The sequence below is a fragment of the Sphaerimonospora cavernae genome (assembly GCF_042435035.1).
Taxonomy (GTDB): Bacteria; Actinomycetota; Actinomycetes; order Streptosporangiales; family Streptosporangiaceae; genus Sphaerimonospora; species Sphaerimonospora cavernae.
Genome location: NZ_JBHMQT010000057.1, coordinates 113834 through 196266 on the forward strand (window position 1 = coordinate 113834; position 82433 = coordinate 196266).

At 68.8% G+C, this 82433-nt stretch carries 77 protein-coding genes (1 of these 77 cut by a window edge); 40 read left to right on the plus strand and 37 right to left on the minus strand.

Annotated features, from left to right (window positions below):
- Positions 1 to 1188: the 3' portion of an iron uptake transporter deferrochelatase/peroxidase subunit gene (efeB, locus tag ACFHYQ_RS25410; RefSeq protein ID WP_394303649.1), read on the plus strand. Its footprint begins 78 nt before the window's first position; 1188 of the gene's 1266 nt are visible here — the last part of the coding sequence; its start codon lies off the left edge, out of view; its stop codon occupies positions 1186 to 1188.
- A gap of 1 nt (position 1189) precedes the next feature.
- On the opposite strand, the gene ACFHYQ_RS25415 is transcribed toward efeB, so the two are convergent.
- The 8 genes from ACFHYQ_RS25415 to ACFHYQ_RS25450 form a co-directional block, all read right to left on the minus strand.
- Complete coding sequence (locus ACFHYQ_RS25415) at positions 1190 to 1873, minus strand: RloB family protein (protein ID WP_394303650.1); 684 nt, start codon at positions 1871 to 1873, stop codon at positions 1190 to 1192.
- A 113-nt stretch (positions 1874 to 1986) separates the two neighbouring features.
- Positions 1987 to 3261 (minus strand): AAA family ATPase, encoded by a 1275-nt coding sequence (locus tag ACFHYQ_RS25420; protein WP_394303726.1) that lies wholly within the window; start codon positions 3259 to 3261, stop codon positions 1987 to 1989.
- Between the two features lie 304 nt (positions 3262 to 3565).
- On the minus strand, positions 3566 to 5539 hold the full coding sequence (locus ACFHYQ_RS25425; protein WP_394303651.1) for a CehA/McbA family metallohydrolase: 1974 nt from the start codon (positions 5537 to 5539) through the stop codon (positions 3566 to 3568).
- Between the two features lie 220 nt (positions 5540 to 5759).
- The gene (locus ACFHYQ_RS25430) at positions 5760 to 8276 is read right to left on the minus strand and encodes an NPP1 family protein (protein ID WP_394303652.1); all 2517 of its coding nucleotides are present in this window, start codon (positions 8274 to 8276) and stop codon (positions 5760 to 5762) included.
- Between the two features lie 167 nt (positions 8277 to 8443).
- A complete protein-coding gene (meaB, locus tag ACFHYQ_RS25435) occupies positions 8444 to 9427 on the minus strand; it encodes a methylmalonyl Co-A mutase-associated GTPase MeaB (RefSeq protein ID WP_394303653.1) in 984 nt (327 codons plus the stop codon).
- Positions 9424 to 11580 carry a methylmalonyl-CoA mutase gene (scpA, locus tag ACFHYQ_RS25440; protein WP_394303654.1) on the minus strand — a complete coding sequence of 719 codons (2157 nt, stop codon included), beginning with the start codon at positions 11578 to 11580 and terminating at the stop codon, positions 9424 to 9426. Before scpA ends, meaB begins: the two co-directional genes overlap by 4 nt.
- The gene (locus tag ACFHYQ_RS25445; RefSeq protein ID WP_394303655.1) at positions 11577 to 13352 is read right to left on the minus strand and encodes a methylmalonyl-CoA mutase family protein; all 1776 of its coding nucleotides are present in this window, start codon (positions 13350 to 13352) and stop codon (positions 11577 to 11579) included. The genes scpA and ACFHYQ_RS25445 overlap by 4 nt, the downstream gene beginning before the upstream one ends.
- 100 nt (positions 13353 to 13452) lie before the next feature.
- Positions 13453 to 13950, minus strand: coding sequence for a peptidoglycan-binding domain-containing protein (locus tag ACFHYQ_RS25450; RefSeq protein ID WP_394303656.1), 498 nt, complete (start codon positions 13948 to 13950; stop codon positions 13453 to 13455).
- 780 nt (positions 13951 to 14730) lie between these two features.
- Here ACFHYQ_RS25450 and ACFHYQ_RS25455 point away from each other — a divergent pair.
- The 5 genes from ACFHYQ_RS25455 to ACFHYQ_RS25475 all read left to right on the plus strand — a co-directional run bounded on the left by ACFHYQ_RS25455 (position 14731) and on the right by ACFHYQ_RS25475 (position 20632).
- The gene (locus tag ACFHYQ_RS25455) at positions 14731 to 15954 is read left to right on the plus strand and encodes a DUF5925 domain-containing protein (protein ID WP_394303657.1); all 1224 of its coding nucleotides are present in this window, start codon (positions 14731 to 14733) and stop codon (positions 15952 to 15954) included.
- Positions 15955 to 16076: 122 nt separating this feature from the next.
- Positions 16077 to 16436 (plus strand): cysteine peptidase family C39 domain-containing protein, encoded by a 360-nt coding sequence (locus tag ACFHYQ_RS25460; protein ID WP_394303658.1) that lies wholly within the window; start codon positions 16077 to 16079, stop codon positions 16434 to 16436.
- Positions 16433 to 18313 carry a dipeptidyl-peptidase 5 gene (locus ACFHYQ_RS25465; RefSeq protein WP_394303659.1) on the plus strand — a complete coding sequence of 627 codons (1881 nt, stop codon included), beginning with the start codon at positions 16433 to 16435 and terminating at the stop codon, positions 18311 to 18313. The genes ACFHYQ_RS25460 and ACFHYQ_RS25465 overlap by 4 nt, the downstream gene beginning before the upstream one ends.
- Positions 18310 to 19635: a M20/M25/M40 family metallo-hydrolase gene (locus ACFHYQ_RS25470; RefSeq protein ID WP_394303660.1), complete on the plus strand. Its 1326-nt coding sequence runs from the start codon at positions 18310 to 18312 to the stop codon at positions 19633 to 19635. The genes ACFHYQ_RS25465 and ACFHYQ_RS25470 overlap by 4 nt, the downstream gene beginning before the upstream one ends.
- Before the next feature lie 181 nt (positions 19636 to 19816).
- Complete coding sequence (locus ACFHYQ_RS25475; protein ID WP_394303661.1) at positions 19817 to 20632, plus strand: DUF4253 domain-containing protein; 816 nt, start codon at positions 19817 to 19819, stop codon at positions 20630 to 20632.
- A gap of 4 nt (positions 20633 to 20636) precedes the next feature.
- Here ACFHYQ_RS25475 and ACFHYQ_RS25480 read toward each other — a convergent pair whose 3' ends face one another.
- The 5 genes from ACFHYQ_RS25480 to ACFHYQ_RS25500 form a co-directional block, all read right to left on the minus strand.
- Positions 20637 to 21647, minus strand: a complete 1011-nt coding sequence (locus ACFHYQ_RS25480; RefSeq protein ID WP_394303662.1) for a lactonase family protein — start codon at positions 21645 to 21647, stop codon at positions 20637 to 20639.
- A gap of 57 nt (positions 21648 to 21704) precedes the next feature.
- Positions 21705 to 21926 (minus strand): hypothetical protein, encoded by a 222-nt coding sequence (locus ACFHYQ_RS25485; RefSeq protein WP_204018315.1) that lies wholly within the window; start codon positions 21924 to 21926, stop codon positions 21705 to 21707.
- A gap of 106 nt (positions 21927 to 22032) precedes the next feature.
- Positions 22033 to 22437: a thiol-disulfide oxidoreductase DCC family protein gene (locus ACFHYQ_RS25490; RefSeq protein ID WP_394303663.1), complete on the minus strand. Its 405-nt coding sequence runs from the start codon at positions 22435 to 22437 to the stop codon at positions 22033 to 22035.
- A gap of 215 nt (positions 22438 to 22652) precedes the next feature.
- Positions 22653 to 23300 carry a response regulator gene (locus tag ACFHYQ_RS25495; RefSeq protein ID WP_394303664.1) on the minus strand — a complete coding sequence of 216 codons (648 nt, stop codon included), beginning with the start codon at positions 23298 to 23300 and terminating at the stop codon, positions 22653 to 22655.
- Positions 23300 to 25150 (minus strand): sensor histidine kinase, encoded by a 1851-nt coding sequence (locus ACFHYQ_RS25500; RefSeq protein WP_394303665.1) that lies wholly within the window; start codon positions 25148 to 25150, stop codon positions 23300 to 23302. Before ACFHYQ_RS25500 ends, ACFHYQ_RS25495 begins: the two co-directional genes overlap by 1 nt.
- Positions 25151 to 25300: 150 nt before the next feature.
- Between ACFHYQ_RS25500 and ACFHYQ_RS25505 the strand changes: the two genes are divergently transcribed.
- Positions 25301 to 25615, plus strand: coding sequence for a hypothetical protein (locus ACFHYQ_RS25505; RefSeq protein ID WP_394303666.1), 315 nt, complete (start codon positions 25301 to 25303; stop codon positions 25613 to 25615).
- Between the two features lie 460 nt (positions 25616 to 26075).
- Positions 26076 to 27380: a WD40 repeat domain-containing protein gene (locus ACFHYQ_RS25510; protein WP_394303667.1), complete on the plus strand. Its 1305-nt coding sequence runs from the start codon at positions 26076 to 26078 to the stop codon at positions 27378 to 27380.
- 40 nt (positions 27381 to 27420) lie between these two features.
- On the opposite strand, the gene ACFHYQ_RS25515 is transcribed toward ACFHYQ_RS25510, so the two are convergent.
- Positions 27421 to 28461: an FUSC family protein gene (locus ACFHYQ_RS25515; protein WP_394303668.1), complete on the minus strand. Its 1041-nt coding sequence runs from the start codon at positions 28459 to 28461 to the stop codon at positions 27421 to 27423.
- A 263-nt stretch (positions 28462 to 28724) separates the two neighbouring features.
- Between ACFHYQ_RS25515 and ACFHYQ_RS25520 the strand changes: the two genes are divergently transcribed.
- Together ACFHYQ_RS25520 and ACFHYQ_RS25525 are read left to right on the plus strand one after the other, a co-directional pair.
- Positions 28725 to 29285 (plus strand): TOPRIM nucleotidyl transferase/hydrolase domain-containing protein, encoded by a 561-nt coding sequence (locus ACFHYQ_RS25520; RefSeq protein ID WP_394303669.1) that lies wholly within the window; start codon positions 28725 to 28727, stop codon positions 29283 to 29285.
- Between the two features lie 42 nt (positions 29286 to 29327).
- Positions 29328 to 29804, plus strand: a complete 477-nt coding sequence (locus ACFHYQ_RS25525; protein ID WP_394303670.1) for a hypothetical protein — start codon at positions 29328 to 29330, stop codon at positions 29802 to 29804.
- Positions 29805 to 30012: 208 nt separating this feature from the next.
- Here ACFHYQ_RS25525 and ACFHYQ_RS25530 read toward each other — a convergent pair whose 3' ends face one another.
- Positions 30013 to 31617, minus strand: a complete 1605-nt coding sequence (locus ACFHYQ_RS25530; RefSeq protein ID WP_394303671.1) for an amidase — start codon at positions 31615 to 31617, stop codon at positions 30013 to 30015.
- A gap of 581 nt (positions 31618 to 32198) precedes the next feature.
- On the opposite strand from ACFHYQ_RS25530, the gene ACFHYQ_RS25535 reads away from it, so the two are divergent.
- The 7 genes from ACFHYQ_RS25535 to ACFHYQ_RS25565 all read left to right on the plus strand — a co-directional run bounded on the left by ACFHYQ_RS25535 (position 32199) and on the right by ACFHYQ_RS25565 (position 37343).
- Complete coding sequence (locus tag ACFHYQ_RS25535; RefSeq protein WP_204018327.1) at positions 32199 to 32552, plus strand: hypothetical protein; 354 nt, start codon at positions 32199 to 32201, stop codon at positions 32550 to 32552.
- 295 nt (positions 32553 to 32847) lie between these two features.
- Positions 32848 to 33195 (plus strand): type II toxin-antitoxin system PemK/MazF family toxin, encoded by a 348-nt coding sequence (locus ACFHYQ_RS25540; protein ID WP_204018328.1) that lies wholly within the window; start codon positions 32848 to 32850, stop codon positions 33193 to 33195.
- A gap of 372 nt (positions 33196 to 33567) precedes the next feature.
- Positions 33568 to 33816 (plus strand): hypothetical protein, encoded by a 249-nt coding sequence (locus tag ACFHYQ_RS25545; protein WP_394303672.1) that lies wholly within the window; start codon positions 33568 to 33570, stop codon positions 33814 to 33816.
- 74 nt (positions 33817 to 33890) lie between these two features.
- Positions 33891 to 34778, plus strand: a complete 888-nt coding sequence (locus tag ACFHYQ_RS25550; RefSeq protein ID WP_394303673.1) for a permease-like cell division protein FtsX — start codon at positions 33891 to 33893, stop codon at positions 34776 to 34778.
- Between the two features lie 536 nt (positions 34779 to 35314).
- Complete coding sequence (locus tag ACFHYQ_RS25555; RefSeq protein ID WP_394303674.1) at positions 35315 to 36565, plus strand: NsdA family TPR-like regulatory protein; 1251 nt, start codon at positions 35315 to 35317, stop codon at positions 36563 to 36565.
- 110 nt (positions 36566 to 36675) lie between these two features.
- Complete coding sequence (locus ACFHYQ_RS25560) at positions 36676 to 37044, plus strand: type II toxin-antitoxin system RelE/ParE family toxin (RefSeq protein WP_394303675.1); 369 nt, start codon at positions 36676 to 36678, stop codon at positions 37042 to 37044.
- A complete protein-coding gene (locus ACFHYQ_RS25565; protein WP_394303676.1) occupies positions 37044 to 37343 on the plus strand; it encodes a helix-turn-helix domain-containing protein in 300 nt (99 codons plus the stop codon). Before ACFHYQ_RS25560 ends, ACFHYQ_RS25565 begins: the two co-directional genes overlap by 1 nt.
- A 79-nt stretch (positions 37344 to 37422) precedes the next feature.
- On the opposite strand, the gene ACFHYQ_RS25570 is transcribed toward ACFHYQ_RS25565, so the two are convergent.
- The 4 genes from ACFHYQ_RS25570 to ACFHYQ_RS25585 all read right to left on the minus strand — a co-directional run bounded on the left by ACFHYQ_RS25570 (position 37423) and on the right by ACFHYQ_RS25585 (position 38863).
- Positions 37423 to 37842 (minus strand): hypothetical protein, encoded by a 420-nt coding sequence (locus ACFHYQ_RS25570; protein WP_394303677.1) that lies wholly within the window; start codon positions 37840 to 37842, stop codon positions 37423 to 37425.
- Between the two features lie 117 nt (positions 37843 to 37959).
- Positions 37960 to 38196, minus strand: a complete 237-nt coding sequence (locus ACFHYQ_RS25575; RefSeq protein ID WP_394303678.1) for a DUF397 domain-containing protein — start codon at positions 38194 to 38196, stop codon at positions 37960 to 37962.
- 167 nt (positions 38197 to 38363) lie between these two features.
- Positions 38364 to 38684, minus strand: a complete 321-nt coding sequence (locus ACFHYQ_RS25580; protein WP_394303679.1) for a hypothetical protein — start codon at positions 38682 to 38684, stop codon at positions 38364 to 38366.
- Entirely contained in the window at positions 38681 to 38863 is a 183-nt protein-coding gene (locus ACFHYQ_RS25585; protein ID WP_394303680.1) for a hypothetical protein, read from the minus strand. The genes ACFHYQ_RS25580 and ACFHYQ_RS25585 overlap by 4 nt, the downstream gene beginning before the upstream one ends.
- Positions 38864 to 39070: 207 nt before the next feature.
- Here ACFHYQ_RS25585 and ACFHYQ_RS25590 point away from each other — a divergent pair, with 207 nt between their 5' ends.
- Positions 39071 to 39850 carry a GntR family transcriptional regulator gene (locus ACFHYQ_RS25590; protein WP_394303681.1) on the plus strand — a complete coding sequence of 260 codons (780 nt, stop codon included), beginning with the start codon at positions 39071 to 39073 and terminating at the stop codon, positions 39848 to 39850.
- A gap of 479 nt (positions 39851 to 40329) precedes the next feature.
- On the opposite strand, the gene ACFHYQ_RS25595 is transcribed toward ACFHYQ_RS25590, so the two are convergent.
- The 5 genes from ACFHYQ_RS25595 to ACFHYQ_RS25615 form a co-directional block, all read right to left on the minus strand.
- Positions 40330 to 40809 carry a hypothetical protein gene (locus ACFHYQ_RS25595; RefSeq protein WP_394303682.1) on the minus strand — a complete coding sequence of 160 codons (480 nt, stop codon included), beginning with the start codon at positions 40807 to 40809 and terminating at the stop codon, positions 40330 to 40332.
- Between the two features lie 248 nt (positions 40810 to 41057).
- The gene (locus ACFHYQ_RS25600) at positions 41058 to 41288 is read right to left on the minus strand and encodes a hypothetical protein (RefSeq protein ID WP_394303683.1); all 231 of its coding nucleotides are present in this window, start codon (positions 41286 to 41288) and stop codon (positions 41058 to 41060) included.
- Between the two features lie 86 nt (positions 41289 to 41374).
- Positions 41375 to 41662, minus strand: coding sequence for a hypothetical protein (locus ACFHYQ_RS25605; RefSeq protein ID WP_394303684.1), 288 nt, complete (start codon positions 41660 to 41662; stop codon positions 41375 to 41377).
- Between the two features lie 176 nt (positions 41663 to 41838).
- Positions 41839 to 43017, minus strand: a complete 1179-nt coding sequence (locus ACFHYQ_RS25610; RefSeq protein WP_394303685.1) for a helix-turn-helix domain-containing protein — start codon at positions 43015 to 43017, stop codon at positions 41839 to 41841.
- Positions 43014 to 43694, minus strand: coding sequence for an HAD family hydrolase (locus tag ACFHYQ_RS25615; protein WP_394303686.1), 681 nt, complete (start codon positions 43692 to 43694; stop codon positions 43014 to 43016). Before ACFHYQ_RS25615 ends, ACFHYQ_RS25610 begins: the two co-directional genes overlap by 4 nt.
- A gap of 321 nt (positions 43695 to 44015) precedes the next feature.
- Here ACFHYQ_RS25615 and ACFHYQ_RS25620 point away from each other — a divergent pair, with 321 nt between their 5' ends.
- Together ACFHYQ_RS25620 and ACFHYQ_RS25625 are read left to right on the plus strand one after the other, a co-directional pair.
- Positions 44016 to 44393 carry a restriction system modified-DNA reader domain-containing protein gene (locus ACFHYQ_RS25620; protein WP_394303687.1) on the plus strand — a complete coding sequence of 126 codons (378 nt, stop codon included), beginning with the start codon at positions 44016 to 44018 and terminating at the stop codon, positions 44391 to 44393.
- 78 nt (positions 44394 to 44471) lie between these two features.
- The gene (locus ACFHYQ_RS25625; RefSeq protein ID WP_394303688.1) at positions 44472 to 44669 is read left to right on the plus strand and encodes a hypothetical protein; all 198 of its coding nucleotides are present in this window, start codon (positions 44472 to 44474) and stop codon (positions 44667 to 44669) included.
- Between the two features lie 122 nt (positions 44670 to 44791).
- Here the strand turns inward: ACFHYQ_RS25625 and ACFHYQ_RS25630 are convergent, their stop codons facing one another.
- Together ACFHYQ_RS25630 and drmD are read right to left on the minus strand one after the other, a co-directional pair.
- The gene (locus ACFHYQ_RS25630) at positions 44792 to 48961 is read right to left on the minus strand and encodes an Eco57I restriction-modification methylase domain-containing protein (protein ID WP_394303689.1); all 4170 of its coding nucleotides are present in this window, start codon (positions 48959 to 48961) and stop codon (positions 44792 to 44794) included.
- Positions 48958 to 52188, minus strand: a complete 3231-nt coding sequence (gene drmD / locus ACFHYQ_RS25635) for a DISARM system SNF2-like helicase DrmD (protein ID WP_394303690.1) — start codon at positions 52186 to 52188, stop codon at positions 48958 to 48960. Before drmD ends, ACFHYQ_RS25630 begins: the two co-directional genes overlap by 4 nt.
- Positions 52189 to 52503: 315 nt before the next feature.
- Between drmD and ACFHYQ_RS25640 the strand changes: the two genes are divergently transcribed.
- From ACFHYQ_RS25640 to ACFHYQ_RS25685, 10 genes are all read left to right on the plus strand, one after another.
- On the plus strand, positions 52504 to 53265 hold the full coding sequence (locus ACFHYQ_RS25640; RefSeq protein WP_394303691.1) for a hypothetical protein: 762 nt from the start codon (positions 52504 to 52506) through the stop codon (positions 53263 to 53265).
- A gap of 31 nt (positions 53266 to 53296) precedes the next feature.
- Positions 53297 to 54550, plus strand: a complete 1254-nt coding sequence (locus tag ACFHYQ_RS25645) for a PP2C family protein-serine/threonine phosphatase (protein WP_394303692.1) — start codon at positions 53297 to 53299, stop codon at positions 54548 to 54550.
- A gap of 328 nt (positions 54551 to 54878) precedes the next feature.
- Positions 54879 to 56321, plus strand: coding sequence for a hypothetical protein (locus ACFHYQ_RS25650; RefSeq protein WP_394303693.1), 1443 nt, complete (start codon positions 54879 to 54881; stop codon positions 56319 to 56321).
- Positions 56251 to 56637: a hypothetical protein gene (locus tag ACFHYQ_RS25655; protein WP_394303694.1), complete on the plus strand. Its 387-nt coding sequence runs from the start codon at positions 56251 to 56253 to the stop codon at positions 56635 to 56637. The genes ACFHYQ_RS25650 and ACFHYQ_RS25655 overlap by 71 nt, the downstream gene beginning before the upstream one ends.
- The gene (locus tag ACFHYQ_RS25660; protein WP_394303695.1) at positions 56634 to 57164 is read left to right on the plus strand and encodes a hypothetical protein; all 531 of its coding nucleotides are present in this window, start codon (positions 56634 to 56636) and stop codon (positions 57162 to 57164) included. Before ACFHYQ_RS25655 ends, ACFHYQ_RS25660 begins: the two co-directional genes overlap by 4 nt.
- 10 nt (positions 57165 to 57174) lie before the next feature.
- The gene (locus tag ACFHYQ_RS25665) at positions 57175 to 57846 is read left to right on the plus strand and encodes a vWA domain-containing protein (protein WP_394303696.1); all 672 of its coding nucleotides are present in this window, start codon (positions 57175 to 57177) and stop codon (positions 57844 to 57846) included.
- A gap of 48 nt (positions 57847 to 57894) precedes the next feature.
- Complete coding sequence (locus ACFHYQ_RS25670) at positions 57895 to 58800, plus strand: protein phosphatase 2C domain-containing protein (protein ID WP_394303697.1); 906 nt, start codon at positions 57895 to 57897, stop codon at positions 58798 to 58800.
- Entirely contained in the window at positions 58801 to 60252 is a 1452-nt protein-coding gene (locus tag ACFHYQ_RS25675) for a hypothetical protein (RefSeq protein WP_394303698.1), read from the plus strand.
- A complete protein-coding gene (gene brxD, locus ACFHYQ_RS25680) occupies positions 60249 to 61586 on the plus strand; it encodes a BREX system ATP-binding protein BrxD (protein ID WP_394303699.1) in 1338 nt (445 codons plus the stop codon). The genes ACFHYQ_RS25675 and brxD overlap by 4 nt, the downstream gene beginning before the upstream one ends.
- The gene (locus ACFHYQ_RS25685) at positions 61583 to 63691 is read left to right on the plus strand and encodes a DEAD/DEAH box helicase (protein WP_394303700.1); all 2109 of its coding nucleotides are present in this window, start codon (positions 61583 to 61585) and stop codon (positions 63689 to 63691) included. Before brxD ends, ACFHYQ_RS25685 begins: the two co-directional genes overlap by 4 nt.
- Positions 63692 to 63904: 213 nt before the next feature.
- Here the strand turns inward: ACFHYQ_RS25685 and ACFHYQ_RS25690 are convergent, their stop codons facing one another.
- The gene (locus ACFHYQ_RS25690; protein ID WP_394303701.1) at positions 63905 to 64564 is read right to left on the minus strand and encodes a hypothetical protein; all 660 of its coding nucleotides are present in this window, start codon (positions 64562 to 64564) and stop codon (positions 63905 to 63907) included.
- Between the two features lie 859 nt (positions 64565 to 65423).
- Between ACFHYQ_RS25690 and ACFHYQ_RS25695 the strand changes: the two genes are divergently transcribed.
- From ACFHYQ_RS25695 to ACFHYQ_RS25715, 5 genes are read left to right on the plus strand one after another with little or no spacing between them, the layout of a single operon-like run.
- Complete coding sequence (locus tag ACFHYQ_RS25695; RefSeq protein WP_394303702.1) at positions 65424 to 66308, plus strand: ABC transporter substrate-binding protein; 885 nt, start codon at positions 65424 to 65426, stop codon at positions 66306 to 66308.
- On the plus strand, positions 66299 to 67246 hold the full coding sequence (locus tag ACFHYQ_RS25700) for an amino acid ABC transporter permease (RefSeq protein ID WP_394303703.1): 948 nt from the start codon (positions 66299 to 66301) through the stop codon (positions 67244 to 67246). Before ACFHYQ_RS25695 ends, ACFHYQ_RS25700 begins: the two co-directional genes overlap by 10 nt.
- Positions 67243 to 68025, plus strand: a complete 783-nt coding sequence (locus tag ACFHYQ_RS25705) for an amino acid ABC transporter ATP-binding protein (protein ID WP_394303704.1) — start codon at positions 67243 to 67245, stop codon at positions 68023 to 68025. Before ACFHYQ_RS25700 ends, ACFHYQ_RS25705 begins: the two co-directional genes overlap by 4 nt.
- Entirely contained in the window at positions 68022 to 69674 is a 1653-nt protein-coding gene (locus ACFHYQ_RS25710) for an N-acyl-D-amino-acid deacylase family protein (RefSeq protein ID WP_394303705.1), read from the plus strand. The genes ACFHYQ_RS25705 and ACFHYQ_RS25710 overlap by 4 nt, the downstream gene beginning before the upstream one ends.
- The gene (locus ACFHYQ_RS25715) at positions 69671 to 70579 is read left to right on the plus strand and encodes a serine hydrolase (RefSeq protein ID WP_394303706.1); all 909 of its coding nucleotides are present in this window, start codon (positions 69671 to 69673) and stop codon (positions 70577 to 70579) included. The genes ACFHYQ_RS25710 and ACFHYQ_RS25715 overlap by 4 nt, the downstream gene beginning before the upstream one ends.
- A gap of 220 nt (positions 70580 to 70799) precedes the next feature.
- On the opposite strand, the gene ACFHYQ_RS25720 is transcribed toward ACFHYQ_RS25715, so the two are convergent.
- Both ACFHYQ_RS25720 and ACFHYQ_RS25725 read right to left on the minus strand, forming a co-directional pair.
- A complete protein-coding gene (locus tag ACFHYQ_RS25720; RefSeq protein ID WP_394303707.1) occupies positions 70800 to 71711 on the minus strand; it encodes a LysR family transcriptional regulator in 912 nt (303 codons plus the stop codon).
- 103 nt (positions 71712 to 71814) lie between these two features.
- A complete protein-coding gene (locus tag ACFHYQ_RS25725; protein ID WP_394303708.1) occupies positions 71815 to 72351 on the minus strand; it encodes an SPW repeat protein in 537 nt (178 codons plus the stop codon).
- A 341-nt stretch (positions 72352 to 72692) separates the two neighbouring features.
- On the opposite strand from ACFHYQ_RS25725, the gene ACFHYQ_RS25730 reads away from it, so the two are divergent.
- The 4 genes from ACFHYQ_RS25730 to ACFHYQ_RS25745 all read left to right on the plus strand — a co-directional run bounded on the left by ACFHYQ_RS25730 (position 72693) and on the right by ACFHYQ_RS25745 (position 74824).
- Positions 72693 to 72935 (plus strand): hypothetical protein, encoded by a 243-nt coding sequence (locus tag ACFHYQ_RS25730; protein WP_394303709.1) that lies wholly within the window; start codon positions 72693 to 72695, stop codon positions 72933 to 72935.
- A 26-nt stretch (positions 72936 to 72961) separates the two neighbouring features.
- Positions 72962 to 73246, plus strand: coding sequence for a hypothetical protein (locus ACFHYQ_RS25735; RefSeq protein ID WP_394303710.1), 285 nt, complete (start codon positions 72962 to 72964; stop codon positions 73244 to 73246).
- Positions 73243 to 74001, plus strand: a complete 759-nt coding sequence (locus tag ACFHYQ_RS25740) for a 4'-phosphopantetheinyl transferase family protein (protein ID WP_394303711.1) — start codon at positions 73243 to 73245, stop codon at positions 73999 to 74001. Before ACFHYQ_RS25735 ends, ACFHYQ_RS25740 begins: the two co-directional genes overlap by 4 nt.
- Positions 74002 to 74101: 100 nt before the next feature.
- On the plus strand, positions 74102 to 74824 hold the full coding sequence (locus tag ACFHYQ_RS25745) for an alpha/beta fold hydrolase (protein WP_394303712.1): 723 nt from the start codon (positions 74102 to 74104) through the stop codon (positions 74822 to 74824).
- On the opposite strand, the gene ACFHYQ_RS25750 is transcribed toward ACFHYQ_RS25745, so the two are convergent.
- The 6 genes from ACFHYQ_RS25750 to ACFHYQ_RS25775 all read right to left on the minus strand — a co-directional run bounded on the left by ACFHYQ_RS25750 (position 74755) and on the right by ACFHYQ_RS25775 (position 79382).
- Positions 74755 to 75282, minus strand: a complete 528-nt coding sequence (locus tag ACFHYQ_RS25750) for a hypothetical protein (protein ID WP_394303713.1) — start codon at positions 75280 to 75282, stop codon at positions 74755 to 74757. The genes ACFHYQ_RS25745 and ACFHYQ_RS25750 overlap by 70 nt on opposite strands.
- Positions 75275 to 75844: a hypothetical protein gene (locus ACFHYQ_RS25755; protein WP_394303714.1), complete on the minus strand. Its 570-nt coding sequence runs from the start codon at positions 75842 to 75844 to the stop codon at positions 75275 to 75277. The genes ACFHYQ_RS25750 and ACFHYQ_RS25755 overlap by 8 nt, the downstream gene beginning before the upstream one ends.
- A gap of 105 nt (positions 75845 to 75949) precedes the next feature.
- Entirely contained in the window at positions 75950 to 77590 is a 1641-nt protein-coding gene (locus ACFHYQ_RS25760; protein WP_394303715.1) for an acyl-CoA carboxylase subunit beta, read from the minus strand.
- A gap of 126 nt (positions 77591 to 77716) precedes the next feature.
- A complete protein-coding gene (locus ACFHYQ_RS25765; protein WP_394303716.1) occupies positions 77717 to 78703 on the minus strand; it encodes a hypothetical protein in 987 nt (328 codons plus the stop codon).
- A 91-nt stretch (positions 78704 to 78794) separates the two neighbouring features.
- The gene (locus tag ACFHYQ_RS25770) at positions 78795 to 79256 is read right to left on the minus strand and encodes a MarR family winged helix-turn-helix transcriptional regulator (protein ID WP_394303717.1); all 462 of its coding nucleotides are present in this window, start codon (positions 79254 to 79256) and stop codon (positions 78795 to 78797) included.
- Positions 79257 to 79382, minus strand: a complete 126-nt coding sequence (locus tag ACFHYQ_RS25775; RefSeq protein ID WP_394303718.1) for a hypothetical protein — start codon at positions 79380 to 79382, stop codon at positions 79257 to 79259.
- A 337-nt stretch (positions 79383 to 79719) separates the two neighbouring features.
- Here ACFHYQ_RS25775 and ACFHYQ_RS25780 point away from each other — a divergent pair, with 337 nt between their 5' ends.
- Positions 79720 to 80118, plus strand: a complete 399-nt coding sequence (locus ACFHYQ_RS25780) for a MarR family winged helix-turn-helix transcriptional regulator (RefSeq protein ID WP_394303719.1) — start codon at positions 79720 to 79722, stop codon at positions 80116 to 80118.
- Positions 80119 to 80122: 4 nt separating this feature from the next.
- On the opposite strand, the gene ACFHYQ_RS25785 is transcribed toward ACFHYQ_RS25780, so the two are convergent.
- Entirely contained in the window at positions 80123 to 80929 is an 807-nt protein-coding gene (locus ACFHYQ_RS25785; RefSeq protein WP_394303720.1) for an alpha/beta hydrolase, read from the minus strand.
- A 15-nt stretch (positions 80930 to 80944) separates the two neighbouring features.
- Positions 80945 to 81976 carry a hypothetical protein gene (locus ACFHYQ_RS25790; RefSeq protein WP_394303721.1) on the minus strand — a complete coding sequence of 344 codons (1032 nt, stop codon included), beginning with the start codon at positions 81974 to 81976 and terminating at the stop codon, positions 80945 to 80947.
- Positions 81977 to 82433: the final 457 nt, after the last annotated feature.

An 82433-nucleotide genomic window follows, 5' to 3' on the forward strand; every position in this document is an offset into this window, starting at 1 on the left:
GCCCTGGCCGGGCGCTCCCTGGGCGGCGACTCGGCCACCGTGACGAGCGACGAGCCGTCGGTCTCCGGTCCCGTGCCGTTCTACGGCGCCCACCAGGCGGGCATCACCACCCCCGCCCAGGACCGGCTGCACTTCGTCGCGCTCGACGTGACCACGGAGAAGAAGGCCGAGCTGGTCGAGCTGCTCCAGGAGTGGACCGCGGCCGCTGCCCGGATGACCCAGGGCAAGGAGGCCGGCACCTTCGGCGCGGTCGGCGGCGACCCGGAGGCCCCGCCGGACGACACCGGCGAGGCCCTCGGCCTGCCCCCCTCCGGCCTCACGCTCACCATCGGCTTCGGCCCCTCCCTGTTCGACAAGCGTTTCGGGCTGGTCGACCGCAGGCCGCCCTCGCTGGCCGACCTGCCCGCCTTCCCCGGCGACGCGCTGATTCCGGAGATCTCGGGCGGTGACATCTGCCTCCAGGCCTGCGCCCACGACCCCCAGGTGGCCGTCCACGCGATCCGGAACCTGGTCCGGATCGGGTTCGGCAAGGTCTCGGTCCGCTACTCCCAGCTCGGCTTCGGCCGTACGTCCTCCACCTCCCGCGCCCAGGCGACGCCGCGCAACCTGATGGGCTTCAAGGACGGCACCGCCAACCTCAAGCTCGAGGACACCGAAATGCTCCGCGAGCACCTGTGGGCCGCCCCCGGCGACGGCCCGGCCTGGATGGACGGCGGCACCTACCTGGTCACCCGCAAGATCCGCATGCACATCGAGACCTGGGACCGCGCCCCGCTGTCGGAGCAGGAGGCCATCTTCGGCCGCGACAAGGGCGTCGGCGCGCCGCTCACCGGCCGGGATGAGTTCGACGAGCCGGATCTCGCCAAAACCGGCCCCGACGGAAAACCCGTCATCGCCGACGACTCGCACGTGCGGCTCGCCCACCCGTCCCTCCACGGCGGCGCCCGCATCCTGCGCCGCGGCTACAACTATGTCGACGGTTCTGACGGTCTCGGGAGGCTCGACGCCGGATTGTTCTTCATGGCCTACCAGCGCGATCCGCGCAAGCAGTTCGTCCCGATCCAGCAGGCGCTGGCCGCCAAGGACTCTCTGAACGAATACATCAAGCACGTCTCCAGCGGCATCTTCGCCTGCCCGCCCGGCCTCGCCGACGCCGGCGACTACTGGGGCCACAGCCTCTTCGCCTAGATCAGCTCTCGTCCTCGTGGATGCCGAGGGCGACCAGCAGGCGCCAGACGTCGGTGGACGGATCACGCCGGAGGATTGGGCATTCCTGGGCATGCCCGGACCGGGCCGCCCACTCCTGAGACGACCGCGGTTCGGCATCGCGTTCGACCGGCTCCGTTCTGGCATGGTCTGGCCTGCAGCGACCGGCGGCGCAGGAGGCGACCAGACTCCGGGCATTCGCCACCGCCCTGCCCTCCCGTCCTTTCAGAGCGTCGCGTCGCGCCCCCTTAACGCTCTTGTCGCCCCTCTTGTCGTAGTCCTTGAATGCGTCCGTGGCCTGCCGCAGCTTCTCCACGACGATCTTGCTGCTGCCACTCTGGGCCCCGGTGAGCGTCTGAAAATGCAGCAGCAGCCACAGGTCGAACGACGGGTGCGAGAAGGCGAACTCAATCCCGTATTCGGCTGCGGCCTTCACCGCCTGCGGAATTTCGTGATGACTGTCACGGTCGAAGAGCGCCCACGCCTCATCTTCGGCAGCGGCTTCCCGTACGGCTTCGACAACCTTAGCGGGGGTCATCCCGTTCTTGCGGTACACCGGCTGAATCCGGAAAGGCCGTCTCCCGTCATCACCATCGCCGAACTGCTCGTTCAGGTATCGGAGATAGTCCGGTTCCGTAGATTCGCCCTCACAGGCCACGTAGAGCACGCGCACCTTTCGGAAGGCCGGACCGGACCTCCGTACCAGTGGTCGCTCTTCGTCCAGGGCTCCGCGTCTTCTCCGTCTACCCGGCCGATCATGCTCTTTCCCGGTCCGCCTGCTCACGCCGTCGTCTTCGCCTCCTGCCAGGACAGCTCTCGGGCGATCTCCCCCGCGGTGACTCGCGGGACCCCACCATAGCGACCGCGCAGGTAGCCGCGCTCGAGGTTCTCCTCCTTTCGCGGCTTCGCCTCCGTCAGCGGGTACAACTCCGTCTCCCCGGAACGTTTCTTCGCCGTGATCCAGACCTGGTCACGGCTGAGTGGACGGTCGAGCACCGCACTGCCCAGCAGGGTCGCGTCGTGCGTGGTGAAGATGAGCTGCGCTCCATGCGGATTGGACGTGGGATTTTGGAAGACCCGGACGACCTCGGCAGCGAGTGTGGGATGCAGGCTCGAATCCAACTCGTCCACCAACAGAACCGCTCCCTGCTCCAGCACAGTGAGCATGGGCCCTAGGAAAGCGAACCAGGCATGCGTGCCCAGAGACTCTTCCGTACGAAAGTCGAGCGGCGACTCCCCACCATCCGGTGTACGGTGCCACAACCTGATCTTTCCGGTCTCCGGATCCGTATCGAGGCGGGTAACACCCAGATCAGCCGATTGCAACAGCCGTACGATCCGCCGGTGATAGTCCTCCGCCAGAACCGGATGGATTAGGAGGCGCTCGGTCAACCCCGGCCGGGCACGGGAGTTCCTCTCCGAGGGCATCGGCCACAGGTCGTTGACGAACCATCGGTGGATCAGCGACAACTGAGGATCGTTGAGAGTGGCGCCGACGGACAGGAACAAGGCATTGGGACGAGTCAGCTTGACCAGAGCGTCGCGCTCCCCCTTGTAGCCCTCCCCTTTGAAGACGAACTCGCCTCCCTCAGCTGCCGACCGATCCGCCTCCCGGTCGAACCAGACGTTGCGGCGACCATGCGGGTACGCGTGGAGCCACTCAGCCTCAATCCGCTCGTCGGACAACTCGAAGCCATAGGTGTAGCGGACGGGAGTTCGCCCCAGTACGAGGTCCACTTCGAACAGACTTGTCTCTTCCCGGCATGCCGGATCGAGCTTGAACGGTTCCCGGGGGACCGTCTCCGGTGTTTTGCCCCAGTCAGCGAACGAGTCCCGTACCGCGTCACGCATGAGCCGGAAGCCATCGAGCAGATTAGTCTTTCCCGACGCATTGGCTCCGAACACCCCCAACACGGGCTGGATCGCGACATCCCGCCCGCGGTGTTTGAGTCCGGTCCCGCGCGCCGTTCCCTCATCGAACTCGGTAGCGATCAGAGACAGTTCGTGTTCGTCCCGAAAGGACCGGTGGTTGGCCATCCGAAATCGGATCAGCACCGTCAACCTCCCATCGAGACCAGGATTTCAGCCCTGGCATCTGCCCGTTGGCGCATGATTTCTGCATGTTGCAGCGTATGACACCCGTAGCTTCGATGCCAGTCCCGGGCACGCTCCGAAACGCCAACCGACCGTGCATCACCGCCTTCACCCGTGTGCATCTGGTCATCGCCGCCTACGAAGCAGGTCTCGCGAGACAGGACAGGAGGCACAATTCGACCAATGGATGATCTGGTGGCTGCTGCTCACATCCGGCGGATGTCTGGCCACGTGGCAGCAGCCACCCGGCATCGGCCGCGTTCCTTCAGGCCAGGCGGGACTCGTAGACGGACCGTGCTTTCTCCAGCAAGTCCAGATGGTCGCGGAGCTGGGATCGGGTCCGCAGGCGGGCGTGGTCCCGGACGAGGGCCTCCAGCAGGTCCAGCCAGTGGAGGCACCAGCGGACGTCTTCGGGTCGGGCGACGTGCCGGCCGGCCACGTCGAGATAGACCGGGCTCGTGTGGGCGAAGGCGTCCCGGTACGGCGAGCGGGGATGACGCCCTCCCGTGGCGACCGCGACGACATACGTGGGCTCGCCGACGACCAGGGATGTCGTCAGCTCGCCGCCTGGCCCCTCGGCGATCGGGCCGTCCGCCGTACGAATCTCCAAGCGCTCGACCTCTGGCCCGATCGTCCGGGCCGTCACCGTCACCCGGTCGCCCGGCAGGGGCTCCAGCGTGTCGCCCGACCCACGGCCCTCTACGGTCAGCTCCAGCCACGGCCCGGTGGTGGCGAACGTACGGCCCAGCCGTACGGCACGGGCGAACGCCTCCGCGGACAGGGGCTCATCGAGGCGGGCGTAGACCCGCTCCCAGCCGGGCGGGCTGGAGACGGTGTCCTGCCGGGTGAAGGACAGCATGGTGTCGGTCCCGGCCAGCGCGGCGAGGCGGACGCCCGCGCCGAGCAGCCGCCGGTAGACCTCGATCGTGCCCGAGGGGTCGTCCTGGTCGGAGAAGTGCAGGATCTCCACGCCGTCCACCAGGCCGAGCGCGGCGTCGACCACCAGTGAGCGGCCCGAGCAATTGCGCCTGCCGTCCCCGATGATGTCCTCCGGGGAGGACACCGGGCCGTGGAAGGGATGGGCGTAGCCGAGCGCGGCGTGCGGTTCCCGGAGCTCCCCGCAGGACGCGCCGTTCGGCGGCCAGTCGGCGTCGCCCTCGAAACCGATGTGATAGACGCTCGGGGGGCTCGCCACGGCGAAGGCATGGACGTGCCCGAGCAGGTCGCTTCGGTATTCGACGCCCATGCGGGCGATATGGCCGGCGTCGGACCAGGGCAGGTCCCGGCCCGCCCAGTGCTCCAGCGCTTCCCTGTCGTAGACCCTCGCCCCCGAGACATTGCCTGCGACCAGGTTGAGCACGTGCAGGTCCTCGCCGTGCTGGGCCGCCGCCGCCTCGGCCGGCGCCGCCACCAGGTCACCGGCCCAGTTCAGGTGAACGTGCAGGTCCGCGCCGTACCAGCCGCGGGCGGCCGCGTCGTAGACCCGCTCGGGGGTGAGCTCGACGAGCGTCTCACCCCAGGGCTCGGGCACGACGACCGTCTCGGCCGTGCCGTACTCCATCCCCCGCGTGACGCGGACGGTGACGGGCTCGGCGGGCACGTCCAGCACGATGTCGTCACCGTGGAAGAACGGCATGTCCACGTTGTCGCGGCGCGGCGGCGCGCAGGCCGGATACCAGCCCTGGCCGCCCTCCGTCAGCACCGTCCAGCGGCAGGGGACGCCTGCGCGCAGCCGGAGCCGGGCGGGTACGGCGGGCCGGCTCAGCGGTGACAGGTCGACCACCTCCCCGTCCACGCTCAGAGCGCTGTCGGTCGCGATGTCCAGCAGCCGCGCTCCCCCCGGCCTGATCTCGTACGGCACGCCGTCGGCGACGACGGTTACCGCGCTGTCCAGGCCGGAGTCGACCAGCAGGATGACCGGCAGCGGCGTGGGCGACAGCAGTACCAGCGGTGTGCCCGTCTCCAGCCGGTGCCCGTCCGGGGTCAGCCGGAGCCGGGTGAGGCCCCGGGGAACGGTGCCGCCGATCACGTCGCGAAAAGCCGCGTCGAGATCCGCCAGGTCGAAGTCTCCCGGCGGCAGCGTCATCCGGTCCGCCTCGTCCGGAAAGCGGAGATGGCTCATCGCCTTGACGTACGTGAGCGGGGGCTCTCCCCAGGTGAGCCCGTGTTCGGCCAGCAGCGCCCGGTACTCCCCCAGTGCCCGCGCCACCGGCGGCGGCAGCATCGGATCGTGACGCATTCGCACCTCCCCTAAGTCAGGGGCCCGGCGGCGATCGCCTCCCACGGCCCCTCCCCTCGTTAGCGCGCACATCGTCACACGGATCGCCGCCGACAAAAGTGCAATCATGCATTCCGCGCCCCACGGGTAGCGAAAACCCCCACCGGGGTAGAAAAACGATCTCCCGGTGGGGGCAAGTTCACTGCCCGTACGACCCGTTCCCGATATTCGGGAACGTGCCTTACGGGTGGAAGGTGTCGAAGTAGTTCGCCGGCAGCTTGTTGAGCCAGGCGTGGGTGACGCCGGTCCAGCCGATGCGCAGGAGGTCGGCCTTGCCGTCCCCGTCGATGTCGGCGAACTGGATGTCCTTGGGAGGGAGGCCGCTGTCACCGGCGATCCTGCCGATGTCGCGGTAGGTGCCGCCCGAGCCCGTGGCCCCTTCGTTGATCCAGGCCCTCGCGCCGCCGTTGGCGGTGATCAGGATGCGGTCGGCGCGCTTGTCGCCGTTGATGTCGGCGTACCTGATCTCCCTGGGTTTGGCCAGCGCACCGCTGATCTTCTTGGGGAGATCCCACTTCAGGTACGGGAAGGTGCGCCTGACCTGCAGACCCTGGTTGTACCAGGCGGTCGTCGTGCCGTCCGGCTCGATCAGCAGGTAGTCGTCGCGCCCGCCTCCGGTGACGTCAGCGAAGCGGATCTTCGTGTCCGGGTCGATGGTCAGCCGGTCTCCCTCGGAACCCTCGGAGTAGACACCGGCGCCCATGAACTTCTCGTTGTCCATGCACATGCGTGAACCGGACGGATTGTCGGCCTTCCAGGTGCTGACGTCCACCCTGCCGTTCAGCCAGACGACCATGCAGTCGGGGAAGCCGTCACCGTCGACGTCGCCGAAGCGCAGCATGTTGCCGACCGCCCCGGCGGCAGGGGTGTAGGAGTTCTGCCCTTCCACGAAGGGGGTCCAGGTTTTGCCCGAGGGACCGCCGTTCCACCAGAACCGGAAGTTCTGGTTCTTGTCGACCACCACGAACTCGGCCTTGCGGTCCTTGTTGACGTCCACCATCCAGAAGCGGGACGAGGAGGGGAACTCCTTGGCCTGGATGACGCCGCGGTCCTCCCAGTTCGGGCCCAGGTTCTTCTGCGACGGCACGGGTATGCCCGCGCCGTCGTCCTTGAGCCCGCAGGGGTGGGACCCCGCGTTCGGCGCCTGAGGACCCGGCTTACGGATCCATCCGTTGTCACGCGCCTCGCCGGCCGCCTTCACGAAGGCTTCGCCGATCTTCTCGTAGCCTCGATCGGTGGGGTGGATGCCGTCGGAGCCGATGTCGGACTGCCGCAGTCCGGTCGTGTCGACGTACACCACGTGTAGCCCCTTCTTCACGAGCCGCTTCACCAGGGGAGGGATCTGGACGGTGAACACCTGTCCCCGCGCGTTCCTGGCGGGGTCGTGGAAGGGCTGGACTCCCGAGACCAGGACGGCGACTCCCGGGGCATCGGCGTTGACCTGTTCGATCAGGGCTTCGAGCCGTCCGATGGCGCCGTCCATCTGGTAGTCCTGGATGACGTCGTTGCCGCCGGCGATGAGGGTGATGAGGTTCGGCTGGTAGGTCTTGACCGCGCATTTCGCCTTGCCCGCGATCCCGTCGATCGTGAAACCCCGCCAGCCTTCGACGTCGCGATCCGCCATCTGCCCGACCCTGACGGAACCGACCCAGTCCACCGACGGGCTGCTCGACCCGCTGCTCTGTCTGATGAGATCGCGGAAGCCCCGGTCGGCGGTGCCCCGGTAACCGTTCCCGTCCGAGCTGCCCTCGCCGTAGGTGGTGGACGAACCGAGCGCCATGGGACGCAGGGCCTCCACGGTCGGTGTGTTCGGATCCGGCATCCCCGCCGGCAGGCTGTGCTCGTTGATGTCGAAGCCGAAGGTGAGTTTCTGGTAGGCCCTCTCAAGGTGCCCCACGAAGGTATTTTTGGGGTTTTCCACATAGTCGTTGAAAGGGAACGTGGCGTGGCCCCAGTTATGTCCGGCCATGATGTCCCGCACCCTGATCGAGGGATAGCCGTTCCAGCTCACCAGGTCGGGGAAGTGCCATTTCCCCCAGTGGTTCTCCGGTGCCTCGGACGCACGGGCGAAGCGGAACGCGTGGGTGCTCGCCCCGTCCTTGTGGTAAACGATCTTCGGGTGGGTGTCCTGGAACACGACCTGAGAGGCCGGCTTGGTGCTGAACTTACCGTGAGCGGAGGTCGAGACGTACTCGGCCCTGTCGTCCTTGGTCCAGACCACGATCTGTTCCCAGTCGTGCCGGTGACCGCACCCGTCCTCGTCCAGGCAGCCGCCCGGCAAGGTCTGGTCCTTCTGGAAGTACAGCGTGTACATGTGGGCGCACCATCCGTTGGCATTGCAGTGGGAACGCGCGTACATGTTGCTGTTTTCCAGATCGGACTCGTCACGACACGAACCGTTCAGAGCTCCAGAGGTCTTCAGTCCCTCGTTCAGGTCGCCGTAGGCGCCGACGGCCACGGACGGGTAGCACCCGTCGGTGTCGTAGTCCATGGCGGGCTGGAATTTGAGCTGTGCCTTGCTGGCGTTCTGCGGGAGCTTGGTGGGCGGCTGATCGGCCCACGCGGGCGACGCCGCGACGGCGACCCCGGTGCCCGCGACCATGCTCACCAGCAGAGCCGCCGTGGCGCGTCGCAGCCCGCGGCGGCGGGGTCGACCGACCGCCGGAGGACAGGCTTCTCTATCGATCTTGTTGATCACGCGGGCAAGCATGGCAGTACGGCATACCGTGATCAAATCCCGCCTGCCGCAGGCGCGAGGTACGGCCTGCGCTACCGCGTGGTCGCCCTGGCCGTGATAATGCGGTGTGACGGGGACCTGGAGCCGTTACCTCGGCGCGGACGGCACCCGGCCGCTCACCCGGCTTCTCATTCGGATCCCCGTCCGGCCTCGTTTCCCTCCGGGGAGGCGTTTCCTGCGAAGGCGGCCAGGAGGCGGTCGGCGGCGAGGGAGGGGGTGAGGGTGCCGTCGAGGACCTGGCGCTCGACCTCCTCAGTTATCGGAGCCGCCCGCTCCTCCAGCCGGGCGAGCAGGCGGTCCCTGGCCAGCGACCAGGTCCACTCGACCTGCTGGCGGCGCCGTCTGGCGGCCAGGTCGGTCTCCTCCTGGTGGCGTACGATCTGCGCCCACAGCTCGCCGAGGCCGGTGCCGGTGAGGCCGCTGCAGGTCAGCACGGGGGTGTGCGACCGCAGCAGCCGCAGCGCGCCGGACAGTTCGCGGGCGGCGCGGCGGGCGGCCATCTCGTGCTCGCCGTCGGCCTTGTTGACCGCGATCACGTCGGCCAGCTCCAGCACGCCCTTCTTGATGCCCTGGAGCTGGTCGCCGGTACGCGCGAGCGTGAGCAGCAGGAACGTGTCGACCATGTCGGCGACGGCGGTCTCCGACTGGCCGACGCCGACGGTCTCAACAAGCACCACGTCGTAGCCCGCGGCCTCCACGATGACCATCGCCTCGCGGGTGGCCCGGGCGACGCCGCCGAGCGTCCCGGCCGTCGGGGACGGCCGGATGAACGCCCGGGGGTCGGCCGAGAGCCTGGCCATCCGGGTCTTGTCGCCCAGGATGCTGCCGCCGCTGCGCCGCGAGGACGGGTCGACGGCGAGCACGGCGACCCGGTGGTCACGCTCGGTCAGGTAGGTGCCGAGCGACTCGATGATCGTCGACTTGCCGGCTCCGGGCACCCCGGAGATGCCGACCCTGCGCGCCTTTCCGGCGTGCGGGGTGAGCTCGACGAGCAGCCGCTGGGCGAGCTCCCGATGATCGGGCCTGGTGGACTCGACGAGCGTGATCGCCCGCGCGGTCCACCGTCGGTCACCGGCCAGTACGCCCGCGAGGTAGTCCTCTGTCGAGGTCATGCCGTGGGATGGGCCAGGCGTGCGGACAGGTCCTTGAGCAGCCCGAGCGCGGCGTCGGCGATGACCGTCCCCGGCGGGAAGACGGCCGCGGCTCCGGCGGCGCGCAGCTCGTCGACGTCGCCGGGCGGGATCACTCCGCCCACCACGATCATGATGTCGTCCGCGCCCAGGTCGGTCAGCGCCTTGCGCAGCGCGGGCACGAGGGTCAGGTGGCCGGCCGCCAGCGAGGAGACGCCCACGATGTGCACGTCGGCCTCGACGGCCTGCCGGGCGACCTCCTCGGGCGTCTGGAACAGCGGGCCGACGTCGACGTCGAAGCCGAGGTCGGCGAAGGCGCTGGCGATCACCTTCTGGCCCCGGTCGTGGCCGTCCTGGCCCATCTTGGCGACGAGGATGCGCGGCCTGCGGCCCTCGGCCTTCTCGAAGTCCGCGCATGCGGCCCTGACCTCGTCCACGGCGCCGCCTCCGGCCTCTTCCCGGTACACCCCGGAGATCGTACGGATCTGCGCGGCGTGGCGTCCGAAGACCTTCTCCATCGCCTCGGAGATCTCCCCGACCGTCGCCTTGGCGCGGGCGGCGGTGACGGCGAGCTCCAGCAGGTTGCCGTTCCCGGCGGCGCCCTCGGTCAGCGCCTCCAGTGCCCGCGCCACCGCCGCCGGGTCGCGCTCCTCGCGGAGGCGGCGCAGCTTGTCGAGCTGCTGCCGGCGCACCTCGGTGTTGTCGACCTTGAGGACGTCGATCTCCTCGTCGGCCTCGGGGCGATACTTGTTGACCCCGATGACCGGCTGGCGGCCGGAGTCGATGCGCGCCTGGGTGCGGGCGGCCGCCTCCTCGATGCGCATCTTCGGCAGCCCGGCGTCGATCGCCTTGGCCATGCCGCCGGCGGCCTCGACCTCCTGGATGTGCCCCCATGCGCGCTGGGCCAGGTCGTGGGTGAGGCGCTCGACATAGTACGAGCCGCCCCAGGGGTCGATCGCGCGGCAGGTGCCGGACTCCTGCTGGAGGACGAGCTGGGTGTTGCGGGCGATCCTGGCCGAGAAGTCGGTCGGCAGCGCCAGCGCCTCGTCGAGGGCGTTGGTGTGCAGCGACTGGGTGTGCCCCTGGGTGGCGGCCATCGCCTCGACGCAGGTGCGCACCACGTTGTTGAACACGTCGTGGGCGGTCAGCGACCACCCGGAGGTCTGGCTGTGCGTGCGCAGCGACAGCGACCTGGGGTTGGTCGCGCCGAAGTCCTGCACGATGTTCGCCCACAGCAGGCGGGCGGCCCGCAGCTTGGCGACCTCCATGAAGAAGTTCATGCCGATGCACCAGAAGAACGACAGCCGCGGCGCGAACGCGTCGATGTCCAGACCGGCTCCGACGCCGGCCCGCAGGTATTCGATGCCGTCGGCGAGCGTGTAGGCCAGCTCGAGGTCGCAGGTCGCCCCGGCCTCCTGGATGTGGTAGCCGGAGATCGAGATGGAGTTGAACTTCGGCATGTTCGCCGAGGTGTACGCGAAGATGTCGGAGATGATCCGCATCGACGGGCCCGGCGGGTAGATGTAGGTGTTGCGGACCATGAACTCCTTGAGGATGTCGTTCTGGATGGTCCCGGCCAGCTTGTCCGGGCTCACCCCCTGCTCCTCGGCCGCCACGATGTACAGGGCCAGGATCGGCAGCACCGCGCCGTTCATGGTCATCGACACGCTCATCCTGTCGAGGGGGATGCCCTCGAACAGCTGCCGCATGTCGTAGATCGAGTCGATCGCCACGCCCGCCATGCCGACGTCGCCGGCCACCCGCGGGTGATCGGAGTCGTACCCCCGGTGCGTCGCCAGGTCGAACGCGACCGACAGGCCCTTCTGCCCGGCCGCGAGATTGCGCCGGTAGAACGCGTTGGACTCCTCAGCGGTGGAGAACCCGGCGTACTGGCGGATGGTCCACGGCTGGGTGACGTACATGGTCGGGTACGGCCCGCGCAGGTACGGCGCGATGCCGGGGTAGGTCTGGAGGAAGTCCAGCCCGTCGAGGTCGGCGGCCGTGTACAGCGGCTTGACCCCGATGCCCTCCGGCGTCTCCCACGCCGCCGCGTCGGACGACGCCGGTACGGCTTCCGCCCCCGCCCCTAGCTCAATTCCGGAAAAATCCGGAATCCCCGGATTTTGTCGAGTCATCGGGCTACTCCCAGGTCGTCAAACGTCGTACGCAGCACATCCAGCGCATCGCATCCGGCATAGAGGTTGGCGTCCACATCTCCATGCTCACCCTTGCCGGCCAGCCAGATCCGCCGGGCTCCGGCCTCCCGCAGCGCGGCCGCCACGGCCGCGGCGTGCTCGCCGTACAGTCGGTCGCTCGAGCACAGGCAGGCGACCGGGGTGCCGGCCGCGCGGAACGCCTCCGCGATCGCGGCCGAGTCGGTGCCCGGCCCGCTGGTCACGGCGGCGATGCCGCCCGCGGCGAACAGGTTGGCGGCGAACGTCGTGCGCGCGGTGTGCGCGGCGACGGGCCCGATCGTGGCGAGGAAGACCTTGGGCCGCTCGGCCTGCCCCTCGGCGAGGTCACGCAGCGCCTCGAACTCCTCGGCGTAGCGGATCCGCGGCAGCCCGCCGGGTTCAACTGGACGGGCGAGGCCCGGCCCGGACTGGCGGACCGGGAGCTTCTCGGCCAGGTTGGGGAACTCGCTGACGCCGGTGATGGGGTCGCGGCGGTGCGCGACGTCCCGCGCCCGCCTGGCCCGGGTGGCCGTGATCCGCTCGGGGACGAGCCTTCCGCGGGCGGCGGCGATCCCTCCGGCGCGCTCGATCTCCTGGAACCACGCCCAGGCGCGCTCGGCGAGGTCGGCGGTGAGCCGCTCCACGTACCAGGAGCCGCCGGCCGGGTCGGCCACCCGGGCCACCCCGGACTCCTCCACCAGCAGCGAGTGGGTGTTGCGCGCGATCCGCCGGGCGAACGCGTCGGGCAGCCCGAGGCAGGCGTCGAACGGCTGCACGGTCACCGCGTCGGCCCCGCCGACGCCCGCGCCGAAGCAGGCCAGGGTGGTGCGGAGCATGTTCACCCAGGGGTCGCGGACCGTCATCATCGCCGAGGACGTCACCGCGTGCTGAAGCTGCTCGATCGGCCCGCCCACGACCTCGGCCACCCGCGCCCACAGCCGGCGCGCGGCCCGCAGTTTGGCGATGGTGAGGAACTGGTCCGCCGTGGCCGCGTAGCGGAACTCCAGCAAACCTATCGCTTGTTCAACTGTAAGGCCGGCGTCGGTCATGGCCCGCAGCGCGGCCACGCCCGCGGCGATCGAACAGCCCAGCTCCTCGGCGTCGCTGCCGCCCGCGTCGTGGTACGGCAGGGCGTCGACGACGACTCCGCGCAGGGATGGCTGCTCGGCCAGGCAACGCCGCAGAAGGGAGACCGTCTCCGGCCCGTCGGAAGGATCGAGTCCGAGGTTGCCGCCCGGAGCCGTAACACCGCGCTCGGCCAGCAGGTCGAGGTACGCGCCCGCGACCCGAATCGGCTGGACACCGCTCGCCCCGGCGCCGGCGTCGAGGACCACCGGGGCGAGGTCGAGGTGGACGCCGTCGAGCACACGCGGCAGCGCGTCCGGCCCATTGGCCGACAGATCGAGCCAGATCGAGGTGACGCCGTTCTCCAGATCGGCCAGAACGGCCTCGTTGGTCACGGCGGGGTCGGGGTGGGCGTGACGCTGCCGGACGTCCCACCGGTCGCCCCGCCGTACGATCCGGGGGGCGGCCGGCAGGGCGGCGGCGTCGTGGAGAGGCGCGATGGTCACGCCGTCGTGGGTGGTGGAGGACAGCGCCTCCTCAACGGCGGCGGGTGTGGCGTCCTCGCCGAGGACTCCCGACTTGCGCAGGACTCCGAGCGCGAGCGTGCGCCACTGCTCCCGCGAGCCGGGCGGGAACCCCGAGGCGATTTCAAGAGGTGGCACCGTCATGCCAGGGATGCTAGGCCGAGCGTCTCCAGAAGAATGCTCCGGGGTCCGCGTTTTACCTAAACACCACGGTACGTCTCACACTTCGGACAGGGGCGCCGCCTCAGGGAGCGGCGAAGGCCGCGTGCCAGGTCAGGGGGCCCACGATGCCGTCGGGGTCGAGGTGGACGTGCTTCTGGAAGCGTACGCACACCTTCCTGGACGCCGGGCCGTAGGCGCCGTCGACGTCGATGTCGTACCCGAGTCGTTTCATCTGGGCCTGCCAGATCCGTACATCGTTGCCGCGCATGATCGGCGGATACCTCAGCAGCCGTCCCGGCCAGTCGGGCGGGCCCCCATCAGGGCGGGGAGCGCCCTTCCTGATCCAGGCGTAGAGGGGGTCGCCGGGGCAGTCGGTGGGGTAGCCGTCGCGGTGGCCCTTGATCTCCCAGCCCGCGTCGCCGTGCTCGCGCAGGTAGTCGATCGCGTCGAGGATGCCGTTCAGGATGCCGTCGGTCGGCTGGATCAGCCCGGCATTGCCGACCAGGCCGAGCACGGCGTAGTGGCCGGAATTGAGCCCCGGACCGTTGGCCGCCGGCAGGTGGTGCGGGCCGCGTCCCACAAATACCTTTCTGTGAGGACAAGCGACCATTGAATATCCGATATCCAACCAGCCGTTGCCGTCCATGTGATAGTCCTGGATCGATTTGACCAGGGCCACACACTTGGCGTGATCGTCGACGATCGACGGATCCACCCGTCCGCCCGTGTAGTGAACCTTCACCCCCTTTGTCGAGTTCAGTGGGGAGTAAGGGCCTTTCGGGGGACGTGCACCCCAGGCAGCGCGGGACACGAGATCGATGGACACGAAGTCCTCCGGGGGAAACCGAACGGTGCGACAACCGAGCCTAGTGGGATCACGTGGCCGGTTATGCTCTTTTACGGTTATTTGCCCACGCAATCAATTACGGATACCTCCTCACCAGCCATAAAGCCCTCAACCCCCCGCCACTCCAACCATGACTCCAACCCGTGATCACCTCCCCCCCCTCCCCCCAATTCTCCATGGCGTGATCTTGCGAATACTCGCACTCAGCGCCGGGAGCTGGCATTTCATATTCGTGATCTTGCAGTTCCTCGCAAACCAACCCCCTGAGCAGCGAGAATGCAGTTCGTGATCTTGCACCACCCGACCAAGTGCAAGATCAGCTAACACATAAGCGCACGTCAGAGGGTCCCTCTGCGAGTTTCTGCAAGATCACGAAGGTGATTTGCGCAGGTCAGAAGGCATCCGTGCGAAAATTCGCAAGATCACGGGCGGGGGCGGGGGGTGGATGATGGGGTGGGGGGTCTGTCCGTAAACGCATCGACATCGGGCCGTACAACCGAGATCATGGGTGGCATGTCCGTCCTTAAGGAGGTTCCCTTCTCCCCCGACCCCCGGCCCCGGCAGTCCTCCACCCCGAAGCAGCCCGCTCCGAAACGGTCCGGGCTGGAGGACCAGATCCCCATGCGGGTGTGGATCGACGACACCGACAGTCCGGCCGATGTGATCGACGCGTTGGCGCTGTCGCCGTTCGCGGCCGGCACGCAGCCCTGGTCGCGCACCACCCACCTCGATCGGGTCCGTCCCGACGCGCCGATGACGGCGGCGGGCGGCCTGCTCCTGCGCGTGGCCCAGCACACCGACGGCCACGAGGCGCGCCTCGTCGCGGGCGACGGATGGACGTTGCGGGTGGTCCGCCACGCCAACCGGTCCGCCACCCTCACCGCGACGGCGGTCAGCGAGGAACTGGCCGCTTCGGTCCTCGCCGAGGCGGTACGGGACGCCACGGAGGCGGCTCCCGACGCCGACCACGTCAGCATGGGCTTCTGGTGGGCGTCCGCACACGGTGCGCGCCGGTCGGTGAAGCCGATCACCACGTCGGCCTGGCAGGACATCAGGCGCAACTACGCGCGGGCCGCCGCGCCCCGGCTGGACACGCTGATGAAGACCACACCCGGCGACATCACCGGCAGGTTGCTGCTGCTGCACGGCCCGCCGGGCACCGGCAAGACGACGCTGCTGCGGACGCTCGCCAGGGAGTGGGCCGGCTGGTGCCAGGTCGACTGCGTGCTCGACCCCGAGCGTCTGTTCGGCGAGCCCGGCTATCTGATGGACGTGGCGGTCGGCTGGGACGGCCCCGACGACGAGGACGAGGAGGCGCGCTGGCGGCTGCTGGTGCTGGAGGACTGCGACGAGCTCATCCGCGCCGAGGCCAAGCAGTCGACCGGGCAGGGCCTGTCCAGGCTGCTCAACCTCACCGACGGCCTGCTCGGCCAGGGCCGGGACGTGCTCGTCGCCATCACCACCAACGAGGACCTCAGCCGGCTGCATCCGGCGGTCGTACGGCCCGGCCGGTGCCTGGCCCAGATCGAGATCGGCCGGTTGGACGCCGCGCAGGCCGCCGCGTGGCTGCGCGAATCCTCGCCGGACTCCACGACCGGCGCACCGGCCGGCGTTCCCGGGGGCGTTCTCGGGGGCGTTCTCGGGGGCGGGGCGACGCTGGCCGAGCTGTTCGCCCTGCGCGACGGCCGCCCGGTCACCGAGCCGGACCCGCCCACGTCGATGGGGCAGTACCTCTGATCCGCCAGGCGCCGCCGGATACGTGAACCATCCGATGCGCGGCGTCAGGCCGGAAACGACAACCGGCCAGATGGTCACCTCCATGCCGGGCACTATCCGCAGTGAGACGGCGGCGGGGAGTCATGGCGCGGCCCGGCCTCGTTTACGATGGTTCTGGACTATGGGGCCGCGGACCCACGCCGGGCGACCTGGAACGGGTCGCTCCGGAGGATCCGTGCCCCGCCGTCGACCACGCGGCGCGTGATATGTACGACCACAGCTATCAGGGCACCGGCGACCGGCCGTTCGGCGTCGCCTGTGCGGGACGTTACGGACTGGCGGGTTTCGTCACGCGGCCGCGCTCGCTGGACGAGGGCGTGCGGCGGGTGTACCCGCGTGCCTCATTCGAGGAGGTCTGGCTTCGCGGCACGGGCAGCGGGGGGCTCGTGCACATCGTCCGTCCCCCGGTTTTCCCGCTCCCGGACTCCGAAGGAAACTGGTGACGATCAAGGCCGTGGACGTCGCCCGCATGGACGACCATCCACTATGGGTGGAAATTTCCGGAAATGAGGTCTGGTGGGATGAGCCGCGACCTCACGAGGGCGGACGCCGCTGCGTCGTGCGGCGCACGGTGGAGGGCACGATCGAAGACGTGCTCCCCGGCGGATGGAACGCCCGCAACCGGGTCATGGAGTACGGCGGGCGGTCGTGGCGGGCCCACCGGGGACGCCTGATCTTCACCGAGTGGTCCGACGGGCGGCTGTACGTCTGCTCCCCCGGCGGCGACCCTGTCCCGCTGACCCCACCCGATGCCGCGCGCTACGCCGACCTGGTCGTACATGAGGACGTCGTACGCGGGGACGAGGTGTGGTGTGTACGCGAGACCGGCGAGCACCACGCCATCGAGCGGACCATCAAAAGGGACATCGTGACCGTACCGCTGGACGGTTCCCCGCTCCGCTCGATCATCAAGTCACACCATTTCCTGATGAACCCGCGCATTTCGCCGGACGGGCGGCAGATCGCGTACATCGGGTGGAACCACCCGGACATGCCGTGGGACGCCACCGAGTTGTGCGTCGCCCCGATCGACGGCGGCCCGCACCGGGTGATCGCCGCCGGCGCCGCGACCGTCCAGGCCGAGTGGCGCGACCCGGGCAGCCTGTACGCGGTCACCGATCCCACCGGCTGGTGGAACATCCACCTGATCGGCCTCGACGGCACGACGCGGAACCTGACGCCGCTGGCGCTGGAGTTCGGCGACGCCCCATGGAAGATCGGCGGTTCCTTCTTCGCCGTCGCCGACGGACGGATCGTCGCCACGTACGGCACAGCCGACGAGCGCCGCCTGGGCGTGCTGGACCGAACCGGCACGTCGATCAGGGACATCGCGGGTGATCACACGTTCTGGGCGCCCACGCTGGCCGCCGACGGCACGAGCGTCGTGGGTGTGGCCGCCTCGCCGCGCCGGCCGTACGAGGTGGTGCGGGTCGGCATCGAGGACGGCGTGCGGGGGGTGCTGTCGGCCCCCAGAACGCTGCCCCCGGCGGGGCTGCTTCCGGTCCCCGAGCCGGTTACGGTCGACGGTGTGCACGCCCACCTCTATCCCCCGCTCACCGAGGCGGCCGAGGAGCCCGGGAAGCCTGGCAAACCTGGGCGGCCCGCGCCGTACGTGCTGTTCGTGCACGGCGGGCCGACCGGCTCGGTCGCGCCGGTCCTCGACCTGGAGGTCGCCTACTTCACCAGCCGGGGCATCGGCGTCGCCAAGGTCAACTACGGCGGTTCCACCGGGTACGGCAGGGCCTACCGGGAGCGGCTGCGGCACAACTGGGGCGTCGTCGACGTACGCGACTGCGAGGCCGTGGCCCGCCGGCTGCTGAGCACCGGGCGGGCGGAGAAGGTGGCGATCAGAGGGGGCAGCGCCGGCGGCTGGACCTCGCTGGCCGCGCTGACCCACAGCGACGTGTTCTGCGGCGCGGTGTCCAACTACGGCATCTCCGATCCCGAGAGCTGGTCGGCGGAGACCCACGACTTCGAGTCGCGCTATCTGGACGGGCTGATCGGGCCGCTGCCCGAGACCCGGCAGCGCTATCTCGACAGGTCGCCGATCCGGCACGCCGCCGCGGCGTCGGGGCCCGCGCTGCTCATGCACGGCCTGGAGGACGCGGTGGTCGACCCCTCGCAGTCGGAGCGATTCGCCGCCGCGCTGGCCGAGCACGGCGGCCGGTGGGCCTGTCTGACGTTCCCCGGCGAGCAGCACGGATGGCGGCGTGAGGAGACAATCGTCGCCACGCTCGAGACCGAGCTCGCGTTCTACGGCCTGATCTTCGGCTTCCCGACGCCGGAGGTGCCGCCACTGATTCTGGAGGGAAGCCGATGAGCGAGGTGGCCGAGATCTGCTCGCAGCTGCTGCGGATCGACACGACCAACGACGGCGGCGGGGACGGCCCGGGGGAACGGCGGGCCGCGGAGTACGTGGCCGGGCTGCTCGACGCGGCCGGTCTCGAGCCGGTCGTGTTCGAGTCGGCGCCGCGCCGGACCAGCGTGGTCGCCCGCGTGGCCGGGGACGGCTCCTCCTCGGCCAGGGGCGCGCTGCTCGTCCACGGTCACCTCGACGTGGTGCCGGCCGAGCCCTCCGAATGGCGTACCCACCCGTTCTCCGGCGAGGTCGAGGACGGCCTCGTGCACGGGCGGGGCGCGGTGGACATGAAGGGCACGCTGGCGATGACGTTGGCGCTCGCCCTCGACTGGGCGCGGCGCGGCGTCCGCCCGAAGCGCGACCTGGTGCTGGCGTTCCTCGCCGACGAGGAGGCGACCGGGGAGTACGGCGCGGGCCACGCAGTGGAACGCCATCGGGACCTGTTCGACGGCTGCACCGAGGCCATCAGCGAGTCGGGCGGCTTCACCTGGCACGACGGCGACGTCCGGCTCTATCCGCTGGCCGTCGGGGAGCGCGGCACGGCCTGGATGCGCCTGACCGCCCGCGGGGTCGCCGGGCACGGGTCCAAGCCCGCCGTGGACAACCCCGTCGCCGAGCTGGCCCGGGCGCTGGCCCGGCTCGCCGACCACCGCTGGCCGGTACGGCTGACGCCGGAGGTGGCGCAGCTGATCGACGGGCTGTCGCGAGCGCTCGGCACCATGATCGACCTCGACCGGCTGGACGAGGAGATCGAGCGGCTGCCCCGCGCGGCCGCCCTGTTCCGCGGCGTGCTGCGCAACTCGGCCAACCCGACGATGCTGGACGCCGGATACAAGGTCAACGTGATCCCCGGTACGGCCCGGGCCCACGTGGACGGCAGGTTCCTGCCCGGCCAGCGGGAGGAGTTCCTGGAGACGATCGACCGGCTGCTCGGACCGAAGGTCACCCGGGAGTTCGTGAGCTTCGACGACGCGGTCTCCTCCCCCGCCGATGGCCTCTACGACGAGCTGGCCGCCGCCCTGCTCGCCGAGGACCCCGGCGCGCGGCCGGTGCCGTACGTCATGACGGGCGGCACCGACGCGAAGTGGTTCGCCCGGCTCGGCATCCGGGGGTACGGCTTCGCCCCGCTGATGCTGCCCCCGGATCTGGACTACTTCGGGATGTTCCACGGAGTCGACGAGCGCGTCCCGATCAAGGGCCTCGAGTTCGGCGTCCGCGTCCTCGACCACCTCCTGGCCGCACCCGCGGCCGACACCGATGCCCACCCAACCCCCTCTCCGTGATCTTGCATTTTCTCGCACACGCACCTGGAGCACATCTTCGCCAAACTCGGCTGCGGCAGTCGTACCCGCCTTACCATGAAGGTCATCGCCGAGGGACTGTGCCGTCTGGTCCTCCCCCTAAATCGGACCCGAACGAGATCCCTACAAGCGGAGACGGCCCGAGGTCCGACATTATTGGCGCATGTCGGTTCACGAGCGACGGCGGCTTCCAGCGGACCTGGAGCTGCTCTTAGGCGACGGCGGGGACAGGCGGGGGCTGTCCGTCGAACTCCCGCCCGGGACCCTCGTGTGGCCTGACCCCGACTACGACCGGTGGCGCACCCATCACCGTCCCTCGTTCTGGCTCAGCGACGACCCCGTGCCGGCCGGTCTGTGGAGCCGGTTGCGGCGCGAGCATCACACGTCGGGACTGTGGCCGGTGCTGCTGGAGGACGGGATCCAGTCGTGGTCGTCCGGGCAGATCGCACCGGACGCGCCGGCCGAGATCGACCACTTCACCGCCCAGGGGTTCATGGCCGAGACGTGGGCGGATCTGGCCAGGGGCTATGAGGTGGAGCTGACCCCGTTCGAGACCGAGTGCCCCGGCCTGGCCGAGCCGGGGACACCGGTGGCCGATCCGGACGCGGTGGCCGACTGGTACGCCGACGTCATCGCCGAGCGGATGACTCCGCTCGGGCTCGCGGCCGCGGCGCGCAGCGCCGACGCGCTGGTCGCGATCGGCTGGCAGGGCGCGCTGCACCACAACGAATGGACCGTGCCGCTGGCGGCCGTCGTGCGCAGTTGGGAGGACAGGTTCGGGGTACGGCTGGTCGCGCTGGGCTTCAACACGATGGAGCTGAGCGTGGCCGCGCCGCCCGCCACGGCGGCGCACGCGCTGCGCGTGGCCGCCGAGCACTGGACGTTCTGCCCCGACAGCGTCTTCCAGGGGCCCGGGACGCTGGAAGACTACGCCGAGCAGATCCTCGGGCAGAACTTCTGGTCGTTCTGGTGGGACTGAAGATCTAAAGGGGGAGCACGCAGGAGGGGGTGCCGACGTGGAGGGTCTCGCCGGTCGGCTGCGGGATGCCGTCCTTGAGCGTGAGCACGGCCACATTGTCCGACCGCTGGTTCGCCACATAGAGGCGGTCGCCGTCGACGGCGAAATGTCTGGGCCAGCTCCCCCCCGCGTCCGTCTCGGCCACCAGGGTGAGACGCGGCCCGTCGACCTCGAAGGCCGTCACCGTGTCGGGTCCCCGGTTGCCGACGTAGATGTGGCGGCCATCAGGGGAGACCGCGATGTGCGACGGGTAGTTGTGCTTCCCGCCGCCGCTCGCCGGCACCCGGCCGGCCTCGCGCCAGCCCGCGTCGTAGACGGTGACGCAGCCGTCCAGTTCCCCGGTCACGTACCAGTGGTCCTGGTGATGGACGAGGTGGCGGGGGCCGCTGCCGGCGGTGAGCCGTACCGGGCCGTCCGGGTGCGGCCGCATGCCGGGCAGGAATCGGCGCACCAGGTCGGCGCCGAGATCGGTGACGTGAAGCACGCCGTCGGGGCCGAAGACGGCCTGGTGCGCGTGGGACCCCTCCTGCCGCTCGGGGTCGGGGCCGCTGCCCTCGTGGCGGAACAGCAGCGGCTCGGGCTCGGGCAGGCCGTCCGGCGCCAGCCGGAACGCGCCGACCGTGCCGTCGCCGTAGTTGGCGACGACCAGCCACGCCGCCTCCGGGTCGATCGCGAGATGGCAGGGGTATGACCCTCCGCTCGGCAGTTCGATCACCGGGCGTGGACCGTCCGGCTCACTCTCGAAGACCGCCACGCCGCCCGCGTCACGCTCCAGCACGGCGTAGAGCAGCGGCAGCCGGGGATGGGCGATGACGAACGACGGGCCGGACGCCGCGGTGCGCGCGAGCTCCGCGAGCCGCCCGTCGGCGTCCATGCCCGCGACGGTGAGCCCGGGACCGGACCCGTCCGTGTCGGGGGTATATCCGCCGATCACCAGATTCCCCGAGCGGGCCGGCCGGGGCATGGGTCGGGACATGGTCTCTCCTTGGGTCGGGGCCGCCGATCGGCATGCTACCCATCCCCCGCGGAGACATCACGGTTCGCGCAGGCGCGCGAGGTCGCTCTCCATCTTCGCCATCACCAGCTGGTACCCCTCCCAGCCGTACAGGCGGACCAGTTCGCACTTCATCCGGAGCGTCTCCTCACGCACCGCCTCCGGGCCGTTGCGGTGTACGGCGTCGAACGCGAGCCGTGCCTGCCGTTCTCGCTCACTATGGCCAGGAGATCCTTCGCGCCGGATGTCAGGAGTAGGCATGGGGTCGTGCCCTCCGCGTCTGGGGTGAAACCGTGTCTGGACTGGAACCGTGTCTGCATTTGACGCATGACCCCGGTGGAAGGTTGACCCGCTCGTGGAAATCCGATCAGCCCGATTTCCGAACCGGACCAGGCGGACGGCGGTCGCCCCGCACAGGCCTGGCGGCGCAGGCCGGCGTACCGCCGGGCAGGCGGTGACGGTTGCCGGCGACGAGCCGGTAGAGACCGTGTGCCGCCCAGCGCAGCGGCGCCACACGGAGGGCCCGGCCCAGCGGGCTCCACGGCGGGCCTGCGTCGATCAGCAGTTCCGCCACCGCCTGGGCGCCGCCGTACGTCCGGTCTCCCTCGATCCAGAGCAGTTCGTACCGCGCCCGCTCGCTGGTGGTGCCGAGTCGCGCCAGGTCCGCGAACTGCCAGGCGACGATCCGCGCCCGGGTCCGCATCCGGCGCTCCACGAACCTCACGCAGGTGGTGCAGAACCCGCAGTCGCCGTCGAACACAAGCGTCGCCATATTCTCCAACCTAACGCAGCCCCCAGACCTCTCCCATCCCTCCTCTCCTGCCCGGGTTCGGATCCAACTCGTACCAGCCGCCGATGATCCTGCCCGTTGCCACAGCGCCTCGTCTCTGCGGGAACATCGAAGTCTTTGCGCGTGAAATTACCGGGCTCGGCCCCACGGCCGCAGCCCCTGGGGAGAGCAGGGCATCGCCGTACGACAGGCGGCGCTCATCGCCGCGCTCGCGACTCCAGGTAGGCGACGACCGCGGTCACCCGCCGGTGTATCGAGCCGTCGTCACGCAGACCCAGTTTCGTGAAGACGGAACGCATGTGGGCTTCGACGGTGCGTTCCGACAATCCGAACCTCTTCGCTATCGCGGCGTTGGAATGGCCTTCGGCCACAACGCCGAGGATCTCCTGCTCGCGCTCGGTGAGGCCTGCGAGCACGGAGGCCGATCGTGAGCGCACCAGAGCCTGCACGATCTCCGGATCCAACGCGCTGCCGCCCGCGGCGACTCGCGAGATCGCGTCCGCGAACTCATCGAGACGCAGGACCCGGTCCTTCAGCAGGTATCCGAAGCCCGGCGTGCCGATCAGGTCGAGACAGTGACGGAGTTCGATGTGCTGTGAGAGCAGCAGCACCGGAATCTCGGGGCGGCGTGCCCTGATCGCCGCCGCGGCTCTCGCACCGTCGGACTCCATGTCCGGCGGCATGCGGATATCAGCGATCACCAGGTCGGGGTTGAGGGTCGTCGCCGCGGCAAGGAGGGCATCGCCGTCGGCCACGGCGGCGACGACGTCATACCCGGCCTCGGTGAGGAGTCTCACGAGGCCCTCGCGGAAGAGGGCGGAGTCCTCGGCGACGACGACGCGCATCACAGAACCGCCTCGATATCCGTACCGCGGCCGAGCGGGCTCGTCACCGTCAGTGTGCCGCCCGCCGATGTCACCCGGTCACGCAGCGCGGTCAGCGATCCTTCGTCCGGTGCTCCGCCGACCCCGTCGTCCCGCACCTGAACGGCGAGGCGCTCGCCGCGAGCCCTGACCGTCACGTCGATCCTTGACGCCCGCGCGTGCTTGAGCACGTTCGACACGGCTTCCGTCACGACAAGGTACGCGGTCAGGGCCCGGATGTCGTCGAGGGCCGGCAGGTCGTCGACGGCCAGGTGGACAGGGAGCGGCGTGGCCTCGCGCACGTGCTCGAGGGCCGGAGCGAGACCGTCATCGAGCCGGCTCGGGCGCACCCCGTGGGCCAGCCGGCGCAGCTCCCGGACGGTCTCCTCGAGCTCGGTCACGGCCGCCTCGACCTCGGCGGCCTGCTCGCCGACCAGGCCTCGCTGCAGCGAGCGCAGACGCATGCCGGTCGCGAGGATGCGCTGCTGCGCCCCGTCGTGCAGATCGCGTTCCAGTCGCCTGCGCTCCGCGGCCGACGCGTGAACCAGCCGCTCGTTCGACCGGTGCAGGCTGAGCCGCAGGCGACTCACCTCGATTGGCACCCAGGCGGCATGGGCGAGCGCCGCGGCACGGCGGCGTGTCCGGGCGGAGACGTGAGTGAGCACGACGCGGGCGAGGGGGTCGCTTCCGCCGGCAAGCGTGACACCCTCTTGATCGTCGGCGTATTCGCCATCGAGGTCGACCCAACGGTCGCCGTCCGCCAGCAGCAGGGAGAGACCGGGGTCTCCCTGCGCGTCCCGCAACACGGCTTCGACCTCCTCGGGTTGCCGCCGTCCGGCACGCACCTGGGCCGCGAACTCCTCCACCGCCTTCACCGCCACGAAGCGGTCGCGATCGATGACCCTCGCCAGGCGGTCTCGTACGAATCGATGGATCGGCAACAGGACGAGGGCCGTGAGGAAGGCGGCAGCCGTCGATCCTATGGCGGTGTAGCGATGCAGGATCTGACCGGCGCCGAACACAACGGCGGCGAACACGGCCGCTGACGCGACCAGCGTGAGCACCCAGGCCGCGCCGTCGCCGAGAATCCTGTCGATGTCGAAGAGGTCGTGACGCACGATGGCGATGCCGATCGCCAGCGGCACCAGCACGACGATCCCGAAGATGAACGGCGAGTACGCGGCCCACAGCGGTGCCCCGCCCACTTCGGCCGCCCAGCCCCCGACCAGCAGAACCGCGACCACGCTGCCCGCGAGCAACAACCAGCGGAGCTGAAGGCGCTGAAGCTCGGAGCTTCTCCGGTACCGGACGAACACCGAGGCGACCGCGAGGATCAGACCGAGGCCCACCAGAGGGAGACCGGCCAGTACCAGGACCAGGGGCGCTCCGGCCGGCTCGTCGCCTGTTCCCAAGCCGAGGAACACCAGCACGGCACCTGTGGCGAAGGCGACGGGCGCGGCCGTCCACAGCCGGCCGCGCCGCCGCCCATCGGGAAAGACGAGCAGCAGCGCCAACAGCCCGAGGAGATTCACCGGCCAGATCCCCTCGCCGAACCGGTCCGTGAAGGCCGTCCCCGTTTCCCCGAACGCTCCCGCAGCCGTCGCGTCGAAGGAATCGACCAATCCGACCGACCCGCTGCACCAGGCCAGCGCCGGGCCGACCGGCGAGTCGGGGAGCCGGACGACGATCACCCAGCCGATGACGACCGCGAACACGCCCGCAGCCGACAGAGCCGCCAGGGACGGCGTCTCCGACATGAGATTCACGGCCGCGCTGACGGCGACGAGGAGCGTCGCCGACGCGGTGAGGAGCCGCGCGGTAGGTGGGTGCACCCTCATATGGTGGCAAGGATTCGACCACGTGTCCTCGGTGGTGGCACCTACGGGAGATCCGCATCCGGGCTTCGTGGTCGCGCCGATGTGGGTGGGCGCGGACATCGCGAAGGTGGATCCATCCGATCCGACGCGACCACGGAGGTCATCATGAACGTCATCTACACCGTGCTCTTCGCCTTCACCATCGGCTTCTTCATCCGCGGCAGGAGCACCGCGGTGGCCCTCTACCTGGCGGGTGAGGCCCTGGTCTTCGTCTACCAGTCCGTGAACCTCCTCATTGAATGGGTCGACGGCAGTGATGCGGCATTCGGGGGCCCCTTCCCCAAGTACGACCCGGCGGGTTTGGCCGGCTACGGCGTCGTCAACCTCGTGATCACGATCGTCGGGATCGGGCTCGCGATCCTGGGGGCGAGGATCGGCGCGAAGCGGGCGGCCAGGCGGGACGTCGTCAGCGTCGGCTGACGAGCGTGGGTGAACGAATCGTCACCGCATCGTGAGTTATCCACAACCGAATCCACAGCTGTGTGTTACTGATTGATTACCAACAGTGATGTACGTACGTCGTCCGCTCGGTGGACACTTCGCGCGCGGGCACGTCGCGGCGGGCACGGCAACGTGCCAAGCCTGGCCACCGTCCCTCTCCGGCCAGGAGAATCCAAGGAATGGGATCTGAAAATTTCAGAGAAACTTCGAAAACATGTCAGATGCCATCGATAGTAGAAGCCATCCCGTTCCGGCGTGTCGCGTAGTGAGCGGTAGTGGGTTCGGTGTCCGCAGAGCCGGGCAGCAATCAGCCGGATCATGGCACTCTGGTGGAATTCCCCGGCGTGAGGCTGCGGTCGTAGTCACGACACAACCGGCGGCACCGGTCAGCCGGCCGGGACGTCCGCTCGACAACCCATCGGCCGGGGTGGACGTGGACTTGACCGATGAGCTGGACGGAGCGGACGGCATGGGCGGTGCGAACGGCACAGACGAACCAGCCGACGGCAGGGACGGCAGGGACGGCAGGGACAGTGTGGCTGAAGAAGGTGTGGCTGAAGAAGGCCGCTCCCCCGAGGCCGCCAGGCGCGTCCCGCGTCGTGCCGTCGTCATCACCGCCGTCGCCGCCATCGCCGCCGTCGCCGCGGCCGCCCTGCTCCTCGTCGTGCTCGTCCCCTCGTGGCTGCGACAATCGACCTCCGGCAATGAGGCCGGCCCCTCCAAGAACCCGGCAGGCCCCTCCCCCGTCTCCTCCTTCGGCCGGCAGATCGGCCAACCTCTCACCGGCCACCACGGCTCTGTCCACGCCGTGGCGCTCGGCCGGCTGGGCGACCGGCCCATCGCGGTCACCGGAGGCAAGGACCGCACCGCCCGCGTATGGGACCTGACCACCCACGAACAACTCGGCCGGCCCCTCACCGGGCACAAGGGCCAGGTCGTCACCGTGGCGCTCGGCCAGTTGGGCGACCGGCCCATCGCGGTCACCGGAGGCGACGACCGCACCGCCCGCGTATGGGACCTGACCACCCACGAACAACTCGGCCGGCCCCTCACCGGGCACACCAAGGGCATCACGGAGTTGGCCGTCGGCCGGTTGGGCGACCGGGCCGTCGCCGTCACCGCGAGCTGGGACGGCACCGTCCGGATATGGGACCTGGCCACCCGCGAACAACTCGGCCGACCCCTCGAACACGAGAGCGGCATCCTCTCGGTGGCGGTCGACCGGCTCGGCGACCGGCCCATCGCCGTCACGGGCCAGGACAACGGGCTCGTCCTCGTATGGGACCTGACCACCCGCAAGCAGCTAGGCCAACCCCTCACCGCGTACGCCGAAACGGCCGGCGCGGTGGCGATCGGCCGTCTCGACGACCGGCCCGTCGCCCTCACCGGAGGCCTCTCCTGCATCGCCCACGTGTTGGACCTGACCACCCGCGAAGAACTCGGCCAGCCCCTCAGTCACGAATACGAAGGCATGGGCGCGGTGGCGATCGGTGAGCTCGACGGACGCCCGATCGCCATCACCGAATGCGGCGACGTCCGCGTATGGGATCTGACCACCCATCAGCAACTCGGCGAGCCCCTCACCGACCCCTCCGGAAAGACCGTCGACGCCCTCGCGGTGGCGATCGGCCGTCTCGACGATCAACCTATCGCCGTCACCGCGGACTCAGCGGACGTCCGGATATGGAGCCTCAGCGACCCGCCCGCGCCGTCCCCGGGCAACAGCGTTCATCACAGTGAGTAATTTTCTCACCGGTCCGGCGATCCTGGGGGGCTGTTCGGCCTCAGCCGCGCATGCTCTCATCGCTCAGTTCGTTCAGCGGGGTCAGCGCGGCCAAGGCCGCGTCGTGATCCATCCCGGTGGCCTGGAGCAGATCGACGGCGATGGAGCGCAGCTGCGCGAGGGCGACGTTCGCGGAGAACCCCAGGTTCTTGGGCCGCTCCCGGGCGGCGACGGCGAGCAACGCCTGCCTGGCCAGCGTCGGTTCGCGCCCAGCCCCCAGTTCGAGCTGCAGCAGCAGCGCCGCCTCCGAGATCTCACGCAGCGAATCGGCCAGCGCGGCCGGCGGCGGGCTGGACTCCCCCAGCGCCGCGAGCGTGCCGCGGACCAGCACCCGTGCGTTGCGTAGCGCCAGGTCCACCGGTACGGCCGCGGTCTCGTACCTGGCCAGTCTGGCCCGCTGATGCCAACGCAGCGGCGAGATCCTGATGATCTCCTTGCTGTTCTCCAGCGCCGTCGCGAACTCCTCGGCCGCGGTCTGTGTCCTGCGTCCGCATTCCAGGGCCTCGGCGGCCAGGTCCATATCGCCCTTCTCGATCGCCTCCGCCGTCTGCTCCAGCACGGTGGACAGGGCGTCGAGCACGCCGGACAGGTGCTTGCCCGCGATGGTGAGCGGGCTGGCGGGCAGCAGCGCGACCGCCACTATGCCGATGACACCGCCAGTGAGCGCGTCGGCCATCCGGTCCAGCCCCCCGACGTCCTGGTGTGGCACCAGCATGGCGACCAGCACCGCGGACGACCCGACCTGCGACACGAACAGCTCACCGGTGTTCAGCAGCCCCGCGATCGTCATCGCCAGCGCGATCACGAGCGCCATCCGCCAGGGGCCCGAGCCGATCCAGGACACCAGCAGGGTTCCGATGCCCAAGCCCAGGCTGACGCCGACCACCAGCTCGACCACCCTGCGCAGCCGCTGCCCGAGCCCCACACCCACGCAGATCATCACCGAGATGGGCGCGAAGAGGGGGCGGGCGTGGCCGAGCAGCTGAACAGCGACGATCCAGGCCAGCGCGGACCCCACGGCACACTGCGCGACAGAGGGCACAAGCGGGCCGAACGTATCCAACCGTCTCTTTACTCGATCACTCAACCATCCTCTCACTCCTCCACGATGGCGGATCAAGATGACAGTGCGGTCACATTTGCCCCGGATTAGTCTGATTCAAACGATTCGGCGAGGGTCACGACCTCCTGTCCACCGGCAGACGAAACGCCCGGCGCGCGGCCTGATGCTCCGCCGCACGCCCAACCCGGCGTTCAGCCAAAAATGGGTACGGATCTCACCGGATTCGGTGCCAGGCTGATCGTGTGAACCGTACGCACACCGTGGTCCTGGTCGAGGGGATCAGCGACAGGTCGGCGGTAGAGGCGTTGGCCGAGCGCCGGGGCCGAAACCTCGCGGCCGAAGGCATCTCCGTTGTGGCGATGGGCGGCGCCACGAACATCGGGACGTATGCCGGCGAGTTCGGCCCTCCCGGTCGCGATCTCCGGCTGGCCGGTCTGTATGACGCGGGCGAAGAAGGCGCCTTCCGGAGGGGGCTCGAGCGCGCCGGCCTTGGATCCGCTCTCGACAGAAGCGATCTGGAGGCGCTCGGATTCTTCGTGTGCGTGGCCGACCTGGAAGACGAGCTGATCCGCGCCCTCGGCACCGCCACGGTTGAACGCGTCGTCGATGCCGAGGGCGAGCTCAGCTCGTTTCGCACGCTCCAGAAGCAGCCCCCATGGCGCGGACGCGGCACGCACGACCAGCTACGCCGGTTCTTGGGATCGGGCAGCGGCCGCAAGATCCGCTACTCGGTCCCACTCGTCGCGGCACTGGATCTCGATCGCGTGCCGCGACCGCTGGACGGACTACTTGCCCACTTGTGAGATGCTTACACACGAGAACGAGTCATCCAAGAGGGAGAGCGATTGACGAACGAAGACGGTCAGTTGACGGTTTGGGTGTGCGCGGTGTGCTCGGCCATGCTCGACGTCCACGCGGACTTCAACACGGGTGAGGTGTCCTGGCTGCATCCGGTGCGGGTCGAGCCGTTCGACCATGAGCCGGAGCCAGCCGTCTCGGCTGACGGCGCCGGCGTCGAACTGACGTGCCACTTCTGCACGATGCCGAACCCGATGTGGTCCTGGCAGCCCCGGGAGTTCGTAACGACCGCGTGTGAGCACGAGAACCCGCACGGCTGCTCCGGGCCGTGGGCCGCGTGCCCACCATGCTCTGAGTGGGTTCAGGTGCGGGACCTGGACGGCCTGGTCCAGTCGGTGATGCACAACAGCACGGCGTTCAACGGGTTGCACCCCAGGAAGCGCAAGGACGCCGAGGAGCTGTTGCGCGCGGTGTATGCGGCGTTCTTCGCCACCGACCCTGCCGGGCCGTCGCTGATCGGCTGACGCAGCGGCGTCGAAGGCGGACAACCGGCCGTACAGCCATGCCGGGCCAGTGCCGGGCCAGTGCCGGCTGGGAGTCCGCGGTCGCATCCCGACACGAAGATCGCGGGTTGAACGACAGGCAAACGACAAGCCGAGGGATGGCCCGGGTCACCCGCGCGGGCGCCGCCCCGTCCACGCTCGGCGGAGCGGCGCGCGGCGAGGTGGGACGTCAGGGCAGCGTACGCAAATAGGTCGGGGGCTTGCGCACGTGGCCGGCCTGCTCGAACGCGTAGCCCAAGGCGATCAGGGTCGGCTCGGACAGCCGGCCGCCGAAGAAGGTGACGCCGAGCGGCAGCACGTCCCCGGCGTATCCGCCGGGGACCGTGATCGCTGGGTAGCCGGACATGGCCGAGGGCGATGAGGAGGCGACGAAGTCGGTGAAGTCGTCGCCCTTGGTCAGGCTGGTCCGCCAGGCCGCGTTGTTGGTCGGCGCGAGCACCGCGTCGAGCCGGTTCTCGGCCATCACCGAGTCGATCGCCTTACGGGAGAGCGAGGTCGCCTTCTCCCTGAGTTCGCGGTACGCGGGGTCCTTCAGGTCGCCGGTGGTCGCCTGCGCCTGTTCGAACAGTTCCTGCCCGAAGTGGCGGAGCTCGGCCGAGGCGTTCCGCTTGTTGAACTTGATCAGAGCGCCCAGGCTGCCCGGGTGCCGTCCGGGAGTCTTGGCCAGGTAGGCGTTCACATCGTGCTTGAACTCGGTCATCAGGGCCGGATACTCGGCCTCGCCGGCCTCGTCCATCCCCGCCAGTTCGAGGTCGTCGATCACGGTCGCGCCCCGCGCCCGGAGCGTGGCGACGGCGGCGTCCAGGGTGGCGAGCACCTCCTGGTTGTCACCCGCCGCCGAACGCCAGACGCCGATGCGCTTGCCGGCCAGCGCTTTCGGGTCCAGCGCCTTGAGGTAGTCACGGTTGCCGCCCCGCACGGTGTCCGGGTCGCGCGGGTCCACTCCCTGGATGACCGAGAGCACGGCGGCCGCGTCGGTGACGTTCCTGGTGATCGGGCCCGCGGTGTCCTGGGCCAGAGAGATCGGCACCACTCCGGAGCGGCTGACCAGACCGAGCGTGGGCTTGATGCCGACGACGCCGTTGATGCCCGCCGGGCAGACGATCGAGCCGTCGGTCTCGGTGCCGATGGTGACCGCTGCCAGGCTCGCGGCGACGGCGACCGCCGAGCCGCTGCTCGATCCGCAGGGATTGCGGTCCAGGACGTAGGGGTTGTTGGTCTGGCCACGGACCGCGCTCCAGCCGCTGGAGGAAGCGCTGGAGCGGAAGTTGGCCCATTCCGACAGGTTGGCCTTGCCGAGGATCACCGCACCGGCCCGGCGCAGCCGCTGGACCAGGAAGGCGTCACGGGCCGGGCGAGAGCCGAGCAGGGCCAGCGAGCCCGCGGTCGTACGGAGTCCTCCGGCGGTGTCGATGTTGTCCTTGAGCAGGACCGGGATGCCTTCCAACGGGCCGCGCGCGCCGCGGCGGCGGCGCTGGTCGCTCTGGCGCGCCTCTCGAAGAGCCGCGGGGTTGGTCGCGATGACCGCGTGCAGCAGCGGGTCCACCGAGCGGATGCGGTCGAGGTAGAACCGGGTGAGCGTCACCGAGTCGAAGCGCCCCCGGTCCATGGCGCGCTGCATGTCCAGGACGGTCGCGCGGTCGAGGTCCAGTCCGCGCAGGATGGTGCCGGAGGATGGTGCGGCCGCCTCGTGGGCGTGTGCCGGAGCCGCCACGGACAGCCCCGCGGCGAGTGATAACGCCGCCAGCCATCGCGCGGGATGCGTGAGAGTCATGAATGATCAGCGTAGCGATCAGACGCCGAACTGAAAACATTCTTAACTGAGGGTGTGAACGGCGGGCGCGGTCCGTAGCGAAGAGGGCGGGGACACCTCAGGGGCTCCCGTACGAGGCCCAGCCGGAAGTCCAGGCCGATCCGGGCCTCGGCGCCGGGGTGGAGGGCAGGGTTGTCCGCACCTGCCAGCCGCCGTCCCGGGGCTCGACCACGACGGCCAACTGCTCCAGGCCCGGCCGCCCGGCCTCCTCCCACGCCTCCAGGTACCTGACAACGCAACCAAGTGATACAACACCCCGTAGCTATTCAGTTACTATTTGGTGGTGACTAGCACACCAGCTACCGCCTGTGCGCTCGGCGTAAGCAATCACGAACTCAAGATCCCATCAGGCGAGACCGACGACCGCCTTGCTCGAAGCGAGGCAGCCCTCGGCACGGAGCGGGCAGTACAGGCCAATTTCAAGATCACGGTGAACCGGATGGCTGCCCCGCGTCCCATCCTTTGCCGCGCACGGGGGGCGCTTTATAGCAAGGACGCATCGCCGGTGTCAGACTGAGAGCGTGTCAGAGGAGAATCCCGTAGTGGAGAACTTCGCCGTAGCCGTCGACTGGAGCGAAGCTACAGGCGCGCCGATCACGCATGTCAACCAGTTCGTCGCGCAGCCAGGTCCGCCAACGCTTGAAGCCGGCCCTGACGGCATCTACCTCCTGCTCGGGAGCATCCCTCCGCCATTCATCCCCAGGGACATCGAGGGTCAACGGCGTGCGATCGAGACTCTCAAGGCGACGGGTCTCAAGGTCAACGTCCATGGTCGCTTTCACATGAGCAGAGCGCGGCTAGAGGAGTTGATTCAAGTCCTGCAGACGACTGCGGACACCTATGACGCCATGGTCGAGCAGATCACACAGCACCGGTCCGAAGCCATGGAGGGCTGACAGTCGTGACCACTCCCGCCACATCACTCTTCGCTCCAGCCGGAACTCAGGGTGCGTTTAGCTATGCAAACCCGAACGCTCGCCCGGTAACCCGAGCGCATCGGCGCATAACCGGTGCCAGACGTCGATCTCCAGAGATCATCGAAGGACCCTGGCCAACGGTCGCCAGTAACGCGCCGCTGGCAGTTGACATGTCCTATCAGGATGACGGGACAGATGAGCACGTGAGGGCGTACGTGTCGCGGCTATGGGCTGAGGACTGGGACAATCCAGAGGACGCCCTGTACGACGACCTATGATTCCCGGAGAAGTCAGGCTGGTCTGGTTCCCCTTCAGTCACACAGAAGCCCAGCCGTACAAGAAACGCCCTGTCCTGATCCTCGCAGCCAGTGGACTCGGATCCAATCGAGCGATCCTCGCCGCCATGGTGTCGTCCAGCGTCAAACGTGCCGCGAGGATGGGACCATACGACGTGCCCATTGCCGACTGGCAGAGTATCGGATTAGTAGCACCATCATTTGTTCGGGCGAATCGCATCTGGACGGCCGAAGACCGTGACTTTGACAATCGGCTATTCGGCACGGTGAAAGACGACGTCTTGGACAAGGTCCGTCAACACGTCCTGGGCCTCCTCACCTCGTAAAACATGGATCCCCTTCGCTCGAAGAAGACGAATGGCGGAACAGCGCGAAGGCCCACGGTCGAGGCGTACAAGAACGAGCACGGAGACGCTGCGAGCGCCCGGCAGCAGGGCCACCAAGCTTCCTCCAGACACCTCCTGGTACAAAGAGGGAGCCATCACCCCGAATGTCGATCTAACCAACTGGTACAACGCTCATGAACGAGTCGTGTACGGGGGTCGCAGACTGGGAGAATGGGTCGCGGACGCCGAACACGCTATGGGGGTACAACGATGAACGGTCGATCCACGACGCTGCTTTCCACATATGTTCTACTTGTCGCCATCGGATCGACAGCATGCGGAGATTCTCGCACCGGAGACCAAAACGGCTACATGGAGGCTTATACGGAAGCGTACGCCTCTGCCGCAGTAAAGGCAGCTCAGTGTTTAGTAGACCATGACGCCATCCCGGAAGGCGAATTAAGAAAGGCAACATGGCTGAAGGGGAAGAAAATCATCCCCAATATAGACTTCACCAATTGGTTCAATCAGCACGACAGGGTAAAATACAAAGGCCACATCTTATCAGATTTGATAGAGCAAGCTAGAGATGCTGGAGAGACATGGAAGTGCCCTCTTTGACGATTTCTGTTGCTCCTTGATTGACTTCCCGCCCAGACCATCCACTGGCCACCCCGGTCCGGGATACTGCCGCAGTGGATCAGTACGCCGGAGTAGCCGGAGAGAGGGAAGCACCGAGCCAAGGTGACGTGCGGGGGCGCCGCGTCCGGTTGTCGTGGCTCCTGGTCGGCACCCTGCTCACCTGCGGAGTGATCACGTTCACCGCATGGAGGATCCTCTCCTTTGCAGGGGGGAATCCGAATCGACAGGCGATGTCCGTCTTCCTGTGCGCAGCCGAGGATGTCCATCAGGCATGTGAGGGCAGGGGTGCCCCCACTGCCGCAGAGAAGCACATGATCGAACAGCGTATCCGTGCGATGCCCGAGGTCACCGACGTGCGGTTCAGAAACCAGCAGGACAGCCTCCGGGACAGCGGACTCATCGGTGCGGTCGAGGGGCTACTGGGGCCCTCAGCGGTCGCGGAGTCCTTCCGTGTGGTTCTGGCCGACTATCGCGACCTCCCCGAGGCCAAGCGGAAGATCCGAGCCTTACCGGGAGTCGCCCAGATCACACCGGATCAACGCTCCGAGGACGCGCGGCGGCATCGGGCGGAGGGAGAGAAGAAACGCGACGAAGTCACGATCTTCCTCTGTGAGAGGGCCAGCGCTTTCCCGAACTGCGATGGCAGGAAGGCGACAAAGGCGCACAAGGATGCCATCGACACTGCGCTCCGGACCATGCCCGAGGCGATCTCCGTGGAGTTCGTTGGTCGAGACAAGGTTTGGGCGCAATGGCTTGAGAATACTGATGGCGATACCCTCGGCATGACTTCTGAGGATGTGCCCGAGTGCTTCATCGTCCGCGTGCCGGATCTGACCCAGATCGAGGCGTTCGTCGCCAAGGTGGAAGCGATGAAGGGTGTCGCGCACGTCGTCAGCAAGCAGGATGTGCTCGACGATTGGGACACCCGACAGGGCGGCTGAGTCGCGAGCGAAGAGGTGGGCTGTGACCTGATTGCCGGCACCACTTCCCGCTGAGTGACCGCCAGTAGATGCGGTTCATCAGCCAATCTCGTTCAGGGGTAGGCATTTAGAGGTTCGTGATCACGCTGGCGTGAACACCGCCCGGGTGTTGGGGTGATCTTTGGGTGCCGAAGACCCCGATCGCCGCCCGTCGTATGACGAGCTGGCCCGCCTGCCGCCACGGGGGAAGTACGGCAGGCGGGCGGCTCAACTTGCCGGGCAGGGGTGGTCGGCGTCCCGATTCGGCGAGCAGCAGACGACGGCGCAGGAGACGAAGCGCCCGGAGCGCAGCCAGATCCCCCACTGCACGTCCACGCCGGCGTGCAGGGATTCCCGTACGAGGCCCAGCCGGTAAGGTGTTCCCGCGCCTGCGGACCCCGCTTCGTTTCCGTCTTCACCTCGAAATACAACAGTGCGTAACTCCCGCATCACAGATGCAATTGGGGGACACTGAGGGTGGTCAAGACACCCCCGGGTCTGACGAAGAGGTGAACGCAATGGTCGCCGAACTTCCCGCATGGGCCGTACGACTCCGTGCCGAGCGGCGCAACCGGCTCTGGAGCCAGAAAGAGATGGCTCGCCGACTCGTCGAAGCCGCCGATGAGGAGACGCGCAGAGGCCTCCCCATTCGAGAGACGATCGTCCGCCGGATCAAGGCGTACGAAGCGGGGCACAACCAACCGCGTGATCCGTACCGGCTGCTATACACTCGGGCGTTTGGGATCAGCGAAGCGGAATTGTTCGACATGTCGCAAGTTCCGAGCCGTCCGACCCTTGACGATGTCCTCGCGAAACTGCCTGATGGCGACTCCCTTACCCCCCTCCCCGCCAGGACTGGGCGGCGCATCGGGATGAACACGATCGCCGACCTGTCCGCGAGAGTCCATCGTCTGCGCCTGGCCGACGACGTACTGGCCGGCGGCGACCTCCTGCAGCCCGCGTTCCGCGAACTCGGCACCGCCACCCGGCTCTACCGCGAAGCCACCTACACCGAGAACACAGGTCGCGCACTGCTCGGCAGGATCGGTGAACTCGCGCAGATTACCGGATGGATCGCCAGCGATGCGGGTCGGCACGGAGAAGCAGCCAAGGTCTACCGTCTCGGCATCCACGCCGCTCAGGAAGCCGGGGACGGCACCCTGGAATCGAACCTCCTCGGCTCTCTGGCCTACCAGGTCACCAACGTCGGTGATCCTCATGAAGGGGTGACGCTCGCCCACGCGGCACTCGACGTGATCGGGCCGCACGGGCCGGCGCGAGCGCGTGCCCTCGCCTGGGATCGCGTCGCCTGGGCGCACGTTCAAGTCGGCGAAGACGAGTCGGCCATGCGAGCGCTGGGCGAGGCCGGCGCCACCCTTGAACAGCACGGCGGCGAGGACGAGCCCACCTACCTGTACTGGATGGACGCTAACGAGTTGCAGATCATGGAGGCACGCGCCTACACCGAACTACGGCGCCCGCTTCGCGCAGTACCTGTTCTCACCGACGTGCTGGGCCGTTACGACGCCACCCACGCCCGCGAGCTCGCCCTGTACCTGTCCTGGCTCGCCGTGGCGCTCACGGACGCGAACGAGCCAGAGGAGGCGGCCCGCACCGCCTGGCGGATGTTCGACCTGTCAAAGGACGTGGCCAGCGACAGAACACTTCGCCGTCATCGTGTCGTCCTCGACCGGCTTGCACCGTACCGGGACGTGCCAGATGTGCGGGAACTGATGAACCACCCTCAAGAAGCCTGGCGCTCGGAGTAATCGCCAGTCGGCTGCGATCCTGTTGCGCGGGACGCGCCGAGATAGCTCGCAGCCAACCAAAACGGGTGTGAGACTTCCACTTATCAAGGATGATATATATCATGCAAGGTATGTTCGCGATCGAGCTGGAGCCTGAGGTACAGACCTGGCTTGAGGAACTGAGTTTCCCCTTCTACCAGCGCATCATGCGCAACGTGGATGACTACCTGGTCGACCGGGGCGACCTGCTCGATGGCGTCCACACCAAGGCGTTACGTGATGGCGTACGGGAACTCCGGGTCATCCTGGGCGAGACCTCATGGAGGATTACCTACTGGCTGCCATCGAAGCGGGGTAGGAAGATCGTGTTGTTGACGGTGTTCCAGAAGACCCGGGAAGGACCCCAGCACGACGATGTCGAGCGTGCGGTTAAGGCCAAGCAGATCTGTGAGGCGGTCCATGGCGACGCGACCACCCACGTGTTCGAAAGGAGCGGGTAATGGCCGGGCATAGTAGTTGGGAAACGCTCAAGACGGCGCGGATGCGTGGCGGGGTAGTCGAGCACCCGGAATATGTACAGGCCGGGCTGGATCTGCGGCTCGGCGACATGATCCGCTCCCGTCGGGTCGAGTTGGGCCTGACGCAGGCTGAGGTGGCCCGACGAGCACAGATCAGCCAGCCTGCCCTCTCGCGTATCGAGGGTGGCGGTGGAGTGCCCACGCTGGCCATGCTCGACCGTCTTGCCAGAGCGATGGGGACCACGTTCACCATCACCGTCGGACAGGACGCAGCGGCCTGACGTCTGCGAGTCCTGTCGTCCACCGCAGAGCCCGCCTGCCGTCACGGGGGAAGCAGAGCAGGCGGGCGGCTCAGGTGGCTCAGCTTGCCGGGCAGCGGTGGTCGGCGTCCCGGTTCGGCGAGCAGCAGACCACGGCGCAGGAGACGAAGCGCCCGGAGCGCAGCCAGATCCCCCACTGCACGTCCACGCCGGCGTGCAGGGATTCCCGTACGAGGCCCAGCCGGAAGTCCAGGCCGATCCGCTCCTCGTCGCCGGGGTGGAGGAAGGACGGCTCGGCCGCCCGGTACCGCTCGGCCAGCCAGGCCATCGCCTCGTCCACGCCGGCCGGGGTGACGTCGATGCGGCGGGCCGGTTTCAGTAGCCAGTCGCAGGTCCGCATCGGCGGCAGCAGCGAGGCCAGGAACGGCCCGGGGTCGGCTGGCGGCAGCGGTGGACGACGCTCGGCCTCACGGCGGCGATCGTCGCCGATGCCGGTCCAGGAGTAGCAGTGCAGGTGCAACCGGGGTCTCCCTACAGTGGCGGGCTCTCCTACATTGGGTGGGGTGCGGCCCCTGCCTGATTGCGCCGGGCAGGGACCGCACGCTTGATCACGGCCGGGTGCTGCCGGGCCGCGGTGTTACAGCGCGGCGGTGGCGAGGCCGGCCGCGCGCAACTCCTCCCCGGTGAACCACAGCGTCCCCGCGGCCGGGTTCTTGCTGTCGCGCAGCGCGAAGGCGTCGGCCACGCCGGGGATCGGCGCGAGCTCCACGCAGGACTCCATCTCCTCCTCCTGCTGGTTGCCGCCGCACAACCGCCGAAACCGGGCCCCGGCCAGGTCACGCCCGTACAGGTCGTCCATCTCGTCACTCTCCATCGGATCGACTCCCGTCCGTACGGAATGCCGGACGGGTTTTACCAAGAAGGGGGGCGGCCTCCCGGGAAGGCCCCTCAGCCAGAAGAAGGCCACCCCCGAGCCCCGCCGATCACGGCCAACAGCGACCGGCGAAGCAGCTCAACAGCGCGGTTCTAAAACGGGGCAGCTCAGCGGGCGAAACCCAGCAGCAGATCCCGCCACAGCTCCTGGGCACGGCAGGTGATCAACCGCTCGGTCTCCCGTACCTCGGGCCTGGCGCCACGGGTGCGATCGGTCCGGCGGATGAACCGCAACCCGCCCGCGCTGCACAGCTCGTACGACACGATCCGGCACTGATCACACGTGTGCTGAACGACCCGCGCGTACGTCGTCCGCCGCGTGTCCGGCAGCCACCGCAACCGCACACAGTCCGGCTGTTCCGGAGGAAGATGCAGACCGAGACACGACGGCGGGAGCCTGCCCGGCTCCTCCGACCGCCAACCGCTCACGCCGTCGCCGCCGACCCGGCCGCACCCGCCTGCTCGGCGACGGCCTCCTGTTCGGCGATGGCCAGGCCCAGCTCACGCAGGTCATCGGCGTCGACCGTACGCCACGCCCCCGCCCGCTCAGCGACCACCGAGAACGGCCGCACCCGCGACGCCCACAACCGCCCCGCGTCACTCCGCATGATCCTCCACCCAGCGAAGTCCGCCGAGCGAGAGAGCATCGCTGCTTCATCCTCTGTCATGTTCTGAACCTCGCGATCAGGGCTCCGTCCAGAAGGGGGCTAAGCGTTGGACAGGTCCATCGAAAGTGTCGTACGACACTAGACCTTACAGCGGTCCCAGCCGCGCAGTCCAGAAAATGGCCTACGACACTTGGCTAGGATGGTGGGGTGCATGCAGACCCACACTCGCCGGCCCGCCGCATCGTGGCCGACCTGAGAGACGACATCACCGCCGGTCGCCTGCCCGCAGGGGCGAAGCTGCCCTCAGTCCGAGACCTCGCCGACCGCTACAGCGTGTCCCGCAGCACCGCAAGCAAGGCATTGATCCTGCTCAAGACCGAGGGGCTCGTGAGCACTCGGCACGGCTCCGGCGCCTACGTGCGCGAGCCGTACCCGGTCCGACGCCTCGGCCCGGACCGGTACGCGCGCAGTCGCTGGCAGGTCACGGTGGTCGAGGCGTACGAGAACGAGCATGCGGATGCCGCGGCCACCCGGCAGCAGGGCCACCAGACGCAGGAGATCAGTCTCGTCGAGGCCGACGAACACGTCGCCGCCGCGCTCGGACTACAGCCCGGCACCATCGTGTACGAGCGGGCGCGTGTGATGACCCGTGACAGCGTCCCCACTCACACCATGACCAGCTACTACCGCGCGGAGGATGTCGAGGGCACTCCCCTGGTCGACCCCTCACCAGGAATCGCCGGACCGGGCGGCGGCTTCCAAGTGCTCGCCGACCGGGGTCTTCCACCGCAGGAGATCACCGAAGACCTCAACGCCAGGGTGCCTACCGCTGACGAGACCCTGCTCCTGGAACTTCCACCGGGCGAAGCTGTCGTCGAGGTCCGCCGCACCACCCGCACCGCCGAGGGCCGGGCAATCGAGTATGCCCGAGGCGTACACGCCGCCAGCCGGTTCATGTGGTCGTACACCTTCGCCGTCCCCGACTGAGACCGGCTTGGGTCGGACCTTCCGTAGGAGGAAGCCGCACCGGAGGTCATCACACCAAAGCGCTTGGCGGCGCCGCCTACAGGCTGTGTACTTGCAGTGGTCGGCGACGGGTCCAGGGGACCTCTTCCCGGGCACCGGGATAGCCGACCTCATTCATGCCGTATGTCATGGGCGTTGGAACTGACAGGTCCTGAGCCCGATCCGCACCGGTCTCCCTTCAGAAGTCCAACTGGTCACCATCGAGAGCCGATTCGCCAGGTTGGACCACCTTGATCTCTTGCTCGTCTTGGGGGTTCGCAGGTCGCGTCGTCTCTCGGACGACATCCGGGTCATATGGCAAATCCCTAGCGAGGAGCCGCTACTTTGGGCTGCCGACGCGGGAGCCGGATCTACGACGTGGTGGCTGGATGGTCAGTCGAGCCCCGCCGGTCGCGGCCAACTGCGACCGGCGGGGCAGGCGGCGGGCAAGCCCGCCACGATCAGTTCTTCATGACCTCGGTGACTCTGCCCCGCAGTTTCGTGGCCGATGACGAGACAGACACGAACTCCTCGGACTGGTATTCGATCTGCTCGTCATGCAGCGTGAACGAGTTGATCTGCGGGCCGTCCTCGCCGCCTCGCACCTCGTAGACGACCTGCCATTCGATGTCCTCTGAGTAACCGGGACCGATGTACGTCGGCGAGATCCGGTAGGTGATGTTGCAGCCGGCGCTACCGAAGCACTTCTTTTTCAAGATCTTGATATCGATCTTGATATCCCTTGGCTTCGGAGTCATCTCCGCGGGCTCTGGTTCCGGCTCAGGTTCAGCGGATGCCGACTGATCTACGGCGATGGCGTCCGGAGCGTTGCGCGTCGGCGTGGTGTCCACCTGCGAGGAGGTGTCACCGGCGACGGCCACGATCGCGGCGCAACCACCGAACAGGAGCAGGAGGGTGCCGCCAACGATGGCGAGGATCATCCCCGTGTTGGACTTCTTGGGCGGCTTGGGGAACGGATATCCCGTCCCAGGAGGCGGGTTGTAAGGAGGTGGACCGGGGGGACCTTGCTGATGGGCCATCGTCGGAACTCCGAGAGACGTGACACTTGGACACAAGCAAGACGCTTATAGAGCGTGAATAGAGTACACGATAACACCGTTTAATCTGCCACTCCATGGCGCAACAGCCCGCCTGCCGTCACGGGGGAGGCAGCTCAAGGAGGCAACTCTCAGCGGGCGAGACCCAGCAGCAGGTCTCGCCACAGCTCCTGGGCACGGCAGGTGATCAGCCGTTCCGTCTCCCGTACCTCGGGCCTGCCGCCGCGGGTGCGATCGGTCCGGCGGATGAACCGCAACCCGCCCGCACTGCACAACTCGTACGACACGATCCGGCACTGATCACACGTGTGCTGGACAACCCGCGCGTACGTCGTCCGCCGCGTGTCCGGCAGCCACCGCAACCGCACACAATCCGGCTGCTCGGGAGGAAGATGCAGACCAAGACACGACGGCGGGAGCCTGCCCGGGTCGTCCGACCGTCGACCGCTCACGCCGTCGCCGCCGGCCCGGCCGCGCTCACCTGCCCGGCGACCTTCTCCCGCCCGGCGTCGTTCCCCAGGGCCGGGGCCGCCTGCTCGGCGACGGCCTCCTGCTCAGCGATGGCCAGGCCCAGCTCACGCAGATCATCGGCGTCGACCGTACGCCACGCCCCCGCCCGCTCAGCGGCCACGGGGAACGGCCGCACCCGCGACGCCCACAACCGCCCGGCATCGCTCCGGATGATCCTCCACCCGGCGAACTCCGATTTGGGGGACATCGCTCTATCGTTGCTCATAGTCAGGACTCACCTCCTGATGAGGGTCCGTCTGGTCGTAGCCGCGACAGGCGGACCCGCTTTCACGCAGGCGGTGGATTTCTCGCTCCTGACCTGCATGACGGGCTCGGACGACCCTCATGCTGGTGGGAAGAGCAGACGCGAAGTGACACAGCGAGTGTCACCGTTCGTGTTCTTTACGTTACTCCGAGCCAATCGGCGAACCCGATCAGCGGTTCGCTGCCGGCTCGGTGGAGCCGCAGCAGCGTCTCGACGTCCTCGCGGACCCATCGGTGCTCCCGCGTGTGCTGGGGGGCGATACGGCGCGCGGCCCGCAACGACTCGAAGGCCGCGTCCCTCATGCCGGCCCACAGTTGCGCCCGTGCCAACTCGATGAAGAAGCCGCTCCGGCGTTCGGCGGGCATCACGGCTGGCGGCGTCCACGTTTTTGCGAGGTCAAGAGCGAGCCCGAGGTGCGGGTCTCCGAGGCTGACTGCGACCGACACCTCGTGGATGCGTACGGAGTCCGGCCCGAAGGCCGTGCCGTAGTAGATGCCTTCGGCAACCCTGCCGCCGAGTCGCCTGGCCTCGCCGAGGTGGCTCAGTGCGGCCTCGGTCTGGCCCCCGCGTGCCGCGATGACGGCCGCCCGCATGTGCAGCGACCCCAGCACACCCAACCGCTGGAAATCCTCGCCGCCCCCTTCCGGCAGGAGATCGATCTCCAATTCGAGCGCTCGCAGCCCCGCGTGGTAGGTGCTCGTGGCGAAGAAGATCTCCGTACGGACGTAGCCCGTCGAGGCCGCAAGGAGCGGGTCATCGGTAAGGGCGGAGGTGCCGCGCATCAAATCGATCAGCCGGGCCGACAGGTCCAGATACCCGTACTTGAAAGCGGCCGCGTCGGCTGCCCGATAGCCGGCCACGAGCAGCGGCGCGAGGCCGGGCATCGTCTGCAGCCCGCGAATGAGCTCCGCGAGCAGGTCGGGAAGCGCGTGTGACAGCCGGACGTACTGGGCCTCCAGACGCCACCGCACCGCTTCATCGACGGCGGCCTGCAACTGCGGCAGGGGGCGTACCGGACCGTCGTCGGGAAAATCGCAGGTGGCGATGGCCTTCCGGAGAAGCGGGATCGTGTCATGGACCCGGCCGTCACGGCGATCGGCGCCGTTCAGCAGGCGCGACGGATCAACATTCAGGGCTGCGGCGATGGCGTCGAGCACGTTATCGCTCGGTTTGCGGACCCCTCGCTCCAGTTTCCGGATCATGCTGAGGGAAACGCTGGCCGCCCGTGCCAGATCTGTCTGGGTCATCCGGCGGGCGCTCCGCAACGCGGCGATCCGCCCGCCGGGAGTGTCGTCAGGTTTCCTGGAGGTCGTCACCAGGGGCTCCATCCGGTCCTGCACAGGAGAGCGGGTAGTTCGGCCAGGCTGCCGATCCGCCAATCGGCGGGCACGGAGGGGTCGTCACCCCACAAGTGCCCCCAGGGGCCCCGCCGGATCAAACAAGTCAGCAGGCCCGCCGCCTTCGCCGGGACGACGTCGTTGACAGGGTGATCACCGACGTAGACCGTCTCCTCGGGAACCACCCCGGCCAGCTCGACAACGCGACCGAAGAACCCCGGGTCCGGTTTCGCCACCCCCCACTCCTCCGAGGTGGCGATGGCGTCAACGGGCAGGTCCAGCCCGCGTAACAACTCCCCCGCCCTGGCCGTCTGATTTCCGGCGACGCAGACGCGCAGCCCCGCGTCCCGCAGGGCCTGCAGCCCGTGCCGCACGTCGGGGTACAGATCCGTCTCATCCAGGAACTCGCCCCGCCCGGATGCCTCACGCTCCCGACGGGCCGCATGTACGTCGATCCCGGGCCGGATGAGCCGCAGGGCCTCCGCATTGTCCAACCCGAGAGCCGTCACCGCACCGACCAGAGCGGACAACGTGTGGCGGGGAACGCCCAGCCAGTCCGCCCACGACCCCCAGTACCGATCGTCACGGACCAACGTCTCGCCGATGTCGAACACCACAGCCCTGACCACACCCGCAGCGTAAGCCAGTTCGGTCATCCAACTCAGGCGAAAGACTCAGCCAAGACCTGTGATCAGCCATCATCGACATCCTGTCCCGGGTTGGTGTTCGCATGGTCGATGGGTTCAACAGACACCCGCGAGTCGCAAACCTTGATGAATGGGCGTTTTATATCCATATGTAGAGATCTCTGGTGCATTAATATGATTTTAAGTGTCATATCCTGTATAGCCGCTATATACCTAATCCGTGGAAAAAAGAATCTTGTTCTGCTTCAACACGGGATGACATGTAGCTTCAACTTGGTAAGCTTTGCCCCCGAGGGGACCCCGAGTTCCCCGAGTATAGGAAGGGGTCAAGTGCGCAAGATCGAAATTGACGACGAGGTGTACGCACACCTCCAGAGCAGGGCGAAGGCTTGGGTCGAGGAACCGAACGACGTTCTGCGACGTCTTCTCCTGGGTTCATCACCCAACGAGCAGGGAGTGCTGAAGCCCCTGATCGACGCCGGCCTGCTTCGGCCCGAGGACCAGCTCGTCTGGCGACGTCCCCGACTGGGCAAGGTCCATTACGCAGCTGTCCTCCCCGACGGCCGTCTTCGCATCGAGAGCGGAGAGGTGTTTGCAAAGCCCTCGCCCGCCTGTAAGGCGCTGTCGGGTCAGGAGACCGATGGCTGGGCGGCGTGGCGCCGCGCCTCCGATAATCGCAGCCTGAAGGACATCCGAGGCGAACTCTAGGAGAGTAAATAACTGCTTAAATAGTCAAAGTTTCATCAGGCAGTTAAATGCCTATTGGTACTCCAGGAAGGACTTACTTTGAACAATCCGTCATCACAGCCGTACATCTGGCTGCTGGTGGCCATCCTTACTTCCCTGGTCATCGCGCTGATCACGGCCCTGCTCAAGACCAAGGATGGCGCTAAAACTACCACCATGATTACCGCTGCCGGAATCGCGTTCGGCAGCACGATGACGGTGTGCATGACCACCCTCGTTGCGATGCGTCTTCTGTAATAATCCAACAGAAAATACAGAAGATCTCAGGTTTCTCTTCGAGCGGGAATCACTGAACAGCGTGTGCCTCATAGAGGAGGCGCACTCGCAGATCCCCCAATTCTAACAGCGGCCCCAGGCTTCTAATCCGAGTAGGGCAAGATCGGGGCGGGATCGAGATTTTTTGGGGGGCCTGCGAGTGCGGGTCTGGGCTTCACAGTATTTTTCTTCTTATCATGAAGGCCCTTGGCCACCTCTTCTGCGTAGCGCTCGTGGTTGAGCTCAAGCAGTCGGTCCACGAACTCGCGCTGGGCGAAGGGGCCGACCGTGTAGCGGGTCTCACGGCCGGCGACCAGGTTGTGGCCGTGGTCGAGCAGGTCGAGCAGGTCGTCCCAGCCGTACGCGCGGCAGACGGCCTCATCGATCGCGCGGTGGATGGTGCGCAGCTCGACAATGTCGTCATCGTGGCACGACGGATCGTTGACCAGGTTGTACGTCGCGGTCAGCCCGGCCTTCCTGGCGTGCATCACACTCCGCCGGTAGGTGTCGAGCCGCTCGCCGAGCTCGCGCATCTCTTCCGTCAGCTCCGGTAGTGGCAGCGTCTCGAAGACGTCCGATGGCGTGTACCTGAGGTCCGCCTTCATTGACGACGCCCGAGCACGTGCCCACCAGTAATGCGGCGCACTCGACAGCAACGCCAACATTGCCGTGTCGTCCGTCGCGAAGATACCCAGCATGTGTGAGAAGACCTGCCCGGTGGGCACCATGATCGGCATCACAACCTTGCTCACCAGCGTGATCGCGACAACTCGCTCCAGCCCAGCGATTGCTTGATACAGCCCGGGGGCGCGCTCACCATATTGCCACCATCGCTCACGACGAATCTTCCGATTATTCTTGTCACGCTCCGGCTTAACTAGTCGAAGCGCCTGATCGTAAGGCTCTGGATACTGCTTCGCCTGCGACTCCTCCATATCGGAGAAGTTGATGACCCAGCGGCTTCCGGAACAGTCTGGACGCGAGTTTAAGTCCTGCCCGTTAACGAATGGAAAGAGTACCTCCGCGTTCCTAGGATCGTTATTGATCATCGCCGCTGCAGCCTGCTCTGACATCGTAAACCCGATCCCATCGATCTTCGATGCCTGGAACGAGCCTTTTGCGTTAGCCACCAGTCGGTAAGGATTTCCAGATACACGGGATACGGGGTCCAATGATGGCGTGATCCCCGAAACAGAGACGCCATCGACGATCCGCTCAGCCTTCTCACTTAAGGAGAAACGACTGGTCCAGAGAGCACAGAATTCCAGCACGGCGCTCCTTGACGGCCACGGTCTGCTCTTAATGGCCTGTCGAATGATTACCCCGCTCGCCGTTAGCCGGTCGGGACCGACCTCGCGGGTGTCACCCTGAGCAAGGGTATTCGTGGCAATCAAGCCCGTCTGACCACTTGTGTTAAGTAATTCGTGAGCACGAAGCACGAAATAAGCGACCAGGTCGGCGTTACCCTTTGTTCCGCGGGCAACAGCAGACACCAAATGTTCACGATACGCAAGGCCGCTGGACCCGCTGATCTTCGAACCGCCGAGGAAGGGTGGGTTGCCGATGATGGCGTCGAAGCCGGGGCTGGCCGATCGGGGGCGTACCGCGTCGCCTGGCTCGCCGGAAGTTTCGCCGGCTTCCGCCGCGAAGACCTCGGGGAAGACCAACGGCCAGTGGATGGGGTGGCGGTCGAAGGTGCCGGGGACCTGGTCGGTCGCCAGCCATGCCGTGCGGGACTCCTCCGCCCTCGGCAGGATGCCGGGCTCGTCGTTCACCACGCCGCTCGCGAGGTGCGCGGCGTTCAGGGACGCCCGGTCGAAACCGCGGAGCTTGCCGACCTCCGGAGCGGCCTCGGGGTCGCTGATCTTGCCTTGTTCGATGGCGTACTTCAGGGACGCCCCCACCAGCAGATCGGCGAACAGCCGGGCCTGGCGGGTCTCGCTGTCGATCTCGGAAAGGATGCCGCGCTTCTGGTTCAGCGCGTCGATCCCGTTCGACTCCACCGAGATGTCGACAAGGCGCCGCCGCTTCTCCGCTGTGCCGCGGACGAGACGCTGGACGTCCTTGGTGAAGTCGAGCGCGGCGTCCTCGAACACCTTGCGGCCGCGCGACGGCACGAGGTGCATGTATTCGAGCTGCTCCAACGACGTGATGCCCAGCAGCGCGTCGCCGACCGCGAGCCGGTCGTCGACGAACGTGAACGGCCGCGACGGGTCCATCGACACCAGCCACAGCGACAGCTTGGCCATCTCGACGGCCATCGGGTTGATGTCCACGCCGTAGAGACAGTGCTCGATGATCTGTCGCCGGGCTTCGATGACGACCGGGTCGGCGTCGGCGTCGGCCGTACGCTCCCCGGAGCCGTCCAGATAGGCGACCGCCTCCTCGCGGCCCTCCTTCGACCAGGCCTCGACCAGCCGCTCGCCGAGATAGCGCGCCGCCGCGACCAGGAAGGCCGCCGAGCCCATCGCGATGTCGGCGATCTTCAGGCCGCGGTGCCCGTCCGTGCCGAGGATCTCGGCCGAGGAGCGCGGCTTCCACTGCGTCCGGTCGGCCGTCTGCAGCGGCCCGGGGGCGTACACCAGCGGCTCCAGCGCGCCCTCGACCACCTGCTCGGCGAGGAACCTCGGCGTGTAGTGCGTCCCGGTGTTCTTGCGCAGCGCCGACTCCGTGACGTACAGCGCGCCGGGCAGGATGACGACCGGCAGGCCGCGCAGGTCGTCGCGGAGCAGCCCGATGTACGGCAGCAGCCGGGCGGCCAGGTCGGCGTCGCCGCGCGTGACGGCGAGCAGCCGCCGGGTGGCCTCCAGCCGGTCGGTCTCGTCCAGGGGCGTGAGCCGCTTGCGCAGCGCGGCGACGCTGCCGATGCCGGAGTCCCTGTACTTCTCCGCGAGCCGGCCGGCCAGAGCCTCGGTGTCGCCGCCGACCTCCCGGGACAGGGACTCGAGGTCGAAGAGGTCGACCTCCTCCTCGCGGCCCACCTTGCCGACCAGGCCGACGACCGTGTCGGCCGCGCGGAAGCCGTCGAACGACAGCAGGCCCTCGTAGACGTACCCGATCTGTTCGACGTCGAGCGAGCGGAAGCTGAGCGTGCGGCGTTCGCGGTTCTTCCCGGTGCCGACCTCGACGTACTGCACCGCGCGCAGCATGTGCAGCACGGTCCGGTCGTCGATGGTCAGCGGCATCCAGGCGTGCGCGCCGGGGTCGAACAGCGACCCGTCGTGGGCGTGCATGGTCAGCCGCGGGTGCCGTACGCCGCTGTGCACGGCGCGGAACAGCGCGAGCAGGCGGTGCCAGGCGGCGTGGCTGTGGGTCAGCTCCTCCTCGCTGCCGTCGATCGCGCGCTGCTCCAGCTCGGCGCACAGGCGGCCGGCCGAGTACGCCGTGGCGTACACCTTGTTGTCGGACGGCAGCAGGCCGCGTTCCTCGGCGAACAGCAGGAAGACGACCCGCATCATCACCGAGACCGCGCCGCGGTAGACCTCGTGCGCGGTGACCTCTCCCGGCACGCCGGCCCGGCCGATCGCGGCGACCAGCAACTCGACGGCCTGGCGGACCTGTACGCCCAGGGCCTCGGTGATGTCCTCCTGGCTGTCCAGGCTGGCCTTGAGCAGCGCGGGCAGCCGTTCGGCCTCGGGGAACACGAAGAACCGGCCGGCGCCGAGCAGGGAGACGAAGGCGCGCAGCACGTCGCGTTCGGCCCGCTCCGGCCAGGGGATCGCGTCGAACACGGCGGTGGTGGTGACCCCGCCCCTCGGGGCCCAGACCAGCGCCCACCAGCGGCCGTCGGTGACCAGGCCCAGTTCGATGCCGTGGTGGCGGCAGAGCATGGCCATCCGGTCGGCGGGGGTGGCGGCCCATGCCGACGACTTCACGCGGGCCGTCGGGTGGCCGCTGCTGACCATGCCGAGCAGCCGCGTCGTGTCCGGTTTGGGGGCGTGGCCGGGCACGGCCAGCGCGAAGCTCGGCGTGACCGTCGTGTCGTGCTCGGGTACGTCGATCGCGAGGTGGTCGAGGCTGCCGTCGGTCGGGGCGATGTGTACGGCCTGGCCCCAGCGCAGCAGGCCGCGCAGCACGTGTTCGATCCAGGCGCGGCGGTCGCGGCCCTTCTGCCAGCCGGCGTGGGCGAGGCGGAGCCGTTCGAGCTGCTGCTTGTCGACCGCGTCGAGGGCCGGCCAGGTGGTGCGCAGCACCGGGAGGCTGAGGAACGGCCCGGTCACCTCGACCAGGCTCAGCCAGCCCTGGTGGTCGAAGTCCCGGCTGAATTTTCTCATCGGGTGGCCTCCCGCCTCGGCACGACGAAGACAACGGCCACCGGGAACCGGTGCGGCCGGGGGTCGCGGTAGCGTGCCGCGATCGCCGCCAGTTCCCGGTCGCGCTCGCGGCCGAGGCCGGTCAGGCGTTCCTCCCAGGATCTGCGGTCCCTGCGGTATTGGTCGCGCTCTTCCCTGCTGCCGGCCGCCTCGATGCGGCTGATCAGCGCGTTGCCCTGGTCACCCTCGGCGATCTTGGCCCGCAGGGTGGCCTCGAACCGATCCAGGTTGGCTGTGAGGCGGTCCTGCTCGGCCGCCATGCGCTGGGCGAGCTTACGTTGCAGCTGGTCGCGTTTCTGGTCCTTGCCGTCGATCCGCCAGTCGATGGACTGCAGGACCGAGTTGCCGATCTTCGGCCAGGCCTCGGCGAGGCGGTGCCGTACGGGCACTGAGGCAGGGGTGCCGCCCGTGAGGGCGCGGTCGAGGATGCCGCCGAGCACGGTGAGGTTCTCCAGGCGGCGGAACCGGCCGGTCTCCGGCACCCAGCCGCCCGCGTGGAGGACCTCCTCGTGCAGCCGCACACCGTCGCCGCCGACCAGGACGAACCGGCAGAACGCGCCGACCAGCGTGGTCTCCAGCGCCGGGTCGTCGCTGACGACGGCGGTGACGCGGCGCAGGCCGATCTCGGCGTTGGAGACGGCGGCGCGCAGCAGCCGGGTGGACATGCCGACGAGCGGGTGACCCAGGTGGGCCAGCACGACGTCGTCGCGCACCCGGCCCTCCGGGTCGAGCGTCGCCTCGGGGTCGAACGTCACCGGCCGCTGGCGCGGCTGCTCGTCCCTGCCCGCGGGCTTGGCCAGCAGGCCGACCGCCGCCCGCGCCCACGACCCGGTGAGCGGCGGCACGCCCCACAGGCCCTCGGTGAGGTGCTTCTCGTCGAGGTGCGGCTTGAGCGGCTGCTGCCTGGCCAGCTCCAGCGCGGTGTCCACGACCCGCTTGACGTTCGCCGGGGTGATCCGCAGCTCGGCGACCGTGTCGGTCAGGTTGGCGCGGAGCTTCCGTACCTGCTCGCCGACGTTCGCCTCGGCCGGCACCGCGCCCGCCGAACCTCCCGCCGAACCTCCCACCGAACCGCCCGCCGAACCTCCCACCGAACCGCCCACCGAACCGCCCGCCGAGCCGACCGTCGAACCGCCCGCCTGCTCGACGTCGTAGTCGGCGATGTCGCCGAGCACGCGGCGCTGTACGGCCCGGGCCAGCACGGCGTTGACCGAGCCGAGGTCCTCCTCCATCCGGGCGACCTTGTTCGCCACCCGGGACAGGAACTCCAGGTCGGCCTCGTAGGAGTCGACGGCGCCGTCCCAGCCGGTGCCGATGAAGTGGCGGATGTCCGGCGTGCGTTTCTGGCCCCACCGGTCGACGCGGCCGATCCGCTGTTCCAGCTTGTTCGGGTTGAACGGGATGTCGTAGTTGACCAGCCGGTGGCAGTGGTTCTGCAGGTCGATGCCCTCGCTGGCGGCGTCGGTCGCGACGAGGATCCGTACCGGATGCTCGGCCGGGTCCTTCTGGAAGGCCACGCGCAGCTGCTCGCGTTCGACGGCCGACAGGCCGCCGTGCAGTACGGCCAGGCGGTCGCCGGCGAGGTCCTCCTGGCGCAGCAGCTCGACCAGCCAGCGCTGCGTGTCGCGATATTCGGTGAACACCACGACCCGCTCGTTGGTCCAGTGCGCGTCGGGGCGGCAGACCGCCCGCAGATAGTCGATGAGCTGCCGTGCCTTGGCGTCGGGGGCGGACTCGTAGTCGCGGGCCCGGTCGCGCATCCGGGTCAGCAGCTCGACCTGCTCGGCGCCGGTGACGCCCTGCAGCGGCGACGCCATGGAGATCGCGTCGTCCTCGGCCTGGGCGAGCGGATCGTCGTCGAGGGTCGCGGTGTCGTCCCAGAAGTCCTCCAGCCACTCCTCCTCCCCCTCGTCGAGGGACGTGACGGCGGATGGCAGGGGCTCCCGTACCGTGTCCAGGTAGACGTCGAGGGTGTGCGCGAACGCGGCGGGGCTGGAGAACAGGCGCTTCTTCAGCAGCAGCGTGACCAGGTCGGCGGCCTTGCGGCCCTTCGTGTCGGCGTTGAGCGTCGCGCGGCGGGCCTTCGCGAACCGCTTGAGCAGCTCGTGCACCGCGCGTTCGTCGGCCGGGTACGCCACCGGGATCGCGCGGGCCTCTCGCTCGATGAAGCGCTTGGTGCCGTCGGCGTTGACGATGTGCCGCTTGAGGCGGCGGATCACCGTCTCCTTCACGGCCGCCGGGTCGGGGTCAACGCCGCGGGCGAACCGCTGGTCGTCGATGATCTCCAGCAGGGCGGTGAACGACGCCTGATAGCCGTTGTGCGGGGTCGCCGACAGGAACAGCCGGTGGGTGAAGTGCGGGGCCAGGCGGCGGATCAGCTTGGTCTGCTGGGAGTCGACCGCGTAGACCTGGCGCGGCGCGGCCGGGGCGACGTGGTGGGCCTCGTCGAGGATCAGCAGGTCGAAGCGGCGCTCTATGGCGGCCGGGTCGAGGACCTCGTCGAGCAGCCGCTGGGCCTTCTGGCCGCGCAGCCAGGGCAGGCTGACGATGCTGAGCGGATAGACCGTGAACGGGTTGGCCGCGCTGCCGTGGGTGCGGCGGACCAGCGCGCACCGCTCGGTGTCGATGATCGTGAAGTCGAGGCCGAACTTCTCGGCCATCTCGTCCTGCCATTTGAGCGTGAGCCCGGCCGGACAGACAATCATGATTTTTCGTGCTCTGTGGCGGAGAAGTAGCTCCTGGGCGACAAGTCCGGCTTCGATGGTCTTGCCGAGGCCAACGTCGTCGGCGAGCAGCAGGTTCACCCTCGGCGCGTCCAGGGCCCGGGAGACCGGTTCGAGCTGGTAGTCCTCGATGGCCACACCCGAGCGGTACGGCGCCTGCAGCGTCTTCACGTCGGCACTGGTGACCGCCGACCAGCGGATGGCGTCCAGGAACGCGGCGAGCCGCTCGGGCGGGTCGAACCCGTCGGGCGTCACCTCGGGCAGCGAACCGCTCGGCAGCACCCGGCGGCCCGGCTCGATCTCCCACACGACGTCGAGCGTGTCGCCGTACCGGCCGTCCTCCACGCTCTGCAGCGTGACCATCGTGCTGACGCCCGAGCCGTCGACGTCGCTCACCACCCATCGCTGGCCGCGTACGGCGACCAGTTCCCCGATGGACGGCTCCCGCGATGTCGCAGTCGTCACATTCGCTCCTCGCCGCCGCCCCTTGCCGGCGTTCACCGGCCTCCGCTACACCAAGACACAGTAAGGGCATCTTCCTAACGACCGGCGAAAACGGTCCAAGTCCGCCCACCCGAAGATCCACCCGATAGCGCACGGCGGAATCTACGCCAGGCGGCACTGCTTTTCCATATGTTTGTGTTTTCGCTTCACGATCGATACCACCGTGACTTGGAACCTGACGGCCTCCTCCACCGTCATGGTCGACTAGCTTTGATCACCAGCGGCCGGGATCCGGATGGTCGGACAGGTGAACAGGTGGACAGGCGGGCAGGTGGCGTGAGCCAGGAGACGCCTCCCCGCGGGGAAGAGGGGCGACGAGCTGTGCGGATCGACCCGCGCCGGTCCGTGCGGACATGGAACCGTACGATCACGGTGGCCGCCGCGGCCGTGATGGGCCTCGCGGGATGGCAGAACCGCTGGATCAGCGACGACGGCCTGATCGCCGTACGGACCGTCCGGCAGCTGGTCGCGGGCAACGGGCCGGTCTTCAACATCGGTGAGCGCGTCGAGGCCAACACCAGCATGGCCTGGACCTGTCTGGTCGCGCTGGTCTCCTGGATGAGCCGGAGCGACGTGGCCTACGTCTCGGTCATGCTCGGCCTGGTGTGCACGGTCGGCGCCGTGGTGTTCGCCATGCTCGGCGCCATGGCCCTGCACGACGGCTCGCGCCCGCTCCTGCCGGCCGGCGTGCTGATCGTCCTCGCGTTGCCGCCGTTCTGGGAGTTCGCGACCTCCGGGCTGGAAACCGGTCTGGCGTTCGCGTGGATAGGTTCGTCCTGGTGGCTGCTGGTCCGGGCGGCTTCGGGCGGCCCGGCGCTCCCGCTGGTGGTCGTCCTCGGTCTCGCGCCGCTCGTCCGGCCCGAGCTGGCCCTGGTCTACCCGGTCTTCTTCGCCGCGTTGCTCGTACTGCGGCAGCCGGGATGGCGTGGCGCCGCCCGCTGGTTCGCGGTCTCGATGGCCCTGCCGGTGGCCTGCCAGATCCCCCACCCAATGGACGAAGATCAGCCCTCAACGCCGATCCTGGGGGTAAGGGGGTAGGAGTTGGACATTGCGAGCGGGAGAGCGACGCGTGAACGGTCCTGACATCGGGCGGATCTGGGGAGGTCTGGTACGCGCCCATCACCTGACCCCCCTGGACGACCTTGCCGCCTCGGTCATCCAGCACGTCCAGCCGCTCGGCTTCTCCGAGATCATGATCTACGTCGCCAGTCTCCGGCCGCTCTACCTCGTGCCGCTGCCCGGCCAGCGCGACGTGTACGGCGAGACGCTCGATCGGCTTCCCATCGACACGACGGTGGCCGGACGGGCCTTCCGCAATCTGGAGATCGTTCAGGCCCGTCCCACCCCCGACCCGTCCGCCGCCGAGTCGGCCGAGCCGCTCGGCAGTGAAGGACCACGACGGTTGTGGGTGCCGATGCTCGACGGCACCGAACGGGTCGGCGTGCTCGGCGTGACCGTGCCCGTGGTCGATGAGGACACCAAGCGGATCGCCGCGGAGCTGGGCGGGCTGATCGCCCTGCTGGTGGTGAGCAAGCGCGCCTCCAGCGACGCCTTCGTGCGGATGGTGCGCACCGAGGAGATGGAACTGTCCGCCGAGGTGCTGTGGACCCTGATGCCGATCCGGAACTACTCCACGGACAAGGTGTCGGTGAGCGCGGCGCTGGAGCCCGCCTACTCCATCGGCGGGGACGCCTTCGACTACTCCCTCGACGGAGAGACCCTGCACCTGGGCATCTTCGACGCCATGGGGCATGACCTGTCGGCCGGGCTGACCGCCACCATCGCCCTGGGCGCCTATCGCAACCAACGCCGCCGGCGGGGCATCCAACTGCTCGCCATCAGCGACGCGATCGACGCGGCGATCGCCGACCAGTTCGCCAGGTCCCGCTTCGCCACCGGCATCCTGGCCCAGCTGAACATCCGTACCGGCTGGCTGACCTGGGTCAACCGGGGGCATCCACCGCCGTTGCTGCTGCGGCAGGGGCGGGTGACGTCCGTGCTGGAGACCCCGCCGGACACCCCGATGGGTCTCAGCCTGGGCCCGGCCGCCGTGCTCTCCCGCCGCCAGCTCGAGCCCGGTGACCGGCTGCTGCTCTACACCGACGGCATCGTCGAGGCGCAGACCCCCGAGGGAGAGCTGTTCGGGCTGCGGCGCTTCAGCGACTTCGTCATCAAACGAGAAGCGGACGGCACCTCCGCTCCGGAGACCCTGCGCCGCCTGATCCACTCCATCCTGCGGCACCAGCGCGGCCGGCTCCAGGACGACGCCACCGTGATGCTGGTCGAGTGGCGCACCGAGCGGCTGTACCAGCTGACGGTGTGACCGCCACGACGATCACCTATGTGATCCGATCGTGACTCCAGCGGAAGCGAACGACGATGTGGATGCGGCATGGTGAGAGGTGGAGACGGCTTTCTGGATCTTCGATCAGCGGCTCGCACTCCCAGCGATCACACCTTCGGGTTCGCCAACGGGCGCCCTTGCATCGGAGGCTCAAATCTTAGCGACCTGCTTGTGACTTCAATTCACAGCATGATTGAATGAGCCTGGATGTCTCAAAGAGCAGCTGCGCCACGGGTGAACCGTGGCGCGAGAGCACCGTCGTCGACATGAACCCCATCGCCCCGCGGAACAGGAGAACGGACATCTCGTGACTGACCAGAAGCTTGCCAGTGAGCTGCTTCGTGATCTGGCCGCCCTTCCGGAGCTGCAGCCCCGGGCCAAGCAGCTTCAGGAGCTGTCGCGGGCCATCATGACGCCGAACCAGGCCGAGCAGTGGTGCGAGGTGGACCTCTTCGCCGCCTTCCCCCCAAGCGAGTCGGTCCGGCCTGCTCCGGAGGGCTCCCGCTGGCACTGGCTACTCAAGATCATCAGCCTGGTCCAGCCCGTGCTCGTCTTCCTGCCCATCGCCGTCACCTGGTACGGCCTCAAGGACGCGACGACGGCGTACGGCGAGGCCCTGGCCACCGGGGGCGTCGAGGCCGCCCGCCGGCCGTTCCTGGAGATGTGGCAGCAGGGATTCGACGGCCGCCTGGCGGGCTGGCTGCGGTTCGACAACGTGGCCCAGATGACTCTGGGAGTGATCGGCGTCCTCATCGTCGTCACCCTCGCCGATCGGCTCCTTCAGCGCACTGTCGAGCAGCGGGCCGACGAGCAGGCGGAGAGGATCCGGGGACGGCTCCTCGGCGCGCTCACCCGGGCGACCCTGGTGCTCTCACAGGTCCGGCTGTCCTCCCCCGCCCGCTTCCAGGCCGAGCTGACCAGGAGCGCCGCCGAGATGCACCGGATGGGTGAGACCATCGGCAAGGTCCACACCCAGGTGATGGAATCGCTGAACACGGCGCTCGACGCCACCGGTCAGGCCACCGCCGCGCTGAAGACGGGCGTCGCCGACGTGCAGCGCTCGATCAAGACATTGGACGAACACCTCACCGCGGTCACCTCCTCCGCGGAGACCCTGCTGCAGGCCGTCGAACGGACCGGATATGCCATCGACTCCGTCGGCGAGCGGACCGACGCGGCGGTGGGCCGCGTCGGCGACCGGCTCGGAGACGTCATCCTCGACGCCGCCCGCGGCGTACAGCGGACGCTCGACGAGATGACGGCGCTCACCGGTCAGACGATGAAGGACGTGGCCGCCTCCACCGGCCAGGCCGTACAGGACATGACCCACGCGACCGGACAGGCCGTGCAGGACATGACGCACGCGACCGGGCAGGCCGTGCGCGAGACCGCGAAGGACCTGGACAGTCGCATCGGTGAACTGGTGAGCACCACCGCGGGCCTCGGCTCGGCGGTGGACCGGATGGAGGCGGCGGCGACCCTGAGCGGTGACCGGATCAGCCGTGTGCTGGACAGACTCCGGCGACGCGCTCACGGCCGCGTTCGGGCACACGGGCGCCGAGGTCAAGGAGGCCCTGGACGACTGGGCGGAGACGGCGAGCGCACACGCGTCGCGCATCGAGATGGTCTCGGACACCGCCGGACGAACCGTACACCTGCTGGAGGAGACCCGGGACGCGTTGAACAGCCTGCACGAGCTGAACAACCTGCACGAACTCGAGGGCCTGCGCGAGCTGAACGGTCTGCGTGAGCTGCACAGGCTGCATGAGCTGCCCGCCGACCTCACCCGTGCCCTTCAGGAGGTCCCGTCGGCCGTCCGCGAGGTCACCGGTCCCGAACTCGGCGGGTTGCGTTCCGCCATCACACGACTCGACGACGCGGTACGGCAGGCCGGCACGGCCATCTCGGCCGGACTGGCGGCTGTCACGGCGAACGACGCGCACCACGCCGTCACCGGAGCGGCCGACGTGCCCGGTGCCCCCGGAGTGTCCGGTGGCCCCGGTGGCCCCGGTGGCCCCGGCGACGCCGTAAACGGCTTCGAGGGGGCAAATGGAGATCGTACGTGAGCGGCCGCCGGGGATCGGTCACGCTCCTCGCAGGGTGGCTGTTCGCCGACCTGCTGCTCGGCCTCACGATCATCATGCTCGGCGCGCAGGCACCGCCTCCGGTCCCTGCCAAGCCCGTCGCGGGCAAGGGAACGGCGTCACCCAGCCCGTCGCCCAGCCCCTCCCCGTCTCCGTGTGCCAGGCAGATCACCGGGGTGAGCGCCAAGCCCGTCAAGGTCTCCTTCCGGGTGAGCCCCGGCGCCTCGGACGCGGAAATGATCACCCGGGTGAAGCGGGAGTTGCGCAAGCACAAGAAGCATCTCACCGGCCGGCACGCCGGAATGGTGCTGACCTTCGGCGCCAACGGTGGCGCCGGCGACGGCGTGCACCTGGCGACCCGGGTCAACGCGGCCGCACGCAAGGGGTTTCCCGGCATCTTCCAGACCGCCGCGACCCGGAACTTCCACGACCTCGCCGCCCCCAGCGGATCGATCTCCATGGAGATCTACTTCGTCTCCGACAGCTGCTCACCCACCCCAGAAAGTTGAGGCTCATCTGATGAGCGAACAGGTACTCCCCTTCTACCTGGTCTGCGACGAGTCGTACTCGATGCAGGGTCCGCCGCTCGACGCGATCAACCAGGAGCTCCCCCAGATCTACCAGGAGATCGCCAGCAACCCGGTCGTGGCCGACCGCGCCCGGCTCGGCATCATCGGATTCAGCACCGACGCCGAGGTGCTGCTGCCGCTCGCCGACCTCAACGACGTGCACTCGATCCCGCTGCTCGCCCCGCGTGGCGCCACCAACTACGGCGCGGCGTTCTCCCTGCTCAAGCACACGATCGAACAGGACATCGCGGCCCTGAAGCAGGCCGGGCACACGCCGTACCGGCCCACGGTGTTCTTCCTCACCGACGGGCTTCCCACGCATGACTGGCACGTCGAGCACAAGGAGCTGACGAGCGAGACGTTCAGAGCCCACCCGCACATCCTGGCCTTCGGCTTCGGCGATGTGGACCAGGCGACCCTGCAGCAGGTCGCCACGTTCCGGGCGTTCATCGCCGACAGCAATCTCTCGCCGGCTCAGGCGCTCCGCGAGTTCGCCCGGCAGCTGCTCAACTCCGTGGTCCAGTCGGCCATCGCGTCGTCCGCCGACCCCTCGGGAGCGGCGCATCTGTCCTTCCCCCAGCACGCGACGGGCTACACCGTCCTGCCCGCCGACCCGATCTGACCGCGCGCACAAGGCGACCACGGATCCGGACTGGAAGAGGGACCACATATGGAACAGGTGCAGGGAGCCGCACGAGCCGAGGCGTCGGGGGCGGACGCCGTACCCGCGTTCCCCGAACCGCTCGTCTTCGGCCGCAGGCCGAGGCTGCTCTCGCGGCCCGGGCCGCTGCCCCAGGTCCGGCGGCCGGACACCGAGATCGACGGCGCCGACCTCCGCGGCCTCGTGGTGCGGGCCACCTCGATCAGGGGCGACGCGCACCGGTATTTCGGCACTCCCCGGCAAGATGCGATGGGCCTCTGGCATGACGGCGACCGCACGCTGCTCGCCTGTGTGGCGGACGGGCTGGGCAGCAAGGAGCGCTCACACGTCGGGGCCGCCACGGCCTGCGAGGTAGCCCCGGACAGGCTGCCCGGCCTTTCCAGCCCTACGGAGCTGGGGACAGCCGCGCGAAGCTTCATCGAGAACATCGCCCGCGAGATCAACGAACGGGCGGCCAGGGAATCGGTGACGCCGGACCAGCTGTCGACGACGTTCCTCGCGGCCGTCGTCGAGGAGTCGCCCGACGGGTCCCGGCACCGCGCCCACATCATGCGTGTCGGCGACTGCGGCGCCTGGCATCTCTATAAGGGTGAGTGGGCGCCGTGCTTCGCGGAGGCTGACGGGGACGAGGCCGACGGGGGTGAGGCCGTCGCCACTTCGACTACCCGCGCCCTGCCCCGGGACTTCGAGCAGGTCGAGGTCGTCACGGTGGATCTCTACCCGGGCGACATGCTGCTGCTGTCCACCGACGGCCTGGACAGGCCGATGCTGCTGGTGCCGCAGGTGAGGAAACAGCTGGCGGAGTGGTGGAGCCGCCCGGACCCGCCGTCGCTGCCCGAGTTCTTCTGGCAGATGAGCTTCCAGGCGAAGACGTACGACGACGACCGGACCGCCGTGTGCATCTGGAGGGTATGAATGACCTTCACCCCCCATCCGTACGACCGACAGCGCGGCACGCTTGTCCTCGAATCCGAGCCTCTCGGCGAAGGCGGCCAGGGGAGGGTCATCCGGGTGCCGGGGCCGGAGAACCTCGTCTACAAGGAGTACATGCCGCAGGCGGGCGCTGTGAACAGCGTGGCCCTGGCGGAACTCGTCGACTTCGGCCGTCGGCAGCCGGCCGGGTCCGCGGGCTCCCTGTCGGCACAGGGCTCTTTGTCAGCACAGGGCTCCTTGCTGGCGCAGTGCGCCTGGCCGCTCGCCAGGGTCGTCGAGGGGAGCCGCGTCACGGGGTTCCTCATGCGACGCGTGCCCGAGGAGTTCTACGGACCGATCGGCGGAAAGCCCAAGCTGGTCGAGCTGCAGTACCTGCTGTATCAGCCGAACTGGGCCTGGGAGGACCTGCACCAGCCGGACATCCAGGGCCGCCTGGAGATCGCCCAGAAGACCGCAAAGCTGATCGCCCTGCTGCACGACACCGGCTGGATCATCGGCGACCTGTCCTTCCGGAACCTCCTGTGGCGTCCGGGCCGGCCGTACCAGGTCTTCATGCTCGACTGCGACGGCCTGCGCCGTACCGGAGCGGAACCGGTGCTGCGGCAGGCGCACACCCCCGACTGGGACGATCCGCACCAGCCGTCCACGGGTCCTGACCTGGACACCGACCGTTACAAGCTCGCGCTGCTCGTCGGCCGGGTGCTGTCGCGGACCGCGAGCGTACGGCCCGGCCAGGACCTGATGCTCCTGTCCGGCCTGCCGGACCAGGTGATCACGGCGGTCACCGAACTCTTCAACAGGGCGCAGGGGACACGCGGCACCCGCCCGAGCGCGGCCGAATGGGCGCAGGCGCTCGACGGGCGCAAGCGCATCGCGGTGACGCGCCCCACGCGCCCGCAGCCGTCCAGCTCGACGCTCCCCTCGGGCCCAGCCGCGTCGATCTCCCCGCCCCCAGAAGAGCGCGACAGCGTACCCGTCAGCAGACCGGCCACGAGAAACTCCGCGGTCTCCGCTCCGCCGCAGTCCCAGCCGCCCGAGCGGGAGTGGACGCCCATCGACCCATCGGGCAGGCGGACCGGTTCCGTGGTCACCCCGCCGAGGCCGGACCCCGTACCGACGCTGGGGCAGCGGGTGATCGCGTCGGTCGCGTTCGCCGAGCAGCGGAGGCTGGCTCCACGGGGGGTCGCGATCGACGACGACAGGGTCGCGCGCCTCATCGACGATCTCGACGCCGGCAACGGGCGGTTCCCGGTCGTGAAGCTGGCGAAACGGCTGAACGAGCCCGCCGACCGGGTGCCGCTGCTCATCGGGGCGCTGAAGGGGCTGCTCAACGTCGAGGGCTCCGAGGTGATCGCACTGAAGGACGGTGATCAGACCGTGTCCATGAACGTGACGCTGCTGAAAGAGCAGTTCCTCGAGGAGGTTGAGCCGTGACACCGAAGGTCAGCCGGGCCAGGCGCCGGCAGATCATCAGCGCCCTGGGACGCGGCACGGTGCCCAGCGCCGGCCTGGACCTGTTCGCCGTCGGCATGGAGCGGTTCGAGAAGGTGCTCGACGAGGAACTCAACGCGGTCACCGGGGGCCACGCCGGATTCAAGGCCGTCCGCGGCGAGTACGGCTCGGGCAAGACGTTCTTCGCCCGGTGGCTCGCGGAGCGGGCCAAGCGGAAGAAGATGGCCACCAGTGAGGTCCAGATCTCGGAGCGGATCACGCCGCTGCACCGGCCGGAGACCGTCTACCGGGCACTGGTCGGCGCCCTGAGCACGGCCACCTCACCGCCGAGCGCGCTGCGCGACATCGTGGACACCTGGCTCCTCGCCCTGGAAGACGACACCGGGATCGCCAAGAGCGACCGGCGGGCGATGGCGACGGCGGTCGACGACCTGATCGAGTCGCGCCTCGCGGAGACCTCGAAGAACGCCCCCGCGTTCGCGACCGCGCTCCGCTTCTACCGGCGGGCGCGCCTGGAGGGCGATCACGCGACCGCCGACGGCCTGCTCGCCTGGGTGGGCGGCGAACCGCACGTGGCGGCCAGTGTCCGCCGCTACGCGGGGCTCAAGGGCGACCTCGACTCGAGCCTCGCACTCAACTTCCTTCAGGGCCTGCTCGTGGTGCTGCGCGACTGCGGATATCCGGGGCTGCTGCTCGTGCTCGACGAGGTCGAGACGCTGCAGCGGATGCGCGGCGACCTCCGGGAGCGCAGCCTGAACGCGCTGCGGCAGCTCATCGACGAGATCGACAAGGGCCGCTTCCCCGGCCTCTACCTCGTCATCACCGGCACCCCCGCCTTCTACGACGGGCAGCAGGGGGTGCAACGGCTCACCCCGCTCGCCCAGCGGCTGCACGTCGACTTCCAGACCGACGCGCGTTTCGACACCACCCGTGCCGTACAGCTCCGCCTCACCGGCTTCGACCGGGACAAACTGGTCGAGCTCGGCTGTGCCGTACGCGACCTGTACGCGCAGGGGGATCCGGCCGAACAACGGATCAGAAACCTCGTCGACGACGCCTACATCAAGGATCTGGCCACGTCGGTCGCCGGATCCCTGGGAGTCGGGGCCGCGCCGCGGATCTTCCTGCGCAAGCTCGTCGCCGACGTGCTCTACCGGGTGTCGGACCACGAGGGATTCGACCCACGCCGCGACTACGGGCAGGCCAGGGTGACCGAGGCCGAACTGGACAACGACGATGAGCGGAACGCTTTCCGCCGCGGCCGGACCGCCGTCTCCGCCGTCTCCGCCGACGAGGTGGAGCTCGACCTGCCATGACCCCGCCGACCGTCGCCCTGCATCCGACGCTCGCCTACCACGTCACGAACACGCTGGGCTGGCCGCGGCTGCGACCACTGCAGGCCGATGCGCTCGACCCGATCAGGGAAGGGCGGGACGCGCTGCTGATCGCGCCGACAGCGGGCGGCAAGACCGAGGCCGCCGTGTTCCCGCTGCTGTCGGCGATGGAGGAGCAGACCTGGACGGGCCTGTCGGTGCTGTACGTCTGCCCGCTGAAAGCCCTGCTCAACAACCTGCTGCCCCGGTTGGAGACGTACGCGAACTGGCTCGGCAGGCGGGTGGGCCTCTGGCACGGCGATGTGCCCGGCTCCCGGCGGCAGGCCATCCTGCGCGATCCGCCCGACATCCTGCTGACCACCCCCGAGTCGCTGGAGTCCATGCTCATCAGCACCACGGTGGACCACCGCCGCCTGCTCGCGGACCTGCGAGGCGTGGTGGTGGACGAGGTCCACGCGTTCGCCGGGGACGACCGCGGCTGGCATCTGCTGTTCGTGCTCGAACGGCTGTCGCGGCTGGCGGGGCGGTCGATCCAGCGGATCGGCCTCTCGGCGACCGTGGGCAATCCCGATGAGCTGCTGCGCTGGCTGCAGGGCTCCGGCGTGGGGCAGCGCCCGGCGCGGGTCGTCTCCCCCGAGTCACGTTCGGATGCGGCCGAGCCGGACATCGAACTCGACTACGTGGGATCGATCCCGAACGCCGCACGCGTGATCGCCACCCTGCACGAGGGCGAGAAGCGGCTGGTCTTCTGCGACTCAAGACGGACGGTGGAGGAGCTCGCAGAGGCGTTGCGCGGGCACGGCATCACCACCTTCGTCTCCCACTCCTCTCTCGCGGCCGACGAGCGCCGCCGCACGGAGGAGGCGTTCGCCCAGTCCCGCGACTGCGTCATCGTCTCCACCTCGACCCTGGAGCTGGGCATCGATGTGGGGGACCTCGACCGCGTGGTGCAGATCAACGCGCCGTGGTCGGTCGCCTCGTTTCTCCAGCGGCTGGGCCGTACCGGCCGGAGGGCCGGCACCCGACGCAACTGCCTGATGCTGACGATGACCGACGACGACCTGCTCGCGGCGGCCGGACTCCTGGTGCTGTGGGGCCGCGGACAGGTCGAACCCGCGCTGCCGCCCCCGGAACCCCGGCACATCGTCGCCCAGCAACTCCTCGCACTCACCCTGCAGGAGGGAAGGATCGGCGACGCGCTGTGGCCGGACTGGTGGAACGGCGTCGGCCCGTTCCGGCGTTCCACAGCCCGGCAGGTGCTGGACCATCTGATCGCCGAGGGCTTCCTCGAACGCGACGGCGGCGGGCTGCTCGTCGGTCCCGAAGCGGAGCAACGCTTCGGACGACGGCACTTCATGGATCTGACCGCCGTGTTCACCGCACCGCCGGAGTTCACCGTGGTTCAGGGCCGAACGGAGATCGGGCGGACCGACCCGGCGGTGCTGACCAGCGCGGCGCCCGGGCGGCGGCTGTTGCTGCTCGCCGGCCGCACCTGGCAGGTGGACTGGATCGACTGGAAGCGGCGGCGGTGCTTCGTACAGCCGGTCGAGGGCACCGGCGGCGATGCCCGCTGGGCGTCATCGGCCTCCACCGGTCTCTCCCATCCGCTCACCCGTGCGATGCGCGACGTCGTTCTGGGCGCGGATCCCCCGGTAAGGTTCACCCGCCGATCGACCTCCGTCCTCGCGCGGCTGCGTGAGGAACACGCGGACACCGTGCACCCCGACGCGACGGTGATCGCACGTGAGGGCGGCGACGTCCACTGGTGGACGTGGGCGGGACAGCGGGCCAACGCCACCCTGAGGAGCACGCTCGGACCGCTGGCGGATCCCACCCACCGAGGCGACGATCTGCGCATCAGGCTGAGGAACGATCTGGACCGGGAGACGTGGCTGCAGGCGGTCGACGTTCTGCGCGACCGCCTGCGCCGGCCCGATGTGGACGACAGGGCGCTCCGGGGTCTCAAGTTCACCGACGTGCTACCGCCCGACCTGGCCCGCGAGACACTGGCCGCCCGACTTGCCGACCTCCCCGCGGCCGCCGCCGTCCTCGGTGAACCGGTGCGGTTCGTGATCAGCGGCCGCTGAGCCATACCTGCGCCGACCCGGCAAGCCGGAAGCCGCCGGTCAGCAGTCCCGATCCGAGGAGCCCTGCCGGGAGGCTCCGTAACGCGGATGGCCCCGCACCGAAGTGCGGGGCCATCCTTTGACCGGCCGTGACCGGCTAAATGTTGGCTCGACTCACGAGTCCTCGGCTCACGGGTCCTCGGCTCACGGGTCCTCGGCTCACGGGTCCTCGGCTCACGGGTCGAGGTGGCGCCAGGCGGCTCGCGCCAGACGGCGTTCGAGCTTGCGCTCCTTGCGGATGAGGCGCCGCTCGGCCTTCCTCTCCGTACGCTTGATTCGTGCCTCGGCCACATCCGCGCGTTGCTCGATGCGGGCCTCCCCCCGGCTCGTCGCCGCTTCGATGCGCCGTTCGGCGCGCGACGTCATCGCGCTGAGCTCCGACTGGAACCCGACCGGTTCGAGTTCACTCACGAACCGTGCGCCGCGGTACCGGTAGGAGATCGGCTCGCTCACGAACCGCTCGCTCCGGTAGTAACGCGGGGCCGCGAACTCGGGGCGAACGCTCACCGAGACCCTCATCGGCTCCGCCAGGACCGGCTGCGCGATCACCGGCTGCGCGATCACCGGCTGCGCGATGACCGGCATGGAGACCGTGGACAGTTCGGGTGCGGCGAGCGGCAGCGCGACCTCGGAAGTCGTGTAAGACGACTCGGAGAGTCCGGCGCAGCCGTCATCCCACGTAGCGGCCGTCGCGATGCCGTACGCGGCGCTCGGCGCCAGGGTCGCGCCGGCGGTGGCGGCCATGGCGGGGCCGCTCATCAGCGCGACGCCACCGGTGGTCAGCGTCGAGGCGCACAGAGCCACTAGTACGAGTCGTCTGGATTTCCGATGCATGTTCCCTCCTTTGGCCCGGATCGGGCTTAGGCAGGTCAGGCCTCCAGGTTTTCCTGGACCGCGAAATGGCCGAGCACGATTTCACCCCGTCCCTGTCTCGCCGTACGGCGAAAATGACTGATTGGGAAAAGGGGGTGAATTTTCTCGGGTGACAAGCACACCCGAGCGGCCATATTCCGATCCTCAATCGTGCTGTCGGAACTCGTCCAGCCCTCTTTGCGCAAGTGTTTCCCGTGGCATTCGAGGATCTGACTTACCGAAAGTGCGTCCCAAAGATCCCGCCGTCTGCTCTTTCTGGACTCTTGGCCGGAAGGGGAGGCTGGGGTTGCGCGTGGCAACCGGCCCCGGAGCGTTCCCGGCCCGGACAGAGTGAAGCCGCCGCCGCGGACGACAGAGGTCAGCGAAGAAGGCAGTTCACGATAAGGGAGAGCGGGATCGACGCGACCCAACCCGAACCCCATCGCGTGATCTTGCGAATACTCGCAGGCGACGCCGTGACCTGCACTCACGCGTTCGTGATCTTGCAGAAACTCGCACACGACACGGCTGACCTGCGCCTCAACCTTCCGTGATCTCGCAGTGCAAGATCACGGAAGGCGTTTCCCCTGACCAAGGGGCATGCGTGCGAGTTTCTGCAAGATCACGAATAACAAACACGCAGGTCAGCAGCCATGCGTGCGAGTATTCGCAAGATCACGGTGGGGGGTTGGGGGTGGGGGGTCCGTGCGCCGCCGTCGTCCGCGCTCACCCGCCCTGAGCGTCGAAGGTTTCGATGCTCAGGCCCGCAAGCTGTCACAACGCTTTGGCACTTGACCTCCGCAGACCAGCATAATCTCAATCGTTCATAAGAGGAGGTTTCATGACAAATCGCCTATTCACGGCCATCGTCGGCGCGCTGGTGGTGACGGCGCTCGCCGGCGGCTGCGGGCGGTCGTCGTCGGAAACCACCGCGGGCGAGGGTGCTGCGGCCGCGGCGGGCAAGACGGCGAAGGATCTCGTTCCGGAGGCCGTACGCGAGACCGGGGAGCTTCGGGTGGCCACCTCCGAGGGCTACCCGCCCATGGAGATGTACAAGGAGGGCACCCAGGAACTCACCGGCGTCGACCCCGATCTCGGGGCGGCCATCGCGGCCAAGCTCGGGCTCAAGTTCACGATCACCAACGCCGCCTTCGACGGGCTCATCCCGGGTCTGCAGAGCGGCCGCTGGGACGTCGTGCTGTCCTCGATGAGCGACACCGAGGAGCGGCGCGCGGCGGTCGACTTCGTCGACTACTTCAACGCCGGCGGCTCGATCATGGTCAAGAAGGGCAACCCGGAGGGCATCAAGTCGCTCGACGACCTCTGCGGCAAGAGCGTGGTCCTGGCCAAGGGCACCTCCAACCTCGCGATCGGCGAGCGGCAGAACGAGAAGTGCACCGCCAAGATGAAGATCATGCAGAGTGAGGACGCGCCCACCGGCCTGCTCTCGCTTGACTCCGGCCGGGCGGTGGCCACGATCGTCGACTCCCCCGTCGCCGTCATGTACGCCAACGACACCGGCAAGTACGACGTCCTGCCCGAGCAGTACGACGCCGGGCCGTGGGGCATCGCGATCGACAAGCGTGCCACCGGGCTCCGCGACGCCGTGGCCAAGGCCATGGAGGAGCTGCAGGCCGACGGCGGCTACAAGGCCGTGCTCGACAAGTACGGCGTGGCCGCCAACGGGGTGCCGGGCGTTCTCGTCAACACCCAGCCGTGGAAGTGACCCCGGATCGGGCCGCAGCGGAACCGGGCGACGCCGTCGAGCCACCGGTCGACCCCGAGCTGCCGGTCGACGCGGTGCGTCCGCCGCGGCCCGGCCGGTGGCTCGCGGCGGCGGCCGCCATCGCCTTCCTGGCCTGGCTGGCGTACACGATCATCGTCAACGAGAACCTGCACTGGGACGTCATCGTCGGCTACCTCGAGGACGGCAGGATCCTCGGCGGCCTGTGGGTGACGATCCAGCTCACCGTGCTGTCCATGGTCATCGGCCTGGTGCTGGGCGTGCTGGCCGCGGTGATGCAGCTGTCCGACAGTCCGGTGCTGCGCGCCACCTCGGCGCTCTACACCTGGTTCTTCCGCGGCACGCCGCTGCTGGTCCAGCTGATCTTCTGGTTCAACATCGGTCTGGTCTTCCCGAGCTTCGGCATCGGCGTGCCGTTCGACGGCCCGAAGCTGATCGAGTGGCAGGCCAACGAGGTGATCACGCCGTTCACGGCCGCGCTGCTCGGCCTGGCCATCAACGAGGGCGCCTACATGGCCGAGATCGTGCGTGCGGGCATCAGGTCGGTGGACCCCGGGCAGCGCGAGGCGGCCGAGTCGCTCGGCATGTCGCACCGGCAGGTGCTGCGCCGCGTGGTGCTGCCGCAGGCCATGCGGGTGATCATCCCGCCGACCGGTAACCAGTTCATCTCGATGCTGAAGACCACCTCGATGGTCTCGGTGATCGCCGGGGCCGAGCTGCTGACCGTCGCCCAGCGCATCTACCTCGGCAACTTCGAGGTCATCGCGATGCTCATCGTGGCGTCGATCTGGTACATGGTGCTCACCACGGTCGCCAGCGTGGGCCAGCACTTCATCGAGAAGCGCTTCGAGCGCGGCCACGCCCGGCTGTCGACGCGGGTGCGCCGCAATCTGCGCCCGTTCGCGAAGGAGTCCGCATGAACGAGCCGGATGCTTCTGGCCGCCTCATGGTGCGGATGCGCGCGGTGCGCAAGCGGTTCGGCGCCGTCGAGGTGCTCAAGGGCATCAGCCTGGACGTCCCGGCGGGCGAGGTGGTCTGCGTGGTCGGCCCGTCCGGCTCCGGCAAGTCCACCCTGCTGCGCTGCGTGAATCGGCTGGAGACGCCGGACTCCGGCCGGATCTGGGTGGACGGTGAGCTGATGGGCTACGCCGAGCGCGGCGGGCGGCTGCACGCGTTGCGCCCGGCCGAGCTGTCGCGGCAGCGACGCGGCATCGGCATGGTCTTCCAGCGCTTCCACCTGTTCCCGCACCGCACGGCGCTGGAGAACGTGATGGAGGGCCCGGTCACCGTGCTCGGCACGCCGGCTGCGCGGGCCAGGCGCGAGGCCGCCGAGCTGCTGGAGCGGGTCGGCCTGGCCGACCGGGCCGGCCACTACCCCGCCCAGCTGTCCGGCGGGCAGCAGCAGCGGGTGGCCATCGCCCGCAGCCTGGCCATGCGGCCCAAGCTGATGCTGTTCGACGAGCCGACCAGCGCCCTCGACCCGGAGCTGGTCCAGGAGGTGCTCGCCGTGATGCGCGACCTCGCGGCGAGCGGCATGACGATGATGGTGGTGACGCACGAGATGGGCTTCGCCCGCGAGGTCGGCGACCAGCTCGTGTTCGTCGACGACGGTGTGATCGTCGAGCGTGGGCATCCGCGCGAGGTGCTCGCCGCGCCACGGCACGACCGGCTGCGCGCCTTCCTCGGGCAGGTCCTGTGAGCCGCCGATTCGACCTGCTGATCAGCGGCGGCCTGCTCGTCGATGGTACGGCCCGGCCGGCGAGACCGGCGGATGTGGCGGCGGGCGCCGGGCGGTTGACGGTGCTGCCCCCGGGATCCCGGGTGGAGGCGGCCCGGGTCGTCGACGCCCGCGGGCTCGTCGTCGCGCCCGGCTTCATCGACGCGCACACCCACTCCGACGGCGTCGCCGTCCTCCGCAAAGACGGCGGAGACGGTGGAGACGGTGGAGACGGCGGAGACGGTGGAGACGGCGGCCGTGACCGGGAACTGGTGCGGGCGTCGGTGCTGCAGGGCGTGACCACCGAGATCTGCGGAAACTGCGGCTCCAGCCTGTTTCCCGCGCTGCCGGAGCGCCTCGATGCGATGCGGGCCGAGGCCGCGATCTCCTTCGGCGGCGACGTCGGCGCCTACCCGGACTTCACCGGCTTCGCCGCCGCCCACGCCGCCGTGCCGAGGGTCAACCATCTCGCCTCGCTGGTGGGGCACGGCACGCTGCGCGCCGGGGTGGTCGGCCCGGTGGACCGGCCGGTGTCGGCCGCCGAGCTGCGCACGATGTGCGAGCTGCTCGACCGGTCCCTCTCCCAGGGTGCGGCCGGGCTGTCCAGCGGGCTGATCTACGCCCCCGGGACGTACGCGGACACCGAGGAGCTGGTCGCGCTGGCCGCCGTGGCGGCCAGGCACGGCAAGCCGTACGTGACGCATCTGCGTGACGAGATGTCGCGGGTCGAGGAGGCGCTGGAGGAGGCCGTGGAGATCTCCCGCCGCAGCGGTGCGCCGCTGCACGTCTCGCACCACAAGACGGCCGGCCGCTACGCGTGGGGCCGTACGGCTCGGACCCTGCCGCGCATCGCGGAGCTGCGGACCGGCGGCATGGACGTGACGTGCGACGTCTATCCCTACACGGCGGGCAGTACGGCGCTGGCCGCGATGCTGCCGCCCTGGGCCAACGACGGCGGCCTCGCCGCGCTCACGGCCCGGCTCGGCGACCCCGCGGCGCGCGACCGGATGCGGCGGGCGATCGCCGAGGGCGTGGCCGGATGGGAGAACACGGTCGGCAACGGCGGCTGGGACCGGATCTCGGTGGCGTGCGCGCCACGCCACCCGGAGACGGAGGGCAGGACGATCGCCGAGCTCGCCGCCGCGGCGGCGGCCGACCCCCTGGACGTGGCCGCCGACCTGCTCGTCGCCGAGCGCGGCGAGGTGACGATCATCAGTCATTCCATGGTCGAGGAGGATGTCCGGCGGGTGCTGGCCGCGCCGTACGCGATGATCGGCTCGGACGGGGTGCCCAAGCCGGGCGGCCGGCCGCATCCGCGCTGGGCGGGCACGTTCCCGCGGGTGCTCGGCCGCTACGTGCGCGAGCTGGGCCTGCTGTCGCTGGAGGAGGCGGTGCACAAGATGACGAGGATGACGGCGGTGCGGTTCGGCCTGGCCGGGCGGGGGGTGATCCGCGACGGCGCGCACGCCGACCTGGTGGTGTTCGACCCGGCGACGGTGACCGACCGGGCGACGTTCGCCGAGCCGCTGCTGCCGCCCGCCGGCGTCGCGGCTGTGATCGTCGGCGGGGCCGTGGTGGTCCGCGACGGCGAGGAGACCGACGCCCGGCCCGGTACGGTGCTGACCCCGTGAGCGGTCTGCCCGACATGTGTGACGGCGGCGATCTGCCGGGCCGGCTGGCCGCGCTGGCGGCCGGCTGCCCGGGCACGCTGGCCGTGTGCGTTTCCGAGGTGGGCGGGACAGGCAGGGTGGCCGGGGTGAACGAGGATGTGGAGCTGCCGCTGGCCAGCACCGGCAAGCTTCTGCTGCTCGCCGCGGTCGCGCGCGGCGTGACGGACGGCGAGCTCGACCCCGACGAGCCGCTCGACCTGCTGGAGGACGACTACGCGGCGGGATCCGGGCTGTTGACCGCGCTGTCGGCCCGGCGGTGGACGATCGCCGACCTTACCCTGCTCACCGCGTCGGTGAGCGACAACACCGCGACGAACGCGCTGCTGCGGCGGCTCGGCCCGGACCGGGTGGACGCCGTGGCCGGCGCACTCGGGCTGTCCAGGACGCGGATCCACGACCGCATCCGCGAGCCCCGGCTGCCCGAGCACCCGCCGACCTTCGCGACCGGCACGGCACGCGAACTCGCCGCGCTGGCGCACTCCCTGGCCGGATCTCTGGCAGGCTCTCCCGGCGCGGGCGAGTCCTGGCATCGGCTGATGATCGGCTGGATGGCGCACAACACCGACCGGAGCCTGGTGCCCGCGCTGCTCCCGCACGACGCGGAGGACCGGCGGATCCCGGCTGGGGCCATGCCGTACCCGATGGTCTGGGTGGCGAACAAGACCGGTACGGACACGGGAACCCGGGCGGACGTGGGGGTGCTCGTCGGGGCCCGCCGCACGGGCTACGCGGTGCTGGCACACGGCCGGGCGGGCAGTGAGCACGCCCTCGTACGGGCGATCCGTCAGGCCGGCCTCGCCATCGCCGCCGCCGTCCACCAGACCCTGTCCCGTGATCTTGCGAATTCTCGCAGACCGTCCTCCTGAACTGCAGAAATCAATTTGGTGATCTTGCAGATACTTGCAGACAGACCTTCCGACCTGCGCCTATGCGTTAGCTGATCTTGCAGTCGCGAATGCAAGATCATGGACAGCGTTTTCGCCGCTCAGAGGGTGGGCGTGCGAGAAACTACAAGATCACGAACGTGAAATCCCTGCTCACGGCTCGATGTGCGAGTATTCGCAAGATCACGGGCTACTATCAGGGTCAGCGGCTGCCGACGCGCAGCCGGGCAGCGGCGTCGCGCAGATAACCGATGAACGACCGGAGCGCGGGATTGGGGTTGGTGGGGCGCGCCGCCGCACCGATCCGCCGATAGAGCCGCGGCCCGTCGACCTGGCAGATCCGTACGCCTGCCGCGCCGTGTGTGCCAAGGCTGGGCACGAGCGCGACACCCAGCCCCGCCCGGACCAGTCCGAGCGTCACCTCGTAATGGTCGCTGCGGCAGCGGATGGCGGGGCTGAAGCCCTCCAGCGCGCTCGCCCGTTCGAGCACGGACACCGGAGTGTCCGTGCCGAAGGTCGTGATCCACGGTTCGTCGGCCAGATCGGCGAGACGCACCCTGGCGTGCTGGCCCGCCGGATGGCCGAGCGGCATGACGAGCAGTTGCGGCTCGTCGAACAGGTGGGTCACCTCCACCCCGTCCGGCGGCTCCCACGGATCGAGCGCATGTTCGAAGACGACCAACACGTCGAGCGCGCCTCGCTCCACGTCGGGGAGGAGTTCGTGCGGCTGACCCAGCACCAGGTCGAGCTCCACGGCGGGATGTCTCGTGGTGAAGCTGGACAGTGCCATCGGCAGGAGCCGGTAGCCCGCGGAGCCGAAGAAACCGATCCGCAGCTGCCCGGCGTCCGCCCGCGCCTGGGCCAGCAGGTCCTTCTCGGCGACCTCGATGAGGTCGAGCACCTCTTGGGCGCGGGTGGCCAGCCGGCGGCCGGCCGCCGTGAGCCGGAGGCTGTGGGCTGACCGTTCCACCAGCCCCACCCCGGCCTCCTCCTCCAACCGGGAGAGCTGATGGGAGACGGCGGAGGGCGACAGCCGCAGGCTACGGGCGGCTCCGGCGATGCTCCCGGCCCTGAAGACCTCGAGAAGCACCTTCAGGCGGTGGCTGCTGAGCATGCACTCAGTATCGGTGCGAGTCAGAGCAACCGATGCCGGGGGTTCCTGTCAATTTCTCCCGGTTCGCGACCGGTTTCCGGTGACCTTTCCGGTGGACCGGGTCCTACCAGCTTCCGGGCCGGTGGCCGGCGCGCTCGCCGCGTCCCTGGCCGCCGCGGAACGCGAGGGCCATCGCCAGCGCCGCGGCGCCGAGCAGCAGGATGATGACTCCGGTCGCCACGTTGTTCCAGATCGTCCCTGCCGTGAGTGCCGAGGCGGCCCTCCCGGGCAGTCCCGGGGTTCCCGGCATCCCCGGCGTCGTGCCGGGCGTGAGAGTACGGCCTCCCCTCACCAGCCAGGGCGAGACGAGGGTCCAGATGCCGAGGAGCGGCAGCAGCCAGCTGATGCCGTAGGTACGGCCGAAGGCCGACGCGCAGGCGAGCGCGAGGGCGGCGACCGACAGCCCGACGATCAGGTTGCTGACGGCGAGCCCCGAGAAGCGCTGGAACCCCACGATCCAGGGTGAGAGAGCCAGGTACAGCCCGCTCAGGAAGGTGAGCCCGTCGACGATCTGAGCCGGGGTCGTCGACCCCACCCGGTCGTATGTCTGGCGAAGTTCCGCGAGATCGGGATGGTGCTCTAAGCCAGTGGGTCGAACCATGTCCGTACCGCCTTCCTGCTGGTTTGGACGAACAATGGCCGACCTACCCGCCCCGGTCTCCTCATTCTCCGTAATTTCCAATAAATGCGTCTTTTATTGGTCTGGTGACGGAAAAGTCTGCGATGCGCCGACGCCGCGTCCGGCCGGGCACTGCCGGGGCCGGTGAGCCGCTACGTGGGGCACCTCCCCGCGCCGTGCCGCTCAATGCGCGGTGAGCGCTGACAGGATGCTGTAACGGCGAGACAGCATGCTGCTGCCGGATTGCCTGGTTCTGAGGCTGTGGAAAGCGCAGAGTTGGTTGTGCGAGAGAAAGACCACACCTCCAGGAAATGAGAAATGAAATGAGCGTCCAGATCTCCTCCACCCCGATCTCCGGCCGTTTCGCCAAGTTTTCGGCCGCGCTCGTCTCCGGCGCTGTCGTATGCGCCGTCGCCGCGGGCGCGTACACCTCCGCCACGGGCGGCACCACGTGGGACGCCCCCTCGGTGGTCGCCGCCGGCACGACCTGGGACGCCGACGGGACCACGGACGGCACGACCTGGGACGCCCCCCCGGTGGTCGCCAACGGCACGACCTGGGACTAGAGCCGGATCTGCGAAGGCGATGACCGATGCTGGTCGAGTTGACGATGCGCCGGGCCGCCGGGGAAACACCGACGGATTCACCGGTCGACGGCGTTCGGATAATGGCGTTACTACCCCGGAGATGGCACAAGGACCTCCTTCGCGCCCGGGGAGAAATCATTATCCGAGTGCACAGCGACGAGGAAACAAGCGAAGCGGATATCCGCGCCAGAGTGACCGAGATCCTCAACAGTCCGGAAGTCAGCGGCTGGCGGTTGGCGACCTGCCACACCCTCGTCGCCGACCCCCGAGAGAAGGGGAAGACCTCATGATCCCCGTCATCCAGCGGACAGGAGAGTGCCGGGTGTGGTGGGCCGATCCCCGGCACCAGCCAATCGAAGCCATGATGAGCGTGCTGAACGGGCCTGAGCTGCGACGAGCGTCGCGGTTCCACCGGGAGCAGGACCGTCGCCGGTTCCTGACGGGGGCGTGGCTCCTGCGCATGGTGGCCGGCGCCGAACTCGGCGTCTCCCCGGAGCGCGTCGAGGTCGACCGGTGGTGCTCGGGCTGCGGCAAGGCCCACGGAAAGCCCCACATCCGCACCGGCGAAGAGCCCCTGCATGTGTCCGTCTCCCACTCGGGGAACCGCGTGGTGGTGGCCGTGACAACCGTGGGTCCCCTTGGAGTGGACGTCGAGGCGGTGCCATCGGGCCCGGTCGACGCGCTCGCCCGATGCGCGCTCTCACCGGCGGAGCTGCCGGCCCTGCGTGCCGTGCCCGAAAGTGAGCGCCGCGCCGCCTTCGCCCGCCTGTGGGTGCGCAAAGAGGCCGTGCTCAAGGCCACCGGACACGGGCTGCGCGTCCCGCCGGATCATGTCGAGGTGAGCGGGCCGGACGAGAGGCCGGCTCTGGTGCGCTGGCCGCTGGACATCGCTCCTGAGGACGTACCGATCGCCGCCATCGATGCCGGAGCCGGTTATGCCGGCGCGATCGCGGTCCTCGCGCGGGACCACCTGATCACCGTGTCGGAGTCGCACTCGACGGACCTGGTCCAGGTCCCGATCGCGTCGGCGGCCTCCGCCGCGTGACGGATGTTGACGAGACCCGGCGGGAGGTCGCTGAATGGCTGAGGGAGAGTCTCCCGAGCCTTCGGCGTCATCCTCGTTCAGAAGAGAGGATTGACCTTAAGTGGACACGACGTTCGTCCTGATTCCGGGACCCTGGACCGGCGCCTGGGTGTGGGAGCCTGTCGCCCTCGGTCTGCGCCGGCAGGGGTACGATGCACGGCCGGTCACGCTGTCCGGACTGGACAGCCCTGACGAGGACGTTTCGAAGATCGGCCTCGACACCCACATCGATGACGTGCTTTCGGTTCTGGAGACGGTGGACCAGGGCCGGGTCATCCTGGTGGCGCACAGCTACTCCGGCATCGTGGGCGGTCAGGTGGCCGACCGGAGGCCCGACCTCGTGGCGCACACCGTGTTCGTCGAGGGCTTCCTGCCCCATAACGGCAGGTCGATGCTGCATGCATTCCCCGAGCGCCTCCGCGCCGACGACCTGCGGCTCATAGCCGCCAACCGGGGCCGGTGGCCGGCCCCGGACGCAGCCGTGGTCGCCGACGGGCAGGATCTGACCCTACGCCAGGCCCGGTGGCTCGCCGAGCGCTTCGTGGGACACCCGGGCCGCACGGTGGCCGAGCCCGCCGCCCTGACCCGCCCGCTCTCCTCGCTGCGGGCCACCTACGTGGTATGCGAGAAAGAGCACTTCGGCGGCCAGATATCCCTCGATGTCTCGGCGTTGCGTGCCGAGCCCGGCTGGACCTTCGAGAGCCTCGACACCGGTCACTGGCCGATGGTCTCCGCCCCCGACCGGCTCGTGTCACTCCTGACGGCGGTGGCCGCCCGCGTATGACCGGCGAGCGCACGCCGCAGCGGCCCGCCGTACAGTGCGGTCAGGATGGCCAGGGCCGCCAGGATCAGCAGCGCGGTGAAGACCCACTCCATGGACCCGCCCGGGCCGTAGACCCGGCCCGCCCGGCCCACGTCGACGGCCGCGGTCTCCTGACCGGCCCGCAGCATGTCCCGGTCGGCGCCGTACAGTGCGATGTCCGTCCGGTGGACGGCGCCGTCGGCGGACCGGAAGTCGCCGCTCCAGGTGCAGGACTCGTGTCCCGGATGCTGTACGCAGTCCACACGACGGGCCGTGAACGTGCCGGCGATCCCGTCCGCCCGCGCCGCCCGCACGACCGGGCCGATGTTGGGCACCGTGAGGTACAGCAGGAAGACGGGGATGAGGGTCAGGACGGCGGTGAACGCGGGAGACCGGCGGCCTGCGGGACGGCCCGCCGGCGCGGTTCGCGTCTCAGACATGGGCGGGGACGGCGCAGGCGCAGCGCATCAGCACGCGCTCGGACGGACGGGCACGGCGATGCATGATCATCGCCACCACCATGGGCACGGTGACGAGCGAGTTGTAGAACAGGTGCAACTCCATCCGCGGCGCGACCAACTGGATGAGGCTCGTCGGGACGGGCCGCCCCATCAGGTTGTTACCCGTGATGGCCTGGAGCAGCAGGAGCAGGTGCTCCAGGTGGTGCCAGACCTGGATGCCCAGCGAAATGTTCCACCAGAGTCGCGACCTCCCGACGAAGCCGCCTCTCAGCATGATCAGGCCGATCAGCATCAGCAGCGCGTACCCGTAGTGCATCCACTCCGAGGTGACGAGCCACGGGAACGGGATGCCGAGCACCCCCAGCGCCTCGGGGAGCGGCCAGCCGAGCACGTAGACCTGGATCGCCTGGGCGATGTGCTCGCCCCAGTGGGCCACGACTACGAAGAGGAACACCGCGAGCGCCGGCTTGTGGTAGCGGCCGCTGAGTGCGGGCGGCAGCCCGCCCGCGGCGGAGCGCGCCGAGGTCGTGTCGATCGCCATGAGAAGACCTCCGAATCGTCGGACTTGATCATTGTCGAAGCCTGGGGCATCCGGGTCGTGTGCGTCGCCTGCCCGGCCGTCTCACGGGCCGTCTTACGGGCCGTCTCAAAGGGGCAGGTTGCCGTGCTTGCGCGGCACGGGCTGTCGCCGTTTGTCGCGCAGCATCGCCAGCCCCCGTGCGAGCGCCGACCGGGTGTGCACGGGGTCGATCACGTCGTCGACCAACCCGCGCTCGGCGGCGTGGTGCGGGTGCATGAGCTGCCGGGTGTAGTCGGCGACCAGTTCGGCCCGCAGGGCGTCCGGATCGGGAGCCGCCGCCAACTCCCTGCGGTGAAGCACGCTGACGGCTCCCCCGGCGCCCATCACGGCGATCTCGTTGGTGGGCCACGCCAGCGACAGATCCGCACCGATGGAGCGCGAATCCATCACTATGTACGCCCCGCCGTACGCCTTGCGCAGGATGACCTGGATGCGCGGCACGGTCGCGTCGCAGTACGCGTAGAGGAGCTTGGCCCCGTGGCGGATGATGCCGGCGTACTCCTGGTCGGTGCCGGGCAGGAAGCCGGGCACGTCGACCAGGGTGACCAACGGGATGCTGAACGCGTCGCAGAACCGGACGAATCGCGCCGCCTTCTGCGATGCCGCGACGTCCAGGACACCGGCCAGGACCATGGGCTGATTGGCGACCAGGCCGATCACCTCGCCGTCGATCCTCGCGAGCGCGCAGATCACGTTGGCCGCCCATGCCTCGTGCAGCTCCATGAACTCGCCGTCGTCCACGATTTCCCCGATGACCGCTCGCATGTCGTACGGCTTGCTGGGCTCGGCCGGGACGATCTCGGCCAGCCGGGGACGCAGATCGGCGGCCGCGTCCCTGCCCGGCAGGCGCGGCGGTGTTTCCAGGTTGTTGGCCGGCAGCAGCGACAAGAGATAGCGCACGTCCTTCAGGCAGCTCTCCTCGTCGTCGTGCACGAACGTGGCGATCCCGGAGCGGGTGCCGTGCACCTGCGCGCCGCCGAGTTCGGCGTGGGTGACGCGCTGGCCGGTCACCGCCTCGACGACGTCCGGGCCGGTGAGGTAGAGCTGCGCCGTGTCGTGCACCATGAACGTCACGTCGGACAGCGCCGTCGAGTAGGCGGCTCCCCCGGCGCATGGCCCGAGCACCACGCTGATCTGCGGGATCACCCCGGACGCCTGGACGCTGCGCTGGAAGATCCCGCCGTACCCGTTGAGGGACATCACGCCTTCCTGGATCCGCGCCCCGCCGCTGTCGTTGATCGCGATGAACGGGGATCCGGTGGAGACGGCGAGGTCCATGACCTTCTGGATCTTCAGTGCGTGCGCCTCGCCGAGTGAACCGCCGAAGATGGTGAAGTCCTGGGCGCAGACGAAGACGCGGCGGCCGTTGATCGTCCCGGATCCGGTGACGACCCCGTCCGTGTGCGGGCGCCGCTTCTCCATGCCGAGGCCGTGGATCTGGTGGCGGCGGTACATGTCGATCTCGACGAACGACCCCTCGTCGAGCAGCAGGTCGAGCCGCTCGCGTGCCGTCAGCTTGCCGAGCGCGTGCTGTCTGTCGACGGCCCCGCGCTGTCCGGCGACGATTTCGTCGTGCAGCGCGTCGCACCGCTCGCGCAGCGCGCTCATCGAGTGGTCCGCGTGCGCGGGTTCGACGCCGGGATCCGCGTCTTCGCGCGCCGCAGTCGGCGCGGTCACCACGACGAGATCGGGCCTGGTGATCGTCATGGGCGCTCCTCCGCCGGCGGGATCGGGCTATTGCCAGTCAAAGACGTTCTCGTCCGCGCTGTCATCTCCGGGCGTGCGCTGCCGCCGCCCCGATCGCCCGATGCCCTCGTGATCCGGCCCCGACCGTCAGATCCAGTTCTCCTCCTTGGCCCGAAGCGCCGCCTGGAAGCGGTTGACCGCCCCCAGCCGAGCCATCAGATCCGCCACGTAGCGACGGTAGGTCCGTACGGACACGTCGATCTCGCGGGCCGCGATCTCGTCCTTGCCCGCGGTCGCCATCACCGACAGGACCCGCCGCTCGAGCTCTGACAGCAGCGGAGGTTCCTTGGACGGCTCGGTGAACTCCCTGATGTCCTTGGACGCTCCCCAAACGCCGTCGAAGTAGGTGACGAGCTGGGAGACCAACCCGGGCTCCCGTACGAGCAGCGCCCCCCTGGAGCTCTCCTTCGGATGGATCGGCACAACGGCCACGCTGCGGTCGAAGATCACCATACGGTCGATCGGCTCCTCCGTGATGTGCACCTCACCACCCAGGCTCACCAGGTCCCGCAGGTACGCGGCCATCAGCGGATCCTCGAGCGACCTGGGGTGGTAGACCGCCTTCACCGCCAGGCCGCGCCGCAGTGAGCGGGTGTCGAGCGGGAGCGCGGTCTCGATGGCGCCCCTTGAGAGCGGTCCGCCCGGATGCAGGCACAGCGTCTCCTTGTAGGAGAAGAAGCACAGGTCGTCGAGGCGCTGCCGGACCTGTTCCAGGCCCTCCACCCGCTCGATGTCCAGGGCGTTGGCCGCACGCTCGCCCTGCTGCTGGTCCTCGGCGAAGACGGAGATCGCGTCGCGTGCCGCCAGGACGCGGCGGATCTCCGCGTTCAGTTCGTTGAGGCGGCTCTCCACGAGCCGTTCGATGCCGATTCGCGGCTCGGTCGCCATGACCTTGTGCCGGTCCCGCAGGTCGAGCAGGGACAGCCGCTCGAGCTCCTCGACCGCGGCCTCCACCATGTCGGGGTCGAGTCCGAGTGCCTGCTTGGCGTCGCCGACCCCGTCTCCACGGTGGCGGAGGAAGTACCGGTATAAGTCGGCAGCCTCGGATGAGATACCGATGACGGAAACGTCCATGGCACACCTCCGAACAGTCCGCACCTGCACCGGCATGCGAATAGGCGTAATCACAAACTATCAGTAGACAGACAGTTTGGATCTTCTCGCATCATGCCCAGTCGATACACTCGACGAGCTGCGCAAGAATGCGGTTGAGGTGTGCGCGATCTTCGCCGGTCAGCCCGGCGATGACGTGTTCCTGGACGGCGTCGGCCACCGGTCGCAACGCGTCCGCGAGAAGCGTGCGACCGAGGTCGGTCAGTTCGATCGAATAGGCGCGGCGGTCGACCCTGTCCCGCCCCCGGGCGACCAGCCCCCGGTCCTCCAGCACATCGATGACATGCACCATCGTGGATCGGTCGATCGCCAGCCGCCGCCCGAGTTCCTGCTGGGAGAGCGGACCGGCGGCCTCAAGGACGACGAGCACGCCGTACTCACGCCAGCGCAGGCCCTCAGCCCTGAGCGCCTTCTCCATCCGCCGGATGAGCTCGCGCGCCACGTCGGCGAGGAGCCAGCCGGTGGTTTCGGCCAGCATGCCGGTGGCCGCCGCGCGCCCGCGTCCTGATCCCATTCACTCTTCCCGCTCATCACCGGAGTCGCTCTGAGCACCCGGCTCCACCTCCAGGGAGGCGATCACATCGCCCAGGACCTCGTCCCACGTGATCCCGACGTCAGGGGCGACTCCGCCGACGGCCATGGGCGCTCCTCCTCACCGGGCGACGCGGAACCCGTGGTCGGGCCGGGCTCTCGTCATCCCAATTGCCCTATTCGTCAGTATTTCTGATTATCTAGCGCAAGTCAATCAGTGATCCTGACGATCTGCCGTCGTCGGCGCCACGGTCGCCGACGCCCACTCGTGGTTGCGTCACCGAATGTACACGTGTGACACTCTTGCGATATACCTGCAATCCTTAATATGGACACCCTTGCACATCAGGCGATATATACCGATCGAAGGGACATAGGTGAGCACCGATTCCTCACGGACCGAACTTTCCGTCCCGCCGTCCCTGTCCGCCTCAACGAGTGCATTGATGAGCAAGGCCAACAACCTCTTCGGCGGCGTTTTCGAGTCCGCGATGGAACCATTCGGGCTGCGGTCCAAGGACTTCGTCGTGCTCATGGCCGTCGACGCGCTGGGACCCCAGTCGCAGCAGCAACTCGCGCGCGCTCATGACATAGACAGAACCACGATGGTCAGCGTCGTCGACGGCCTGGAACGGCTCGGGCTGGTCCGGCGGTCACGCGACCCGGACGACAGGCGCAAGTACGCGGTCGCCCTCACGGCGGAAGGCCAGTCGCTCCTGCGTCACAAGCTGGAACCCGCGATGCTGGCCGCTCTCGATGACTTCCTCAGCCCGCTCACCCCGGACGAGCGCGAGCAGTTCAACCGGCTCCTGTGGCGCCTGGTCCACGGGCGCGACCGAGCATGACCGCCTAAACGGGGCCGGCGATCGAGTCGATGACGGCGAGGACGGCCGGCCAGGCCGGTGAAAGCGGGTCGATGAGCCCGAAATGACCGACCCCGCTCAGCTCTACCAGCCTCGCGGACCGCTCACGTGCCGCGAAACCGCGACTGATCTCGATGGGCACGAGCCTGTCCGCCGAACCGTGCACGAGGGCGAGCGGGCCCGGGCCGTACGGCAGCAGGCGCGCCGGATCCGTCTCCGCGAGCAGGCCGAGACGCCCCCCCAGGAGGTCGCGGCAGGCACCGGCGCCAACCCCGGCCTCAATCGCACCGCCGAGATCGGCCACCGGTGCCAGCCCCACGCACCCGTGCACCCCCGGCCCGCTCCCCGGCCTCGTGTGCCAGCGCGAAGTGACCGGCAACCGATGCCTCATCGTCGTCCACAGGGCCAGATGACCACCGGCCGAATGCCCGACGAGGACGACCGGCCCGGCAGCCGGCGGGTCGTCCAGCACCGCGTCGACGGCCGCCGCCACGTCGTCGAACGTGCCCGGATAGCCGCCGCCCGGCTGGCCGAGCCTCCGGTACTCGGGCACGCACACGACATATCCCCGCCGGGCCAGTTCGTCCGCCATCGGCCGCATGTGCAACCGGTCGTACCTCGCCTGCCAGAACCCACCGTGCAGCAGGACGACGACGGCGGCGTCCGGCCGGCGCGTGATCCGCCGGATGTCGATAACCTGGTCGGGGTGCCGGCCGTAACGCAGGACCCGGTCGGGCGGCGCGGCGGGCCGGGTGAAGACGCCCGGAAGCGGCCCTCGGGAAGCAGTCGTCATGATCGCGCCAGCCGCCTAGGGGACGGGGCAGGGCAGAATGAAGCCCGGCGGAGCCGTACGGTAACAGGCCGCACCCGGGCAGACCACCTTCGCCACCGCCACGGCCGAGCCCGTTCCTACCGCGATCGGCTCATGCCCGAACCGGCGGCAGGCAATGTCCGGCCAGCCCAGCGCGCTCTCCCAGAGGCCGGAGTCGTCGAGCGTCCCGGGATCGGCGTCGACGGCCCATCGCTCCAAATAGGCCAGGTAGTCGGCTTCCCGGTGCCAGACAGTGACGCGCCGAAGGAAATCGGTCGCCGGCAGCGCTTCCCACGGCAGTGCCCGCGCCACCATCGCGCGCAGGAACGCCTCGCCGATCGCGTCCCGCACGGTACGGCCGGCCGCCACGGCCACCGTCGTCCACTCCCCGCTCACCCCGACGAGCCCGATCTGGAAATCGGCGCCGGGGAGCACGTAGGCCGGCACCCGGAGGTCCAGCAGTCGCGTGGCGGACGCGAGACCCCGCGGCAGCAACCTGCCGAGGTGCTCGGTGACCCGCAGAAGTGGAACCCGGGGGCTCTCCCACCACCGGATGGTCACGTCATGGGCGAGAACGTCCGCGATGGCGGCGCAGATGTCCTCCTCCACCACCCCGACGAGAGTGGGCTCGACCCCGCCGTCGCGCCCTCCGATGCGGACGACCTCGGCGGGCAGAAGATACCCGTCACGGCTCAGCAGGCCGACCCCGGGAACGTCCGTGCCGGTGTCGCCGAAGGGCGGCTCCGGCAGGAAATCGGCGAGGGACAGCCGCCGAGCGCCGGGCGACGGAGCCGGGGCGCCACCGGCCATCCCGTGTAGAGCGTCCAGCGCCGCAGCGCGCGTCCGCGCCCTGGCCAGCGCGTTATCCGGGGTGAAGCCGGCCGCGACGGTGGCGGCTCCGGCCGCCGGTCCTTCGGCGTACGCGAGGTACACCCCCCCGCCGAGGCACTCGGCGATCTCCCCGGTCCGCCCCGGCCACCAGGGCTCACCCGCGAGCGCGGACCGAAAGCCACCCGGGGTGGTCGCCATCAGTCCCTCCTCGTCACGGATCCCGGGCCGTGGCGGGCCCGGGACGGCCGGCGGCAAGGCCGCGAGCCCGGCTTCCACACAGCACCAGTAGAGCACGTGCGGCGAGGGCCCCGTCAATGTGAGACGGCATTTCCAGCACGTTGCGATAAATCTTGCCGGTGCCCGGTGGAAATTGACAGGAACCTGACAGCGGCCATCAGCTTGATGCCCCCTGTTCATCTGGTTCCCGGTAGCGGCGAGCAGCATTGTGGACAGTGCGAGAGAGACGAATCCGGCCCGAGAAAAGGTGTTCTGGAAATGACGACCGTGGATGACTCTCGGCTGAAATCATTTGCCGGTGGCCGGCTCGATCGAGCCGGGTTCAACATCGCTTCCTATTTCCTGGACCGCAACGACGACGACCGCACCGCGCTGATCACGCCCACCGGTCGCGCCACCTACGGCGAGCTGAAGTCGC

What these genes read in the sequence shown, in the direction of transcription:
- ACFHYQ_RS25425 (WP_394303651.1), bottom strand. Translation starts at nt 5,539, where the DNA reads ATGCGTCACGATCCGATGCTGCCGCCGCCGGTGGCGCGGGCACTGGGG.
- meaB (WP_394303653.1), bottom strand. Translation starts at nt 9,427, where the DNA reads ATGACCTCGACAGAGGACTACCTCGCGGGCGTACTGGCCGGTGACCGA.
- scpA (WP_394303654.1), bottom strand. Translation starts at nt 11,580, where the DNA reads ATGACTCGACAAAATCCGGGGATTCCGGATTTTTCCGGAATTGAGCTA.
- ACFHYQ_RS25445 (WP_394303655.1), bottom strand. Translation starts at nt 13,352, where the DNA reads ATGACGGTGCCACCTCTTGAAATCGCCTCGGGGTTCCCGCCCGGCTCG.
- ACFHYQ_RS25455 (WP_394303657.1), top strand. Translation starts at nt 14,731, where the DNA reads ATGTCCGTCCTTAAGGAGGTTCCCTTCTCCCCCGACCCCCGGCCCCGG.
- ACFHYQ_RS25460 (WP_394303658.1), top strand. Translation starts at nt 16,077, where the DNA reads ATGGCGCGGCCCGGCCTCGTTTACGATGGTTCTGGACTATGGGGCCGC.
- ACFHYQ_RS25470 (WP_394303660.1), top strand. Translation starts at nt 18,310, where the DNA reads ATGAGCGAGGTGGCCGAGATCTGCTCGCAGCTGCTGCGGATCGACACG.
- ACFHYQ_RS25475 (WP_394303661.1), top strand. Translation starts at nt 19,817, where the DNA reads ATGTCGGTTCACGAGCGACGGCGGCTTCCAGCGGACCTGGAGCTGCTC.
- ACFHYQ_RS25480 (WP_394303662.1), bottom strand. Translation starts at nt 21,647, where the DNA reads ATGTCCCGACCCATGCCCCGGCCGGCCCGCTCGGGGAATCTGGTGATC.
- ACFHYQ_RS25485 (WP_204018315.1), bottom strand. Translation starts at nt 21,926, where the DNA reads ATGCCTACTCCTGACATCCGGCGCGAAGGATCTCCTGGCCATAGTGAG.
- ACFHYQ_RS25490 (WP_394303663.1), bottom strand. Translation starts at nt 22,437, where the DNA reads ATGGCGACGCTTGTGTTCGACGGCGACTGCGGGTTCTGCACCACCTGC.
- ACFHYQ_RS25495 (WP_394303664.1), bottom strand. Translation starts at nt 23,300, where the DNA reads ATGCGCGTCGTCGTCGCCGAGGACTCCGCCCTCTTCCGCGAGGGCCTC.
- ACFHYQ_RS25505 (WP_394303666.1), top strand. Translation starts at nt 25,301, where the DNA reads ATGAACGTCATCTACACCGTGCTCTTCGCCTTCACCATCGGCTTCTTC.
- ACFHYQ_RS25530 (WP_394303671.1), bottom strand. Translation starts at nt 31,617, where the DNA reads ATGACTCTCACGCATCCCGCGCGATGGCTGGCGGCGTTATCACTCGCC.
- ACFHYQ_RS25540 (WP_204018328.1), top strand. Translation starts at nt 32,848, where the DNA reads ATGATTCCCGGAGAAGTCAGGCTGGTCTGGTTCCCCTTCAGTCACACA.
- ACFHYQ_RS25545 (WP_394303672.1), top strand. Translation starts at nt 33,568, where the DNA reads ATGGAGGCTTATACGGAAGCGTACGCCTCTGCCGCAGTAAAGGCAGCT.
- ACFHYQ_RS25555 (WP_394303674.1), top strand. Translation starts at nt 35,315, where the DNA reads ATGGTCGCCGAACTTCCCGCATGGGCCGTACGACTCCGTGCCGAGCGG.
- ACFHYQ_RS25560 (WP_394303675.1), top strand. Translation starts at nt 36,676, where the DNA reads ATGTTCGCGATCGAGCTGGAGCCTGAGGTACAGACCTGGCTTGAGGAA.
- ACFHYQ_RS25565 (WP_394303676.1), top strand. Translation starts at nt 37,044, where the DNA reads ATGGCCGGGCATAGTAGTTGGGAAACGCTCAAGACGGCGCGGATGCGT.
- ACFHYQ_RS25575 (WP_394303678.1), bottom strand. Translation starts at nt 38,196, where the DNA reads ATGGAGAGTGACGAGATGGACGACCTGTACGGGCGTGACCTGGCCGGG.
- ACFHYQ_RS25585 (WP_394303680.1), bottom strand. Translation starts at nt 38,863, where the DNA reads ATGCGGAGTGACGCGGGGCGGTTGTGGGCGTCGCGGGTGCGGCCGTTC.
- ACFHYQ_RS25595 (WP_394303682.1), bottom strand. Translation starts at nt 40,809, where the DNA reads ATGATCCTCGCCATCGTTGGCGGCACCCTCCTGCTCCTGTTCGGTGGT.
- ACFHYQ_RS25605 (WP_394303684.1), bottom strand. Translation starts at nt 41,662, where the DNA reads ATGAGCAACGATAGAGCGATGTCCCCCAAATCGGAGTTCGCCGGGTGG.
- ACFHYQ_RS25615 (WP_394303686.1), bottom strand. Translation starts at nt 43,694, where the DNA reads ATGACCGAACTGGCTTACGCTGCGGGTGTGGTCAGGGCTGTGGTGTTC.
- ACFHYQ_RS25630 (WP_394303689.1), bottom strand. Translation starts at nt 48,961, where the DNA reads ATGAGAAAATTCAGCCGGGACTTCGACCACCAGGGCTGGCTGAGCCTG.
- ACFHYQ_RS25665 (WP_394303696.1), top strand. Translation starts at nt 57,175, where the DNA reads ATGAGCGAACAGGTACTCCCCTTCTACCTGGTCTGCGACGAGTCGTAC.
- ACFHYQ_RS25670 (WP_394303697.1), top strand. Translation starts at nt 57,895, where the DNA reads ATGGAACAGGTGCAGGGAGCCGCACGAGCCGAGGCGTCGGGGGCGGAC.
- ACFHYQ_RS25675 (WP_394303698.1), top strand. Translation starts at nt 58,801, where the DNA reads ATGACCTTCACCCCCCATCCGTACGACCGACAGCGCGGCACGCTTGTC.
- ACFHYQ_RS25685 (WP_394303700.1), top strand. Translation starts at nt 61,583, where the DNA reads ATGACCCCGCCGACCGTCGCCCTGCATCCGACGCTCGCCTACCACGTC.
- ACFHYQ_RS25690 (WP_394303701.1), bottom strand. Translation starts at nt 64,564, where the DNA reads ATGCATCGGAAATCCAGACGACTCGTACTAGTGGCTCTGTGCGCCTCG.
- ACFHYQ_RS25695 (WP_394303702.1), top strand. Translation starts at nt 65,424, where the DNA reads ATGACAAATCGCCTATTCACGGCCATCGTCGGCGCGCTGGTGGTGACG.
- ACFHYQ_RS25705 (WP_394303704.1), top strand. Translation starts at nt 67,243, where the DNA reads ATGAACGAGCCGGATGCTTCTGGCCGCCTCATGGTGCGGATGCGCGCG.
- ACFHYQ_RS25720 (WP_394303707.1), bottom strand. Translation starts at nt 71,711, where the DNA reads ATGCTCAGCAGCCACCGCCTGAAGGTGCTTCTCGAGGTCTTCAGGGCC.
- ACFHYQ_RS25725 (WP_394303708.1), bottom strand. Translation starts at nt 72,351, where the DNA reads ATGGTTCGACCCACTGGCTTAGAGCACCATCCCGATCTCGCGGAACTT.
- ACFHYQ_RS25730 (WP_394303709.1), top strand. Translation starts at nt 72,693, where the DNA reads ATGAGCGTCCAGATCTCCTCCACCCCGATCTCCGGCCGTTTCGCCAAG.
- ACFHYQ_RS25735 (WP_394303710.1), top strand. Translation starts at nt 72,962, where the DNA reads ATGCTGGTCGAGTTGACGATGCGCCGGGCCGCCGGGGAAACACCGACG.
- ACFHYQ_RS25740 (WP_394303711.1), top strand. Translation starts at nt 73,243, where the DNA reads ATGATCCCCGTCATCCAGCGGACAGGAGAGTGCCGGGTGTGGTGGGCC.
- ACFHYQ_RS25750 (WP_394303713.1), bottom strand. Translation starts at nt 75,282, where the DNA reads ATGTCTGAGACGCGAACCGCGCCGGCGGGCCGTCCCGCAGGCCGCCGG.
- ACFHYQ_RS25755 (WP_394303714.1), bottom strand. Translation starts at nt 75,844, where the DNA reads ATGGCGATCGACACGACCTCGGCGCGCTCCGCCGCGGGCGGGCTGCCG.
- ACFHYQ_RS25760 (WP_394303715.1), bottom strand. Translation starts at nt 77,590, where the DNA reads ATGACGATCACCAGGCCCGATCTCGTCGTGGTGACCGCGCCGACTGCG.
- ACFHYQ_RS25765 (WP_394303716.1), bottom strand. Translation starts at nt 78,703, where the DNA reads ATGGACGTTTCCGTCATCGGTATCTCATCCGAGGCTGCCGACTTATAC.
- ACFHYQ_RS25770 (WP_394303717.1), bottom strand. Translation starts at nt 79,256, where the DNA reads ATGGGATCAGGACGCGGGCGCGCGGCGGCCACCGGCATGCTGGCCGAA.
- ACFHYQ_RS25775 (WP_394303718.1), bottom strand. Translation starts at nt 79,382, where the DNA reads ATGGCCGTCGGCGGAGTCGCCCCTGACGTCGGGATCACGTGGGACGAG.
- ACFHYQ_RS25780 (WP_394303719.1), top strand. Translation starts at nt 79,720, where the DNA reads ATGAGCAAGGCCAACAACCTCTTCGGCGGCGTTTTCGAGTCCGCGATG.
- ACFHYQ_RS25785 (WP_394303720.1), bottom strand. Translation starts at nt 80,929, where the DNA reads ATGACGACTGCTTCCCGAGGGCCGCTTCCGGGCGTCTTCACCCGGCCC.
- ACFHYQ_RS25790 (WP_394303721.1), bottom strand. Translation starts at nt 81,976, where the DNA reads ATGGCGACCACCCCGGGTGGCTTTCGGTCCGCGCTCGCGGGTGAGCCC.